Here is a 110,514-nt window from a genome sequence, read left to right on the forward strand (position 1 = left end):
CGATCTCGACATGGACCACTCCACCGACCATCGCGGCGACGTCGGCGAGGATGCGCCTGGTGGCCCGGCAGGGCTGGCAGAAGGCGGTGGAGAACTGGACGAGGGTGGCGCGCTCGCCCGGTCGTCGGCCCAGCTCCGGTGCGCCCAGCCGTCGTTCCGCGTCCTGTCCGCGCACCGTCTCCGCCTTCCGCCGTGCTCCATGCGTTCACTTCCCCGAGGTGCAGCGTTCCCGGCCCGGCGGGGATTCCCGCAGGCCGCCGCCGGTGGCCGGGTTCCCGTGCGTGGAGTGACGAGAATCTCGCGCCCGCGGGCGTCCAGGACTGGTCAGCACGGCGCACATGGGGCACGATCGGCCCAAAGCCGAAAACCTACGGCTGCGTAACTTCCAACCGGGCGAACCCTCCCCGGGCGTGACGAAAGGGTCCTCCCCCCATGGCAGAGCTCGTCTATCGGCCGGTCATCGGCGCCGCTCTCACGATGTTCAAGGCGCTCGACCTGAAGATCGACACTCAGGGGTCGGAGAACATTCCACGCACGGGCGGAGCGGTGCTGGTCAGCAATCACATCAGCTATCTGGACTTCATCTTCACCGGCCTCGGCGCCCTGCCTCAGAAGCGCCTGGTGCGTTTCATGGCGAAGGAATCGGTCTTCCGCCACAAGGTCTCCGGCCCGCTGATGCGGGGCATGAAGCACATCCCCGTGGACCGCAAGCAGGGCGAGGCGGCGTACGCGCACGCGTTGGACTCGCTGCGCTCGGGCGAGATCGTGGGCGTCTTCCCCGAGGCGACGATCTCCCAGTCGTTCACGCTCAAGTCGTTCAAGTCGGGTGCGGCGCGGCTCGCGCAGGAGGCCGGCGTCCCGCTGATCCCGATGGCGCTGTGGGGTACGCAGCGGCTGTGGACCAAGGGCCGGCCGCGCAACTTCCGGCGCTCCCACATCCCTGTGACCATCCGCGTCGGCGAGCCCCTCGAGGCGCCCTCCGACCAGTACGCGGGCGCGATCACCCGGCGGCTGCGCGAGCGTGTCCAGGAACTGCTCGAGGCCGCGCAGCGCGCCTACCCCGTACGCCCCAGGGACGCGGCCGACACCTGGTGGGTGCCCGCCCACCTCGGCGGCACGGCTCCCACGGCCGCCGAGGTCCGCGAGGCGCACTGACCTGCCCGTCCGGACAGGAGGCCCTAGCGCGGATCATGGACGGTGATCCGCGCCCCCGGGCTCAGCTTCTCCAGTGACTCGGCGAGTTCGGCGGCCGCGGTCGCGGCCTCGCCGCCCGCCGCGGGGCCCATGCCCTCGAGCAGGAACAGGGCGTTCACCGAGTCCTCCGTCAGCCGGGTGCGCACTCCCTGGCGCCAGTTCCAGCGACGGCAGGTGACGCCTTCGTCGTCGCACCAGACGACTTCACCGGGTTCCGGGTGTTCGACAATCTCCTCGCCACCCGCCACGGTGACGAACGGCTCCTGCCCTGTGGCCCTGACGAGCCTCATGCCGCCCGCGATCCGGTCGGTGTCCTCGCCGCCGACGGGGATCAGGTGCGCCACGCTGATGGCGTTGTAGACGTCGACCAGGACGTTGATCCGGGGCAGCCCGCCGTCCGCGAGCGCCCTCCTGGCCAGCGCCTCCGCCGAGTTGCGGGTCCGGGACGGCTTGGCGCCGAACGCCGTGTAGGCCTCGCGCCACGCGGCCATGCCGGGGTCCTCGTGGGGCGCGCGCCCGTCGAGGCGGTTCACGAGCCGGCGGGCGGCCTCGTCGAGGAGCGCAGAACTCCCGTCACTGCTGGGGCCGTTGGTGAGCCCGTTCGCCTCGACGGCGACGTGGGTGAAGCCGGGCGCGATTGCGCGTACGTCGTCGGACACGGTGAGCCGGAGTGTCATCGCCTGCTTGCCTCGAACTTCTCAGAGGGAGGCCGGGAGCGCCTTCCACAGACGTTCCCGGTCGGGAGCCTTTTGGAGGGCTTCCAGGACCACGGGGTGCGGTGCAGCATAGAGTACCGGGTAGTCCATGTCACTGGACTCAGGTCGCGGGGTGTACGGCAGCCGCTCCCCGGTCAGCGAGAACGGCACGGACCCACCGGGCCGACCGCCCCTGGGGTCCTGACGGTGCCAGGCCCCGCGGAAGCGCACCGCCACCAGGCCGTGCACCACACCGTCCAGCCGCTGGTAGCACAGGGCCGCCGGGATGTCCTCGGCGCGCAGCAGGGCGGCCAGCGCGTGGGACTTGGCGTAGCAGATGCCGGTGCGCTGCCGCAGCACGTCGGAGGCACGCCAGGTGACCCGCGGGTCGCCCGTGTCGTGCGAGTGCGGTATGGCGTCACGGACGTACTCGTAAGCGATCTTGGCGTATACGTATGAGTCAGCAGCTTGGCGCGCCAGCTCGGCGGCGACCTCGCGAACGATCTGATGGTCGTGGTCGATGGCATCGTCAGCAGCCAAATAGGCCGAGAGTTCCGGGTCTTGCTGGATGAGCTCCATGACCGGGGAGCATAGAAAGACGGCCGACCGACAGTCAATGACTTATCGGTCGGCCGTATATCTATGCAGCGGCCTGGTTCAGGGCCGACGCGCCATCTCTTCCTTCAGCGCCTGGAGGAAGGCGTCCACGTCGTCCTCCGTGGTGTCGAACGAGCACATCCAGCGCACGTCGCCGGCCGCCTCGTCCCAGAAGTAGAACCTGAAGCGCTTCTGCAGCCGCTCGCTGACGTCGTGCGGCAGCCGCGCGAAGACGGCGTTCGCCTGCACCGGGTAGAGGATCTCCACCCCGTCCACCGAGCGCACTCCGTCCGCGAGCCGCTGGGCCATGGCGTTGGAGTGCCGGGCGTTGCGCAGCCACAGGTCCTTGGCGAGCAGCGCCTCCAGCTGCACGGAGACGAAGCGCATCTTCGAGGCGAGCTGCATGGAGAGCTTGCGGAGATGCTTCATGTGGCTGACCGCGTCCGGATCGAGGACGACGACCGCCTCACCGAAGAGCATGCCGTTCTTGGTGCCGCCGAAGGACAGGACATCGACGCCGACGGCGTTGGTGAAGGCCCGCATGGGCACGTTCAGCGACGCCGCGGCGTTGGCTATCCGGGCCCCGTCGAGATGGACCTTCATGCCGCGGCCGTGGGCGTGGGCGACGATCGCGCGGATCTCGTCCACGGTGTAGACGGTGCCCAGCTCGGTGTTCTGGGTGATCGACACCACCTGCGGCATGGCCCGGTGCTCGTCGTCCCAGCCCCACGCCTGCCGGTCGATGAGCTCGGGCGTGAGCTTGCCGTCCGGCGTGGGCACGGTCAGCAGCTTCAGCCCGCCCATGCGCTCCGGCGCGCCGCCCTCGTCGACGTTGATGTGGGCCGACTCGGCGCAGATCACGGCGCCCCATCGGTCGGTGAGCGCCTGGAGCGCGGTCACGTTGGCGCCGGTGCCGTTGAAGACCGGGAAGGCCTCGGCGGTCGGGCCGAAGTGGCTGTGGACGACACGCTGGAGATGGTCGGTGTACTCGTCCTCGCCGTAGGCGACCTGGTGGCCGCCGTTGGCGAGGGCGAGCGCGGCCAGGATCTCCGGGTGGGCACCCGCGTAGTTGTCGCTGGCGAACCCGCGCACGGACGGGTCGTGGTGGCGCCGTGCGTCGGTCTTTACGGTTCGGGGGTCAGCCACAGACGCTGTCCATTCACTTCCTGTGCGGGGCGGCCCCAGACTCCGGCGATGGCGTCGGCCAGCTCCGTCACGTCGGTGAAGCCCGCGAACTTCGCATTGGGACGCTCGGCGCGCATGGCGTCGTGCACCAGTGCCTTGACGACCAGGATGGCAGCAGCGGCCTTCGGGCCCTGCTCGCCCCCCGCCTTGCGGAACGAGTCGGCGAGGGCCAGCGTCCACGCCTCAGCGGCGGCCTTGGACGCCGCGTACGCCGCGTTGCCCGCCGTGGGCTTGCTCGCCCCGGCGGCGCTGATCAGCAGGTACCGGCCCTTGTCGCTGCGCAGCAGACCGTCGTGGAAGGCGAGCGAGGTGTTCTGGACGGTACGGATCAGCAGCTTCTCCAGCAGCTCCCAGTCGGCGGGGTTGCTCTCGGTGAAGGAGGCGCTGCCGCGCCAGCCGCCCACGAGGTGGACCAGTCCGTCGATCCGGCCGAACTCCTTCTCCGTCTTGTCGGCCCACTCGCGGGCGGCGCCCAGGTCGAGCAGGTCGACGGTGTCGCCGGTGACGGTGGCACCGCCGTGGGCGTACCTGGCCGCGTCCACGGCCTCGGCGAGCCGCTGGGCGTCGGCGTCGGAGGCGACGACGACGGCGCCCGCCTCGGCCAGCCGGAGCAGGGTGGCCCGGCCGGCGGGACCGGCCGCGCCGGCCACCGCGATCACCGCGCCTTCCAGGGCGCCACTGCCGTTGGTGTCCATGCTGGTCGCCTCCTCGGTTCGAGAGCTCACGCGGCAGCCCCCGGAGCGGAAGCGGCGGTGATCCCCTTGGTGGAGGCGATCACGTTCTTCAGCTTCTTGGAGAGCGCCTCATAGAACATGCTCAGCGGAAACTCGTCCGGAAGCACGTCATCCACGAGCTTACGAGGCGGCAGCGTCAGATCGAGGGCGTCGGGCCCCTTGGCCCAGCGCGACCCGGGGTGCGGGGCGAGGTAGGTGGAGACCAGGTCGTACGCGGCGAACCAGTGGACCAGCTTCGGGCGGTCGATGCCTTCGCGGTAGAGCTTCTCGATCTCGCCGCAGAGCTGGTTGGTGACCTGCGGGGCACGCTCCCAGTCGATCTTCAGGGTGTTGTCGGTCCAGCGGACGACGTCGTGCTTGTGCAGGTAGGCGAAGAGCAGCTGGCCGCCGAGGCCGTCGTAGTTGCGCACCCGGTCGCCGGTCACGGGGAAGCGGAACATGCGGTCGAAGAGCACCGCGTACTGCACGTCACGGCCGTGCGGGTTGCCCTCGGCCTCCAGCTTCACGGCCTCCTTGAAGGCGGTGAGGTCGCAGCGCAGCTCCTCCAGGCCGTACATCCAGAACGGCTGGCGCTGCTTGATCATGAACGGGTCGAACGGCAGGTCGCCGTGGCTGTGGGTGCGGTCGTGGACCATGTCCCAGAGCACGAAGGCCTGCTCGCACCGCTTCTGGTCGGCGACCATCTCCCGGATGTCCTCGGGCAGTTCGAGACCGAGCACCCGCACGGCCTCTTCGGTGACGGCGCGGAAACGGGCCGCCTCGCGGTCGCAGAAGATGCCGCCCCAGGTGAAGCGCTCGGGCGCCTCACGCACGGCGATGGTCTCGGGGAAGAGCACCGCGGAGTTGGTGTCGTAGCCGGCGGTGAAGTCCTCGAACGTGATGCCGCAGAAGAGCGGGTTGTCGTAGCGGGTGCGCTCGAGCTCGGCGAGCCACTCGGGCCACACCATCTTGAGGACGACCGCCTCGAGGTTGCGGTCGGGGTTGCCGTTCTGCGTGTACATCGGGAAGACGACCAGGTGCCGCAGTCCGTCCTCGCGGGAGGCGGCGGGCTGGAAGGCGAGCAGCGAGTCCAGGAAGTCCGGCACCGTGAAGCCCGCGTCGGCCCACTTGCGCAGGTCGGCGACGAGGGCACGGTGGTATGCGGCGTCGTGCGGGAGCAGCGGGGAAAGGTCCTCCACCGCGCCGATCACACGCTCCACGGCGGCCTCGGCGTCCGTGCGGGAGGGCGCGTCGTCAGCGTCGAAGTCGATCGAGCCGTCCTTGGACTGCCAGGGGCGGATCTCTTCGACGGCATTCTTGAGCAACGTCCAGCTCGAATGGCCGACCACCGGGCCGGCGTGGGATATGCCCCCTGCGGCCACATCCTGCACAAGAATTTCCGTCATGTCACTTCCTCCACAGGAGAACCTCGCGTCAAGACACCGTATCCATGTGCGGTTCTCCCTCACAAGTCCGAGTGAGGGAAATTATCCTGCGTGACCCCCATGATCGCCGCAGTTTTTGCGGTGACAGGTGCGCATCACGACTGCATCGGTGCCCGATCAGGGCCCGAAGGGCCGGTCCACGTCAAGCGTCCGGAAGACTCGCCCACGCACGGGTGACGGGCCCGCGGAGGCTGCGGTCCGCAGGCCGCTGACGCCGTCGGTGTGCGGCTTCCGGACACCCCGCGCGCGAGCGGTTCCGTCTCCGGGAGGGGCCGTTAGGCTGCCTCGGTACCGCCGGGCGCCGGGCTGCGTCCCGCGGGAGCCGCCGTCGACGGAAGCGAGAGAATCTTGACTTTCCTCACCATCGGTCATCGCGGGGTCATGGGCGTCGAGCCGGAGAACACCCTGCGTTCCTTCGTCCGCGCCGAGCAGGCCGGCATGGACGCCATCGAACTCGATCTGCATCTGAGCAAGGACGGCGCGCTCGCCGTCATGCACGACGCCGACGTTGACCGCACGACCGACGGAAGCGGCTCCATCGCCGAGATGACGCTGGCCGAGCTGCGTCAGCTCGACGCGGGCGGCGGCCAGCAGGTGCCGGTGTTCGAAGAGGTTCTCGACGCCGTGCGGTGCCCGCTCCAGGCCGAGATCAAGGACGTGGCCGCCGCGCGCGCCCTGGCCGAGGTGATGCGCAGGCGCGATCTCGTGCCCCGGGTGGAGGTCTCCTCGTTCCACGACGACGCGATCGCCGAGATCTCCGCGCTGGTGCCCGGGGTGCGCACGGTACTGATCGCCAGCCGCTGGGGCGGTGACATCACGGACCGGGCGAAGGCCGTCGGCGCCCAAGCCCTGGCGTTGAACATCCGCAGGCTGACGCTGGAGACCGTCGAGGTGGCGCACGCCGAGGGACTGCGGGTAATCGGCTGGGTGGTCAACACCCAGGAGCATCTGCGGCTGGTGCGCGCCCTCGAGCTCGACGGCGCGACCACGGACTTCCCCGAGATCCGGCGCACCGGCCGTTTCACGGCCTGACCACCGCCCGCTCCCGCGCTCGCCGGCACCGCCGTGGCACCGGCGGGCGCGCCCGGGACAGATCGCTCAGGCGAGGGTCTTCACCAGCAGCTCGAAGGCGAGATCGTCGCGCCGGGGAATGCCGAACCGCTCGTCGCCGTACGGGAAGGGAGTCATCCGGCCCGTACGGCGGTAGCCGCGGCGCTCGTACCAGGCGATCAGGTCCTCACGCACGGAGATCACCGTCATGTGCATCTCCGCCACGCCCCAGGTCTCGCGCACGCTGCGCTCCGCCTCCGCGATGATCCTGCGGCCCAGACCGGCGCCCTGAAGGTCCGGGCGGACCGCGAACATGCCGAAGTAGGCGGCCTCGCCACGGTGCTCGAGCTGGCAGCAGGCCACCGGCTCCCCGTCCCGTTCGACGACCATCAGACGGCTGCCGGGGGCGGTGATGACCTCGCGCACCCCCTGCGGGTCGGTGCGCTGCCCGCCGAGGATGTCCGCTTCGGAGGTCCAGCCCGCGCGGCTCGCCTCCCCGCGGTACGCCGACTCGATCAGCGCGACGAGCGCCGGTACGTCGGCCTCGGCCGCGTCGCGGTAGGTGAGCTCGGCCGAGTCCCTGGGCGGGGCGGTGTCCATGGAGTGGCTCCGTTCCAACGGGGTGCGGTCGGCACGAGAGTAACCCGGCCCCCCGCACACGCCCCGAGCCGGTCCGCCGTGAGCCCTCGTGCGCTCGCCGCACTCCCCTCGCGCCTCCGTGCACTCCCCCGTACCCCCGTGCGCTCGCGTACGGGGGTACGGGAGGTGGGCATCGACTCCTCGACCGCCGCCGAGGCCGGCCGAAGGGGGAGGTACGCCGTGCACGGACCCGCGATGTCCGGCTGGCTGCTCATGGTGCTGTGCACCGCGACCGGCCTGTACTGCCTGATCCGGATGCGCAGTTGCCGAGGGCCGGACAGGAAGGCGGCGGGCGGCGAGGCGCTGATGGGACTCGGCATGGCGGCGATGGCCGTGCCCGCCACCGTGTTCACCCCGCCGAGCTGGCACTGGATGGTGTACGCGGTCGTGTTCGGCGCGGCGGCGGTGCACGCGGTGCGGCCCGCCGGGCACGGCGCGCGTCATCTCCACCATGCCGTCGGCTGCCTGGCGATGGTCTACATGGCGGCCGCGATGGGCGGCACGGGCGCTCACGGGGCGCACACGGCCGGCGGCGTCCCGCTCCTCACCGGCGTGCTGCTCCTCTACTTCGCCGGATACGTACTCCGCTCCGGCCCCAGGCTCATACCGCTCGCCCCGGCGGGCGGAGGCACGGTCCCCGTCGCGGATCCGGCCGGTTCGCGGCCCGAGTTGGTGCCGGCCTGCCGGGTCTCCATGGCGACGGCCATGCTGGTGATGCTGCTGGCCATGTGACGGGTGCTGCCGTGCGAGCGGGGCCGTATGTACCGTCCGTGGCGTGCGTCACTTGACGCGCACGGGCATACCCGCAGGTAGCTCCGCGCTCATAGGCTGCCTCCATGATGGTCTCGCTCGCGCTGCTGCTGCTCGGCGCACTGGCCGCCGTCGTCGCCCCGCGCCTCGTGTCGCGTGCCGACTGGCCGGAGCGCGAGCCCGTCGTCGCCCTCTGGGTCTGGCAGTGCGTGGTCGCCTCCGTGCTGTTGTCGTTCGCGCTCTCCATGATGTTCAGCGCTGCCGCCGCCTGGCAGCTGGTGCGCGGCCCCGTCTTCGCGTCCGCACCGCACGGCGTCGTCGAGGCGTACGCGCTCGGGGCGAACGAGACATGGTCCGCCGCCCTCGCCGTGGTCCTGGCATGTGGCGGCGTGTGGACCGGGGCCATGCTGGCGAGGGAGATCCATCTGGCGCATGTCCGGCGCAAGCGGCAGCGCGCCGAGTTGCTCGTGCGCTCCCCCCTGATGCCGGACGAGGTCCCGGGAAGCGAGCCCCTGGTCGTCCTGGAGGCGGAGCGGCCGGACGCGTGGTGGCTGCCGGGCGCCGCGCCGCAGCTGGTCATCACCACCGCGGCGTTGCGGCGGCTGAAGGGCCGCCAGCTCGACGCGGTGCTGGCGCACGAGCAGGGCCACGCACGGGCCAGGCACGACTGGCTGCTGCACTGCTCGGCCGCGCTGGCCAACGGATTTCCGCAGATCCCGGTCTTCGCCGCCTTCCGTGACGAGATGCACCGGCTGGTCGAGCTGGCGGCCGACGACGTCGCCTCACGACGCTTCGGCCGGCTGACGATCGCGCTGGCCCTGGTCGAACTGAACGAGGAACGCGGCGTGTTCGGCCCCTGCCCGACGCCCGGAGCGCAGCTGCCGCAGCGCGTGAACAGGCTGCTGACCCCGGTGCCCCGGCTCACTCCGGCCCGCCGGCTGCGGCTGACGGCGGCCGCCGCTCTGGTGCCGGTGGTTCCGCTGCTCGTGGCCTTCGTGCCAGGACTGCGCGCGCTGGGATAGCCGTACGGCCACGAAGAAGACAGGATTTATTCATGTCTTCCCCCCACTCCACGGACCCCGCTGCCCCCCACCGCACGAAAGACACCTCCCCCCGCACCGCGCGGTCGCGACGGGCGCCCCGGACGAGCGCCCTGTGCGTGCGCACCTGTGCGGTGACCGCCGCGCTGAGCGCCCTGCTGCTCGCGGCGGTCGCCGTCACCTGGTCACCGCTGATCTCCTTCGACCGTGCGGTGGTGGACGCACTGCACACCTCCGCGGTCCAGGAGCCGACGTTCACGCACGTCAACCGCGTACTGACCGACTGGGTGTGGGACCCGTGGACCATGCGGCTGCTGTCCGCCGCGGCGGTCGTGTGGCTGTGGCTGCGCGGGGAACGCCTCCTCGCGATGTGGGTGGCGCTCGCCAGCGTCCTCGGCACGGGCCTCCAGCAGGGCATGAAGGCGCTCGTCGGGCGGGAGCGGCCGCTGTGGCCGGACCCCGTCGATTCGGCGCACTACGCGGCGTTCCCGTCCGGGCACGCCATGACCGCCGTGGTCACCTGCGGGCTGCTGCTCTGGCTCTGCAGGCGGCGGGGCATGGCCGCGGGCGCCTGGATGTGGTGCGTCGCCGTCGCGGCCGTCTCCGTCCTCGGCGTCGGCTTCACCCGGCTCTATCTGGGAGTCCACTGGCCCTCCGACGTGGTCGGCGGCTGGCTCCTCGGGGCGTGCGTCGTCGCTCTCGCCGTGGCCTCCTACGGGCGGGTGGCCTTGTCCCGCGGTCACTGAGCAGCCGAGGATCCGGGCATGACGATCAGGACTGTTCTCTTCGACTTCTCCGGGACGCTCTTCCGTATCGAGTCGGCCCGCAGCTGGCTCCGCGCGGTGCTGCGAGAGCACGGGGCCTCCCTGCCCGAGGACGAACTCGACCGGTGCGCCCGACGGTTGGAGGCGGCCGGCGCACTGCCGGGCGGCGCCCACCCGGAGCGGATCCCCGGTCATCTGGCCGAACTGTGGGCGGCGCGGGACACGGACACGGCCCGGCACCGGGCGGCATACACAGGACTGGCGCGCGAGGTGCCCCTGCCGGACGAGGCCCTGTACGACGCCCTCTACGACCGACATATGACTCCGGGGGCCTGGAGCCCCTACCCGGACGCCGCGGAGGTGCTGCGCGGCCTGCGCGAACGGGGCATCGGCGTCGGAGTGGTCAGCAACATCGGCTGGGACCTGCGCCCGGTCTTCCGGGCCCACGGCCTCGCGGAGCTGGTCGACACGTACACCCTGTCGTTCGAGCACGGCGTGCAGAAACCCGATGCCCGGCTGTTCCGGACGGCGTGCGAAGGGCTCGGCCGCGATCCGCGGGAGGTGCTGATGGTGGGCGACGACCGCCGGGCCGACGGCGGCGCCGCGGAGCTGGGCTGCGCCGTCCACTTCGTGGACCACCTGCCGGCGGACGAACGGCCCGCGGGGCTACTTCCGGTGCTCGGACTCGTCGACCGGCGGCCCGCGCCGTAGGAGACTGGAAGCAGAACAAAGCCACCCGAACCGGACGATCCCCCGCGTCGCCCGGTTCGGGCAGCACCACCCGCCGGCCCCGGCCCCCGAGGGCCGGACGACGGGACGCGCTGAGTATATTGGCTGAGAGCCAGTCAACGCAGGAGCCAAGCATGTCCCCGCGAAGCGCATCGGTCAATGAAGAGCTTCGTCGACGTTCTCGCCAGCGGCTTCTGCAGGCGACGGTGGAGCTGGTCGACGAGCGAGGTTACGAGGCCACGACCCTCGGTGACATCGCCGACCGGGCCGGTTCCGCACGGGGTCTCGTCTCGTACTACTTCCCGGGCAAACGGCAACTGTTGCAGTCCGCCGTGCACCGGCTGATGCACCTCACGCTCGAGGAGGCGTTGGAGAGGGAACCACGCACCGGCGACGGCCGCGAGCGGCTGGCCAGGGCCATCGACGCCATCCTCGGCCTCGCGACCGACCATCCCGTGCTGATGCGCACGCACATGGCGGGACTCCTGCAGGCCGACGGCTTCGTGCAGTGCCCGGAGCAGCAGCGGCTCGCCGGACTGCTGCGGGACACGGTGGAGCGCTACGGATCACGGGACGTCGACACCGACTATCCGCTGCTGCGCGGGCTGCTGATGGGGGCCGTCTTCGCCCTGCTGCTGCCCGGCGTACCGATGCCCCGCGCGCGGCTGCGCGCGGAGCTGTTCCAGCGGTACGGGCTGGACTGGGAACTGGGTGCCCCGCCGGGCGGTCTCCCGCCCGGCGGAGCGCCGGATCACATACCGGATCAGTCGTCGAAGTCGTCGAAGTAGTCCGGCTGCGTCTGCACGTTGAGCTCGTGCATCCGCACCTTCGCGCCGGCGTCGGTGCGCCGGTCGCTGATCTTCAGGACGTCGAAGCCCTTGGCCATGTCGTTGGAGTAGATGTAGCCGTTGTAGTAGTACGCGGACCAGGAACCGCCGCCGGACAGCCTGTCGGTGGTCAGCGGGCCGCGCTCGAAGTAGGCGATCTCCTTCGGCTTCGAGGAGTCGGTGAAGTCCCACACGGAGACGCCGCCCTGGTACCAGGCCTGGACCATGATGTCGCGGCCCTTGACCGGGATCAGGGAGCCGTTGTGGGCCACGCAGTTCTCGGTCGCGGCCTGGTGGCGCGGGATCTTGAAGTAGCTGCGGAAGACCAGCTTGCGCTTGTCGCCCTTGCCCGCGATGTCGTAGATGCCGTCCGCGCCGCGGTTCGGGCCGATCTCGGCGTTGCAGGTGGCGGCGCCGCCGCCGCCGAGCTCGTCGGTGAAGACGACCTTGTTCGCCTTCTGGTTGAAGCTGGCGGAGTGCCAGAACGCGAAGTTGACGTTGTCCTGGACCCGGTCGATGACCCTCGGGTGCTCCGGGTCCTCGATGTCGAACAGGATGCCGTCACCCATGCAGGCGCCGGCGGCCAGGTCCTTGGAGGGCAGCACGGTGATGTCGTGGCAGCCCGTGGTCTTGGAGACGCCCGGGTTGGTGGGTGCGCCCGGGTTGCCGCCGCCGTCGGGTCCCTCGCCCGGGAAGAGCACTGGGAAGTTCACGATCGCCGACTTCTCCGGGGCCTTGCGCGGCACCTTGATGACGGAGATCCCGTCGTGCGGGGGCTGGCAGTCGGGGAACGCGGCGTTCGGCGAGTACGAGGAGACGTACACGTAGACGTTCTTGCGCTCGGGCACCAGCGTGTGGGTGTGCGAACCGCACGCCGTCTCGACCGCGGCGACGTACTTCGGGTTCTTCTTGTCGCTGATGTCGAAGATCTTCATGCCCTCCCAGGACGACTTCTCGGTCGCCGGCTGGGACGTGCTGTTGCAGGAGTTGTCGCTCCGCGAGGAGTCGGTGGACAGGAACAGCAGGTCGCCGGAGACGCTGATGTCGTTCTGCGATCCCGGACACAGGACCTGCGAAACGGTCTTCGGACGCTCAGGATTGCTGATGTCGTAGATGACGAAGCCGTCGTAGTTGCCGGCGAACGCGTACCTGCCCTGGAAGGCCAGGTCCGAATTGGTGCCGGTGAGCGCGGCCTTGGGGATGTTCGTCACGTGCTCGATGTTGTCGCTGTGGACGACCTCGTCCACGCCGGGTATCTCGCCGTCGCGGATCGCCGACCTGGTCTCCGCCGACTCGCTCGCCGAGATGCTCTCGCGGACGGTGGCGTCTCCCGGATCGGGAACGGCCGCCGCCGGGCCCGCCGCCAGCATCGTGGCGAGCAGTCCGGCCGCCGCCGCGGCGACACCCAGTCGTCTGCGTCGCACTCGGGTGGTGTGCAACAGGATCACTGCGGTCCTCCCCTGGTATCCGTTCTTGGTTGAACGGTTCACGGACCCCGGCAGTATCTTCCCTAGCATGCACATCTCAACAGATGGCAACACGGACGTAATCAAGGTTTCTGAGCGGCGACACGTGCGCAGTAAGTGAAGACGGCCGTCCCAAGAGGCCCGAGTTCCCCAGGAGGTCACCCGTGTTGAACCGCCCCCGTACCGCGCGTCCGCGCAGATCGGCCGTGGCCGTGGCGGTCGCCGTGGCCGTACTGGCCCTGGGCGCATGCCAGTCGGAGTCCGACGGCCCGAAAAAGGCGGCGGGCGAGGACAGACCCTCGGTGGTGGCGCCGGGGAAGCCAGGAGAGCCGGCCAAGACGCTCTCCGCGGAGGAGGCCGCCGCGGCACTGCCCGACGACAGCCCCAACTCCGCCGACTTCGGCTATGCGCAGATGATGATCGAACACCATGAGCAGGCGCTGCAGATGACGGCGCTCGCTCCGCAACGGGCCGAGTCGACACAGGTGAAACGGCTCGCGGAGCGAATATCCGCGGCACAGAAGCCCGAGATCGACGCGATGCGCGGCTGGCTCACGAACAACGGCGGCCCCAAGAAGGACGGCGCGCACGGGCACGACCACGGCGCGATGCCCGGGATGGCCACGCAGGCCCAGCTGAAGCAGCTGCGCGAGTCCGACGGCAGCGCCTTCGACGAGCTCTTCCTGAAGCTCATGATCACCCACCATCAGGGCGCCGTGACGATGGCCGCCGAGGTGCTGTCCGACGGGAACAACGTCCTGGTCGAGGAGATGGCCAACGACGTGATCGCCCAGCAGACGGCCGAGATCGGCCGGATGCGCAAGATGTGACGCGGGACGACGGGGCCGCGTCGCGTCGCATCGGAGCTGAGCGGACCGGGCTCCCCGGGGCGGACCGGTCCCACGGGCGGGCGCGGGGGCGCCCGCCCGTGGTGGCCGGGCCGGAGGGGTTACCCGGCGGACCGGGCTGCCGGTGGCGGGCGCGGCCTGCGCCGGGGCTGGAGCCCCTCGGGGTGCGCCGGGTCGGGCGGGTCACCCGGGGGCGCCCGGTCGCCCGGGGCGGACGCCGGGACGACCCGGGACGGAGGACGATGCGCCGGGGCAGAAGGGTGGCCTCGGAGCGCGACGGAAGGACGCGCGGGCGCAAGCCTCCCCAGGGACGCGCTCCGGTGCGATGCTGGAGATCCCCCTGCGGGAAGGAGCGCCACGTGCTTCGCGTCGCCGTCGTCGGATCGGGTCCCAGCGGGGTCTACGCCGCGCAGGCCCTCGTCGGCCAGACCGCTGTGCCCGATGTCCGGGTGCACATCCTGGACCGCCTCCCCTGCCCGTACGGACTCGTGCGCTACGGCGTGGCTCCCGACCACGAAAAGATCAAGTCGCTGCAGAACAGCCTGCGGGCGGTCCTCGAGGACGACCGGATCGACTTCCTGGGGAACGTCGAGGTCGGGAGGGCGGGGCTCGGTCCGGCGGAGCTGCTGCGGCTCTACCACGCGGTCGTGTACTGCGTGGGCGCGGCCAGGGACCGCAAGCTGGGCATTCCTGGCGAGGACCTTCCCGGCAGCCACTCCGCCACCGACTTCGTCTCCTGGTACAGCGCCCACCCCGACGCGGCCCCGGACGCCTTCGCCCTCGGGGCGCGGGCGGCGGTCGTCATCGGCGTGGGCAATGTGGCGGTCGACGTGGCACGCATCCTGGCGCGCGGCGCGGACGAGCTGCGCGGGACGGACGTTCCGGAGCGGGCGCTGGCGGCTCTGGCGGCCAGCCAGGTGCGCGATGTGCACATGGTGGGCAGGCGCGGCCCGTCGGGAGCCAAGTTCACCACCAAGGAGCTGCGGGAGCTGGGCGCACTGCCCTCGGCGGACGTCCTCGTGGACCCCGCGGATCTCGCGCTGGAGACGGCGTACGCCGATCCGGCCGCAGTGCCCGCGGTCGTGCGGCGCAACCTCACCGTCGTACGGGAGTGGGCCGCCAGGCCGCCGCAGGGCCGGCCGCGCCGCATCCATGTGCGGTTCTTCCTGCGGCCGGTGGAACTGCTGGAACGTGACGGACGGGTGGGCGGTGTCCGCTTCGAGCGGACGGAGCCGGACGGCACGGGCGGCGTGCGCGGGACGGGCGCGTACCAGGACATCGAGGCGCAGCTGGTGCTGCGCGCGGTGGGATACCGGGGCGTGCCGACGGAGGGGCTGCCGTTCGACGCCGATCGCGGTGTGGTGCCGAACGCCGCGGGACGGGTGCTGCGGGAGGGCCGATTCTCGCCCGGCGAGTACGTGGCGGGATGGATCAAGCGCGGACCGAACGGCGTGATCGGCACCAACCGCCCGTGCGCGAAGGAGACCGTCAACTCCCTGCTCGAGGACGCGGCGACGCTGGTGGGGCGGCCGGTCGCCGCTGATCCGGAGGCCGAACTCCGGACCTTGGGGCAACAGCCGGTGCGGTGGCGCGGGTGGCTCGCGATCGAGGAGGCGGAAGCGGCGCTGGGACGCGCCCTGGGCAGGCCGCCCGTCAAGATCCCGGACTGGGCGGGGCTGCTGGGAGCGGCACGGGGCGCCGGCTCGGGCGTGCCCGGCGAGGGCGGGCACTGACGGCCGTCGCGTCGGCGCCCGGCGTGTTCGACGGCGCCGGCAGCTGGCCCGGCCGAGGGCGTCGCGAGAGTCGTGTCAGACGTCGGTGAGGCGGCGTTCCTGGGCGTCCGCCGCCTCGAGCACCCGGTCGAGAAGGCCGGGGAACAGCGCTTCGAGGTCGTCCCGCCGCAGACCGTTCATCTTCGCCGTGCCCTGGTAGGTCTGGCGGATCACACCGTTCTCACGCAGCACACGGAAGTGGTGGGTGGTCGTCGACTTGGTGACCGGCAGCTCGATGTCGGAACAGCTCAGATCGGCCTCGCCCGCCGCGAGTTCGCGCACGACGCGCAGTCGCATCGGGTCGGAGAGGGCATGGAGCACGTTCTCCAGCCGGATCTCGTCCCGGCCGGGGTGGGCGAGCACTCGGGGGCTGGTCACGGTGGTCACGACGGCTCCGCTTCGTCCGGGGAGGTCCATGGTACGAGGCCCTTCGTAGTTCGACGCCTCGCGTGGTCCCCCTCCCGGGCCGGGTCCCCGCTCGGAATACGGCGAGTCCGTAGTTCGATATCCCTCGTAGTTTGACTTCCATCGTACTACGGTGTCTATCGTACGAGTGCACCGGACCCCTCTCCCGAACGGAGCCCGCAGTGAGCGCGTTGTTCGAGCCCTACGCCCTTCGGTCACTGACCATCCCCAACCGCGTCTGGATGGCGCCGATGTGCCAGTACAGCGCCGAGGTCTTCGGCCCGAACGCGGGCGTCGCCGGCGACTGGCACTTCGCCCACTACGCCGGCCGTGCCGCCGGCGGCACCGGGCTCATCCTCGTCGAGGCCACCGCGGTGAGCCCCGAAGGGCGCATCAGCCCCGCCGACCTCGGCATCTGGAACGACACGCAGGTCGCGGCGTTCCGCCGGATCACCGCGTTCCTCGAGAGCCAGGGCACGGTGCCCGGCATCCAGATCGCCCACGCCGGGCGCAAGGCCTCGACCGACCGGCCGTGGAACGGCGGCGAGCCGGTCGGTCCGGAACAGCACGGCTGGCAGCCCCTGGCGCCCAGCGCGATCCCCTTCGCCGAAGGGCATCCGGTACCGGACGAGCTGACCGGCGTACAGATCGCCGAGATCGTCGGGCAGTTCGCCGACGCGGCCCGTCGCGCCCTGGACGCCGGGTTCAAGGTCGCCGAGATCCACGGGGCGCACGGCTATCTGATCGGCGAATTCCTGTCACCGCACAGCAACCACCGCACCGACGAGTACGGGGGCTCCTTCGACAACCGCGTGCGCTTCGCGCTGGAGGTCGTGGACGCGGTACGCGGCGTCTGGCCGGAGGAACTGCCGCTGTTCTTCAGGATCTCCGCCACGGACTGGCTGGAAGAAGGCGGCTGGACGCCCGACGACACGGTCCGCTTCGCCTCGCTGTTGAAGGAGCACGGGGTGGACCTCCTGGACGTCTCCAGCGGCGGCAACGCAGCCGGCGTGCGCATCCCCACCGGCCCCGGCTACCAGGTTCCGTTCGCGGCCCGGGTCAAGGCGGAGACCGACCTGCCGGTGGCTGCCGTCGGCCTGATCACCGACGCGGAACAGGCGGAGAAGATCCTCGCCAACGGCGAGGCCGACGCGGTACTGCTCGGCCGCGAACTGCTCCGCAACCCCTCGTGGGCCCGCCACGCGGCGCGCGAACTCGGCGGCGAGGTGCACGTGCCGCAGCAGTACCACCGCTCCGTCTGAGCCGGGGCGCGGTCCTGGCCGCCGCTCGGCTGAGCGGGGGCATCCCGCGGCGCCGCTCGGTCTCAGCGAGGGCGGCCCGCGTCGCCGCCGCTCTGTCCGAGCGGGAGGCCGGCCGCGCCGCAGACGCAATCGGCGGACGACTGCGCGCGGACGACGGTCCCGGCAGCACGGGCCCGCGCGGACGCCCTTGCCTCGTGGACGCGCCACCGGCCTCCCGCCGGGGCGCGGCGCGGGCCCGGCGCACAAGTTTCCGTCCCACCGATGTCCGTCCCACCGATGAGTTCCGGGCCGGCCGGCGGTCAGCACTTGCATTGCCGGGCCGGCCTGGGTGACGGGCGCCCACCTGCGCCGAGAGCGTCCTGCGGGCCACTGTCGGTGGTCGGGTGCAGACTGGCCCACAACCGAGACAAAGGCGTCCTGGAGGTAGCAGGTCATGACCGATGTTCTTCTCACCGTGGGCACACGCAAAGGGCTCTTCATCGGCCGCAGGAGCGGCGGGACCTGGGAGTTCAGTGGCCCGCACTTCAACGCGCAGGCCGTGTACTCGATCGGCATCGACACCCGCCGGGCCGTCCCACGGCTGCTGGTCGGCGGCGACAGCGCCCACTGGGGCCCGTCGGTGTTCCACTCGGACGACCTGGGGAAGACCTGGATCGAGCCGCAGAAGCCGGCGGTCAAGTTCCCCCAGGACACGGGTGCGTCGCTGGAGCGTGTCTGGCAGCTGCACCCCGCCTCCGACGCCGACCCGGACGTGGTCTACGCGGGCACCGAGCCCGCGGCGCTCTTCCGCTCGGAGAACGGCGGCGACAGCTTCGAGCTGGTCCGGCCGCTGTGGGAGCACCCGACGCGTTCGCAGTGGGTGCCCGGTGGCGGCGGCGAGGCCGTCCACACCGTGATCACCGACCCGAGGGACCCGCTGGCCGTGACGGTCGCCGTGTCCACGGCCGGTGTGTTCCGCTCCCGTGACGGCGGGGAGAGCTGGGCCCCGTCGAACCAGGGCGTGTCGGCTGTCTTCCTGCCCGACCCGAACCCGGAGTTCGGCCAGTGCGTGCACAAGATCGCACAGGACGCCGTAGACCCCGACCGCCTGTATCTGCAGAACCACTGGGGCGTGTTCCGCAGCGACGACGCCGGGGCGAAGTGGACCGACATCGGCACGGGGTTGCCGTCCGACTTCGGCTTCGCCATGGCGGCCCATCCTCACCGCGCGAACACCGCGTACGTGTTCCCGATCACCGCCGACGCGGACCGCGTCCCCGCCGAGCGCCGCTGCCGCGTCTACCGCACCCGTGACGCGGGAGAGACCTGGGAGGCGCTGTCGGCCGGCCTGCCCGAGGGCGACCACTTCGGCACTGTGCTCCGGGACGCCCTGTGCACGGACGACGCCGACCCGGCGGGCGTCTACTTCGGCAACCGCAACGGCGAGGTGTACGCGAGCGCGGACGACGGCGACAGCTGGCAGCTGCTCGCCTCGCACCTCCCGGACGTTCTGTGCGTGCGGGCGGCCGTCATGAAATGACGCAGCTCGCTCACGGCCGTCCCGAGGCTGCTTGATCGCCGGCGCCGGGGTGCGGCGGAGGGAGGAGGTGCCCGGCGCGACCGGTGAGGAGCGTCAGTAGCGCCGAGACCGGCGCGCGGACCTCCTCCCCCGCGCCGCGGGCCGCGACGTCACCCCAGGCGCGGACCAATTCACGCGGGACCATGACGTACGAGAAGCGTGCGGCGACGTCCCGCACCCGCCGGTCGCCGGTCAGGAAGCCGCGGCCGCGAAGCGCGTCCTTACGGGAGCCGCCAGTCGACCGGCTGGGCCCCCTGGCGGAGCAGGAGTTCGTTGGTGCGGCTGAAGGGCCGTGAGCCGAAGAAGCCCCGGTCCGCCGACATGGGCGAGGGGTGCGCGGACTCGATGGCCGGCAGGTCGCCCAGGAGGGGGCGCGCATTGCGCGCGTCCCGCCCCCACAGCACCGACACCAGCGGCTTGCCCCGGGCGGCGAGCGCCCTGATGGCCTGCTCGGTCACTTCCTCCCAGCCCTTGCCGCGATGCGCCCCGGGCTTTCGAGGGGCCGTGGTCAGCGCCCTGTTGAGCAGCAGCACACCCTGACGGGTCCACGGGGTCAGGTCGCCGTTCGACGGGCGGTCCACGCCCAGGTCCGTGTGCAGCTCCCGGAAGATGTTCTCCAGGCTCCCCGGCAGCGAACGGACCTCGGGTGCGACCGCGAAGCTGTGTCCGATCGCCATTCCCGGCGTGGGGTACGGGTCCTGACCCACTATCAACACCCGCACCTCGTCGAAGGGCTGCTGAAAGGCGCGCAGAACGTGCTGCCCTGCCGGCAGATAGGTCCGGCCCGCCGCGATCTCGGCACGCAGGAAGTCACCCATCGTCGCGATGCGCCCGGCCACGGGGCGCAGCGCCTCGGCCCATCCGGGCTCCACAAGTTCACTCAACGGTCGTGCTGCCACGGCCCGTCACTCTACCGGCCCACGGAGTGCCCTCCGACCGGTGGCGGAGTGCTCGCACGGCGGACACGTCAACGCCCGCCGCACCACCCTGTTCCCCCCTGACCGCGACCCGTCCCGCCGGCGGCCGCCACCCTGTTCCCCGCCGGCCGCGCCCCGGTCCCACCGCAGCCCGTCTGCGCGGCCGCTGTGGCGCTGAGCGGCCGGCACTCCGTCACCGGTCCGGCGCCCGCGCCGCGACGGCCCCAACCCCCGCCGCTACGCCCCGACATGCGCCTGCGGATAGGCTGCCGCCGTCGTTACCGGTCCTCTTCGTCCTGGAGTCGCGTGAACGAGCTTCTGCTGCGCCAAGGCGCCCGTCCTTCCAGCCGGCGGCTGTCGTGAGCTGGGTGCTGGGTGTGGATTCGGGCGGCTCCGGCCTGCGCGCGGCGCTCGCGGAGGCCGGGCAGCCGGAACAGGCGCGGACCGCCTTCTCCGGCGAGCCGGTGCGCACCGGCGGCGCGGGGATCGATGCCGGGCACATGCGGGAGCAGTTGGTCCCCATGGTGCGGCGGCTCATGGAGCAGGCCGGGGCCGGCCGGCTGTCCGCCGTGGTGATCGGCGCGGCGGGGATGGCCACACTCGGCGGCCGGCTGCGGGCCGAAATGCCCGCCGCGCTGGACCGCGAGCTCGGCGTACGGCACCTGGGTCTGGCCGCCGACGCGGTCACCGCGTACGCGGGCGCGCTGGGCGGCAGGCCCGGGGCCGTGGTCGCCGCCGGCACCGGGATGATCGCCCTCGGCACCGACCTGACCTCCTGGCGACGTGCCGATGGCTGGGGTCATCTGCTGGGCGACTGCGGGAGCGGCGCCTGGATCGGAAGGGCGGGACTCGAGGCGGCGCTGCGCGCCCACGACGGGCGGCGGGGCGGCTCGGCCCCGCTCCTGGAACGGATGGAGTCGACGCTCGGCCCGGCCGCGGAGCTGCCGGGGATGCTCTACCCCCGCACGGACCGGCCGGCGGTGCTCGCCTCCTTCGCACCCGAGGTCGGCCGGTGCGCCGGACACGACCCGGTGGCCGCAGGCATCCTCGAGCGGGCCGCGGGGCACATCGCGGAGGCGGCCGCAGCCGTGTGCCCTCCGGCGGACGAGGTGCCGGAGGGCTGCGAGGTCGCTCTGACCGGCGGGCTGCTGAAGCTCGGGGAGCCGCTGCTCGGCCCGCTGCGCGCCGAGCTGGCCGGGCAGTTGCCGCACGCCCGCCAGGTGCCGGCGGACGGCGACCCGCTCTTCGGGGCGCTGCGCCTCGCGGCTTCCCTCGCGGCGGGTGAACTGCGGCTTCCGGCGCATCCGACCATGCTGTACGTCCCAGGTGCGGTGGGGTCGTGGGAGGGGCACGACGACCCCACCGGATAAACCGGGACAGATGACGCTCGTCCGCCCCCTCCCCGAACAGCCGCTCAGGCAAAACCAGTAGCATGCGGCGCCATGAGCTCCTCCACTGGGCCTGCACCCGGCCTGCCTGTACGAATGCCGCGACCCCGCCAGTCCGGGCGACACCGTCGCCCGGAGCCCGTGGCGGCTCCCGAGGGCGCGCCCGCCCTCGTGCTCGCTGTGCCCGGCGTCCCGTCGCCCACCACGCGCAGCCTGGCCGAAGAGGTCATAAGCATCGCCCGGTCCGAGCTACCCGGCCTCGATGTCGCCATCGGCTACCTCGACGGTGACGACGGCGAGTACCCCGCGCTGCGGAACGTGCTCGCGCACACCGCCGCCCGGCGTACCGAGCGCTACGAGATCGCCAAGGCCGCCGGCCGTGAGGTGGCGGCGCCCGAGGGTCCCGCCGCGGTCGTGGTGCCGCTGCTGGCGGGCCCGGACAACGCGCTGATGCGCCGCGTCCGCCAGGCCGTCATGGACAGCCGCGCCGCCGTGGAACTGACCGACGTCCTCGGCCCGCATCCGCTGCTGGCGGAGGCCGTGCACGTACGCCTCTCCGAGGCAGGGCTGGCGCGCGCCGACCGTGCCCGGCTGTTCACGGTGGCCACCGCCGCCGACGGCATCATCCTGGCCACCGTGGGCGGCGAGGAAGCGGTGCAGGCCGCGGGAATCACCGGCATGCTGCTCGCCGCCCGCCTGGCCGTGCCGGTGATGGCCGCCGCGCTCGACGAGGAGGGCTCTGTCGCCGCGATCGCGGAGCAGCTGCGTGGCTCCGGGTCGGTGCAGCTGGCCCTCGCCCCGTACCTGGTGGGTCCGGAGCTGCCCGAGGGTCTGCTCGACGCCGCCGCGAAGGACGCGGGCTGCGCGTCCGCCGAGGCGCTCGGCGCGTACCCGGCGATCGGCAAGCTGGTGCTGTCGCAGTACACGACCGCGCTGGGCATCGCGCCGCAGCCCGGGACGCCGTCCCACTGACGCCACCGGGCGGCGGTCGCGGCCGACGAGGAGCATCACACCGCAGGGCCCGGGCCGGGCGACATGAGTCACCCGGCCCGGGCCCTGCGCGTATGAACGGCATCGCGTGCCGCGCGCCCGGCCGACCGGCACGCGGCACGAGCGGTGCTGCTCACCGGCTGCACGGCGGCCGGTCAGGGCACCGCGGTCCTCGATGCCGTGCGGGCGCCCGTCGTGCCGGTCGTCGCCCGAGCCCGGTGGCGGCCCTCCGGTCGGCGCTGAGGGCGCATGCCCGTACGCCCCCAGGACACCGTCCGCCGGGAAGGTCAGGCGAAGACGACGCAGGACGCCGCCGGGACGGCGAGCGACCCTTCGCGGTGCGGGATGCCGGTGGCCGGGTCGACGGTGAACCAGGTCACGTCGCCCGAGCGCTCGTTCGCCACGTAGAGTCGGCGGCCCGTCGGGTCCAGCGCCAGATCCCGTGGCCAGTGCCCGCCGCACGGCACGTTCGTGACGAGCGTCGCCCGCTCCCCCGTCGCGTCGAGCGCGAGCACGGCGATGGTGTCGTGCCCACGGACCGCGGCCCACAGGTGCCGGCCGTCGCGTGAGACGACCGGCGCGGAAGGGTGGACGGGGCCCGTCGTGCCGTCAGGGACCACCCTCGTCTCGCCGACCGGTTCCAGCAGGCCGGCGGCCGGGTCCCAGCGGCAGAGGGTGACGGTCGGCTCGAGCTCCCCGAGTACGTAGGCGTGCCGCCCGTCAGGGTGAAAGGCGAGGTGGCGGGGTCCGGTCCCCGGCCGCAGCGGCGTCTCGCGGTGGGGCGTGAGGGCGTCCGCGGCGGTGTCGAGCGCGCAGATCCGTACGGAATCGGTCCCGAGGTCGACGCTGAGCACCCAGCGCCCGGTCGGGTCCGGCAGTACCTGGTGGGCGTGCGGCGTGCTCTGGCGCTCGGCCACGGGGCCGTGCCCCTCGTGCCGCATGACGCCACCGAGGGGTCCGGGCGCGCCGTCCGTTCCGACAGGCAGGACGCTCACGCTGCCGGAGCCGTAGTTGGCGGTCATCAGGTGCCCCTGCGAGACCGCGATGTGCGTCGGGGACTCGCCGCCCACGGGCACCCGACGGCCGATGGGCCGCGGATCGCCGCCGGTGGCCGCGAAGGCCGCCACCGCCCCGTCCGCCGTCTCGGAGACCGCGTAGAGGACGATGCCGGCCGGCGTCGTGACGGCGGCCAGGTAGGAGGGATCGGCGAGGGCGTCGCTCACTCCTGTCCCGGTGAGTGCTCCGGTCACCGGGTCCACGGTCGCGGCCACGATGCCGCGCCCTCCCGACGAGGTGTAAGAGCCGATGAAAGCCCGTACCGCGCTGTTGTCCGCCACTGTGCCGCCCCTCTTCGGCCCACCGGCCGTCCGTCACGGATCACTGCTGCCGCCACGAAGGTAGCAGGTTGGTCCAGACCAATCCGGCGGACGGGGTGACCGGTGCGCGACCGGTCGCGGGGAACGGCTCAGGCCGCTACGAGCGGCGCGCGCGGCGACGTGCGTACGGGAGCGGCCAACTCCGCGAGCGCGCGCTCCAGGCCGTGGAGGTGCGCGAGTGCGGCCTCGGCCCCCGGGTGGTGCCCGGGTACGGGAGCAGCCGCCACGGCCGCAGGGGCGGAGGGCGGCGCCACCAGGGCGTGGACCGCCGCCTCCACGCGCCGGCAGGCCGCCGCGAGACGGGCGTCGTGCGAGGCCTGGGGATCAGCCGCGACCGCGGCCAGCCCCCGCACCTCGCGGGCGCAGTCGTCGAGGAGCGCCAGCACCCGGCGGGCACGCGCCTTGCGGGCGCGAAGCGGCGAGAGGGGGTGCGTCAACGGCGCGAGCGACAGCCGGACCCTGGCGAGCAGCCCTTCCAGCTCGGTGACGTGCGGACCCGGGTCGGCGTCCACGGCGCCGGCCAGACGTGCGGCGGCCTCCGCGGTGCAGCGGTGCACACTGCGCACGGCCTGCTCGATCCAGGCATGGGTTGTTGCGTGCGTGGTGACGGGAAGGACGAACAGCACGGCGAGCATCGCGCCCGCCGCGCCCACGGCCGTCTCGGCGAGGCGGAGCAGGAGCAGCGCCGGCTCGAGGAAGCCGAGGAGCCCGTACAGCAGGCTGACCAGGACCGTCACGGCGAACATCATCCAGCTGTACGAGACGGCGGCGGTGTAGAAGACGCCGAAGACGCACGCCGCGGTGAGTACCGCCGTGGGGACGGTCGCCCCGTGCAGCGGGACGGCGACGAGAACACCGGCGCCGATCCCGAGGAACGTACCGAGGACCCGGCGGAAGCCGCGGACCAGCGTCTCCCCGCGCGAGGAGGTGTTGACGAACACCCACCAGGAGGCGCCGACGGCCCAGTACCAGCGGTCACCGGAGACGATCTGGCCGACGACCAGCGCGAAGGCCCCGCCCGCCACCGCCTGGACGGCCTGCCGTGTGGTGATCCGGGCGAGCCCCGAGCCGCCGGGCAGTGCCGGGACGACCGGCGGCGGCATCCGCCGCTCGTAGCACCAGAGCCCGAAGCGGACGGCCGAGGCCGCCAGTACGGCCAGGATCACGGCGGCGTACACCTCGGGGAGCTGCCGGGGCGCGGTGTGCAGGAACTGCGCCACGAAGAACGTCATGAAGGCGAAGGTGCCGAGCGCGTGGCCGCGCGGACCCCAGCGCCGGGCATACACACCGACGCCGGCCACGGCGAGGAAGGCCAGGTCGCGGGCCACGGCGTGATCGTGCAGGCCGGCGGCGAGAGCCAGTACGGGAAGGCCGACGGCGGGCAGCAGCGCGGTGGTGACGGCCTGGCCGCGGACCGTGCGGTCCGTGACGGTGAACAGGGCGAGGAGCGCGGAGAGCCCGCCGGTGACGACCGCGGGCAGAGCGAGACCGGCGAGAGCGCAGACCGCGACCGCCAGGCCGACGCCGAGCACGGCCCGGACGGCGCTGCGCAGGCGCAGCCGTCCGGGATCCGCGGCGACGAACATCCTCTTCAGCACTGCTTACCGTCCCCTTTTCGTTCGGGCATGAAAAAGGCGCCACGGATTCCCGCAGCGCCATCGACACGTCTATGACACCATCCGGCGGCCCGCTGGCTCAACTCATCCGTGTCAGACTGTGCCATTGGCTCAGCAGAGCGCACGGTCGTCGGCCGCGGAGCCGGCCATTGGCCCACGGCACCCGGCATTGCCCGACCGAGGGACCCCGGAGCACAGCGCCGGTACCGTCCCGCCCGCGGCCCTCGCGCGCCCCACCCAGCCCCTCACACCCGCCACCCCGCCCGGCCATGGCCGCCGCGCCGCTGCCTCCGTGGCACGCACCCGCCCGCCGCAGTGCCCCCGCTCGCGCCGGCCCCGCCCCCACCCGCGCGCGCTTTCCGCCGTCGGGTCTTCGCCGTCCAGTGGGTCTTCGCCGTCCATGGGTACCCGCCGACTTCCGGACGGCGGCGGCAGCACGGGCCGAGGCGGCACCGGCAGAAGGGCGGCCGGCGTACCGGACGACAGGCACAGGAGGTGCGGTCCCATGGCAACGGCAACGGAGACGGTCGCCATCGACGCCGGCGACGTCACCCTGACGGGTGATCTGGTGCTGCCGGAGGCGGCTCCGGGCATCGTGTGCTTCGCCCACGGGAGCGGCAGCTCGCGGCACAGCCCGCGCAACCGGCAGGTGGCGGAGACGCTGCAGCGGGCCGGCCTCGGCACGCTGCTCATGGACCTCCTCAGCGAGGAGGAGGAACGCGTGGACCGGGTGACCGCCGAGCTGCGCTTCGACATCCCGCTGCTCGGCCGGCGGGTCACGGCGGCCGTCGACCGGCTCACGGAACGGCCGGACACCGGGTCCCTGCCGGTGGGTCTCTTCGGCGCGAGCACGGGCGCCGCCGCCGCACTCGTCGCGGCAGCGGCCAGAGCGGACCGGGTGAGCGCCGTGGTGTCCCGCGGCGGCCGCCCGGACCTGGCGGGCACGGCGCTCGGCCGGGTGCGGGCTCCGGTGCTGCTGATCGTGGGCGGGGAGGACCGCGAGGTGCTCGAGCTGAACGAGCAGGCCGCCGAGCAGCTGACCGCCGAGTACCGGGTCCATGTGATCCCGGGCGCGACCCATCTCTTCGAGGAACCGGGGACCTTGGAGGCGGCGGCGGACGCGGCCCGGGACTGGTTCCTGCGCATGGGCGGTGCCGGAGGGCGGTGAGCCGGCGCGCGGCCACCGGGATACTGGTGGTGCTCGATCGGCTTGCTGACCACGAGAGGCATACGCATGGTGGACGACGCGCAGGGGAACGGCAGTTGGGGGCGGCGGGGCCCAGGCGGGCGGCACGCTGTCGTCGTCGGCGGGAGCCTCGCCGGGCTGCTGGCCGCGCATGTGCTCGCGGATCACGCCGACACGGTGACGCTCGTCGAGCGGGACCGCTTGCCCGAGGACGCCGCACCGCGCCCCGGTGTTCCGCAGGGACGGCACCCCCATGTGCTCCTGGAGGGCGGTCAGCTCGCGCTGGAGGACCTGCTGCCCGGTTTCATGGCCGAGTTGAGGGCGTCGGGTGCGCCCCGGATCGGTATGCCGTCGGACATGGTCCAGTGGCAGGGCGGCCATTGGTTCAGCCGCACGGAGGCCACGACGCACCTCTACACCGGCTCGCGCGGGCAGGTGGAGCATCTGGTGCGCCGGCGTGTCCTCGCCCGGCCCTCGATCCGGGTGCTCGCCTCGACCGAGGCCGTCGGCCTGCTCGGTGCCCCCACGCGCGTACGGGGCGTCCTGGTGCGCGACCGCGGCGCGGGGGCCGGCCAGGAGCCGCGGCCGCTGGAGGCGCACCTGGTGGTGGACGCTTCGGGACGGGCATCGCGTGCCCCCCAGTGGCTGTCGGCGATCGGGGCGGAGCCGGCGCAGGAGGAGACCATCGACACGGGCCTCGCGTACGCCTCCCGCGTCTATCACAACGGGAACGGCAACCTCGGTTCCCAGTCGCTCGGTTACTACGTCCTGCCCGGTCCGTCGCAGGTGCACGGCGGCGGGGTGCTGCCGTTGGAGGACGGCCGCTATCTGGTGACCCTTTCGGGCCTGCGGGGTGACGAACCCCCCACGGACGAGGAGGGCTTCACCGCGTACGCGGCCCGCCTCCCTCACCCCTTCATTCACGACTGGCTGCGCGAGGCGCGGCCGGAGGCACCGGCGTTCGGCTTCCGCGGCACGTCGAACCTGCGCCGCCGCTACGACCGGCCGGGCCGCCGTCCCGCCGGTTTCCTCGCCACGGGCGACGCGCTGTGCACGTTCAACCCCATCTACGGGCAGGGCATGGCGGTGGCCGCGATGAGCGCGGTGGCACTGCGCGACGCGCTGGCCGACCATCGCCGTACGCCGACGACACGCCGGGTCCAGCGTGCGCTGCTGGAGGCGTCACGGCAGGCGTGGGACATCTCGGCGGGGGCGGACAAGAAGATGCCCGGGGCGGTGGGCAGCGCCGTCGCCGCCAGGCCGGCCGACCGGGCTGCCTACTGGTACCTGTCCCGCGTCCAGCACCGCTACCCGGGGGACCCGGTCGTCGGACGGGCGTTCCGTTCCGTGCTGACGCTGACCACTCCGCTCAGCACCCTGTTCGCGCCGAAGGTGCTCCGGGCGGTGCTCCTCGGCCCGCCGCCCAGGACGCCCGCCGAGCCCCCGATGACAAGGGAGGCCACGTTGCGCTGAGAGTTACCGCCTCCGTGCGGCGACGCCCGGAAAGCGCCTCAAGTGTTAGAAAAGAGACATGACCGGGCCGACCGCTCGGTCCGGAGTGCGGTAAGTGGCTCTCGTCGGCGCGTCAGCCCGGCGTCGGCGCCCATCTCCGGGAAGTGGAGCGCTATGAACGGGCACAGGCCCGACACATCGAGGCGCCCGCTGTGGGGACCGCGGGAGTCCCTGCTGGGCGCGCGCAGCGTCGCCGGGCAGGTACTCCTCCTGCAGATGGTGGTCGCCGTGCTGCTGATCATCGCCGCGGTGGTCGCGCTGGTGATCCAGGCACGGACCCACAGCGAGCAGGACGCGGAGAACCGCTCCCTGGCGACGGCGGCGGCCTTCGCCCACGCTCCCGGAACGGCGGCCGCGCTCAGGTCGCCGGACCCCACTGCCGCGCTCCAGCCGCTCATCGACGGCGCGAGCCGGGAGGCGGGGGTCGACTTCATCACCGTGATGTCGAAGAACGGCACCCGGTACGCCGACACCGACCCCCGCCTGATCGGTGCGCGGAACCTGGGCGTCGAGCGGGCCGCCGCAGGTCAGGCCTTCACCGAGATCTACGAAGGCGCTCCCAGCGACGCGGCACGGGCGGTCGTCCCCGTCGTCGACTCTCAGGGCACCGTCATCGGCCTGGTCGGGGCCGGCGTCCAGATCGAGAACGTGGGCAACGCGGTGGACCGGCAGCTCCCGATGCTCCTGTTCTCCGCCGCCGGTGCGCTGGCGCTGGCCACGGGCAGCGCCCTCCTGGTGAGCCGCCGGCTGAGACGCCAGACGCACGGCATCGGTCCCGCCGAGATGACCCGGATGTACGAGCACCACGACGCGGTCCTGCACGCGGTGCGCGAAGGCGTTCTGATCGTCGGGGGCGACGGGCGGCTGATGCTGGCCAACGACGAGGCCCGCAGGCTCCTCGAGCTGCCGCCGGACGCGGACGGACGCCTCGTCACCGACCTGGGCCTCGACAGCGGCATCGCCGCTCTGCTGGCCTCCGACCGTGCCGTGACCGACGAGGTGCACGCGGCCGGGGACCGGCTGCTCGCGGTGAGCACCCGCCCCACCGCTCCGTACGGCGGGCACTCCGGCAATGTGGCGACCCTGCGGGACACCACGGAACTGCGGGCCCTGTCCGGCACGGCCGAGACCGCCCGGCAGCGACTGAAGATCCTCTACGACGCCGGCGGACGGATCGGCACCACGCTGGACGTGGTGCGGACCGCGGAGGAGTTGTCCCGTGTGGCGGTCCCGCGGTTCGCGGACTTCGTCACGGTCGAGCTGCTGAATCCGGTGCTGCACGGTGACGAGCCGTCGGGTGCTCCCACGGAGATGCGCCGTGCCGCGCTGACCGGCATCCGCGCGGACCACCCGTTCCAGCCGGTGGGTGACGTGATCCGCTTCCTCTCCCCGGCCACGCCGATGGCCGAGGCCCTGTCGGGCGGGCACGCGGTGCTCGAGGCCGATCTGACCGTCGCGGACGGCTGGCGCGCCCAGGACCCGGAAGGGGCGGACAACGCCCTCGCGTACGGCGTCCACTCGCTGATCACGGCTCCCCTTCAGGCCCGCGGCGTGGTGCTGGGGATGGTCAACTTCTGGCGCTCGGCGCGCGCGGAGCGCTTCGGCGAGGAGGATCTGTCCTTCGCCGAGGAACTGGCGACACGGGCCGCCGTCGCCATCGACAACGCACGCCGATTCACGCGCGAGCACACGATGGCCGAAACCCTCCAGCGCAGTCTGCTGCCCCATGGCCTGCCCAGTCAGACCGCCGTCGACATCGCCTACCGGTACCTGCCGGCGCAGGCCCGGGTCGGCGGCGACTGGTTCGACGTCATCCCGCTGCCGGGGGCACGGGTCGCTCTCGTCGTCGGGGACGTGGTGGGCCACGGACTGCACGCCGCGGCGACGATGGGCCGGCTGCGCACCGCGGTCCACAACTTCTCCACCCTCGACCTGCCGCCGGACGAACTCCTCGCCCGTCTCGACGAATTGGTCGGCCGTATCGACCAGGACGAGCCGGGCGGGGGCACTGAGGGGATCACCGGCGCCACCTGCCTCTACGCGATCTACGACCCGGTCTCCGGCCTGTGCACGCTGGCGACGGCCGGGCATCTGCCGCCGGCCCTCGTACGCCCGGACGGCAGCGTGGAGTTCCTGCGCCTGCCCGTGTCCCCGCCGCTGGGCCTGGGCGGCCTGCCGTTCGAGTCCGCGGAGGTGCGGCTGCCCGAGGGGAGCCGCCTCGTCCTGTACACCGACGGTCTCGTGGAGCATCGCCACCGCGATCTGGACGCCGGTTTCCACGCGCTGAGCACGACGCTGGCAGGCCGCCAGGACGAGACCCCCGAGGAGACCTGCGAGGCCGTGTTCGACGCCATGGTGCCGGCGACCCGGCGGGACGACATCGCCCTGCTGGTGGCCCGCACCCGGCTGATCGACAGGAGCCGGATCGCGACCTGGGACGTACCGCGCGACCCCGCGGCCGTGGCGCCCGTCCGCAGCGCGTGCAGCCGGAAGCTGGACGAGTGGGGGCTCGAGGAGGCCGGATTCACCACCGAGCTGGTGCTGAGCGAGCTGATCACCAACGCCATCCGGTACGGGAGCGAGCCGATCCGCGTGCGGCTGCTGTACGAGCGGACCCTCATCTGCGAGGTGTCCGACGGCAGCAGCACCTCGCCGCACCTGAAGCGGGCGGCCACCACCGACGAGGGCGGCCGCGGCCTGTTCCTGGTGGCCCAGCTGTCCGCGCGGTGGGGAACGAGGTACACGGCGACCGGCAAGGTGATCTGGACGGAACAGTCGCTGACCGACGGGCAGGTGCCGACCGGCGGCACGCTGCTGGACGACTTCGACTGGTGAACGCCGGGCGCACCGGCCGGGCCCCGGCCCGGCCGACTGGGCCATTGGTACCGTGGAGGTCCGGAAAACGCGCCGCGGAAGGGCCCGACGGACCATGGCGGTGGACGAGCTCGACACCCGCATCCTGCGGCTGCTGATCGAGCAGCCGCGCACCAGCGTGCGCGAGTACGCCCGCATCCTCGGCATCGCCCGCGGGACGCTGCAGGCCAGGATCGACCGCCTCGAGCGCGACGGCGTGATCACCGGGACGGGCCCCTACCTCTCCCCCGGCGCGCTGGGGCATCCGGTGCTGGCCTTCGTGCACATCGAGGTCACCCAGGGGCATCTGGACGAGGTGGGCGACGCCCTGGCGGCCGTGCCGGAGATCATCGAGGCGTTCTCGATCACGGGCGGCGGAGACCTGCTGACCCGGGTCGCCGCACGGGACAACGGGCATCTCGAGGACGTGATCCAGCGGCTGATCAATCTGCCCGGCGTGGTGCGGACCCGTACCGAGATGGCCCTGCGCGAGCGGGTGCCCTACCGGCTGCTGCCGCTGGTCGAGGCGGTCGGCCGGTCGGCCGGTGCGCCGCGCTGAACCGGCGCTTGGCATGCTGGACGGCATGAGCACTGCGCGTACCCCTTCGGTCATCTTCGATCTCGACGGCACACTCGTGGACAGCGAGCCGAACTACTTCGAAGCGGGGCGCCGGGTCCTCGCGGCGCACGGAGTGCTCGATTTCGACTGGGAGCAGCACACGCGGTTCATCGGCATCGGCACGCGCGAGACGCTGGAGATCCTGCGCGCCCGGTACGCCATCGACGCGCCGCTCGACGACCTGCTGGCCGCGAAGAACCGCGCCTACCTGGAGCTGGCGGGCGCCTCGACGGACGTGTTCCCGCAGATGCGCTCGTTCGTGGAGCGCCTGTCGGCCCGGGGCGTGCCGATGGCGGTGGCCTCTGGCTCGTCCCGGGCCGCCATCGAGGCCGTGCTCGCCGTCACCGGTCTCGCCACGCACATCGCCGTGACGGTCTCCGCGGAGGAGGTCGGGCGCGGCAAGCCGGAGCCCGACGTCTTCCTGGAGGCGGCGCGTCGCCTGGCCGCGGCGCCGGGCGACTGCGTGGTCGTGGAGGACGCGCCGCCGGGGGCGGCGGCCGCCCGCGCGGCGGGCATGCGGTGCATCGCCGTGCCGTACGTCGAGGACACGGCCGAGGACACGGCGTTCCTCGCGGCGGACCTGCTGTTCAAGGGCGGGCAGCGGGAGTTCACGGCGGAGGCCGCGTACGGGTGGGTCATGGGCGAGGCGTGACGCGCTAGGCGTGGTTCACGCGCCAGGGGTGACGGCGGCAGGGCGCACCGCTCAGGCGCCGCCCTCCCCCAGTTGCCCGCGCAGCCGTTGGGCGCGCAGCACGAGGAGCATCTCGAAGCGGCGGTCGGGGTCGTCGATCACGTCGCCCCACAGTTCGCGGATCTGCCGCAGCCGGTAGCGGGCCGTCTGAGGGTGGATGCCGAGGCGGTGCGCCACCTCGGGTGCCCCGCCCGCGGTCTCCATCCAGGCGAGCAGGGTCTCCGCCAGACGGCGGGCCTGGGCGGGGGCCGCGTCACGCAGCGGCGCGAGGCAGCGGTGGGCCGCCGCGTCGATCAGCTCCCCCGACGGCAGTAACACCAGTTCCTCCGTGCGCTCCGTGCAGTGCAGTACCTCGCCGTCCGGCAGCAGTCCGCTCTCGATGAGACGGACCGCCGTCTCCGCCCAGCGCAGCGATCTGGCGGCCGCCGCGAGCGGCACCGGCGGGCCGATCGCGCCCGACCAGCCGGCCGTGGCGCGCCGCAGGGTCTCAGAGCGGCCGGCGGTGCACGGTTCCGGCACGACGATGCGCGGCTGCTCGCTCTCCATGTCGAGGAGGATGCCGGGCTCGACGGCCGGTGCGACGGCTTCCCTGGCGGGGCGCACCAGGACGCCGACGGCGACGGTGGCCGGGAGTTCCCAGCTGATCCGGGCCGCCCGTTCGGCCAGGGTCCCGGCCGGGTCGCCGCGATGCTCCACGAGCAGCAGGTCGATCAACTGGCGTTGCAGGCGCAGCCGTTCGCCCGCGCGGCGGGCCGCGGCCTCGGCGTAGCCGCGTACCGACTGTTCCACGAGGCCGTCCAGGTACTCGAAGCCGGATTCGGCGAGTTCGTACATGGCGGGCGCGGCGATGTCGACCTGCTGCCCTATCTCGGCGAACCGCCGCCAGGCGAGTCTGACGCCGAGCCGGTAGGTGGCCTGGAGCGAGTCGAGGCTGCGGCCGCCGCGTCCCTCGCCGCGGCCGAACTCCTGGAAGACGTCCGGCGGTACGCGGGGACGCCCGGCCCCGGACGCCAGATTGTGTACGAAGCCTTCGATGGCCCGGCGGATGCCGACGAGCGCCATCGGCTCGCCGGACTCGTCCCCGACGAGCTTCAACTGGGGGTGCTCGCGCCGTATCTCGCCGAGGATCTCCTCGGCCAGCTTTTGTGCCCCGGCCAGGGCGATGGCGGAGAAACGGTCGACCTGCGCCTTGGGCACCTCGCTCCACGCGGGACGGGTCATCGGGCGGGCCGGCCGGTGTCGTAGCTGATCAGTGGGGTGTTCGGCTGTTCCGGGGTGGTCTGCAGCGCGGCCACGATGCCCAGCGCCGTGCCCACGGCGAGCGCCGTGGCCAACACTGCGGTGACGGCGGCGGCAAGAAGTCTGCGCATGTCGGGTCAGCTCCTAGCTGGAGGCGATCCCCACCCGTCGGCCGGCCCCCACCGGCTGAACGCACAGTGTTGACAGTACATTGACATTCCGTCAAGTGGCTGCCTACTGTTCTGAGCCCTTGAGGGCTGACCGGCCCGGGTCCGTGCATCTCCCTGCGAATTCTTTCGATCCAGGAGTGCCGGATGCGCCGTACTGCTTCACCGACCTCGCTTCTGCTCTTCGGGGCAGGAGTGTTCCTGCTCGTGCTGGCTCCCCTTCTCGCCTGGTACGTGGCACCCCAGGCCAAGCGGACACCTGTCGACGTCGACACCACGACCGTGTTCACCGGCACCGGCAGCTACTTCGACACCTCCAAGGTGAGAACCGTGCACGGGCAGCGGATCACGGTGACCCGCCAGGTGCGGGGCGACGTGGCCGACAGCGAGAAGAGCGGCAACGCCGTGTGGGACGTCTCCACGTCCGTCGACAGCGACGCCACACTGCCGGCGGCCGACACCCGCGACTCCTTGCAGTGGACGCTGGAGCGCTGGGTGACCGACCGTGCCACCAACGAGCCGGTGCACTGCTGCGACGAGTCCCCCGCCTTCGACGGCGAGGCCTACCTGAAGTTCCCCTTCGACGTCGAGAGGCGCTCCTACCGCTGGTGGGACGGCACGCTCGGCGGCGTGATCAGGCTCCGCTACAGCGGCACGGCCAAGGTCCAGGGGTACGAGGGGCTGCGGTTCACCGGCAGCGTGCCGCCGACCAGGACCGGGGTGCGCCAGGTGCCGGGGCGGCTGGTCGGCAGGGCCGGGGCCCCGCAGGTGCTGGCCGAGGAGTGGTACGCCAACAGCGGCGTCGAGCTGGTCGTGGACCGACGCACCGGGCGGATCGTGCACGCCGCCATCGGTCCCCGTAAGACGCTGCGCGCGCCGGGGTCGGACAAGGACGCGGTGGTGCTGCTGGAGAGCGAGCGGCTCGAGTTCACCGCGGAGACACAGCGGCAGCAGGTCGCGCTGGCCTCGCGCGACAGCGGCAAGCTCGCCCTCATCGGCTCGACCGCTCCGGTGGGCGCGGCGGCGCTGGGCGCCTTGCTCACGGCGATCGGCGCCGCGCTGGTGGCACGCGGTCGCCGTCCGGCTCCGGACCGCGCGAATGCTCACCTGATGACGAGTCCGCACGCCTGAGAGCGGCAGAAGTTGTCATACCGGTGAGTAGCCGCACGCCGACGGCGTATCCAAAACTGGCTGTCCCCACCACAGCACGGCCCCCCGGTCACCCCCCACCCTCCCCGACCCGGCACCGCCATCCCCCTTTCCCCTCCGCACCCTGAAACGAGTTGGAGCACCCATGCCCCAGCACGTACCTCCCCCACTGCTCGAGGCACCGCAGCAGCCGCCGGCCCACGCGCACCACCGCCGGCCAGTGCTGCCGGAGTTGTCCGAGAGCCCCCGGCACATCGTGTTCCTCGCCCATCGCGACCTCGGCAACGCCGCCGCGGGCGGCTCCGAACTGCTCGTCGACCAGCTCGCGCAGGGCCTCACCGCGCGCGGCCACCGGATCACCCTGCTGTGCGGCGGACCCGCCGTGCACCGGTCGTACCGGGTGGTGTCCGCCGGCGGCACGCTCGGGCACTACGCCGGCGCACGGTCCGCGTTCGCCCGGCAGGTCGGCGAGTGCGACCTGCTGGTCGAGGTCTGCAACGGCATGCCCTACCTGAGCCCCCTCTGGCACCGCGGTCCCACCGTCTGCCTGGTCAACCACGTCCACACCGAGCTCTGGGACATGCGCTTCCCGCCACCCGTCGCCCGAGCCGGCCGGCTGCTCGAGCACTGGGCGCTCGCCCGCGCGCACCGCGGCAACCTCATGGTGGCCGTCTCCCCGTCCACGGCCGGCGCCCTGCGCGCGATCGGCGTGCCCGACCGGCAGATCCGCGTGGTGCACAACGGCGTCGACGAACCGGCCGCGCGCAGCCCCCGCTCGCGTACGCCGATGTTCCTGGCGCTCGGCCGGCTGGTCGACTACAAGCGCATCGATCTGCTGCTGCACCTGTGGGAACGGGTCCGGCCGGTCACCGGCGGCCGACTCGTCATCGTCGGCGACGGACCCGAGCGGGCCCGTCTGGAGCGACTCGCCGGTGAGGGCGTCGAGTTCACCGGCCACGTGCCGGAGGAGGAGAAGCACCGCCTGCTCTGCGAGTCGTGGCTGCTGCTGCATCCCGCGGCCGTCGAGGGCTGGGGTCTCGTGGTGACGGAGGCGGGCGCACGCGGCACGCCCACGCTGGGCTTCGACGTACCCGGCCTGCGTGATTCCGTCCAGGACGGCGTCACGGGCCTGCTGTGCCGGGGCGAGTCGTCGTTCGCCGCGGCCTGGTGCACACTGGCGCTCGACTGCGACCGGCGCGAGGACATGGGGAAGGCCGCCGCCGAACGGGCCGCCGCGTTCCGCTGGAGCAGCACGGTGCGGCAGTTCGAGGCCGTGGCCGCGGAAGCGGTACACCGCTCACCTGCCCCGCAGGGCGGGGCGCCCGCCGTCACGAACGGCGCGCGGACGTGAAGGATCCTTCGTTTCGGCGTTCCCTCACCCTCTTCCGGGCGTTCCTGCGCGAACAGGCCGACCCTGACTCCGCCTACGGGCTGCTCGCCCGCGACGCGGCCGACCAGGTGGAGCGCCATGTGAAGCTGGACGGCCGGGTCGTCGTCGACGTGGGCGGCGGCAGCGGTCACTTCACCCGCGAGTTCAGACGGCGCGGCGCCCACGGCTACCTCTTCGAGCCGGACGCCGCCGAACTGGCGGCCGAGCCCTCCGAGGGAACGGTCGTCGCCGACGGATACCTCCTTCCCCTCGCCGAGGGCGCGGCCGACGTCTGTTTCTCGTCGAACGTGCTGGAACACGTCGCCGACCCGCGGACCTTCCTGAGCGAGATGGTCCGGGTCACCCGCCCCGGCGGCCTTGTCTACGTCTCGTTCACCAACTGGCTCTCGCCCTGGGGCGGTCACGAGTGGGCGCCCTGGCACTATCTGGGCGCCGAGCGGGCCCGTGCCCGGTACGAGCGCCGCAGCGGACGCGCCGCGAAGCACCGGCTCGGCGAGAACCTCTTCGAGATCGGTGTCGGCTCGACACTGCGCCATGTCAGGGGCCGCGGCGATGTGGACCTCGTCTGCGCGCGCTCGCGGTACTGGCCGGTCCTGCCGGAGCTCGTCCCGCGCGTGCCGGGCCTGCGTGAGTTCGCCACCTGGAACCTCCTCCTCATTCTCCGGCGGTGTTCATGACCAGCGCTGTCCACACACGACCGCCCGCCCGTCCCGCGGCCGGGGGTCCGCCATCCGACCGGCCGCCGGGGCCCCGGTCGCGCCGGTGGCTGCTGGGCTTCTGGGCAGCGGTGTTCGTGGCCTTCCTGGCGGTGTCGCCGGGCCGCATGACGTTCGAGACGAAGCTCGGCGTCGTCGCGGACCCGTGGCAGTTCCTCAGCGACCTGAGCGGGCTGTGGCACGACCGGTCCGGTTTCGGCGGCATCGCCGACCAGTACGTCGGCTACGTCGTCCCCATGCTGCCGTTCCACGCCCTGGCCGATCTGCTCCAGCTGCCCGTCTGGCTCGCGGAGCGGCTTTGGCTCTCGATCGTGGTGACGACGGCCTTCTGGGGCGCGCTGCGACTGGCCGAACGGCTGGGGGCCGGATCGCCGGGCAGCAGGCTCCTCGGCGCGGCCGTCTACGCCCTGTGGCCCACGTACACGATCGTCGTCGGCTCGACCTCGGCGGCCGCGCTGCCCGGCGCGATGCTGCCGTGGGTGCTGCTGCCGCTGACGAACCCGCACACCCCGCCGCGGATCGCCGCCGCCCGCTCCGCGTTGCTGATCCCGCTCATGGGCGGTGTGAACGCCGCGTCGACACTGGCGTCGCTGCTGCCCGTCGGGCTCTACCTGCTGTGCCGGCCCGGCGGGCCGCGCAAGCGGGCGCTCATCGCCTGGTGGACCCCCTTCGTGGTCCTCGCGACCGCCTGGTGGATCGTTCCACTGCTGCTCCTCGGCACGTACGGCGAGAACTTCATGCCGTACGTGGAGTCCTCGCAGACCACCACCGCCACGATGTCGGCGACCGAGGTGCTGCGCGGCGCGGGCAACTGGGTCGGCTATCTCAACTTCGGCGAGGCGTGGCTCCCGGCCGGCTGGACCGTCGCCACCTCGTCCGTGGCCGTCCTGTGCTCGGCGCTCGCCGCGGCACTGGGGCTCGCCGGTCTCGCCAGGCGTGACCTGCCCGAACGCCGCTGGCTGGTGGTGACCGTGCTGACCGTCGGCCTCGTCACGCTGGCCGGGTACGGCGGGGCGCTCGGCGGCCCCTTCCACGGGGCCGTGCAGGACTGGCTGAACGGCCCGCTGGTGCCGTTCCGCAACATCTACAAGTTCCAGACGGGAGCCGCCCTTGCCCTGGCGCTGGGCTTCATGCACCTGACCGCCGTCGTCTCCCTCTCCGCGCGGGTCCGCGGGCGCCGGCTCGTCCCGGCGGCGGCCCTGCTCGTACTGCCGGGCCTGTGCTGGCCGTACGTCAACGGCTCGGTCCTCCAGCCCGGTTCGTTCCCGCGGCTGCCCGCGTACTGGGAGACGACCGCCGACTGGCTGGCGGACAACGCGGCACAGGACCGGGCCCTCGTCGTGCCGGCGACCGCGCACGGCATCTACACCTGGGGCTCGCCCATCGACCAGCCGCTCGACGTCCTCGCCCGCTCGCCATGGGCGCAGCGGGACTACGTGCCCTTCGGCACACCGGGCAACCGCCGTGCGATGGACGCCGTCGAGCAGGTGCTCACCTCCGGCGGCGAGGTACCGGGCCTGAGCGCCTTTCTGCACCGGGCCGGACTGCACCATGTCGTGGTACGCAACGACCTCGACCCCCGCCAGCTGGGCCATGTCCCGACCACCACGGTGAAACGGACCCTGGAGGCTTCCGGATACCGGCGCGTCGCGGGCTTCGGCCCGGTGCTGACCGGCGGACGGATCGCCGACGACACACCGGTCCAGGTGGAGGGCCTGTTCCCACGGCAGCGGGCCGTGGAGATCTACGAACCGCCGGCGGGCACCGCACGCCCCGGCAAGGCCCGGCTGACCCCGGCGTCGGCGGCGGCCGTCGTCAGCGGCGGTCCCGAGTCCCTGCTGCCGCTGTCCGCCGGCGGGCGGCTCGACGGCCGGCCGGCCGTACTCGCCGGCGATGAACTTCCGGGTGTGGACCGGCTGTCGATGTACGCGGCGGGCGACGGGATGCGCCGCGCCGACACCCGGTTCGGACTGGTCAACTCGAACACGTCCCACACCTACACCCGCGAGGAACGCAACGCCCCCGAGGCGGTGCAGGACCCCGGCGCCGAGCCCCGGCAGATCCTGCCCCTGCCGGGCTCCGGGCACCAGACCACCGCCGTGCTGCGGGGCGCCGCGTCGGTGACCGCGTCGTCCGCCGGGACCTGGCTCTTCCACCTGCCGCAGTACGACCCGGTCAACGCCTTCGACGGCAATCCCGGTACGGGCTGGGCGGAGGGCTCGCCCGGATCGCCGGCGGGGGAATGGATCAGGATCGACTTCAACGGCCCGACCGACGTCCCGGCCACGCTCCGGCTGACCCCGCTGCCCAGCGGCAACGTCCGGGCCGCGCCGACGGCCGTCCGCGTCGAGACCGACCTCGGCAGCCGTACGAGCACGCTGCGCCCCGACGGCTCCCCGCAGGACGTCGACGCCCCTGCGGGCGCCGCGACCTGGCTGAAGGTCACCGTCCTGGAGTCGCAGCAGGGCCGTCCCGGACTGACCGGCGCCGGGTTCGCCGAGATCTCCGTGCCCGGCGTCCAGGTCACGCGCATGCTCCAGCTTCCCGAGGACGCACCGAAGGAGACCGGCGGCTCCGTCGTCTACTCGCTCCAGCGCGGCAGCGACCCGGGCGGACTGTCCGCCGTGGCCGCCGAGGTGGGGCTGCACCGGCAGTTCACCGCGTCCCGCTCCGGCCCGTACACCGTCCGTGCCGCCGCGCTGCCCGTGCCGGGCGAAGCGCTGGACAAGCTGCTGTTCGACCTCACCGGGCAGCGCGACAAGATCGTCGCGAGCGCCGACTCGACGGCGGCCCTGGGGACCAACCTCAGCCCCCGCAACCTCACTGACGGCGACCTCACCACGGCCTGGATCGCCGGTGAACGTCCCGTACTCCATCTGTCCTGGCCGAAGAAGACCTCGGTCGGCGAGATGGTCTTCGCGGCGGCCGGCGGGCTCTCCACCCGGCCGGAACAGGTGCAGATCAGCTCGCCCGACGGGACCGCCGTCGCCGCGGTGGACGAGAACGGCATGGCCCGCTTCCCGCCCATCACCACCGACCGGATGGACATCACCGTCTCGCGGACCGCACCGCTCACCCTGCACAACCCGGTCGCCGACGACCAGTTGCAGCTTCCGGTCGGCCTGAGCGAGATCCACATCCCGGCCCTCAAGGAGTTCCGCGCACCGCAGCCGGACCCGGAGCGGATGTTCAAGCTGCCGTGCGGCAAGGGGCCGGTCCTCTCCGTCGACGGGCAGTTCCTCGAGACCCGTGCCGAAGGACGGGTGGGAGACCTGACCGGGCGCCGGCCCGTCGAGGTCTCCCTCTGCACGGACGGGAGCCGGGTGGACCTCGACGAGCGGACCCACACGGTCGAGGCCGGAGACGCGGGCCCCCTCGCCGTCACCGGCGTCACGCTCACGACCGGCACGCCGGCGTCCGCCGCGGGTGCCGGGACCGAACGCGCCCTGGAGGTCCGGGAAGGCACGGGCGACCACCGGTCCGTGCGGGTCGGGCCGGGAGACGCCTCGTACCTCCAGCTCCACGAGAACCACAACCCCGGCTGGAAGGCCACGCTGGACGGCGAGGAGCTGACACCCCTGAGGATCGACGGCTGGCAGCAGGCCTGGCTGGTACCCGCCGGGCAGGGCGGCACGGTGAAGCTCGAGTACGAGCCGTCGTGGATGTACCGCGCCGGCCTGGCGGGCGCCGGGCTGCTGCTCGCCGTGCTGGTGTGCCTCGCGCTCGTCGGACGGCGCGACCGGGCTACGGAGCACCCTGCGGCGGCCCCTCCCGCGCCCGGGCCGCTGCTCGGCGCCTTCGCCCTGACGCTGGTGGCCGTGGTGGTCGCCGGACCCGTGGCGGTGGTGGTGCCCGTGCTGGCGGTTCTGGCGTGGCTGCGGCCGGCGTTCCTCGTACCGCTCGCGTTCACGGCGATGGCCGGAGCCGGCGCGGTGGCCGCGCTGGGAGCCGGCGACGGGCTGTCGCCGGACCGGGGCGCGTACGGGCCGGCGGCTCAACTCCTCGCCCTCACAGCCCTGTTCGCCGCTCTGGTGAGCGTGGGGCGGGAACGTGGCGGTCCCACCGGCGCCCACCGGTCCGGCGGAGGGCCCGCCGCGCCGGGCCCTGACGGCCGTCCACCCGGTGCCGGCACACCGGAACCGGGTCCGCCAAGGCCGCCCGGCGTGCCCGCGCCGCCGACCGGCGGCAGCGGCGGACCGCCGCGCCGGCATCCCGGAGGGAGTCTCTGATGGCGACGGTCGAGCGCCCCGTGTCCCCCCACGCGGCGGTGCCGGAGCTGCCGCGGGTGCCGTTCCCCGTCGTCGACGAGGTCGCACGGCACTGCGCGCAGGACACGGAACCCAACACGGTCCACATCGAGATCCATCTCCCCGGCGCCGTCGAACCGGACCGGCTGCGCGCCGCGTTCGGGCAGGCTCTGTGCCGCTATCCGCGTGCGCTGATGCGCGAGCGGGCCCGCGGCCCGCTCGCACGGCGCTACGAGTGGGAGCTGACGCGCGGGCCCGACACGGAGGTGATGACGTTTCCGCCGCGCGCGGCCGGCGCCCTCGTCCGGGCACGGGAACGCGCCCTCGCCGAGGCGCCGCCGCTGACGTCCTCGCCGCCGCTGCGGCTCGAGGTCGTCGAGGAACCCGGCAGACCCGGCTGTGTGCTGGTGTTCACGCTCAACCACACGGCCCTCGACGGCCCCGCGTGCCTGCGGCTGGCGGCCACGGCCGCGGAGATCTACAGCGGCACGCCGGCCCCTGCCGCACCCCCACCGGCCCGGCCCGCGCCCCCCGGACGGACGCACCGGGCGGGCGGCCCCGCCCTGCCGGGCAGACCCGCGCGGGTCGCGGCGGGCATCCCGGGACCGGTGCCTGGCAACGCGATGCTCGTCACCGAACTGCCCGTGCCCCGGCGGGAGACAGGAGCCCCCTACACGGTCAACGACCAGCTGATGGTGGCCACCGCCCTCATGGTCGCCGACTGGAACCGGGCCCATGACGCCCCACGCCGGCCGCTGCGCATCACCATGCCCGTGGACGACCGGAGCCGTGGCCCCGAGATGCCCATCGGCAACGGCACCCGGCTGGTCGAGGTCGGCTTCACGGCCGCCGAGACCGACGGCCTCGACCTCGCGCGACTGCTGCGCCGAACCGCGGAGCGGACCCGCGCCCTCAAAGCCGCACCCCGTCCTCAACTGGGGCACGGAGCCGCCCTGTTGACGCTTCCTCTACTGCCGGTCGCGGCGCGGGCCGGGCTCACCCGTGGTCTGCGGCTGCTGGCCGCGCCGTGGACGTCGACGACGCTGCTGAGCAACATCGGCCGCATCCCGTATCCGCTGGACTTCGGCGACGCCGGACGGGCCGTCGCCGTCTGGTTCTCCGCGCCGGCCAGGATGCCGCGCGGCCTCACCGTCACCACCGCCGCCACGGGAGGCCGGCTCCATCTGGTGCTGCGGTGGTCGCGTTCGCTGCTCTGCGACGAGGACGGCGTACGGCTGCGCGAGCTGTTCGCACACCATCTGAAGTCGACGGAGGCACTGTGACCGGCACCGGCTCACCGTCCCTGCGGGACTTCTACGAGGATCCCGCCGTCCCCGTCGCCTCCGGCGACGCCCGCAGCAGACGCCAGGCACGGCTGCTGGCCGACGCCCTCGGCCCGGCGACCGGGCGGCTCGTCGTCGACGTGGGATGCGGCGACGGCAGCGCGGCGCGGGCCGCGGCGCCGTACCTCGGCGGCCATCGGCTCGTCGGCGTCGACTGGTCTCACGACGCGCTGCGCCGTGCCCGGCCGCACATCGGGAACGTGGTGCGCGGCGAGCTCGACCACGGGCTGCCGTTCGCCGACGGCTGCGCCGACGCGGTGCTGTTCAGTGAGGTCATCGAGCATCTCGTCGACCCGGACCACGCGCTGGACGAACTGCGCCGGATCCTTCGGCCGGCAGGCCATCTGATGCTCTCGACGCCGAACCTCGCGGCCTGGTACAACCGCGCCCTGCTGCTGGCGGGGGTGCAGCCGGTGTTCTCCGAGGTGAGCCTGCGCGGGATCCACGGCCGGCCCGGTTCGCAGGTCGTGGGCCATCTGCGGCTGTTCACGGCCCGTGCCCTGCGCTCGTACCTCACGGCCGCCGGATTCCGCGACGTGCGGATCACCGGCGCGCCGTTCCACGGGGTGCCGCGCGGGCTGCGGCTGCTGGACCGGGCGGCGTGCGCGGTGCCCGGCGCGGCGTCCATCCTCCTCGCGCACGCCCGGCGGGGGTAGCGGCCGTGTGGTGGGGCGTGGGCGCGGCGCTGATGGCCAATCTGCTGTACAGCGTGGGATTCGTCCTGGAGAAGAAGGCCCTCGGCCGGCTGCCCGCGCTCTCCGCGGGCAGGCCCGTGCACGTCGTCCTGGTGCTGCTGACCAGTCCGGCGTGGATCGCCGGATCGCTGGCACTGGCCGCCGGGTTCGCGGCCCAGCTGATCGTCTACCGGGCGCTGCCGATCGCAGCCGCCCAGGGAATCTTCGTTTCGGGACTCGTCCTGCTCCTGCTGCTCTCTTCGGCGGTGCTCGGCGAACAGCCGTCGGGCCGCGAACGCTACGCGCTCGGCGCGGTGCTCGTGGCGCTGCTGATGGTCGTCGCCTCCGTCCGGGAGGGCGAGGACACGGTGAGCGGCGGAGCTCCGTGGACGCTGGTGCTGCTGGTGAGCGTGCCGACCCTCGCCGCGGGCGTGTGGCTGTACGGCCGGGTCGAGCAGCGCTCCCGCAAGCGCCACCGGCTGCCGACCAACGGCATCGGCTACGGCGTGGCCGTGGGTCTGCTGTACGGGGTCAGCTCGCTGGCGATCAAGGGCGCGTCGAGCAGGCTGACCACGGCCGACGTCGGCGACGCGGCCCGCTCGCTGTTCACCTCGCCCTACCCGTATCTGCTGATGTTCACGGCGGCGGCCGGTCTCGTCATGTCGCAGGCTGCGCTGCAGCGTTGTCGTGCCTCCCTCATCGTGCCCGTCTGCACCACGGTGACCTGTCTGTTCACGGCGGTGCTCGGGACGATCACCTTCGGGGAGCGGCTGCCGGAGGATCCGCTGCTGCTGACCCTGCGGGTGGCCGGCACGGCGCTGGCGCTGTCCGTGCTGCTCGCCCTCCCCCGCCACGATCCGGCCCCGCGTACGCAGGGACCGCCCCCGGTCGCCTGAACCCGACCGAACCGACCCGACCGACTGAACCGACCGACTGAACCGAAACCGAACCGACGGAACCGTAAGGACGTTGCCATGGACGCCGACGACCCGCTGCTGCGCATCCTCGCCTGCCCGCTCGACAAGGGCCCCCTGACACTGCTCGGCGGACAGAACATCCTCTACAACCCGAGGCTGCAGCTGAGCTACCCCATCGTGGACGGCATCCCCCAGCTGCTTCCGTCGTCGGGGAGCAGGGTCACGGAGGACGACCACGCCAGGTACCTGCGGGCGGCCGCCGAGTGACCACTGTCGCGGCGGCGGTCGCCTCCCGCCTGCCCACCCGCTGGGTCGGCTCCGCGGCCTGCGCCCTCTACCCGCGCTTCGAACCGGAACTGGGCCGGCTCGCCGACTTCTGTCCGCGAGGAGGCACGGCGATCGACATCGGCGGCTGGTACGGCCCCTGGTCCCGCCGGCTGGCCGCCCGCTCCGACCATGTCGTGACCATGGAACCGGTGCCCCACCTCGCCCGGTACCTGCGGTCGACGCTGCCCGGCAACGCCCGGGTCGTGCAGGCGGCCGCCGGCGACCGGGAGACCACCGCCCGGCTGTGGCTGCCGGCGGGCGACCGCGGGGACCGGGGGGTCTCCTCGCTCGCCCGCCGGGACATCCACTCCCACAGCGTGGCCGTGCCGGCGGTCACCGTCGACAGCCTCGGCCTGCACGACGTGCGGTTCGTGAAGGTGGACGTGGACGGCGAGGAACTCCCGGCCCTCCTCGGCGCCGCGGGCCTGCTGCAACGGGACCGCCCGGCGCTCCTCGTCGAGCTGGAGACCCGCATCCGGCCCATCACCCCGGTGATCGCCCTGCTGACCGGGCAGGGCTACCGGGGCTGGGTACTGGCCGCCCGCTCGTGGTTGCCGTTGGACGACTTCGACCTGGCCGGCCACCAGTCGAGGACCGAGCACCTCGTGCACCGGGGGCTGCTGCGCCGGGCACTGGCGCAGCGAGAAGGCCGGTACATCAATTCGGTGCTCTTCCTGCCGGAGGGACGCGTCCCCGGGGGCACGACGGTGCCCGGGCGACCACCCGCATGACCTTTACATGAGGGATTAATCAGGTATGAGGCGTTGATGCGAAGATGTCCGTATGGATGTACGGAACAGGAACCGCGTCACGGTGAGCGGGAGGGCCGACGGTCCGGTGGTGATGCTGGCGCACGGGTTCGGGTGCGACCAGAACATGTGGCGTCTTGTGGTGCCGACGCTGGAACGGGACTTCCGGGTGGTGCTCTTCGACCACGTGGGGGCCGGCCGGTCCGACCTGTCGGCATGGAACGAGGAGCGGTACACCACCCTCGACGGCTACGCCGATGACGTACTGGAGATCTGCCACGAGCTGGACGTGCGTCCCGTCTTCGTCGGGCATTCGGTGAGCGCGACGGTCGGTGTCCTGGCGGCCTCGCGGGAACCGGAGCGCTTCGCACGGCTCGTCCTGCTCACCCCGTCGCCGTGCTACATCGACGATCCCGCGACCGGCTACCGGGGCGGATTCAGCGCCGAGGACATCGACGAGCTGCTGGAGTCGCTCGAATCGAACTATCTGGGCTGGTCGGCGGCGATGGCTCCGGTCATCATGGGCAATCCGGAGCGCCCGGAACTGGGCGAGGAGCTGACCAACAGCTTCTGCCGCACCGATCCGAGGATCGCCCGCGTCTTCGCCCGCGCCACCTTCCTGTCCGACAACCGGGACGACCTCGCCAAGGTGCGTGTTCCGACGCTGATCGCCCAGTGCTCCCAGGACGCGATCGCCCCACGGGAGGTGGGGGAGTTCGTGCACGCGCAGATCGACGGGAGCGAGCTGGTCACGCTCACCGCGACCGGCCACTGCCCGCAGCTCAGTGCGCCGGAGGCGACCGCCGCGGCGATCGCCTCGTTCGCCGCCGGAGCGGGCCGGTGACGTCCGGGGACACCCCCGACCGCACACCGGGCCGCCCCCGGGACCGCGGTGCGGTGCCCGGTGGCGGAGAAGGCACCGGCCAGGTCTCCGCGCTGCTGGAGGACAGCGCCGAGGACCTGTACGAGAACGCACCGTGCGGCTACCTCTCCACCCTGCTGGACGGGCAGATCGCCAAGATCAACCGCACCCTGCTGGACTGGCTGGGGTACCGGCGCGAGGACCTCGTGGGCCGCAAGCGGTTCGCCGACCTGCTCACCGTCGGCGGCAAGCTCTACCACGAGACCCACTTCGCGCCGCTCCTGCGACTACAGGGAGAGGTCAGCGGTATCGCGCTGGAGATGAAGGCCGCCGACGGCAGCCGGCTGCCGGTCCTGGTGACCTCCGCCCTCAAGCGGGACAGCGACGGCCGGCCCCTGCTGATCCGTACCACCGTCTTCGACGCCCGTGACCGCCGCGCTTACGAGACGGAGCTGCTCCGCGCCCGGCAGGAGGCCGACCGGGAACGAGAACGCCTCCAGCGCCTGGCCACCACACTGCAGAGGACGCTCCTGCCGCCCGCGCTGGAGAACGTGCCCGGCCTGGACGTCGCCGCGCACTACCACATCGCGTCGGTCGACGAGGTCGGCGGCGACTTCTACGACCTGTTCCCCCTGACCGCCGGCACCTGGGGGCTGTTCCTGGGCGATGTGTGCGGCAAGGGGGCGGCCGCCGCGGCCGTCACCTCGCTGGCCCGGTACACCCTGCGGGCCGCCGCCGTCTACCACCCCGACCCGGCGGCCGTGCTCGGCAACCTCAACGCCGTGCTGAACCACGAGCCCCACGGCGAGGACCCCCGTTTCTGCACCGTCCTCTACGGCCTGCTCACCCCCGCCGACCGCGGCGGTTTCCACATCACGCTCGCCGGCGGGGGGCATCCGCCGGCGGTGCTGATGCGCGCCGACGGGAGCGCCGACTACGTGCACACCCCCGGCGGGCAGCTGCTCGGCGTCGTGCCCGACGCCGACATCGCCACCGCCACCGTCCACGTAGCGCCCGGCGACACGCTGCTGCTCTACACCGACGGCCTCACCGAGGCCCACACCACCACGGCCGGCGGTCGCTACGGCGACGAGGCGCTCCTGGACTTCGCCCGGTCCCTCGCCCCGACCACCGCGCAGGAGGCCATCGCGGCGGTGCGGGAGCTGCTCGACTCCTTCGACAAGGTGGACGACGACACCGCCCTCCTCGCCATCACCGCTCCGCGCCCCGGTCGTGAGGAGGCTCGGGAAGCCGGCTGACGAGCACGCCGGACCTCGCGCGGCCGAGCCGTGAGGAGTCGGCGTTCCCCCCTGAAGCGGCGCCGGGACGCTGTGCCATACTCAGCGCGCTCACTGCCCGTCCCGAAGTCGTGGGGAACACCGTTGAAGCCCGATCTCGCCGCCCTCGGCGCCGGACCCGTCGCCGCCCTTCCCACCCGGGCCGGCGGGCGGACACAGAGCCCCGTTCCGGCGGTCGCCGGCGTCCGCGCGGGCAGGGAAACGTGAGCGGTATAGAACTGACGACCCCGTACCAGGACACGGACGCGGACCAGCTCTCCTTCACCCTCGGCCGGCCCGCACGCGAGGCACTCGCCGTACGCGACCTCACCGTCGGCGGGCTCGACATCCAGCTCCGGCTCCTCGGCGCGTCCCATCAGGTCTTCGCGGGGCCGGTCCGGGAGACCGTGGCCTGCCTGCCCGGCGTCGCCGGGGGCCTGCCCGGGTCCGCGGTACACGAGTTCGACGAGTGGCACTACCGCTTCACCGCCCGCGTCCGGCACTTCACCGCCGCCGGGTTCAGCGAAGAGGTGCACCGGATCCGCAAGCGGTCCGACGACGCCGCCGAGTCGCTGCACGGCATCTTCCCCGGCTCCCCCGAGGCGGTCACCGCACTGACCGTCGAGCGGCTCAGCACCGGGCCGGGATGGCGCACTTGGCACACCTACCCGCAGAGCCGCCAGATCGTGGCGACGTACACCCGGCTGGAGGCCCGATGAAGACAGCCCGACTCATCAGCGTGACGATACTCGCCACGATCGCGCTCACCGCCTGTTCCAGTGAGCCGGACGACGGCAACGACGTGCCGTCCACCTGGATCCGCCAGCAGTACACCAGCAGCGGCGTGGGCTATGTCGACACCAGCGACACGACGTCCAAGGTCGCGAAGGAGATCGACGGCCACACCTCGGCCCGTGACCGTATCGACGACTCCGGCAAGGTCTTCCTGCGCTACCGGGACGACATCGTCTCGATCGTCCCGCACCAGAACGGCAGCCGGATCGAGATCGACGACTACCGCACCGGCTACCACCGCTGGAAGTCCAACATCCGGTCCGTGTGGCCGGACCCGGACAGCAACGAATTCCGCGGCGGCGGCCCCGGATCCGGCAAGTGACCGCCCACCGCGCCCCGTAGCGTCCCCGGTCCCGTACCCACCCGCACTCCTCGACGACGTCCCCGAAAGGCATCCCCGTGGCAGAGATCTTCGAGTCGGCAGGCGTCGCCCTGCTCTACGGTCTGGTCGGCTTCATCGTCATGGCCGTCGGCTTCATCGCCCTCGACCTGGTGACCCCCGGCAAGCTCGTCCATGTGGTGTGGACCGAGCGCAACCGCGGCGCGGCAGTCCTCCTCGCCGGCCAGACGATCGCCATCGGCCTTGTCATCGACCAGTCCATACGGGCCAGCGAGTCCGAGCAGGGCCTCGGCCTGGGACTCGCCAGCACCCTGCTGTACGGCCTGTCCGGAGTCGTGGTGATGACGTTCATCGCCGTCGTCGTCGGTCTCCTCACGCCCGGCCGGCTGGGTCACGCCGTGCTCGACGACAACGGCGACCGCCCCCACCCCGCCGCCTGGGTCCAGGCGGCGATGTACATCGGCACGGCCTTCATGGTCGGCGCCGCGGTCTCCTGAACCGGACGATGGGCACCACCACTCCGGACGACACGGCCGCGGACGAGGCGGCCCCGGCACCGGCCGCGGCGGGGAACACCGCCGCGTGCCCGGGCCCGGCGGACGGCCCGCCCGCCGCAGCCGACGCCGAGCCTTCCGCCGCCGCCCACTCCCGCGGGTCCCGCTTCCTGCTCCTGTTCGCGGTGTTCCTCTGCGCGGCCTGCGGCCTGGTGTACGAACTGGCGCTGACGGCGCTGGGCAGTTACCTCATCGGCAACTCCGTGATGCAGACCTCCGTGGTCATCTCCGTCATGGTCTTCGCCATGGGCATCGGCTCGCTGGCCGCCAAGCCGCTGCAGCGGCGGGCGGTCGGCTCCTTCGCCATGGTGGAGGGGCTGCTCGCGCTCGTCGGCGGGCTCTCGGTACTCGTCCTCTACGTGTCGTTCGCCTGGCTGCGGATCTACATGCCGTCGATGGTGGTGGTCACGTTCGCCGTCGGCCTCCTCATCGGGGCCGAGATCCCGCTGCTGATGACGCTGCTCCAGCGGATCAGGCGGCAGGAGGCGGGCAGCGCCGTGGCCGACATGTTCGCCGTCGACTACATCGGAGCGCTGGTCGGCGGGCTGTGCTTCCCGCTGCTGCTGCTTCCCGCCTTCGGGCAGCTCAAGGGCGCGCTGGTGGTGGGCGCCGTCAACGCCGTGGCCGGGGTCGTCGTCGTCCTGTGGATCTTCCGCCGGCAGACCCGCCGCGTCGTACGCGTGTCGCTGCTGACCGGTATGGCGGCCGTCCTCGCCGTGCTCGGCACGGTCTACGCCCTGGCGGACGACATCGAGGTGACCGCACGTCAGCAGCTGTACCGCGACCCGATCGTGCACGCCGAGACCACGCCGTATCAGGACATAGTCGTCACCCGGTCGACCGCCTTCACCGGGGACCCCGACATGCGGCTGTTCCTCAACGGCGATCTGCAGTTCTCCTCCGTCGACGAGTACCGCTACCACGAGGCCCTCGTCCACCCGGCGTTGTCGGGCAGGCGCTCCTCGGTGCTGATCCTCGGCGGCGGCGACGCACTCGCCCTGCGCGAGGTGCTGCGCTACGACGACGTCGAGGACGTGACGCTGGTCGACCTCGATCCGGCGATGACCAGGCTCGCCCGCACCTTCGAGCCGCTGCGCGAGCTGAACCGGGACGCGCTGCGCGACCGCCGGGTCACGGCCGTCAACGCCGACGCCTTCAACTGGCTGCGGGACGCCACGCGGCGGTTCGACACGGTCATCATCGACTTCCCCGACCCCGACAGCGCGGCGCTGGCCAAGCTGTACTCGGTCGAGTTCTACCACCTGCTCAAGCAGGTCCTGAAGCCCGAGAGCCAGGTCATGGTGCAGGGCGGGTCCCCGTTCTTCGCCCCCAAGTCGTACTGGTCCATCGCCGCGACGATCGGCGAGGCCGGATACCGCACGACCGAGTACCAGGTGGACGTCCCGAGCTTCGGCAACTGGGGCTTCATCCTGGCCACCCCCGGCGCCGACGGCCCGCCCCCGGCACTTCGCCTGGCCGAACAGGCGCCGGCACTGCGGTTCCTGGACGACTCCGTCCTCGAGGCCGCCGCCGTCTTCCCGCTGGACCGCCGCCGCCTGGAGGTCCGGGCGAGCACGCTGATGGATCCGGTGGTGCTGGAGTACACGCTCAACGAGTGGCGGAACTACTGAGCCCCACAGGAGTCCGGGGCGGGCGACGGCAGTAGGACCGCCCGCCTCGGGCCTCCCGGCGGCCCGCCGCCGTCCAGCCGTCCTGCCGCCCTGCCGCCTGCGTATGCCGTCCTTCCGACGCGGAACCCCGGTTCACTCAGGGCCAGGTGCACCGGTGCGCCCTCTCCTGCCGACTCTCCCAGGCGTCTGCCGCCGGTTCTTCTCTTGCGCCCGGAACGGGCCTTCGCTTCTGCCTGATTCACGGCACTTCGCCGCATTCATGACGCTCCACGGAATCCCGCACCGGCGACATCCGGCCATGCCCTCTCACCGATTTCGTACTGAGGGGTAGGCCCGCGCGCGCTCTTGCTATACGGTCCGTCTAACAGCTTGCTAGACGCCGCGTCTAATAAGCTGCGGCGGCATCCCGGCGGCGAGGACGGCCGACGGTGCCCGCCGGCCCGCACCCGACAGCGAACAAGGAACATCACACCACTCGTTTCGAGGAGCCGCACCATGTCCAGCAGCACCCTCCGGCCCAAGACGCAGGAACCGTCCCACGAGCAGGACGTCGCCCGGCGGTTGCTCGACTCGGCCGCCGTGCTCGCGTACGACCCCGCCACAGAGGTGGACTGGGAGACGCCGCTGGACAAGGACTTCCACGGCGCCAGCCCCGAGTGGAGCACCCTCTACGGCACCGCGTACTGGAGCGAACTGACGGACGCCCAGCGCAAGGAGCTGACGCGGCAGGAGGCCGCGTCCGTGGCCAGCACCGGCATCTGGTTCGAGATGATCCTTCAGCAGATGGTCCTCCGCGACATCTACGCCAAGGACCCGACCGACGCCACGTTCCAGTGGGCGCTCACCGAGATCGCCGAGGAGTGCCGGCACTCGATCATGTTCGCCCGTGGCGCCCAGAAGCTCGGGGCCCCCGCGTACCGGCCGCACCGCTTCGCGGTCGAACTGGGCCGCGTCTTCAAGACCGTCGCGTTCGGCGAGGCGGCGTACGCCGCGATCCTCGTCGCCGAGGAGGTCCTCGACGTCATGCAGCGCGACTGGATGCGCGACGAGCGGGTGGTGCCGTTCGTCCGGACCATCAACAACATCCATGTCGTCGAGGAGTCCCGGCACATGAAGTTCGCCCGTGACGAGACGCGCAAGCGCCTCCGCGGAGCCGGCCGGCTGCGGCGGCAGATCAACGCCCTCGTCGTCGCCATCGCGTCGTACGTCATCGTCACCAGCATGGTGAACAAGAACGTCTACGCGAACGCCGGGCTCGACAAGGAGCGCGCCGTCCGCGAGGCCAAGGCCAACGAGCACCACAAGTCCATGATGCGGTCGAGCTGTTCGGGACTCATGGAATTCCTGGCCTCGGCCGGTCTGCTCACCCGGCCCGCCCTGTTCTTCTACAAGCGCGCCGACCTGATCTGACAGCACGAGCGACCCCGACCCGACGACCCGACGACCCGACGACCCGACCGAACCTGAGCCGAGCCGAGCCGAGTTGACGACATGACCTACGCCATCACGCAGACCTGCTGCAGCGACGCCACCTGCGTCGCCGTGTGCCCGGTCAACTGCATCCACCCCACCCCGGAGGAACGGGCCTTCGGCAGCACGGAGATGCTATATATCGACCCGAGATCCTGCATCGACTGCGGCGCCTGCGCGGACGCCTGCCCGGTGGACGCGGTCTTCCCCGTGGACAGCCTTTCCGGGATGCAGCAGGAGTACGCGGCGATCAACGCGGCCTACTTCGAGGACAAGGCATCCGAACCGGCGGGCGACAGCCCGAACTTCCACGTCTGGGGCGAGCCGGAGTTCAAGCGCGTCCTGCCGGCCGACTTCGCGCCGATCCGGGTCGCGGTCGTCGGCACCGGCCCTGCCGGCATGTACGCGGCACAGGACCTGCTGCTGCACACCAACGCCGAGGTGACGCTTGTCGACCGGTTGCCGGTGGCCGGCGGTCTCGTGCGCTACGGCGTGGCACCGGACCATCCCGCGACCAAGAAGGTCGGTGACACCTTCGGGCGGTTCCACACGCATCCGCGGGTGCGGATGCACCTGGGCGTCGAGGTCGGCAAGGACGTCACGGCGGAAGAACTCGCCGCGCACCACGACGCGGTGATCTACGCCGTCGGCGCCTCGTTCGACCGCCGGCTCGGGATCCCGGGCGAGGACCTGCCCGGCAGCATCTCGGCGACGGCGTTCGTCGCCTGGTACAACGCCCACCCCGAGATCGCGCCGGACGCCGTGGACCTGTCGGCCGAACGCGTGGTCGTGGTCGGCAACGGCAACGTGGCCCTCGACGTCGCGCGGATCCTGGTCCGAGACCCGGAGACACTGGCCGGCACCGACATCGCCGACCACGCGCTGGCGGCCCTGCGCGCCGGGAAAGTACACGAAGTGGTGCTCCTCGGCCGTCGCGGCCCCTCGGACGCGGCGTACACCAGGTCGGAACTCCTCGCTCTCAAGCACCTGCCCGGCGTGGAGCTGGTGGTGGACGACCACGATCCACGGATCGGCGCGGGCATCGAGAACGCCGGGGCCAAGGACAAGGCCGCCGATCTGAAGGACGTCACCCGCCGCGAGATGGACTGGTCCCTTCCGCCTGCACCGGGACGGCGCATCGTGTTCCGCTTCCACTCCGCACCGACGGAGGTTCTCGGCGAGGACACCGTGCGTGCCGTACGCACCACGGGGACGCCGGAAGCTCGGGACATACCCGCCGGCATGCTGCTGCGGGCCGTCGGCTACCGGGGCGCGCCGATCACCGGCCTGCCCTTCGACGAGGCCACCGGCACCGTGCCGCACGCGAACGGCCGCGTGACGGGGATGCCCGGGACGTACGTCGTGGGCTGGATCAAGCGCGGGCCGTCCGGCGGCATCGGCGCGAACCGTACGTGCGCCGCCGAGACGGTCGGCACGCTCCTCGCCGACGCCGTCGCCGGTGCGCTGCCCGCGCCCTCGTCGCCGGCGAAGGCGTTCCAGCGGCTGGTACGCAGCCGCAACCGCCAGGTCGTCGACGCGTCGGGGCTGGCGGCGATCGAACGGGCCGAGGTCGCCCGCGGCCTGCGTGAAGGCAGACCGCGGGTCAAGCTGACCACGGTCGCGGAGCTGGTGAGGTCGGCGAAGTCCGGCCGCCGTCTGCTGCCGCGCTGACCGGGCGCGACGCCGCCGGCCGATGCATCGCTGACAGGCGTCTCCCCGGGACTTGGGCGCTACGGGCTCCCGGAGTGCGCGGACCGCTCCCCGGGCCGTCCGCCAACCTCCTAAGCGACACTCATGGCTCGTCATCACCGCGCTCGACATTCCGCAGGGGCGCGCGATCCGGGGGGCCGGCACCGTGCGCCTCCCTGCTCTTCCGTGTCCCCCGCCACTGGGGCAGTCTGAGGAGGGGGTGGTCATGAGCCGGCGTAGGACGTCACGGCAGGAACTGAACAGGGCCCGCAGGCGTACCAGTTTCATCGGGCGTCACATGGAGCGTGACTCCTTCCACGCCAATCTGGGCCTCGATCCCGGGGAGGCGAACTACCTCTTCCACGTGCATGGGGTGGCGGGAGTCGGCAAGTCGTCACTGGTACGTCACTGGGAGGAGACCGCCCGAGCCGCCGGTGCCGTGACGGCGATGGTGAGCGAGGATGTCAGCAGCCCCATCGAGGCGATGGAGTCCATCGGCGCGCAGTTCGCTCGGCAGGGGCAGGCGCTCGGCAAGTTCGAGACCGCTGTGGAGCGTTACCGCAAGCACCGGCACGAGGCCGATGCGTCCCTCGCACTCCCTGCGATGGACCGCGAGGGCGGGGCAGCGTCGACGTCCAGCAGGACGGCCGCACAGATCGGGATGGGTGCCCTGAGTCTGACGCCCGTCATCGGCCCCGCCGCGGCCGCACTGGACGTGGAAGTCCTGGCGCGGGGGACTGACCGAATGCGAGCCGCCGTCAGCAGCCGTCTGCGCAACCACCACGACGCCGAACTCGTACTGCATCCCCTGCGTGTACTGACCCCCGTTTTCCTCCAGGGGCTTGCGGATGCGGCCGAAGATCACCCCTGGGTCGTGCTGTTCTTCGACACCTGGGAGCGCACCGAGCCCTTCCTCGACGCCTGGCTGCGCGGCATGGTGTTGAACGACGACCAGGGTGATCTGCCGGTGAACGTGATCGTCGTCATCTCGGGCCAGGCGGCCCCGACCGCCCGCGAGTGGGCCGAATACCGTGACCTGATCGTGGACATACGGTTGGAGGTCTTCACGGAGGCAGAGGCCCGTGCGCTGCTCAGCGCTCGAGGAGTGACGGACGAGGCGGTGGTGGCCACCATCCTGCGCATGTCCGGTCGACTCCCCGTCCTCCTGGACACTCTCGCCCGTGTTCATCCGTCAGGCCCGGACTCCCTGGACGACCCCTCCGAAACCGCGGTCCAGCGCTTCCTCCACTGGGTGAGCGACCCGCATCAGCGCGCTGCCGTCCTCGCGTGTGCTCTGCCCCTCCAACTCGACGAAGACATCTATCGCACCGTGGCCCCGCAGGAGACCGCTGATCAGTACGCGTGGTTACGCGGCCTCCCCTTCGTGTCCGGTCAGGGCGGTCGCTGCCGCTATCACGACGTAGTACGCACCAGCATGCTCCGGCTCCAGCGCACCCGGTCCCCGCTCGACTGGTCCGAACGCCATATCCGCCTTGCCGACACCCATGCCCGTTGGCGTGCCGACCTCGAAGACGGACTCGCTCCCGACAAACGCTGGTCGGACAGCGCCTGGCGCGAGCATCGGCTGAACGAGACCTACCACCGTCTCTGCGCCTCTCCCCAATTCCTTGCGTCAGCTCTCGAAGAAGCAGTCGAGGCATGCTCAGAAGGGCTGCCCACTCTTCGCCGGTGGGCCGATACCCTCACCCGCGCCGGGAATGACACCGACACGTTCTCCCTGACCACCTGGGGCCAACGCCTCGAAGCCGCAAGCGCGCGCGGACCCGGCCTGGCAAGCGTCCTCACCGAACTGCTCGCCTCAGCCTCGCTGGGAACCACTGCACGCGCCCACGCCCACCTCCTGCGCGGCCGGCAATTCTTCCGGGCCGCTCACCCCGAGGGCGCTCTGACAGACTTCACTGCAGCACACGATCTCGCCCCGACACTTGTGGCGGCCACCACCGACCGAGGCACCGCATTCGCATGGTTGGGGCGATTCGACGAGGCTGTCACCGACTTCGACCGCGCCATCGGACTCGACCCCGGCAACGCCTGGATCGTCACCCGCCGCGGAGTGGTACAGCGGCTGGCCGGCCGCTACGACCGGGCCATCGCCGATTTCGACCGCGCCATCGAACTCGACCCCGGCGACGCCTGGGTCATCGCCCACCGCGGGGTGGCACAGCGGCTGGCGGGCCGCTACGACCGGGCCATCGCCGACCTCAGCCACGCCATCGAGCTCAACCCCCGCTATGCCTGGGCCATCGCCAGCCGGGGCGAGGTGTATCGGCTGGTCGGCCAGTACGACCGTGCCCTCGCCGACCTCAGCCACGCCATCGAATGTGAACCTGGCGTCTGGGCCATGACCTACCGGGGCGAGGTGCACCGGCTGGCCGGGCGCCACGACCAAACCGTCACCGACTTCGACCAGGCCGTCGAACTCGACCCCGACTATCCATGGGCCGTCGCCAACCGGGGGGTGACGTACCGGCTGTTGGGCCAGTACGACCGTGCCATCACCGACCTCAACCACGCCATCGAGCTCAACCCCCGCTACGCCTGGGCCATCGCCAACCGTGGCTCGGTGCACCGGCTGGCAGGCCGCCACGGTCCAGCACGCAGAGACATCGAGCAAGCACTCGTCATCGCACCGGAGAGGGCGGACTATCTCCTGCAGAAAGCGGTGCTCATCAGCCAGGTCGACGGGGTTCCGGCTGCGGCCGACACCTGGCGACAGCTGGCTCGGTGCTCGATGGACTCCAGCGATCAGCACGAGTTGCTCTCGCTCTTCCTGGCCGCCCTCTCGGCGGGGAGGTCGGATGAAGCGAACACCGCGTTCCACCAGTTCATCAGCCGGCGCCCCGACTCCAGCACCACTACCGACGCGTTGCAGTACCTGCACGAACTCGCTGCCTGCCCCGGCGTGGCCCAGGACGGTATCGACCGCTACCGTCGCACGCTCGCGAACCGGTTGGGCAGGTGACCCGAGCCGGGATTCACCGGCTCGCCCGGCCAACCAGCCGGGAGGAGGCCACGAGCTCCTGCCGACCGGAGCGTGAGGGGCACCGAGTCTGGATCCGGGAACGGCCTTCCACCAGGCGTGGCTCCAGATCGAGGCATCGGCCGTCTCGGGCCCCTACGGGGCCCTCGTTGCCACAGCCCGAGCGGAGGCCGGCGCGCAGATGAGCCTCGCCTGGCAGCGAAAGCCGAACGATCCGACTCAGGAGTCCGCCTCGGACGTGCTCAGCCAGTCCCGTGCACTCCTGGCCGCAGCGCGCAACTGCGGGTGGTCACGCACGATCTCTCGTTGCCGTTCGGCCGGCAGCCCAAGTTCGTTCAGCAGATTCAGAATGACCACCGCAGTGGTCACGTCCACAATGGCGATCAGCTCCTCCAGCTCGTGGTTGGGGGTTCGCCCTTCGTGGGCCAGGTCGTTCCGAGCTCGAGTCGTCCGCCTGGCCCACCGGTCCACGTCAGGGACGAGCGTGGACAGCGCCTCTTGGTCGGGGCGGGCCGCGAGTGCGTACAACCGATCCCGAAGTGTCGGGTCATTGCGGAGGGAGCCGCGGATCCGCTTCCTATGCTCCTCGGGCACCTGAGCCAGCATCGCTTCGCGCATCGGTTTGAAATCCTCCGATGGGATTGGCGGTTCGTCGATGTCGAAACCCCGGTGCAGTACCTCGGCCGCTCCCACCGCCGTCAGAAGATTGTTCTCGACGTACCGTGCCGGCGCGTACCGAAGCCCCAGAACCATGTTGGTCGCGGACTGCAGCCGCTCGTGCATATCGCACCAGCGGGGGATGATCTCCTCGAAGGGTAGAGCCTCGCACGTGAAGAACACACGGTGATGAGCGGCTGCCTTCGCATCGTGCTTCCCTACCACAAAGGGCGAGTACAGCACGTCGACATTCCGCCCCAGCCGCAGCCCGCTGGCCTCCGACACAGCATTGTCCGGGGCCAGTTTCAGGCGTACCCAGATCATGCCTGCAGCACGATGAGTGGCAAGGGCGATCAGGTCTTGTATCAACCGGGCATAGCCAATCGCAACACTCAGTGAGGACGCCTCGCGCCGGGTGACCCGCATGTACGCGGTATCACGCATGCGACCAACGGTTCCGCCCCTGCGCTGGTCGAAGAACGGCAGCGTGTGGCGGTGCGCGAGCGTGAACTCAGTCCCGTCGACTTCGACCGACCGCACCTCCACGGGCTTGACGGAGATGGTGCCACTCCCATCATGACGTCCGCCGGGCGCACCCAGGAAGCCCTCGAACACTGACGATGCCGCCCAATGCCCGAGGTCCTCCACCGACACCTCTGTTGTGGAGAACACCGCCTCGTCTGCACCACTGACGTGCGCCCCGATGAGTGCCGTCGTTGCCACGACGGTCTGTTTGTCGGGGGTCTTTACCCGCGCACCGAAGGTCCGCCGGCCACCGTTTGGAAAACAGCCGAAGAGGCTGATCTCGCACTGATCGGCGGCACCATGGATCACACCCCACGTTCGACGGCCCTCATGGACCATCAGCACACCGGGAGCAGGCGTCGTCGTGACTCGATCCTCGAACGCGCCGATCAAAGAGAGTATCAAGCCGCACTCGGGCTCGTAGCGGAGCACGCCTGGCACCTGGTGCCCAGGGTCTTCCGGCAGCCACCAAAGGCCGGCCCACTCGCCTGGCGCGTCGAGATTCAGCGGGTCACTGCCCATCGTGATCACCTTTCCCGTCGTATGGAGCGCTCAGGAGCTCACGCACGGCGCTCTTCCGAACTATTCCTGAGTTGCGTCGCGGGGAAGAAATCAACCGGGGCTGGCGACGAGGCGCAGCTCCGGGCCTTGATTGAACCGCTCCGAATGATGGAGGCTGATGTGCCCCCGCTTGCGTACGGTCGCGTTGCTGGACTCGAGGTGATCGAGGGCGTTGTCCTCATCTCGAACTCGAGGGGTGTGAGCGAGCCGCCCGGACGTCCGCCACACCGTCCGGCTGAGCCTGACGGGGGCGGAGCGGCGGCTGTGGTGCGAGGACCGGGTGACGGCGTGCTCGTCGAGGGACGCCTCACACCTCGCCGGCGTCCAGCCGTCGGGCCGAGTCGAGCACGTGCCGCGGCAGCTTGGAGCGGGCGTCCAGCACCTCGATGCCGATCAGGACGCCCTCCGCGTCGAAATCGAGGTTGATCATCCCGTCGACCGCGACCGGGTCGCAGGGGTACATACGCGCCGACTGCGGGTGCTCCCCCGCGCGGGTGAGATAAATGTAGGCCGCGTTCGCCACCGCGTCGTAGGTGATGTCGACCTCCGCCATGCTCAACCTCCCGGGAGATAGGCCTTCGTCACACCGGTCATCACGGGGTTCACGCTCCCGTCGATGGGCTTGGCGACGAACACCTGGGACTTGGGATCGTAGTAGCCCAACTTGTGCCGGCCGTCGCCCGGCCGGCGCGGTAGTAGGAGAACGGTTCCTTGGCCAGGACCGCCTGGGCGTCCGCGTCCGAGATACTTCGCTGCCGAACGCGCTGGATCGCGTGGGAGGTGAGGCTGTCGGCGGCATCCGCCCGTCCTCGACCTCGTCGATGGTCTGGTAGCTGATGTCGCCGATGCCGTCGCACGTACTCGAGTCGGCGTGTCCGGTGAAGTAGCTGCCGCCGTTGTGCACCAGGGCCGGTGCCGATCCGGCCCGCACGCAGACGGCACCGGCGGCAGCCTCCCCGTCCGCCGCGACACCGGTCAGCCCAGGAAGCTCAGCCTGACCCGGCGGTCCGGGTTGTCCTTGTTGGTGTCGACGAGGCACACGGACTGCCACGTGCCGAGCTCCAGCCGGCCGCCGACCACGGGAAGCGTCGCATGCGGCGGGACCAGGGCGGGGAGCACGTGGTCCCTGCCGTGGCCTCGGCTGCCGTGCCGGTGCTGCCAGCGGTCGTCGGCCGGGAGCAGGGTGTGCAGCGTGGTCAGCAGGTCGTCGTCGCTGCCGGCCCCGGTCTCGATGAGGGCGATACCGGCGGTGGCGTGCGGGACGAAGATGTTGAGCAGGCCGTCGGCCCCGCCCGCGTTCTCGCTGAGGAAGCGCTCGCACTCCCCCGTCAGGTCGGTGACCGCCTCGTCGGAGCCGGTGCTGATGGTCACGGTCTTGGTGGTGAAGGTTCCGGGCATGACCCCATCTTCTCGTCCGCCGGCCGGTGTGGCCCCTGCGGGAAGATCCGCGCCGCCCACCCTGTTGGTAGAAACGTGAACGACTTGGTGGCTCGTGAAGTGGACGTCGTGGTCGTCGGGGCGGGGCAGGCAGGCCTGTCCGCCGCCTATCACCTGCGGCGCGCCGGCCTGCTGCCGGACCGCGACTTCGTCGTGCTCGACCACGCCCCGCGGCCCGGTGGCGCCTGGCAGTTCCGGTGGCCCTCACTCACCTACGGCAAGGTGCACGGAATGCATTCGCTGCCGGGCATGGAACTGACCGGCGCGGACGACGACCGGCCCTCCGCCGACGTGATCGGCGCGTACTTCACGGCATACGAGCAGCGTTTCGGCTTGGCCGTGCACCGGCCCGTCGCGGTCGCGGCCGTCCGCGAAGGGGACGGCGGACGGCTGTCGGTGGAGACCTCGGAAGGCATCTGGTCGACGCGGGCCCTGATCAACGCGACCGGCACCTGGGACCGCCCGTTCTGGCCGCGCTACCCGGGTCAGGAGACCTTCCGCGGGCGGCAGCTGCACACGGCGGACTACCGCGGCCCCGCGGAGTTCGCGGGGAAGCGGGTGATCGTCGTCGGCGGCGGAGCATCAGGGACACAGCATCTGATGGAACTGGCCGAGGTGGCGGCCGGGACGACATGGGTGACACGGCGGCCGCCGGTATTCCGGGACGGCCCGTTCGACGAGGACGCGGGACGGGCGGCGGTCGCACTGGTCGAGGAACGTGTACGGCGCGGACTGCCGCCGCAGAGCGTCGTCTCCGTCACCGGCCTGCCGCTGACCGACGCGGTCCGGCAGGCCCGGCGGAGCGGGGTGCTCGACCGGTTGCCCATGTTCCACCGGATCACACCGTCCGGGGTCGCCTGGGACGACGGCCGGAGCGTCGAAGCCGACGTGATCCTGTGGGCGACCGGCTTTCGCGCGGCGATCGACCATCTCGCGCCACTGCGCCTGCGTGAGCCGGGAGGCGGCATCCGGGTGGACGGCACCCGCGCGGTGCGCGACGCCCGCGTCCACCTCGTCGGCTACGGTCCCTCGGCCTCGACGATCGGCGCGAACCGCGCCGGGCGGGCCGCCGTACGGGAGATCACCCGGCTGCTGGAGAAGGAACCGGCACCCGCCTGACGGGCGCCCCAAGACCTGCGCCCCCATGACCCGCGCCCGCGGGACCTGCGCCTGTACGACCTGCGCCCGCATGACCCGCGCCGTGACGACAGCCCGTCGTCTCAGCCGTCCGTGGCACGCGCCTCTGCCCGTGCGGCGTTGAACTCCGCCACATGCCGCTGATGTTCCTCGTAGCTGCTGGTGAAGCGGGTGTCGCCCGGCTTCACCGTCACGAAGTACAGCCAGTCGCCCGGCGGCGGGGCGACCGCCGCGTGCATCGCGACCTCCCCCGGGTTGCCGATGGGTGAGGGCGGCAGCCCCTGGTTCTCATAGGTGTTGTACGGGCTGCGCAGCCGGGTGTCCGCGGTCGTGGTGTCCACCGTGCTGCGGCCCAGCGCGTAGTTGATCGTCGAGTCCATCTGCAACGGCATGCCCTGGGCGAGCCGGTTGTGGATGACGCGGGCCACCTTGCCCATGTCGTCGGCGGTGTCGGCCTCGGCCTGCACGATGCTGGCGATGTTCACGGCCTGATGCAGAGTCACGCCGTTGCGGCTGATCCCGTCGGCGATGTGCCGGCTGCCGAAACGCTGGTCGGCGGTGTTGACCATGAAGCTGAGCAGCCCGGCCGGGGTACTGGTGGCGTCGTAGGGATAGGTGGCCGGGAAGAGGTAGCCCTCCGGATTGCCGCGGGCCTCGGGCGGGAGCTTCAGCCGCGCCGTCGCGGCCGCCTTTCCGGTGGTTCCCGGCGCGACCTTCAGGGCCTTGTCGATTGCGGCGTACACCTGGGTGGCACGCCGGCCCTCCGGGATGACGAGCTTCTGTTGCGGAGGCGGCGGCGGACGGTGCGGCTCCTCCGGCTCCGGGGTGAGCAGCGGCACCAGGACCGCGGCCGCCGTCACCGCCAAGGCGCCCGCCACCAGCACCAACCGGCCGCGGCGCGTCAGGCGGGGCCGGCGCCTGGACCGTCCCCCCGGTGAGGGCTCGTTCGTCATGCGGGCACGCTAACCCGGTCCTCCGTCCGTTCCCGGGAGCCGGCGTCCGACGGCACGTCAACTCGTCGGCCACCGAACCGGCACGAACAAACGAACGCTCGCGCGGGTGTTCCCCAGAACGTGTGATCGCATGGGTTTCGCCGACGCAACTCCCTTGCGACACAGGATGCTTACGATGCGCAAGCGACGGGCCGCAGACCGCGACGACTGCGCAGTCCCATGATCAGCACCATGCACGAGGAGAAAGCATCACCATGAACCTCATCACCAACCTGCTCGCCGGCGTCGTCCACTTCGTGGGTTGGCTCGTCTGACGGTCGTTCACGACAGGCGCCGCCGCTCCCCGTCCCACGGGAGCGGCGGCGCCGTCGTGTGCGGGGCGGAAGCTCACGGGCGCCGAGCGGCCGCCGTCAGGGCGCGGCAGGGGCCAGTTGGGCGTCCCGGCGGACGAGGGCCGCGTAGCGGCCGTTCCGCTCGAGGAGTTCGCGGTGGCTGCCGCGCTCGGCGATGCGCCCCGCATCGAGCACGACGATCTCGTCCGCGTCCCTGACGGTGGAGAGCCGGTGGGCGATGGTGATCGTCGTGCGCCCCCGCGAGAGGGACTCGATGGCCCGCTGCACCGCGTGCTCGGTCCGTGTGTCGAGTGCGCTGGTCGCCTCGTCGAGGACCAGGACCGGCGGGTCGCGCAGGATGGTGCGGGCGAGGGCGAGCCGCTGCTTCTCGCCGCCGGAGAAGCGGTAGCCCCGCTCGCCGACCAGGGTGTCGTACCCGTCGGGGAGGGAGGCGATGTGGTCGTGGATCTGCGCGGCGCGGGCGGCGGCCTCGAGCTCCTCGTCCGTGGCGTCCGGCTTGGCGAAGCGCAGATTGTCGGCGACGGAGGCATGGAAGAGGTACGTCTCCTGGGAGACGACTCCCACGGCCTGCGAGAGCGTGTCGAAGGCCAGGTCCCGTACGTCGACGCCGTCGATGGTGACCCGGCCGCCGGTGACGTCGTACAGCCGGGGAACCAGATAGCTCAGCGTGGACTTGCCGGAGCCGGTCGGGCCGACCACCGCGAGCGAGCCGCCGGCCGGGACGGTGAGGTCGATGCCGTCGAGGGTGGGCCGCTCCTGCGCGGGGTCGTAGGAGAAGCCGACCTTCTCGAAGCGCACTTCGCCCCGGACCTTGTCGAGCGCCACGGGCTCCGCGGGCTCGGTGATGTCGACGCGCAGGTCGAGATACTCGAAGATCCGCTGGAACAGGGCGAGCGAGGTCTGCATCTGCACCCCGGTGGAGAGCAGACTCACGGCCGGCCGGAACAGGCCCTGCTGGAGCGAGACGAACGCGACGAGCGTGCCGATGGAGATCGCGGGTCCGCCGGTCCGCAGCGCGAAGCCCGCGGCCCAGTAGATGAGAGCCGGCATGGCCGCCATGACGATACCTATGGTCGACATCCGCCATCGGCCGGCCATGCTCGAGCGCACCTCGAGGTCGACCAGGCGCTCCGACTCCTCGGCGAAGGACCTGGTCAGCGAGTCGGCCCTGCCCATGGTGCGGCCGAGGAGAATGCCGCTGACGGACAGGGACTCGGTGACGGTGGCGGCCATCGCGGCCATCTGCTTCTGCCGTTGGGTGGTGATCTTCTTCCGCTCGCGGCCGACCCGCCGGCTGATCCAGACGAACAGCGGCAGCAGGACGAGGGAGACGACGGTGAGCCGCCAGTCCAGGGCGAGCATGGCGACGACGCTGGCGACGACCGCGGTGAGGTTGGAGACCAGGGAGGTGGCCGTCGACGTCACGGTGGCCTGCATGCCGCCGATGTCGTTGGCGATGCGCGACTGGACCTCGCCGGTGCGGGTCCTGGTGAAGAAGGCGAGCGGCATCCGCTGCAGTTGGGCGTAGACGCCGGAGCGCAGATCGTGCATCACCTGCTGGCCCACCGTGGTGGAGATCAGCGTCTGGAGCACGCCGAAGACGCTGGTCATCACGGCGGTGGCGATCATGCCGAGCGCCAGCAGGCTGAGCAGCCCCGTGCGGCCCTGCGGGATCGCGGTGTCGAGGATCTCGCGCAGCAGGAACGGCGAGGCGACGGACACCAGCGACGAGGCGCCGACGAGCAGGCCCACTACGGCGAGCCGGCCGCGGTAGGGCCGGAAGAGCCGCAGGATCCGGCGCACCTCGGCGGGCGGTTGGTCCAGGTCCTTGGGCGGTGGTGTCCAGGTGGTGTGTTCGGGCCGCAATGGTCTCCTCAGTCAGGGATGCGATGAGAGCCTAGCTCATTGTTACCTATACTCACAATGAACAAGGTCCTGATATTGTTCCCGGCATGAGCACCCCCGACGCCGACGGTCTGCTCGCCGAGCAGCTGCTCCGGCTGACCCGCCGGCTCCATCGCAGCCAGAAGCGCCAGCTCCAGTCGGCGGACATAGCGATCACGCCCGCCCAGTCGCGACTGCTGCGCACCGTGGCGCACTACGAAGATCCGCCCCGTATGGCGGATCTGGCGGAGCGTCTCGAGGTGGTCCCCCGTGCCGTCACGAGTCTGGTCGACGGGCTGGAGGCGGGTGGCCGGGTCCGCCGGGTGCCCGACCCGGCCAACCGCCGGGTCACCCGGATCGAGTTGACCGACACGGGCCGCGCCACGCTGCGCGCCCTGCGCGACGCGCGCCGCGCGGCGGCGGAGGACGTGCTCGCCCCCCTCACCACGGAGCAGCGCGAAACCCTCGCCGGCCTGCTGTCCGCCCTGGTCGACAGCCCCGGACCGCGCTGCTGACCCACCGGCACCGGAGCCCGGAGCGCCGGGATAAATCGTTTGCTGCCGCCCGTCCCGGGGCGGGAGGCTGGCAGATCTGTGCCGACCTTCCGAACGATCTGGGACATCATGCAGATTCGCGACCTTCCGTATGTCGATCCTGGTCTGCCGGACGTCCGGTCGGGGCCGGGATTCCTCCTCTGGCTCGGACGTCGGCAGCTGCGTGGCCAACTCCGTTCCCTGTCGTGGGGATTGCTCCACTTCGTGTCCGTCATGGCGCTTCCCTACGGGGTCGGCAGGGCCGTCCAGGCGGTCGTGGAGAAGTCGGGAAGCTCCCTCGCCGTGGCGGGTGCGCTGCTCGCCGTCTCCGCCGTGGGCATCGCCGTCGGCGACACCATGCTGCACCGCACGGCCGTCACCAACTGGATCACCGCCGCGGCGCGCGTCCAGCAGCTCCTGATCCGCAAGACCTCCGAACTGGGCTCCGCGCTCACCCGGCGGGTCGCGGCCGGCGAAGTGGTCGCCGTGTCGACCGGCGACGTCGAGAAGATCGGCTGGTTCGTCGAAGCGGTCTCCCGTTTCCTCGCCGCCGCCCTCACCGTCGTGCTGGTCTGCGTCGGCCTGCTGATCTACCAGCCGGCCCTCGGCGTCCTCGTGGCCGTCGGCGTGCCGGTACTGGCCCTCGGCGTCCTGCCGCTGCTCCCCCGGGCCACCCGTCTCGCGGACGTGCAGCGGGAGAAGGCGGGCCGCGCCACGGAGCTCGCCTCCGACACGGTCGCCGGCCTGCGGGTGCTCCGCGGCATCGGCGGCGAGGAGCTCTTCCTGAAGCGCTACCGGCACGCCTCCCAGGAGGTCCGCACCGCCGCCGTCCGCAGCGCCCGGATGTGGTCGGCCATCTCCGCCGTGCAGGTGCTGCTGCCGGGCCTGCTGCTGATCTCGGTCGTCTGGTACGGCCTCGGTCTCGTCGGGGACGGCCGGATCGCCGTGGGCGAACTGGTCACCGTGTACAGCGCGGTGATGCTGCTGAGCTACCCGCTCCGGCACTTCGAGGAGATCGCCATGGCGTACTCCTTCTCCCGGCCCTCCGCGCGCCGCGCGGCGCGGGTGCTGTCCCTCGAGCGGAGCGCCCGGCAGGACACCCCCGCGGACGACTCACGCGAGCTGACCGGCGATCTGTACGACCCGGCCACCGGCCTGCTCGTCCCGGCCGGAACGCTCACCGCCGTCGTCTGCGGCGACCCGGACGCGGGGGGACTGCTCGCCGAACGGCTCGGCGGCCACCCGGCGGAACCGGACGGCCTGCCCTCCGTCCTGCTCGGCGGCGTCGCGCTGGACGGCCGGCCGCTCGAAGAGGCCCGCGGCGTGGTGCTCGTCCAGGACAAGGACCCGGTGCTGCTCTCGGGCACCCTCACCGAACTGCTCGACGTACCGGCGTCCGGGGAGGTCGCAGCGGAGCGGGCACTGGCCGCGGCGGAGTGCGGCGACGTGCTCGACGCGCTGGCGCAGGCGTCCCTCGACGACGACCCCATGACGGCGCCCATCACCGAACGCGGGCGCTCCCTGTCCGGCGGCCAGCGGCAGCGGCTCGCGCTGGCGCGTTCGCTGGTCACCGACCCCGACGTGCTGGTGCTCGACGAGCCGACGTCGGCCGTCGACTCGCACACGGAGGCACGGATCGCGGACGGCGTGCGCAAGCTGCGCGCGGGCCGCACGACGGTCCTGTTCACGTCCTCACCGCTGCTGCTCGACCGCGCCGAGCGGGTCGTCCTGGTCCACGAGGGCACGGTCGTGGCGGTCGGCACGCACCGCGAACTGCTTCGCACGGAGCCCCGCTACCGCGCGGTCGTGACCCGCGAGACCGACACGGAGCAGCGCCTCGTCGCGGCCCCGCGCGGCCCGGTCGGGGCACAGCTCACGAAGGCCGGCACCGAAGACATCGAGGAGACAGCATGATCGGCCTGGCGCCACCGGAGTACGACCCGGCGGCCCTCCGCACGGCGACCACCCTGCCGGTGGGCACACCGGCCACCGTGCGCGCGTACGTGAGCGAGCTGCTGCGGCGGCACCGGCGCGCCTTCGCGCTCCTCGTCACCGTCAACACGGTCGCCGTCGTCGCCTCGATGGCCGGTCCGTGGCTCCTCGGGTCGCTCGTGGAGAAGGCGGCGGACGGAGCGCGCGACCTGCACCTGGAACGCACCGCCGCCCTGTTCGCGGCCGCCCTCGTCGTCCAGGCGGTCTTCGTCCGGCTGGTGCGGCTGCGCGGGGCGATGCTCGGCGAACGGATGCTCGCCGATCTGCGCGAGGACTTCCTCGTCCGCTCCGTCGGACTCCCTCCGGGCGTGCTCGAACGCGCCGGGACGGGCGACCTGCTGTCCCGTATCACCACGGACATCGACCGCCTGGCCAACGCCATGCGTGAGGCCGTGCCGCAGCTGACGATCGGCGTCTTCTGGATCGTGCTGCTCCTCGGCGGGCTCACCGTGACGGCGCCGCCGCTCGCGCCCGCCGTGCTGGTGGCGGTGCCGCTGCTGGTCGTCGGCTGCCGCTGGTACTTCAAGCGCGCGCCGTCGGCGTACCGCTCCGAGGCCGCCGGGTACGCGGCCGTGGCGGCCGTGCTCGCGGAGACCGTCGACGCCGGCCGCACCGTGGAGTCGCACCGGCTCGGGGCGCGCCGGGTGGCGCTCTCCGACCGGCGGATCAAGGAATGGACGTCCTGGGAGCGGTACACCCTCTACCTGCGGTCCGTCCTCTTCCCCGTCATCAACCTCACCCACGCGACCGTGCTCACCTCCGTGCTGATGATCGGCGGCGTGTTCGTACTGCAGGGCTGGATCGGCATCGGCCAGCTGACCACCGGCGCGCTGATCGCCCAGATGATGGTCGACCCGGTGAACCTGATCCTGCGCTGGTACGACGAGCTCCAGGTGGCTCAGGTGTCCCTGGCACGGCTGGTGGGTGTCCGGGAGATCGAACCGGAGGCGGGCGACGAACAGTTGCGACCCGACGGCCGGGACGTCCGCGCCGACCGGGTGCACTTCGGCTACCGCGAGGGCGTCGACGTGCTGCACAAGGTCTCGATGGAGGTGCCGCCCGGCACCCGGATGGCGCTGGTCGGCCCGTCCGGCGCCGGCAAGTCGACCCTGGGCCGGCTGCTCGCGGGGATCTACGCGCCGCGCAGCGGCCATGTCACGCTGGGCGCGGCGGAGTTGTCGGGTATGCCGGCCGAGCGGGTGCGGGAGCACGTGGCGCTCGTCAACCAGGAGCACCACGTCTTCGTCGGCTCGCTGCGGGACAACCTGCTCCTCGCCCGCTCCTCCGCCGGGGACGCGGAGCTGTGGGCCGCTCTCGGCGCGGTGGACGCGGACGGCTGGGCGCGGGCGCTGGACGACGGTCTGGACACGGAGGTCGGCTCCGGCGGCCTCTCGCTGACCCCGGCCCAGGCCCAGCAGATCGCGCTTGCCCGCCTCGTCCTCGCGGACCCGCACACACTGGTGCTGGACGAGGCCACCTCGCTGCTGGACCCGAGGGCGGCCCGCCACCTGGAGCGCTCGCTGTCCCGCGTCCTGGACGGCCGCACGGTCGTCGCCATCGCGCACCGGCTGCACACCGCGCACGACGCGGACGTGATCGCGGTGGTCGAGGAGGGCCGCATCAGCGAGCTCGGCAGTCACGACGAGCTCGTATCGGCGGACGGCGCGTACGCGGCGCTCTGGCGCTCCTGGCACGGGTGACCCCGGAGCCCGGCCCCGGCCCGTACCGGACGGGGGCCGGGCTCCGGGCTCGTCAGATGAAGTTCAGCGCGGCGGCCCCGCCCACGCCGCCCAGCAGCATGAACGCCGGCATCAGCACCTTCAGCTCGACCCAGCTCCCGGCACGGAAGCGCATCGGCTTCGGGGGGCCCACGGCGTACCAGCGCTTGTTGCCGATCGGGATCGGCCACAGGATCGGGCAGCCGGAGACGGTGAGGGCGTCGCCGATGTCGTGGACGAGGGCGCCGAGGACGATCGGCAGGCCCAGCCACAGATATTCCTGGCCGGGCGCGGTGAACAGCCAGTCCGCGCCGTTGCCGGGCTTGTCGAGGACGCCCGCGAGGATCCACGCGCTGGTGGCGCCCAGCAGCCAGACCAGGATGTCGCTGGAGACCCGGGCGGCCCGCCACAGCAGGCCTTCCACGGCCAGCACCATGTGGACGAAAAGGATCGCGAGGACGGCCCATCGGCCGCCGAAGATCGCCAGCGCGGAGGCACCCGCGCCGATGAGGACCGCCCACAGCCAGGTGTGCGTCAGCGTCCGGTGCCCGCCGGTCCTGCGCTTGTCGCCCTGTTTCCGCGTGGCCTTGTAGACGGCGTACGACAGCTTGTCGACGATCTCGCACAGGCCGCGTGACACGGGCCCGAAGGCCCGCGAGATCGTCGCCGCCTTGTGATCCAGATCGGGCGCCAGCGCCGCACCCGCGCAGATCAGCGATCCGACGACGAGGACGGGCCACGGCATGGGGTGGCCCGCGGCGGCCGTAGCCGCTCCCACCCCCAGCCAGGCGGCCGCCCCGGACAGAGAGTGCGCCGGTCCCATCATGTGCGTTCCCGCCCCATCGTCGCCCCATCGCTCTTGTGCGTGACCCCAGTTGACAGGGCAGCGTATCGGTCATGATCTTGCCGCTCACGGCCGGTTCCCTGATCCGGCTCGGGGACAGGCAAGATGGGGGTGTGACCCTTATCGATCAGCTGCCTTCAGACGCCGACCCCGATGCCCTGTACGAAGCCTTCTCCTCCTGGGCGGAGGGCCAGGGCATCACGCTCTATCCGGCTCAGGAGGAGGCGCTGATCGAGGTGGTCTCCGGGGCGAACGTGATCCTTTCGACGCCGACCGGCTCGGGGAAGAGCCTGGTCGCGGCGGCCGCGCACTTCGCGGCACTGGCGAACGACCAGGTCACGTTCTACACCGCGCCGATCAAGGCCCTCGTCTCGGAGAAGTTCTTCGACCTGTGCAAGCTGTTCGGCACGGAGAACGTGGGCATGCTGACCGGCGACGCGTCCGTGAACGCCGACGCGCCGGTCATCTGCTGCACCGCGGAGGTGCTGGCCTCGATCGCCCTGCGCGACGGAAAGCACGCCGACGTCGGCCAGGTCGTGATGGACGAGTTCCATTTCTACGCCGAGCCGGACCGCGGCTGGGCGTGGCAGATCCCGATCCTGGAACTGCCGCAGGCGCAGTTCGTGCTGATGTCGGCGACCCTCGGTGACGTCTCGATGTTCGAGAAGGACCTGACCCGCCGCACCGGCCGCCCCACCAGCGTCGTCCGGTCGGCGACCCGGCCCGTTCCGCTGTCGTACGAGTACCGGCTGACGCCGATCACGGAGACGCTGACCGAGCTGCTCGAGACGAAGCAGGCTCCTGTCTACATCGTGCACTTCACCCAGGCGCAGGCCGTGGAGCGCGCCCAGTCGCTGATGAGCATCAACATGTGCTCCCGCGAGGAGAAGGACAAGATCGCCGACCTGATCGGCAGTTTCCGGTTCACCACCAAGTTCGGCAAGAACCTTTCCCGTTACGTCCGGCACGGTATCGGTGTGCACCACGCGGGCATGCTGCCCAAGTACCGGCGGCTGGTGGAGAAGCTGGCGCAGGCCGGCCTGCTGAAGGTCATCTGCGGCACCGACACGCTCGGCGTCGGCGTCAACGTCCCCATCCGCACGGTGCTGTTCACGGCCCTCACCAAGTACGACGGCAGCCGGGTGCGGACACTGCGGGCGCGTGAGTTCCACCAGATCGCCGGGCGTGCGGGCCGGGCCGGCTTCGACACCGCGGGTCTGGTCGTCGCGCAGGCGCCCGAGCACGTCATCGAGAACGAGAAGGCGCTCGCGAAGGCCGGTGACGACCCCAAGAAGCGCCGCAAGGTGGTCAGGAAGAAGGCTCCTGAGGGCTTCGTCGCCTGGTCGGACAGCACTTTCGAGAAGCTGATCGCGTCCGAGCCCGAGCCGCTGACCTCCCGCTTCCGGGTCACCAACATCATGCTTCTCTCGGTGATCGCCCGGCCGGGCAACGCCTTCGAGGCCATGCGCCGGCTGCTCGAGGACAACCACGAGCCCCGCAAGGCCCAGCTGCGTCACATCCGCCGGGCCATCGCCATCTACCGCTCGCTGCTCGACGGCGGAGTGGTGGAACAGCTGGACACTCCCGACGCGGAAGGCCGCACCGTCCGGCTCACCGTCGACCTCCAGCAGGACTTCGCGCTGAACCAGCCGCTGTCGACCTTCGCCCTCGCCGCCTTCGACCTGCTCGACCCCCAGTCCCCTTCCTACGCGCTGGACATGGTCTCCGTCGTCGAGTCGACGCTGGACGATCCGCGTCAGATCCTCGCCGCCATGCAGAACAAGGCGCGCGGTGAGGCCGTCGGCAGGATGAAGGCGGACGGCATCGAGTACGAGGAGCGCATGGAGCGGCTCCAGGAGATCTCGTACCCGAAGCCGCTGGAGGAGCTCCTGTGGCACGCCTACAACGTCTACAAGAAGTCGCACCCGTGGGTCGGAGACCACCCGGTGTCGCCGAAGTCCGTCATCCGTGACATGTACGAACGGGCGCTGACGTTCACCGAGTTCACCTCCTGGTACGAGCTGGCCCGCACCGAGGGCATCGTGCTGCGCTATCTGGCGAGCGCGTACAAGGCGCTGGACCACACCATCCCGGACGATCTGAAGACGGAGGACCTCGAGGACCTGATCGCCTGGCTCGGCGAGATGGTCCGCCAGGTCGACTCCAGCCTGCTGGACGAGTGGGAGCAGCTGGCCAATCCGGAGGTGGAGACGGCCGAGGAGGCACAGGAGAAGGCCGACCAGGTCAAGCCGGTCACGGCCAACGCCCGCGCGTTCCGGGTGCTCGTGCGCAACGCGATGTTCCGCCGGGTGGAGCTGGCCGCCCTGGACCGGGTCGGTGAACTGGGCGAGATGGACGCCGAGTCGGGCTGGGACGCGGAGGCCTGGGGCGAGGCGATGGACGGGTACTGGGACGAGTACGACGACCTGGGCACCGGCCCCGACGCCCGCGGCCCGAAGCTCCTGGCCATCGAGGAGGACGCGGCGCACGGCCTGTGGCGCGTACGGCAGACCTTCGCCGACCCGAACGGCGACCATGACTGGGGTATCAGCGCGGAGGTCGATCTGGCGGCCTCCGACGAGGAGGGCCGGGCGGTCGTGCGGGTCACGTCCGTCGGCCGGCTCTGACAGGGAGAACTGAGGATGACGAATCCGGCCGAGCGTCTGGTCGATCTGCTCGATCTGGAACGGATCGAGGTCAACATCTTCCGGGGACTCAGCCCGAACGAGTCCCTTCAGCGCGTCTTCGGCGGGCAGGTGGCCGGTCAGGCCCTGGTCGCCGCGGGCAGGACCACGGACGGCGACCGTCCGGTCCATTCGCTGCACGCCTACTTCCTGCGGCCGGGACGCCCCGGGGTGCCGATCGTGTACCAGGTCGAACGGGTCCGGGACGGCCGCTCGTTCACCACCCGCCGGGTCACGGCCGTGCAGGAGGGGCGCACCATCTTCAACCTGACGGCGTCCTTCCACCGCCCCGAGCCGGGCAGCATCGAGCACCAGCTGCCGCCGCGTCTCGACTTCCCGGATCCCGAGTCGCTGCCGACGGTGACGACCGAGATCCGGGAGCATCTGGGCGAGCTGCCGGAGGCGCTGGAGCGGATGGCCAGGCGTCAGCCGTTCGACATCCGCTATGTCGACCGGCTCCGCTGGACGGCGGACGAGATCAAGGACGCCGATCCGCGCAGCGCGGTCTGGATGCGGGCGGTCGGGCCGCTGGGCGACGATCCGCTGGTGCACACCTGCGCGCTGACGTACGCGAGCGACATGACACTGCTGGACGCGGTACGGATCCCGGTGGAGCCTCTGTGGGGCCGCCGCGGCTTCGACATGGCGTCGCTGGACCACGCGATGTGGTTCCACCGTCCGTTCCGCGCGGACGAGTGGTTCCTCTACGACCAGGAGTCGCCGATCTCGACGGGCGGCCGCGGGCTCGCCCGTGGCCGGATCTACGACCGCGAGGGCCGGCTGCTGGTGTCGGTGGTGCAGGAGGGCCTGTTCCGGCCGGTGTAGCCGGCCGCCGGCCGCGGTCCTCCCGGTACGGGGAAGATCGCCGCGCCCGGCGGCGTTGTCCGAGGTGCCGCCCGTGCTCCGTCACGGGCGCACCCGTGTTTTCATCGGTCGTCCACCGGTGCGGCCGTCCGGCCGCGCGCCGGCGACCCTGTGAGGAGCTTCGATGACTCTGTACGACATCCCGCTGCGCACCCTGTCCGGCGAGGCGACCTCGCTCGGCGACTACCGGGACCAGGCCGTCCTGGTGGTCAATGTGGCCTCCAAGTGCGGGCTGACACCGCAGTACGCGGGCCTGGAGCGACTGCAGAAGGAATACGGCGACCGGGGCTTCACGGTGCTGGGCGTGCCGTGCAACCAGTTCGGGGGCCAGGAGCCGGGCAGCGCGGAGGAGATCGCCACGTTCTGCTCGGCGACGTACGGCGTGTCCTTCCCGATGCTGGAGAAGACGGACGTGAACGGCGAAGGCCGTCACCCCCTGTACGCGGAGCTGACGAAGGTCGCGGACGCCGACGGCGAGGCCGGCGACGTCCAGTGGAACTTCGAGAAGTTCCTGATCTCCCCGCAGGGCGAGGTGACCCGCTTCCGTCCCGGTACCGAGCCGGAGTCCCCCGACGTGCTGGCGGCCGTCGAGGCAGTACTCTCTGCCTGACGTCGCGGGGAGCGACGCTTCCGACTGCCTTTCCCGGGGGGATCCGGTGGGGAACAAACGCAGGGACGACGATGCCATGTGGCCGCTCGGCGTCGGCCTCGTCGGCGGGGTGCTCGGTCTGGCACTGGGCGTCTGGGCCGCCTACGAGGCGTTCGTGGGCGGCACGCTGCCGCTGATCGGCTATGAGATGCCGCACGAGTCCTTCGTGCTCGGGATCGTCCTGGGGGTGGTGGTCTCGCCGGTGCTGTTCAAGCTCGGTTTCGTGGTGCTGCTGCTGCCCTCGTTGCTGATCGAGAAGCTGACACGGCGCTGAGGGCCGGAGACACGCAGAAAGCCGGCACGCGGAAGGCTCCGGCACCCCTCGGGGGAGCCGGAGCCTTCGTCGTGTCCGCCGGGTCAGCGGATCGGCATGCCCGACAGGGTGCGGGCGATCACCAGTCGCTGGATCTCGCTGGTGCCCTCGAAGATCGTGTAGATCGCCGCGTCCCGGTGCATGCGCTCCACCGGGTATTCACGGGTGAAGCCGTTGCCGCCGAGGATCTGGACCGCCTGGGCGGTGACCTTCTTGGCGGTCTCGCTGGCGAACAGCTTCGACATGGATCCCTCCGCCGAGGTGAAGGGCTTGCCGGTGGTCGCCATCCACGAGGCGCGCCACACGAGCAGGCGGGCGGCGTCGATCCGCGTGCGCATGTCGGCCAGTTGGAAGGCGATGCCCTGGTTGTCGATGATCGGGCGGCCGAACTGCTCCCGGGTCTTGGCGTAGTCGAGCGCGACCTCGTACGCGGCGCGGGCGGTGCCGACGGCCATGGCCCCGACGGCGGGACGGGAGGCCTCGAAGGTGGCCATCGCCGCGTTCTTCACCCGCTCGCCGCCCGCGCCGCCTGCCGTGCGGGCCTTCTCCCTGGCCCGGGCAAGCCGCTCATCCAGCTTCTCCTTGCCGCCGAGGAGGCAGCCGCCGGGAACGCGGACGTCCTCGAGCACGACCTCCGCGGTGTGCGAGGCGCGGATGCCGTGCTTCTTGAACTTCTGTCCCTGGGACAGGCCGGGGGTGTTCGGCGGGACGATGAACGAGGCGTGGCCCTTGGAGCCGAGCTCGGGATCGACCACCGCGACGACGACATGGACGTTGGCGATGCCGCCGTTGGTCGCCCAGGTCTTGGTGCCGTTGAGCACCCACTCGTCCTTCGCCTCGTCGTACACGGCGCGGGTGCGCATGGAGCCGACGTCGGAGCCGGCGTCGGGCTCCGAGGAGCAGAAGGCGGCCACCTTCACATCGCTCGCGTCGCCGTACATCTGGGGGATCCAGGTGCCGATCTGCTCCTCCGTACCGTTGGCGAGAACGCCCACGGCGGCGAGCCCGGTGCCGACGATGGAGAGCGCGATGCCCGCGTCGCCCCAGAACAGCTCCTCCATCGCCATCGGGATGCCGAGGCCGGTGGGGTCGAAGAACTGCTGGGCGTAGAAGTCGAGGGAGTAGATTCCGAGCTTGGCCGCCTCCTGGATGACGGGCCAGGGGGTCTCCTCCCGCTCGTCCCACTCGGCGGCGGCGGGGCGCATGACGTCCTTGGCGAAGCCGTTGAGCCAGTCTCGGACCTGCTTCTGATCCTCGTTGAGGTCGAGCGTGAACTCGGTCATGTCCCCTCCAGAACTACTGCGACAACCCGCATGTTACCTGCGGTAACGGCAGTCTGTTACCGACGGGTAGCCCCTGTCAACCAGCCATGGCCCGATCATGTGACCATTGCGGCAGGGTGTTACTTTGCGCAAGCGTCACGCAATCGTCCGGGCGGGGAGAAACACATGGAGACCACACAACACCAGCGGTCGGCCGACCAGCGGCGCCGGGAACTCCTCGAGGCCGCCGACCGGGTGGTGCTCCGGGACGGGCCCCACGCCTCCATGAACGCCATCGCCGCGGAAGCGGGCATCACCAAGCCCATCCTCTACCGGCACTTCGGCGACAAGGGCGGCCTCTACCGCGCGCTGGCCAAGCGCCACACCGACGCGCTGCTGAGAGCCCTTCAGGTGGCGGTCGACGCGGACGTCGACCGCAGGGAGCGGGTCGCCGGCACACTCGACACGTATCTCGCCGCCATCGAGGCTCGGCCCCAGGTGTACCGCTTCCTGATGCACCCTGCGGAGGACAGCCAGCCCTCGGAAGCCGGCTTCGACGTGGGCCGCCACTCGGCGCCGCTGCTGCGGCGCCTCGGCGAGGAGCTCGGCACGGTCATCGCCGACCGCGTCGACCTCGGCCCCGGCGGAGACCTGGTGGCCCGCGTGTGGGGCCACGGCATCGTCGGCATGATGCACGCGGCGGGGGACTGGTGGCTCGGCGAACGGCCGTGCTCCCGGGCGGAGTTGGTGGCCAGCCTGACGGACCTTCTGTGCGGCCGCCTCTTCCAGGTCGAGGACCGGGCGGACGGCCCGGGCTTCTGATTTCCCGCCGCGCGGGACGTTTCCCCTACCCGCCCCTTCCCGCTGTACCGATGTGCGGCTCCGCCGCGTGGGGGCTCCGCCCGGTTTCGGGAAGGGGCGGGGTGGGGACAAGCCCGCCGCAGGCGCAACGCCCCGGCCTACCCGCCCGCAGCGCTACGCCCCCCGCGTCCCCACCCGCACCCGCCCCACCCGCTCCGGCGTCCCCCAGGACGCCTTCCGTACCGCCCTCGCCAGCCTCGCCCGACGCCACGGCGACAGCCGGTCCGCGTACACCAGCCCCTCCAGGTGGTCGCACTCGTGCTGGAGGCACCGCGCGAAGAACCCGGTCCCCTCCACCCGTACCGGCTCCCCCTCCCACGTCACGCCCTCGACCACCGCGCGGTCGAAGCGTTCGGTCCCCGCCTCCAGACCGGGCAGCGAGAGACAGCCTTCCGGGCCGCGGACCGTGACACCGTCCGCCTCCACGAGGCGGGGATTGACGACGTGTCCGAGGTGGCGGACGTCCTCGTCGTCGGGGCAGTCGTACACGAAGACCCTCGACGCGACACCGACCTGGTTCGCGGCGAGGCCGACACCCTGGGCCGCGTACATCGTCGCGAAGAGGTCCTCGACGAGTTCCTTCAGGCCGGGGCCGAAGTCGGTCACGGTCTCGCAGGGCGTGTGCAGGGCCGGATCGGCGAGCAGGCTCATGGGCCTGACGCGTCCGGTACTGCCGGGGATCGGCCGGTTTCGCATGGCGCCCAGCGTACGTTCCCGCCTGTTCACCCGTGACCTCCACCTTTTCCGACGGTGCCGCGGTGCGGGCGGCCGACCGGAGCTGGATAGGCTGAGTCCCGACCGATGCAAGGAGGATCAAGGACGATGTCAGGCAACTCGGAGCCCCTGACGCCGCGAGCCAAGCTGGCCGTGACGGCGGGCAAGGCCGCAGCAGCGGTGTCCCGCGCCGCCGGACGCGGCAGCGGATCGGTGATCGGCGGCCGGGTGGCGCTCAAGCTCGACCCCGATCTGCTGGGGAGGCTGGCGCAGCACCTGGACGTGGTCCTCGTTTCTGCGACCAACGGCAAGACCACGACCACGAGGCTGATCGCCGAGGCGCTGCGGGCCAGTGGCCCGGTGGTCTCCAACGCGCTCGGCGCCAACATGCCGGCGGGTATCACCTCGGCCCTGGCGGGCGGCTCGGACGCCCGCTTCGGTGTGATCGAGGTCGACGAGAAGTATCTCGCCGGTGTGGCGAGGGATGTGACGCCCAAGGCCATCGCACTGCTGAACCTGTCGCGCGACCAGCTGGACCGCGCGGCGGAGACCAGGATGCTGGCCGAGAAGTGGCGTGAGGGTCTTGCCGGTTCGAAGGCGATGGTCATCGCCAACGCGGACGACCCGCTGGTCGTGTGGGCGGCCTCCTCCTCCCCCAACGTCGTGTGGGTCGCCGCCGGCCAGGAGTGGAAGGACGACGCCTGGTCGTGTCCGTCCTGCGGCGGTGTGATGCAGCGCCCCGGCGACGACTGGTTCTGCGGCGAGTGCGGTTTCCGCCGTCCGGCGCCGAGCTGGGTGCTCAGCGGCGACCATGTCATCGACCCGCACGGCTCCGCCTGGCCGATCCACCTCCAGCTGCCCGGCCGCGCCAACAAGGCCAACGCCGCCACCTCCGCCGCCGTCGCCGCCTGCTTCGGTGTGCCGCCGCAGGTGGCCCTGGAGCGCATGTACCAGGTGCAGGCCGTGGCCGGCCGGTACGACGTCGTCTCCTTCCTCGGCCGTGACGTACGGCTGCTGCTGGCCAAGAACCCGGCCGGCTGGCTCGAGACGTTCTCGCTGATCGACCCGCCGCCGACGCCGGTGATCCTCTCCGTCAACGCCCGCGGCGCGGACGGCACGGACACCTCCTGGCTGTGGGACGTCGACTACACCCGTCTCGCCGGCCACCCGATCTTCGTGATCGGCGACCGCAGGCTGGACCTCGCGGTGCGACTGGAAGTGGCGGGCCTGGACTTCCGTGTGTGCGACTCGGTCGACGAGGCGGTGCAGAGCGCCCCGCCCGGCAGGATCGAGCTGATCGCCAACTACACAGCCTTCCAGGACGTACGCCGTCGTGTCGGCAACTGACCGGTGGACGGACGGAGAGGACGTATGAGAATGAGTGACAGCAGCCTGCGTCTGGTGTGGGTCTACCCGGATCTGCTCAGCACCTACGGCGACCAGGGCAACGCCCTCGTGGTGGAGCGCCGGGCCCGGCAGCGCGGTCTGGACGTGATGCGCATCGACGTACGCAGCGACCAGCCGGTGCCCACCTCCGGCGACATCTATCTGATCGGCGGCGGTGAGGACCGTCCGCAGCGGCTGGCGGCCGAGCGGCTGCGCCGCGACGGCGGCCTGAGCCGGGCGGCGTCGAACGGCGCCATCATCTTCTCGGTCTGCGCCGGCTACCAGATCCTCGGCCACGAGTTCATCAACGACCTCGGTGAGCGCGAGCCCGGCCTCGGTCTGATCGACGTGGTGTCGACCCGCGGCGAGGGCGAGCGCTGTGTCGGCGACGTACTGGCCGACATCGATCCGCAGTTGGGCCTGCCGCAGCTGACCGGCTTCGAGAACCACCAGGGCATCACGCATCTCGGCCCGACGGCGCGCCCGTTCGCCCGGACCGTGCTCGGCCGGGGCAACGGCACCGGCGACGGCACGGAGGGGGCGTACAACGACACCGTCTTCGGCACGTACATGCACGGCCCTGTGATGGCCCGCAACCCGCAGATCGCGGACCTGCTGCTGAAGCTGGCCCTCGATGTGAACGCGCTTCCGCCCACGGACGACCGCTGGTACGAGGCGCTGCGCGCGGAGCGGATCACGGCCGCGACACAGCCCGCCTGACGGTCCCTCCGCTCACCCGAGCACCCATTCTGCGGCCCCTTCGCTCAGCTGAGCGGAGGGGCCGTGGGCGCGGTCCCACCAGGCGGACGCCCGTTTCAGAACCCCCGCCCCGCGCCGGTAGGGTGGCACGGAACCAACCGGACGACGTGGTCCGGGAGTCCGCCCACGTTGTAAAGGTTTTCGGGCAATGCGCATTGGTGTGCTCACTTCCGGCGGCGACTGCCCCGGTCTGAACGCCGTCATCCGTTCCGTCGTGCACCGCGCCGTAGTCGACCACGGTGACGAGGTCATCGGCTTCCACGACGGCTGGAAGGGCCTCCTGGAGTGCGACTACCGCAAGCTCGACCTGGACGCGGTGGGCGGCATCCTGGCCCGTGGCGGCACGATCCTCGGCTCCTCCCGGGTCCAGCCCGCGCATCTGCGTGACGGCGTGGAGCGGGCCAAGGGGCATGTGGCCGATCTCGGTCTCGACGCGATCATCCCGATCGGCGGTGAGGGCACCCTCAAGGCGGCCCGTCTGCTGTCCGAGAGCGGTCTGCCGATCGTGGGCGTGCCCAAGACGATCGACAACGACATCTCCTCCACCGATGTCACCTTCGGCTTCGACACGGCCGTCGGCGTGGCCACGGAGGCGCTCGACCGTCTGAAGACCACCGCGGAGTCGCACCAGCGGGTCCTGATCGTCGAGGTCATGGGCCGGCACACCGGCTGGATCGCGCTGCACTCCGGCATGGCGGCCGGCGCGCACGCGATCGTGGTGCCGGAGCGGCCCTTCGACATCGAGGAGCTGACCAAGCGGGTCGGTGCTCGCTTCGAGGCGGGCAAGCGGTTCGCCATCGTGGTGGTCGCGGAGGGCGCGAAGCCCCGCGAGGGCTCGATGCAGTGGGACGAGGGCGGCAAGGACATCTACGGCCACCAGCGGTTCGCGGGCGTGGCCCGTCAGCTCTCCGTCGAACTGGAGGAGCGGCTCGGCAAGGAGGCGCGCCCGGTGATCCTCGGCCACGTCCAGCGCGGCGGCACCCCCACCGCCTACGACCGTGTCCTCGCGACCCGGTTCGGCTGGCACGCCGTGGAGGCGGCGCACCGCGGCGAGTTCGGCATGATGACGGCGCTGCGCGGCACGGACATCACGATGGTGCCCCTCGCGGAGGCCACCGAGACCCTGAAGACGGTGCCCGTGGAGCGGTACGAAGAGGCCGAGACGGTCCTCTGACCCTCCTGGGAACCGCATTGGAGTCCCCACGAACCGCCCCCGGTCGCAGCCGCGACCGGGGGCGGTTCTACTCTGGTGCGAGCAAGCGGACATCCCGTACGAATCACCGGTACGGATCAGGAAGCCCTCCGGGAGTGCACAGATGGATCACAGCGGGCACGGCACGACGATGGATCTGCCGCCGTTCACGCTGGGGCGGGGCCTCGAGTTCTCACCGGACGTGTTCTTCCTCGTCGGCTGCCTCCTCGCGCTCGGCCTGTACGGCTGGGGTGTCGCACGGCTGCGGCAGCGGGGCGACAGCTGGCCCGTGAGCCGGACGGTCTGGTTCACCGTCGGTGTGCTGAGCATCGCGCTGATGATGTGCACCAAGCTGAACGACTACGGCATGGTCATGTTCAGCGTGCACATGGTGCAGCACATGGTGATCAGCATGCTGTCGCCGATCGTCCTGCTGCTGGGCGCGCCGATCACGCTGGCGCTGCGGGCGCTGCCCGTCGCCGGCCGCGGCCGCAAGGGGCCGCGCGAGGTGCTGCTGATGCTGCTGCACAGCCGCTACATGCGGATCGTCACGCATCCGGTCTTCACGATCCCGCTCTTCATCGCCAGCCTGTACGGGCTGTACTTCACTCCGCTGTTCGACTTCCTGATGGGGTCGAAGACCGGGCACATCGCGATGATGGTCCACTTCCTCGCGGTCGGCCTGGTGTTCTTCTGGCCGATCATGGGCGTGGACCCGGGACCGCACCGGCCCGGTTATGTGATGCGGATGCTGGAGCTCTTCGCCGGTATGCCCTTCCACGCCTTCTTCGGCATCGCGCTGATGATGGCGACGGAGCCGATGATCGGGGCGTACCGCAATCCGCCGGCCTCCCTCGGCATCGACGCGCTCTCCGACCAGAACGCCGCGGGCGGGATCGCCTGGGCGTTCAGCGAGATCCCGTCCGTGGTGGTGCTGCTCGCGCTGGTCTTCCAGTGGTACCGCTCCGACCAGCGGCTGGCCAAGCGCAGGGACCGGGCGGCGGACCGCGACGGGGACCAGGAGCTCGCGGCGTACAACGCCTATCTCGCCTCCCTCCAGGCACGCGGCAACTGAGGCGTGCGAGTCGTCACCGGCCGGTAGCGCCGGGCCCTCCTCAGGGGCGACGATTGTCCTCGACGGCCCCCGCCGTCGAAGGAGGGCACATATGTCCGGTTCGACGAAAGCGATGGGAGTGCTGACCGTCGGGGCCCTGGTGGTCGTGACGGCGTACACGGCGGCTCTCGGCAGCAACGGCTGGCTCTGGTTCGCCTGGGTGGTGCTCGGGACGGTGACCATCGGAGTGGTGGCCTCGAAGGGCACCTGAGCCGCTCACGCCCGCCCGGCTGTCGCGGGCCCGGTCAGAAGCGGAAGACGGCCCCGGTCGCCACCGCGAGTTCGCAGGCGTTGGCGAAGGTCTTGTGCCAGGCGGTCGGTCTGCCGCGCCAGGCGCCGGTGGCACTGACCGTCACGGGGTCGTACTGCTTGGTGCACGGGTGCCGCTCCCCCGACAGCCGGTCCAGGTCACCGCGTGCGGCGTCCAGTGCGGCGCACGCGGCCGCCGCCTCCGGGTGGGGTCCCGCGGGCACGGGGCTGCAGTGCAGCAGCACGCCGCGGATCCAGGTGTTCTCCGATCCCGACAGGGTCAGGAACAGCCCGCGCGACGGCTTGGCGGCCGGGGCCGCGTCCGGGACCATTTCGGGCAGCTCCGCGACGGCGACCGTGCCGGGCCGGTCGGGCACGGGGGAAGCGGACGACGCCGCGGCGGGAACGGCCGCGGCGGTGGTGAGTAGGGCGGCTGCGGCAAGAACGGCGCTGCGGTGCATCCGGTGCTCCTGGCGGGGAAGCCGGCTCTGGGCCGGCGCTGTCTGGGCGAGCCATAGAGCACTCCGCGGACACGGCCGGTGGCAACGCGCCACGCCGCGCCCTGGCGCGTACGGGTGCTCCGGGTTGCTCCGTACGGCGCCGCCGCACCCGGTGAGCGCTTCGTCGTACTTCTGTGCCGCCGTCGGCCGGACGCGCCACGGCACCGGTCCGCTTCCGGGTCATCATGATGGGCGGTATCCACCATCACCGGATGATCCTTGTTTGTCCGGATTCGACGAGGGCATTCGGCCCTTTGCCAGGTACCGCGCCGTACCGCGGCGGACGACGGGGCCCCGGACCGCAGGAGGATGTCATGGCCGAGCAGGACAGCCATCGCGTACACGCCGAGCACGACAGGGACACGGCCGAGCGGCTGTTCGAGCAGGCCGGCCGCACCGACGACCCCGAGCAGTCGGAACGGCTCCGCTACCGCGCCGAGCGCCTGCGGTCGCGCAGTGAGGCGGAGCTGCGCCGGGAGCCCGGCGCGCAGTTCGACGACCCGGACGAGGAAGGCCCGCAGTGACCGACGGGCCCCGCGGGCGCTGACCCTCGCCTTCCTGCGGGCCGTCGGCCGCCCCGGCCGGGCCGGTCACATGTGACGGTTGGCGTAATGGCGCTCGATCAGCTCGATGTAGTCGGCGTCGTTCTCGTGCTTGCCGCTCTCGAAGTCGGGCGAATCCTTGACCTCGGCCCTGGTGCACCCCAGCCGTACGGTCTCGTTCCCGGTGTCGATCTGCGAGACCAGCCCGGCGGGCACCAGGACCCGCCTGCCGAGGATCCACGGCCCGGTGTCGACGACAAGGTAGGAGCGGCCCACTTCCTCGGTGTGCTTGTCGACCTTGCCGATCGACCCGTCGGACGCCTCGACCGAGTATCCGACGAGCTGCGCCCCGGGCACGTACTGCGCGGTCTCGGGGTAGCCCCACATGTCGCCTGCCATCGTCGCCTCCTCCTCTGCGCGGGCCGGCCCCGCACAGCGGCGCGGGTACCCGTGCGCTCCTGCCTGACACCGTCGCCCCGGGGACGGGAGCCGCGCCGACGTGCGCCGTCAAGCCTTCCGGGAGGAGACCATGTGGGCGAAGACGACCACGTTCTCCTTGTAGTCCTTCGCCTTCTTGTCGTACTCACCCCCACATGTGATCAGCCGCAGTTGCGGGTCGGGGGTGTCCGCGTAGACCCGGTCGTTGGGGAAGTCCGATTTGCTGAAGCTCTCGATCTCGTCGACCGAGAAGGTGACGGTCGTACCGTCCTTGCGCACCACGTCCACCAGGCTCCCCGGCTTTAGCTCACTGAGACTCATGAACACCCCGGGCCCGGTCTTCGTGTCGAGGTGCCCGGCGACGATCGCCGTACCGGCCTCCCCCGGCGTCACCCCCTCACGGAACCAGCCGACGAGGTTGCTGTCGTCCGGCGGCGGCGCGTCGAGCTGACCGGACGAACCGATGGACAGGGGCATGAACGGCGCGTCCACAGCGATCGGAAGGATCTTCAAGCGCGTCGGTTCGGCACGTGGTAGCCCCGGCCGGGTACTGGCCGAGGCGCTGGGGACCGCACTGGGAGAGGCGCTGGGCTTCGCACCGGGGGCGGCGGACACGGAGATCAGCGGCGTCGCGGCGGAATTGGCGTCCTCCGTCGTGCCGACGGAGTTGTAGATCAACACGATGCCGAGCAGGGCAGCGGCCAGGGGCCAGAGCAGGGAACGCCCGCGAGAGCGCTTCTCGGCCGGCTCCTTCGCTTGCTGTTGCAGGGCCATGAGGGCACACCTTTCACCGGGAGGAGTAGTGGCGACGTGATTACGGTCGGCCCGTTCGCGGCGCCTCACCACCCGGAGCAGCGGCATCCGGGCGATGCTGTGGCCCCGAAGAGTGACCCGGGCGGAATATTCACCCCTGGGCACGACGGGCGGCGCTGCGGCGGAGGCTGACCGATCGTCAGGACTTCGGCCGGCGTGGGCGGTCACGGGGCGCGCCGGCCGAGTGTCTCGACCGCCGCGATCACCCGGTCCCAGAACTTCTCCGCGTCCAGGTCGACCGCGACGAGTGCGTTGACGGGCCGGTCGAGGTATTTGTGCAGGTCCACGACGGTCGCCCCACGCGTGTACCGCCCGTGCAGCTCGACGGCCACGTTCGCCTCGACGCACCGCACGATGTCCGGGTCGATGACGCGGGCCACGGCGACCGGGTCGTGCAACGGAGGCGCGGCGAACCCCCACAGCCGGCGGTAGGCCGAGCCGAAGAACGTCATCAACTCCACGCAGAGGCGGGCCAGTGGGGTGTCGAGACGCTCCAGCCGGGCCAGCACCTCCGCCGTGGCGAGCGCCTGGTGCGTGACATCGAGACCGCACATGGTGACCGGAAGACCGCTGCCGAAGACGATGTCGGCTGCTTCGGGGTCGACAAGAATGTTGAACTCGGCCGCCGGCGTGGTGTTCCCCAGCCCGATGGAGCCGCCCATCAGCACGATCTCGCGGATGTGCCGGGCACTGTCCGGATGACGGGTCAGCAAGAGCGCCACGTTGGTCAGCGGACCGGTCGGGACGAGGGTGACCGGCTCGGGATGCGCGGAGAGGACCCTGTGCATGAGGTCGACCGCGTGTTCCGGCACCGCCTCCACAGTGGGTTCCGGGAACCGCGGCCCGTCCAGCCCCGACTCGCCGTGGACGTCTCCCCCGACCCTGAGCGGCTGGACGAGCGGACGCGCGCAGCCGGCCGCGACGGGGACACCGGTGATCCCTGCGACGGTGCAGACCCGGCGGGCGTTGAGGGTCGTCTTGTCCAGGGTCTGGTTCCCGGCGACCGTGGTGATCGCCAGCAGTTCGACCGCCGGGTCCCCGGCGGCCAGCATGAGGGCCAGGGCGTCGTCATGTCCGGGATCGCAGTCGATGATGACGGGGACGGGCACGGGCACGGCTCCACCTTGCTGTCGAAAAGGCGGCCGCTGCCCCGGCGGGGGCAGCGGCCGCACATGTCACCGCGAGCGGATCCGATCAGGCCGAGGGGGCACCGGCCTTGCGGCGCCGCAGCATGTAGGCACCGGCGCCGAGGCCGCCCAGCAGAAGCAGGCTGCCCGCCGCCATGCCGCTGCCGGAGGAGGCCAGGCCACCGCCGCCGGTGTGCATGCCGCCATTGGGCTTCTCGCCCTTCCAGCTGTCGGACTTCTCGTGGTCGTCCTTGTCGTCCTTGTCGCCCTTGTCGCCCTTGTCGTAGTCCTTGTCGTCCTTGTCGCCCTTGTCGTAGTCCTTGTCGCCCTTGTCCTCGTCCTTGTCCTCGGACTTGTACTTGTCCTCGTCCTTGTCCTCGGACTTGTACTTGTCCTCGTCCTTGTCCTTGTCCCACTCGTCGTTGGTCAGAGTGGCGAGGGCGCCACCGCCGGTGTGCACACCACCGTGCGGCTTGTCACCCTTGTCGTAGTCCTTGTCGTCCTTGTCCTTGTCGTCCTTGTCGTAGTCCTTGTCGTCCTTGTCCTTGTCGTCCTTGTCCTTGTCGTCCTTGTCGTCCTTGTCGCCCTTGTCGTAGTCCTTGTCGTCCTTGTCCTCGGACTTGTACTTGTCCTCGTCCTTGTCCTCGTCCCAGTGGTCGTTCCCGACAGAGGCGAGGGCGCCGCCGCCGGTGTGCATGCCACCGCGCGGCTTGTCGCCCTTGTCGTAGTCCTTGTCGCCCTTGTCCTTGTCCTTGTCCTTGTGCTCGTCCTTGTCGCCCTTGTCGTGGTCCTTGTCCTTGTACTCGTCCTTGTCGCCCTTGTCGTGGTCCTTGTCCTTGTGCTCGTCCTCGTCCTTGTCCTCGGACTTGTACTTGTCCTCGTCCTTGTCCTCGGACTTGTACTCGTCCTTGTCCCACTCGTCGCTGCCGACCGAGGCGAGGGCACCGCCGCCGGTGTGCACGCCACCGTGCGGCTTGTCGCCGTTGTCGTAGTCCTTGTCGTCCTTGTCGTCGTCCTTGTCGTCCTTGTCGTCCTTGTCGTCCTTGTCGTAGTCCTTGTCGTAGTCCTTGTCGTCCTTGTCGTCCTTGTCGTCCTTGTCGTAGTCCTTGTCGCCCTTGTCGTAGTCCTTGTCCTCGGACTTGTCCTTGTCCTCGTCCTTGTCGGACTTCCAGTTGTGCTCGCTGCTGTAGGACGAGTCGTCCTTGTCCGAGTCGGCGACGGCCAGGGCGTAGGCCCCGGGCCCGGCGATGGCGAGAGCGGCCGTAGCTGTGGCCGAGGCAATGAGAATGCGGGCAGAGCGCATTGCGAGGTCCTTTCGTCGCGGCTGCGTCAGCTGACATTCCGTCGGCTCGTCGGTCCACAGCGGCGACATGCACAACCGTCAAGGCGATGCGTCGTCCTCACCACTCGGGTTGGTGCTTGCGTGTACGGGTGTCCCTCATTCAGTTCTATGAGCCGGGCGCGCGGACGCCCGCGGCGTGCGGCCGTCCGTACCGCGGGGCGGGGGAGGTCCCGCGGACAGGCGTTCGCAACGGCTCAGGCAGGTCCGCGGCGACGGTCGGCTGCCGTCCGCGGTTTGCGCTCGGGGACGCATACCCACTGATCAGGGGGACTCGGCGGGGAGGAGGTGACTGCGATGCCCGAGCCAGGCAGCAAGAATTACGACGAGCGGCGTGCCCGTCTGAGGAAGGACGCCGAGAGTCAGGGCGTCTCCGACCAGGAGGCCAACGAGGGCGCCAACGCCACTCTCCAGCAGGATCCGGAGTACCGGTCCCGCGGTCCGCGCACCGAGCGGGGCCGGGGCCCGAAGGGTGAACGCCACTAGCGGTGACGGCTTGCTCGCACGGGCCTTTCACCACGCCGCGGAAGGAGCAGGGCCGGCCGGCACCGCCCGTGCCGGCCCTGCTCGCATGCGGCTGCCCGCCCGGAAGGCCGGACGGGGCGACCCCGCGTTTGTCACCGCGCGAAATCGGCTACCCGCCGATCAGGAAGAGCCGAGGAGGATGTCATGGCAGTGTCCGACCAGGTCAGTACGGAACTGTGGGACGAGTTCCACACGGTGGTCAACATGACCTCCCGCGAACTTCAGGAGTGGCTGAGCGTCGACGCAGCGGCGGAGGAGACCGAAGAACTCCCCGATCAGGCCGGCCCGCCCACGGGCCGTAAGGTCCTCGAGATCCTGGGCAAGCGCCGCACCGACCTCACCGCGGACGACGCACGCGTCATGCAGCGGGTCTGTGACGTCGTCCGGTCGCAGCGCAATGCCGAGATGGACCCGAAGGCGGGTGACGCCAACTGGCGGCACAGCCTGATGAACATCGGCCACGATCCGCTCAAGCCGACGTGAGACGTGGCTGCCGACGCAGTCGTGGCCACAGCTGGAGCAGCGCGCCGTACGGCCCGACAGGCCATGCGGCGCGCTGCTGTCCGCCGTTCGTCGGCTGCTGTTCGTCGCCGCGACCGCCGGCAGACGTGGCTCACTCGTTCGTGTTTGCCTTGTTCGTGCCCGCCGTGGTGGCGGAACCGGTGCCTGCGGACTCACCCATCCCGGGGGCACGGAACCCCTTTCGTCCGTGCTGAGTGCCACCTTGGTCCAGCCCGATTCACGGCGGTCGAAGGCCTCGTGGGCCGCGATCGCGTCCGGCGTCTGCGCCCAGTGGGTGATCAGCGGCGTGGGGTCCAGCCGGCCGGAGGCCACCTTGGACACGAGGTGGGGCACGTGGTGACGGTGGTTGCAGTTGCCCATCTTCAGCGTCAAGTTCTTCATGAACGCCTCACCGAAGGGATAGTGCTCCACCTGCGGCGGATAGACGCCCGCGGTGCCGATGGATCCGGCCTTGGCCACCATCCGTACCGACCGGCGGGCGGCGAGTGACGGCGCGTCCACCACCACCCAGGTGTCACCGTGGGGCGGACGCTGGGCGTCGACGCCCACGGCGTCGACCACCCGTTCCACACCGATGACGCCGGTGAGGTCGCGGACCGCCTCGACCGGGTCCTCGGCGTTGAAGGCGGGGGCAGGCTGCCGCGGCCCGCGTACAGGAGGGCGGCTGTGGCTGCGCGACATGGCTGTGTGGGTGGCGGACATCCGGGAACCCGCCACCACGCACGGTCCTGGCCGGGCAGCCCGGCGACGGGTTCGGCCGGCCCGCGTGGTCTCGCGGAGGCGTGGGCCGCCGGCATCGGCGCCGTCACAGGCTGTCACGGCTGGCCCGGGCGGCAACGGGCACCGGAACGCCCGCACGGAACCGAGAACCAGACGATCCGCAGGAGCCTCTGATGGCCGACGAGAAGAAGTCCGACACGCAGACACCCCGGCACGACGCGCTGCCCCTCCCCGACTACGACCACCTGCCGACGGAGGCCCTTCAGCAGCGCATCCGCACACTGGCGCGGGAGGATCTCCAGCAGGTGCTGGCCTACGAGGAGGCCCACGCGAACCGGCTTCCCATCGTGCGGGCGATGCAGGTCCGGCTGCAGGAACTGGACGCCGGCGCCACGCCGTCGGGCGGCGCTCCGGGCGGCCTCGCACCGGAGCAGGCACCGGGGGCGGCCGGCGGTTCGGCGGTCTCCCCACAGACCGCGGGCCCGCCTGTGAACCCGCCGTCGCACGGCACCCCGCAGAACCCGGCACAGCCCCGCTGAGACGCGACGACCCGACCGGAACGCCACAGACCCGAGGGCAGGAACCCTCGTCCGGTGACGAGGGTTCCTGCCCTCGGGTCTGTGGCGTCGCCGCGTGCCGGGGCTCGGCGCTCAGCCGGAGCGGGCGCGGCGCGTGCTCGAACGATTCGCCTTCTGGACCGCCTCGAGCAGTTCGGACTTCGTCATGTGGGAGCGGCCGCCGATGTCGAGCCGCTTGGCGAGGTCGTAAAGGTGCTGCTTCGTGGCCTGCTCGTCGACGCCTTCGGCGCTGGGGGCCGGCTGCTGCCTGGGCGTGGCGGCCCGCGGGTCGGAGGGGCCCTTGCGCCCCTTCTCCTTGCGTTCCCAGTGGTCGGCGACCTTCTCGTACTTGTGCTTCAGGGCGCTGAACGCGACACGGTGCGCCCGCTCCCCTTCGCCGTACTGCTCGACCGCCGAATCATGTGCCTTGATCCAGGTGCGCTGAGCGTCCTTGGGAGAGCGTTCCAGCGTGGACGGAAGCTCTTCGCGTCCTGGCATGGCCATCACCTCCTGCGTGCCGTGTACGACGCGTTCCCACCTCTCACGGGTCGAAACGGCGCGCCCTCCGGCGCCGCCGGGCCGCCACGTGCCCGATCGGCGCAAGTACGCGCCGCCGGAAGCGACTTCAGCGCAGGCAGGGAGCCGGACTCCGGCTCCCTGCCTGCGGACGTGGTGTCAGTGGAGCTCGCCGTCGAGCCACTGGAGAATCTCGGGCGTCACGGGATCGGAGATGTCCTCGAACCCGTCGTGCTTCTCCAGGTACTTCTTGACGTAAGGACAGACCGGCACGATGCGCTTGTGCGCCGCGCGGACGTCGTCCAGGGCGTCGTGCACGAGCCGGGAGGCCAGGCCCTGTCCGGAGAACGCTTCGTCGATCTTGGTGTGGTAGAAGACCCGCTGGTCGCCGCGGTCTCGGTAGGCCGTGAACCCTGCGATCCCGCCGTCGACCTGGATCTCGTAGCGGTGCTCCGCCGGCACGTGGCGGACGGTGGGCGCGGCGGTCTGCTCTGTCATGGTCTTTCCTTCTGCGGGCGGGGCGGGGTTCTTCCGGGGGGAGATGATTGCGTTGGGGAGTGCGGGTGCCGGGAGGCGGTGTCCGTCGTAGCCCTCGACCCGGCCGAAGCGGTCCGACTCGGCCTGCCACTCCTCGCGGGCCCGGACGATGTCGTCGTGGGTGCGGCCGATGAAGTTCCACCACATGACGATCTCCTCGGGGAACGGCGGCCCGCCCAGCAGCACCAGCCGCGCTGTCCCGGGTGCCTCGTTCGTGAGGGTGAGCGTGTTCCGGCCAGGGCCGGCGTAGCCGAGCTCGGTGGGCCGCAGAGTCGTCCCCTCCATGCGGACGTCGCCGGTGTCGACGAGAACGCCGTGCTCGAAGTCCGGATCGGTGCCGAGGGTCACGGTGGCGCCCGGAGCCACGGACAGCTCGGCCCCGAGCAGGGGCGTGAAGGTGCGCACCGGGGACGTGACACCGGCGAGCGAACCCAGGAAGACGCGGGCCTCGCCGCCGTCCAGCGGAACCTGGTCCGGTACGTGGTGCTGGAAGTCCCGCTCGGCGTTCCGGTGCTGCTCGGGCAGTGCCACCCACAACTGGACGCCGTGCAGCCGTGTGGTCCGGGGCGTCGACACCTCCGAGTGGCTGATCCCGTATCCGCCTGTCATGAGGTTCACCTCGCCCGGCCGCACGAAGGCGTGACTGCCCAGGCTGTCGCGGTGTTCGATCTCGCCGGTGAAGAGCCAGCTCACCGTCTGGAGCCCGGTGTGCGGGTGGGGAGGAACGTCCATGCCACCGGTCGCGGCGACGTCGTCGGGTCCGTAGTGGTCGGCGAAGCACCACGCGCCGATGAGAGTGCGGGCCCGCTGGGGCAGGGTGCGCCGCACCGTCATCGCGCGCGGGCCGCCGAGGGGGACGCTCCGCGCGGTGAGGACTTCGACGGGAGGTCGGGACGCGCCATCCGCCCGAGCTCCGCAGGCCAACTCGGCAGGATGCACTTCCGTATTGCTCACCGCGAACCCTCCTCAGAAAAAGTTTCGTTTTCAACATCCTCATGATAGGACGGGCAGCGAGAGATCGCGCGACCAAGGAGTGCACGTGGCAGAAACCTCAGCACCGGAGACCGGCGGCCGGGTCTTCATCGACAGACAGAGCCCGGACGCCTACCGCGCGCTGACCGCCACGGCCGAGGCGGTCAAGAACGTCGCGGCCCGGTCGGGGCTGGACCGGATCCTCGTCGAGCTGATCAATATCAGGGTCTCCCAGCTCAACGCCTGCGCCTACTGCCTCAGCCTGCACACAAGGAAGGCCCTGCGCACCGGCGAGACCACACAGCGGCTGGGCGTGCTCGCGGCGTGGCGCGACACCGCGCTGTTCAGCCGCCGGGAGCGGGCGGCGCTCGCCCTCGCGGAGGCCACCACCCGTCCGGCGGACCTCGGCGCGCAGGACGCGGCGTATGCCGAGGCGCGGGCCGCTCTGTCGGACGACGAGATCTCCGCCGTGATCTGGGTGGCGATCACCATGAACGCGTTCAATCGCGTCTCCGTCATGAGCAAGCACCCGGTGCGCCGCGATCCGGCGCCGTCGCCTCAGGAGTGACGCCGTCAGGGTGGGGATCCCGCTGACCCGTCGGGCCGGTCGGCGAACACACCCTTCAGCATGCCCGTCGCCTGCCCCACCTCGATGAGGTAACCGTCGGGGTCACGCAGGTAGCAGCGCAGTTCGGCCTTGCGGTCGAGGGGGCGGGTGAGGAAGCGGGCGCCCTTGGCTAGGGCGTCGGCGTAGAAGGAGGCGATGTCCGCGACGCGGACGTTCAGGAACGCGGACACCGTCCCGTCCTCCTCCGGCGGCACCAGCGTGATGCCGGGTTTGTCGGGGGTGGGGCCGCCTCCCGGGTTCATGATGATCCAACTGTTGGCCACCTTCACGATCGCCGGGTTCTCCTCCAGCACGATGTCGCCGCCGAAGATCTCGGCGTAGAAACGCCGCGAGAGCGCGACGTCGCGCACGGTCAGGAAGTGCGTGAGGAGAAGGCCCTGCTCGGGTGCGGGGAGATCACCAGGAGTTGCCATCGCTCGGCTCCTTTCTGGACCGGCCCACCGGGCCCGCACCCGGCTGCTCCCGGCCCGGAAGGGGCGGGTACCCCGGCCCGGCGGTGCCAGGCACCGGAGGCGGTCCGCCGGCCCCGCCGGGGCCAGGACGGTCGTCCCGTCGTCGTGCCGGGCCGGAAGCGACGCATGCCCGTTCTGAGATGCGGGGTCTCGGGCTACGATCGATCGCCGGAGAACGCAGGCGGAGCCTTCATCGGCCGCCAACAATCTGACGCCCCATGATGTGAGGGAGCAAGGAGTCAGCATGAGTCCGATCAGAGCCGATCAGGGTCGACCTCGCCCACAGTGCTGCTGAGGCCGCGGGTGCGGGCTGTACGCGGGCAGAACACGGCCTCAGGGCCGATCCGGGGAGAGTTGGGAGAGACGCCGTGTTCTATTACGTGCTGAAATACGTGCTCATCGGACCGCTGCTGCGGTTGCTCTTCCGGCCGCGGATCGAAGGACTGGAGCACATCCCCGCCGAAGGCGCGGCGATCGTGGCGGGCAATCATCTGTCGTTCTCCGACCACTTTCTGATGCCTGCGATCATCAAGCGGCGCATCACGTTCCTCGCCAAGGCGGAGTACTTCACGGGGCCCGGCCTCAAGGGCCGGCTGACCGCCGCGTTCTTCCGCAGCGCCGGGCAGATCCCGGTCGACCGGTCCGGGAAGGAAGCCGGGCAGGCCGCCATCCGGGAAGGGCTCGGGGTGCTGAACAAGGGCGAGTTGCTGGGCATCTACCCCGAGGGCACGCGCTCGCACGACGGCCGGCTCTACAAGGGCAAGGTCGGTGTCGCCGTCATGGCGCTCAAGGCCGGGGTGCCCGTGGTGCCCTGCGCGATGGTGGGGACGTTCGAGATCCAGCCGCCCGGACAGGTGATCCCGAAGGTCAAGCGGGTCACGGTCCGGTTCGGGGAGCCGCTGGACTTCTCGCGGTACGCGGGCATGGAGAACGAGAAGGCGGCGATCCGCGCGGTCACCGACGAGATCATGTACGCGATCCTCGAGCTCTCCGGGCAGGAGTACGTCGACCGCTACGCCGCCGAGGTGAAGGCCGAACAGCAGGAGCAGCTGGAGCAGGAACAGCGCGGCGGCAAGCCGAAGAGGCTTCCCGGGCGCCGCTCCTGAGCCATGCCCGCGCGCGCCGTCGGGCGCCGCGCACTCAGGCGGCGTGCCCCGCCGCGGACGCCGGTCGCGAACTGCGGAGCTCCCGGACCGCGGCTGCGTACCCGGGCCGCGCATCCCGGCCTCGGAGCGCGAATCTCCCGGACCGCGGATCTTCCGCACCGCGGCCGCGGAACCCGGCGGCGTGCCCGGCCGCGGACGCCGGCCGCGAACCGCGGATCTGCGCTCCGCTAATTTCGCGGCCGCCACGCCACCCCCGCGCCTAGCGTGCCTGTCATGAGCAGAGGAAACGCGTTCGTGCTGGGCGCTTCAGGACAGATGGGACGGGCGGCGGTGGCCGCCCTGGTCGCGGACGGTTGGGAGGTCCGGGCGGCCTCCAGGGGCGGCGTCGTGGACGAGACGTGGCCCGACACGGTGCGGTCGGTGCGGGTGGACCGGGAGGACGACGCGGCCCTCGCGGAGGCCGTCGGAGAGCGCTGTGACGTCCTCGTCGACATGGTGGCCTTCGGCCATGGGCACGCCCGCCAGCTGAGGAGGATGTCGGACCGGATCGGGTCGGCCGTCGTCATCTCGAGCGGCGCGGTCTACGAGGACGACCGGGGGCGCAGCTTCGACACCCAGGGCCGGCCCGACGGCTTTCCGCGTTACCCGGTGCCGATTCCGGAGGCCCAGGCCACCGTGGCCGCCGGGGAGTCGACGTACGGCACCCGGAAGGTGGCGCTGGAGCAGGAGTTGCTGGCCGCAGGTGACGAGCTGCCCGTGACCCTGCTGCGGGCGGGCGCCGTCCACGGGCCGCACTGCCGCACCCCGCGTGAACTGTACTTCGTCAAGCGGGCACTGGACGGCCGCCAGGTGCGTGTGCTGGCGTACGGCGGTCTCAGCAGGTTCCATCCCGTCCATGTGTCCAACGTGGCGGAACTGGTCCGGCTGTCGGCCCGCAGGCCCGGCTCGCGGGTGCTGAACGCGGGCGACCCGGACGCACCCACCGTGGCCGAGATCGGCGACGCGATCGACGCGGTGCTCGGCCGGCGCACCGAGACCGTCCTCGTCGACGGGCCGCCGCCGTCGTCCTCGGTGGGCGAGACCCCCTGGTCCGGTGCGCATCCGGTCGTCTACGACATGAGTGCCGCGGAGGCCGAGTTGGGCTATCGCGCGGTGACCGGCTACGCCCAGTCCCTGCCGGCGACCGTGGAGTGGCTCGCGGCGCGCCTGCACGGCAGGGAGTGGACCGAGGCGTTCCCCAAGATGGCCGCGAACTACGGGAAGGACGCCTTGTTCGACTACGCGGCGGAGGACGCCTGGCTGGCGGAGCACCGGGCCGGCTGACCAGGACACGACCGGGGCCACCGCCGCGTCACGGGCTGCCGAACAGATGCCGCAGGGCGCCGTCGAGCACGCGCCGCAGCGCGAGGGCGTCCGCCGCGAGCGCGGTGACCAGTGCGGCCGGTCCGGCGAGCGGCGTGAGCGCCGCGGTGGGGCCGAGGGACACCGGCTCCGGCGGCTTGTCCTCGTACCCGGGGTCGACGACGAGGAGTTGGCCGGCCGCCCGGTGGCCGGCGAGCACGGCGGGCCCGTCCCAGCCGCCCGGAGCGCCGGGGCCGCAGGAGAACCCGGTGTCCAGCAGGGGGCGGCCGGTGCGGTGGACGGTGAGCCGGGTGGCGAGGGTGCCGGGCTCCTCGCCGTACCGGCCGAGGATCTGTTCCTCCCGCAGCACCAGCCGTGCCGTGGCGGCGAGTCGGACGCGGGTGCGCATCCGCAGGTCGCTTCCTTGCGCGGAGATCAACTGCTGCGGCAGCCAGTGCAGTTCGGCGTCCTCTCCGACGTCCAGCGTGGTGTCGTACCGGGCGTGCCGCCGTTCTGCGCCGGGGAGGGCGATGGTCGCGGCGGCCGAGTCGACGGTGAGGCGGGCGCCGTCGCGCACCTCGGCCTCGACGGCGAGCCGGTCGCCGCCGAGGGGTGCGCTCATGGCGCCGACGAGGGTGACCCGCAGCTGCGGTCCGGTGGAGCGGGTGCGGCGCAGCGCCAGCGGCCCGTCGCTCGTGAGGACGGGCAGGCCCGTGCGGTCGGCGACGATCCGGGCAGTCGCGTGGACGCTCATCCGGGATTCATCCGGTCCACGCGGCGAGCTGCGCGCGCACCCAGTCGGCGACCGGCGCGATGCCGTCCGGCTCGCGCAGCGAGGTGAAGACGACGGGGAGCTCGCCGCGCTGCTCCTCGGCGTCGCGCGCCATGCGGCCGAGGTCGGATCCCACGTACGGGGCGAGGTCGGTCTTGTTGACGACGAGGAGGTCGGCCGTGGTCACGCCCGGGCCGCCCTTGCGCGGGATGTCGTCGCCGCCGGCGACGTCGATGACGAATGCCTGGGCGTCGACGAGGCCCTTGGAGAACGTGGCGGTGAGGTTGTCGCCGCCCGATTCGACGAGGATCAGGTCCAGGGGGCCGACGCTGTCCTCGAGGTCCTCCACGGCCTCCAGATTGGCGGAGATGTCGTCGCGGATCGCCGTGTGCGGGCAGGCTCCGGTCTCCACGGCCTGGATGCGCTCGGGCGGCAGCACCGCGTTGCGGAGCAGGAACTCGGCGTCCTCACGGGTGTAGATGTCGTTGGTGACGACCGCGATGGACAGTGTGTCGCGGAGCGCGGCACACAGGGCGGCGACCGTGGCGGTCTTCCCGGAGCCGACGGGCCCGCCGAGGCCGATGCGCAGCGCTCGGCGGCTGCCGTCGGGGCGGGCGGCGTCCGCGCCGACGGCGGCCGGTGACTCGTGCTGGTGGCCGATGTGCATGGCTGCGGCTCCTTGGTGCGTGCGGGAATCCTGAAGGCGGGACGGGTCAGGAGGCGAAGAGACGGACGGGCCAGGCCGCGTGCTGCTCCGCCCAGATGTCGAGCAGTGGTGCGGAGGCGGCGGGCAGGTCGTCGACGCCCATGCGGGCCAGGCCGGCGGCGCGTGCCGCGACCTGGTCCATTTCGGGGGCGAGACGGGCGAGGACGGCGGTCGCGCGGAACGGGTCGAGGGACAGCAGTCGTACGGCGGCGGTGGCGGCGCCGCCGACCGCCTCGTACGCGGCGCAGTGCGCGGCGTCCTCGGGCCCGAGGCCCGCCGCGCGGGCGGCGGTGCCGAGGACCACCGGCTGGTGCGCCCCGCGCGGGAACACCGAGGCCAGAGCGTCGAGTCCGGGAGCCGGCCATGCGGCCCGCGCGGCGCGCATCAGCTGGCGGCCGAGCTTGCGTGAAGTGGCGCGCAGCGCGGGCGACGGCGTCCGGGCGTCCGCCGCAGCGTCGAGCGCGAAGGGGTCGTGGCCGAACGCCGCCGCGGCGGCGAGCCCCGCGGCCGTGAGGCCCGTGGTGTGCAGCCGCCCCCGGCAGAACGCGGCGAGGTCGTCGGCGTCACGGATGCGTCCCGCCTTCACCGCTGCCTCGGCCCCGCCGGAATGCGCGTGCCCTCCTGCGGGGAACCGCCCGTCACAGAGCACGAGCAGCGCGGCACGGACGGCGGCAGGCGGCTCATGGACGGCCCCGGCGGCGGGCTTCTCGTGCCGAGCGCCGGCGGCGGGATCCCCGTGGCCGAGGTGCGTATCGGTGTCGGAAGGGCGCATCAGAACAGGAAGTACCGCTGAGCCATGGGGAGTTCCGCGGCGGGTGCCGGCTCGACCGCTTCCCCGTCGATCGTCACCGTGAAGGTGTCGGCGTCGACCTCCACCCGGGGCAGGGCGTCGTTCTCGCGCATGTCCGCCTTCGTCACCCGCCGGGTGTTCTTGATCGGCACGAACTTCTTGGCCAGGCCGAGTCGTTCGGGCAGGTCGTCCTCGATCGCCGCCTGTGCGACGAAGTTGAAGGATCCCCTGGCCGCCGCGCGCCCGATGGCCCCGAACATCGGTCGTGGCATCACGGGTTGCGGTGTCGGGATCGAGGCGTTGGCGTCTCCCATCTGCGCGTAAGCGATCTGGCCGCCCTTGATCACCAGTTGCGGCTTGACTCCGAAGAAGGCCGGGTCCCACAGCACGAGATCGGCCAGTTTGCCGGTCTCGACCGAGCCGATCTCGCCGTCGAGGCCTTGCGCGACCGCGGGGTTGATCGTGTATTTGGCGACATAGCGACGTGCCCGGTGGTTGTCCGCGCGGCCGTCGCCGGGGAGCGCGCCGCAGCGCTTCTTCATGACGTGCGCGGTCTGCCACGTACGCATCACCACTTCCCCGATGCGCCCCATCGCCTGCGAGTCGGAGGAGATGATCGAGATCGCTCCGAGGTCGTGCAGGACGTCCTCCGCCGCGATGGTGGACGGCCGGATCCGGGACTCGGCGAAGGCGAGATCCTCCGGAACGGCGGGGTTGAGATGGTGGCAGACCATCAGCATGTCGAGGTGCTCGTCGATGGTGTTGACCGTGTGCGGCCGGGTCGGGTTCGTCGAGCTGGGCAGCACATGTGGCTCGGAGACGACGGTGATGATGTCGGGTGCGTGCCCGCCGCCCGCGCCCTCCGTGTGATACGCGTGGACGGTGCGGCCCGCGATGGCGGCGAGGGTGTCGCCGACGAACCCGGCCTCGTTCAACGTGTCTGTGTGGAGGGCGAGTTGCGCGCCGGTCTCGTCGCAGACACGCAGGCACGCGTCGATGACCGACGGGGTGGCGCCCCAGTCCTCGTGGATCTTGAATCCGAGCGCGCCGCCGCGCAGCTGCGAGTACATGGCGTCGCGGGAGACGGTGTTGCCCTTGCCGAGCAGGCCGATGTTGACCGGGAAGGCTTCCAGCGCCTCGAACATCCGGCCGAGGTGCCAGGGGCCGGGTGTGACCGTGGTGGCCTTGGTGCCCTCCGCCGGCCCTGTGCCGCCGCCGACGAGGGTGGTCACGCCGGTGGCGAGCGCCTGCTCGACGACGGTCGGCGAGATGAAGTGGACATGTGCGTCGATGGCTCCGGCGGTGACGATCTTCCCGTTGCCCGCGATGATCTCCGTCTCGGGCCCGATGACGAGGTCGGGGTGGACGCCGTCCATGGTGTCGGGGTTGCCGGCCTTGCCCACGCCGCTGATCCGGCCGTCCCGGACACCGATGTCGGCCTTGACGACACCCCAGTGGTCGAGCACGACCACTCCGGTGATCACGGTGTCGGGCGCGCCGTCGGCGCGTGTCGCACGGGCCTGGCCCATGGACTCTCGGATGACCTTGCCGCCGCCGAACACCGCCTCGTCACCGGCCCGGCCCGGGCCGCCGCAGCGGTCGTCCTCGATCTCGATGATCAGGTCGGTGTCGGCGAGCCGGACACGGTCGCCGGTCGTGGGGCCGAACAGGTCGGCGTACACGGCGCGGTGGAGTTCAGCCATCGAGAGGTCCTCCGGTCTCCCCACGCAGTCCGGCGACGATCCGGCGCCCGGCGATCGGCACGAGTGCGACGTCGACCGGGATGCCGGGCTCGAAGCGCACGGCGGTGCCGGCGGCGACGTCGAGCCGCTTGCCACGGGCGGCGGCGCGGTCGAACTCGAGGCCGGGGTTGGCCTCGGCGAAGTGGTAGTGGGAGCCGACCTGGACCGGGCGGTCGGCGGCGTTGACGACGGTGAGGCGGGTGACCTCACGGCCCTGGTTGAGGAGGATGGGGCCGTCACCGTGGAGGATCTCTCCGGGAATCATCGTTCCGCCCCTCAGACGATCGGGTCGTGGACGGTGACGAGCTTGGTCCCGTCGGGGAAGGTGGCCTCCACCTGGACGTCGTGGATCATCTCGGGGATGCCGTCCATGACGTCGTCACGGCTGAGCACCTTCCGCCCGGACGCCATGAGTTCCGAGACGCTGCGGCCGTCGCGGGCGCCTTCGAGGATGTGCGAGGTGATGAGGGCGACGGATTCGGGGTGGTTGAGCTTCACCCCGCGCGCCCTGCGCTTCTCCGCCACGTCGGCGGCCACATGGATGAGAAGCCGTTCCTGCTCGTGCGGGGAGAGTTGCACGCGTCCACCTCACTGTCGTCCGGCCCGGTAGCTCCCTGGGCGTGAGGACCGTAACGCGCTGCGACAGCCTGTTGACCTGTCCGCGGGCATCTCACGACCAGAGGTTGAACGTTAGGGCGCGGATTTTTCCGGCGCGTTAACTGATCTCGGGATCCCGCATGGACATCAGAGCCCGCAGGCCGTCCTCGAGGACCTCGACACGCACATCGCCGAACAGCGCCTGCTGCGCGATGAACCCCTGGGCGGTGGCGATCAGGGTCCGCGCCACATGGTCGGCGTCGACGTCCGCCTCCATCTGCCCGTTCGCCCGATAGGCGTGCACCAGTTCGGCCCACGCCTGGCGCATGCCGTTGTAACCGGTGGCGAGGATCGCGGCGAGACGCTCGTCGCGCAGGGTCTCGGTCCACGTCTGGACGACCAGTCGGGCGAAGGCCTGACGGTCGCCGCCGGGCACCTCCTCGACGAGCATGCGGCGCAGCACCCGCCCGAGGAGCACATCGGGTGTGGGCGGTGGCGTGGTGGCCGCGGCCTCCTCGAACGCGGCGCGGATGCTGCTGAACGCCTCGTCGGCGATGGCGGCGATCAGCTCGTCCTTGCCGCGGAAGTAGCGGTACACGGCACCGGCCGACAGGCCGCACTCGCTCAGGATGTCCTGCATCGATGTGGCGTGGAAGCCGTTGCGGGAGACGCAGCGGGCCGCGCCGTCAAGGATCTGACGGCGGCGGGCGTCGAGGTGCTGCTGGGATACGCGTGCCATGGCCCCAAAAGTAAAACGAACATTCCTTCTTGACAAGGACCGGAGGCAGCAGGACAGTGGCCAAAAGATAAAACGAACGATCCTTCTCTATAAGGAGTCCTCATGTCCGCTGCACCGGCCCGCCGCATGATCGCGGTGATCGTCCTGGTCCCGGTCGTGGTGGCGCTGGCCCTGTGGGCCTTCGCCTGGCCGGCCGCCAGGACCGCCCCGCGCGACCTGCCCATCGGCGTCGCGGGACCCGCGGCGGCCGTCACCCAGCTGGAGCGGGCCTTCGAGCAGCGCGAAGGCGCTTTCGACGTCCACCGCTACGACGACGAGGCCTCGGCCAGAACCGCGGTCGAGGACCGGGTCGTATACGGCGCCGTCGTCGCGGGACCGGACGGCACGAGGCTGCTGACCGCTTCCGGAGCCGGCCCCGTCGTCGCCCAGCTCCTCAAGGAGGCCGTCACCGCTCAGGCCCCCGCCGGCACTCAGGTGGAGGTGACGGACGTGGCCCCGCTCCCGTCCGGGGACCCTCGGGGCACCGCGCTCGCGGCGAGCGCCCTGCCACTGGCCCTCGCGGGAGTCGCCGCGGGGGCGCTGGTCACGATGTCCGGCCTGCGCGGAGCCCGTGCCGCCGCCGCGCTCGTCGGCGCCTCGGCGCTGGTGGGCGTCACCGCCGCGGCGATGGCCCACAACTGGCTCGGTGTACTGCAGGGCGACTGGTGGGCGGAGGCGGCCGCACTGAGCCTGACGGTCGCCGCACCGGGAGCGGCCGTGGCCGGGTTCGCCGCGCTGCTCGGAACGCCGGGCATCGGCCTCGGCGCGCTGCTGATGGTGCTGCTCGGCAATCCGTTCTCAGGCGCCGCTTCCGCGCCGGAGCTGCTTCCGGAGCCGGTCGGCGCGATCGGCCAGTGGCTGCCGCCGGGCGCCGGAGCGACACTGCTGCGCTCGGTCGCCTACTTCGACGGGCGCGGCGCCGCGGCACCGCTCCTGACGCTGTCGGTATGGGCGGCGCTGGGCCTGGTGGCCGTGTTCATGGGCGGCAGGCGCCGCGCCGCGGGGCTTACACAAGCGGAGCGGCCCGCCCCCGTACCGGTCGCCTGACCGGCTGACGCCCCGGTCATCCGACCGGCCGCGCGTCCCCGCTGTAGCGGACGGGGGCGCGCGGCCTTCGTATGTCCGGACGCGTCAGGGTGCCGGACCGTGCGACGGGCGCACGCGACCGGGCCGGCCCTGGCGCCTCGGCCCGGCCGCTAGGGGCGGTCCCTCGGAGGGCGGTGCTCGGCCGCCAGCCCGAAGCGGCCGCGGTCGGGAGAACCGGAGGACACCGATCCGAAGGAGGACACGGAGCTGATGATCTGCTCCTCCGCCGCCTCCGGAGCCTCCGCCTCCTGCTCCAGCCGCTCCAGGTCCGCGGCGGAGACCAGCGCGACGAGCGGCTTCCCGTGCCGGGTCACCACGACTCGCTCGCCGCCGTAGACGACACGGTTGATCAGATCGGCGAGCTCGGCGCGAGCTTGCGTCACCGGAATTTCGTAGGCCATGCTCCCATTCTAACCGTCTGTACATCCTGTACATTCTTTACATGGCCAGGAGAGATCTCCACAGCCGTGACGACGAGAGGTGTGCCATGAACCGTCCGTCCGCCCGCTATGTCCTGCCGGAGCTCACGGAGCGCACATCCTTCGGGACGCGCACGCTCGATCCGTACTCGAAGCTGATGGCCGAGCGGATCGTCTTCCTGGGGACCGCCGTCGACGACACGGCGGCGAACGACGTCATCGCGCAGTTCCTGCACCTCGAGTACGAGGCTCCCGACCAGGACATCTGCCTGTACATCAACTCCCCCGGCGGATCACTGAGCGCCATGTCCGCCATCTACGACACGATGCAGGTCGTCATGTGCGACGTGGCGACTACCTGCCTGGGCCAGGCCGCCTCCACGGCGGTCGCCCTGCTTGCCGCGGGCACTCCCGGCAAGCGCATGGCACTGCCCGGCGCGCGGATCGTGATGCAGCAGCCCGCATACGAGGAGCCGTTGCGCGGACAGCCGTCCGATCTGGAGATCCACGCCGCCGAGTTGCTGCGACTGCGTGAGCAACTCGGCTCGATGCTGGTGCGCCACACCGGCAACGACCCGGACCGCATCAGGGCCGACCTGGAGCGCGACAAGATCTTCGACGCCACCGCGGCGAAGGAATACGGCCTGATCGACCACGTCGTCGCGAGCCGCAAGCTCTCGGCCGTGCCACCCACGGCGAGGTGAGCGCGGGATGCTGCCGCCCGAACTGCCGCCACTGCCGGCACTCACCCGCGCCGAGGCCGAGTTCGTCGACGCCTACCTCGAAGTCGTCGACCTGCTCGGCAGGATCAACCCCGCCCGTGCCACCCATACCTATGGGGCCCTGCGCGCCGCGCAGGCGCTGGTCGGACGGGCCGCCGCGCTCAAGGACGCCCTGACACTCATGCACATCCGGGGGGAGAACGAGCTGTACACGGACACGCTGACCAAGGCGCTGCGCGTCCTGGACGGCGAGCGCAGGACCAACCGGCTGACCATGCCTCCCGTTTCCACGAGTTGACGGACGTTCCGGTGCCGCCCGCCGACACGGCGCGCGACACACGTACCCCGTTCGGTGGAGCTTTGCCCAAGTTGTCGCAAGGCCCCGGACTTGCGTCGGCGGGACCACCGATCTGGCGCAATGGGGCGCTTCAACTGCTGGTACGGGACGGGTCCGGAGCGCGGGAGAAGGGGTCCGAGAGGCCTGCCCACCCGAAAGGTCCAGTCGTGATCAGCTTCACAAAAGCCGTTTCAACTCGGAAATCGGACATCGGTGGGTAACGATCCGTGAGACGACAAGCCCCCGCCACCTCGACGGGGCGGTCCGGGCGGACGCTGAATCCTGCCGCCGCACCGGATGTCTGGTCGACGGAATTGCATCGGCAGGAGTGGAGGACCCAGCAGTACGGCGTGACCGGTTGTCCCGGCCACGCCTTGGGGTGAAGCCGCTGCGGCGGCCGGGCGTCTTCGCCGTCCGAACCCGACAGGTCACCCTTCACAGGCGGCTGACGAAGGGTTGCGCATGACTGCGCAGATGCATCTCCCCCACCTGTTCTCACGGGCGGGCGCCGTATCGGCACTCACCATCGCCGCCGTAGGCGGCACACTTCTGGCCCCGGGCGGCGCTGTTGAAGCGCATGCGATCAGCAGCCACGCGAGCAAGGCGCTCAAAGTGGCCGCGTCGAAGAAGGGCTCGCCGTACCGGTACGGCGGCACGGGCCCGTCCCGCTTCGACTGTTCCGGGCTGACGCTCTATTCGTACAAGAAGGCGGGCAAGAAGCTGCCGCGCACCGCCCAGCAGCAGTACAACCGGACCCGTCATATCTCCGCCTCGCATCGGCAACGCGGTGACCTGGTGTTCTTCCACGCCGGCGGTGCCGTCTACCACGTGGGGATCTACGCCGGGAACGGGAAGATCTGGCACTCGCCCAAGACGGGTGACGTGGTCCGGCTGGTCAAGATCTGGACGAAGAGCGTCAAGTACGGCCGCGTGCGCTGACGCGCCGCCAGGTCCTGCCGGCCTGGGTGGTGTCAGTGCGCGGTCGACCGGATCAGCAGGGCCGCGCCGAGCGTGGTCAGCGCGCCTCCCGAGACGCCTTCGACGGCGCGGGCGGTCCGCGGCCGGCGCAGCCACCGGCCGAGCCGGTCGACCATCAGCGCCACCGCCGGGAACCAGAGCAGCGCGATCAGCACGACCGTGCCTGCGAGCAGCAGCGTGCGCGGCAGCACGGCCGCGCCGTCGGGAACGAACTGCGGGAGCAGGCTCAGGAACAGCACCGGCGCCTTCGGGTTGAGGACGTTGGTGAGGAAGCCCTGCCGCAGGCCGCGTCCGACGCCGTGCGGGTCCGCGGTCCGCGGACCTGCCGGCTCCGGGCGCGGGCGCAGTGCGGCGTGCAGCGAGCGGACCCCGAGATAGAGCACATAGGCACCGCCCGCTGCCTGCAGCGTCCGGTAGAGAACGGGCGCGGTGGCGAGTACGGCGGCGAGTCCCGCCACGGCCAGGGCCGTGTGGACGAGCAGCCCGCCGGCCACTCCTGCCGCGCAGGCGACACCGGCGCGGCGTGAGGCTACCGCGTTGCGTACGACGACGGTGAAATCGGCGCCGGGCACGGCGACCATGCCTGCGGCGAGCCCGATGAAGGCGATGAGCTGTCCGTCCATGCGTCCCAGCGTGGACGCCCTTAGCCCTTAACGTGTACTTGCGATTTCTGCAGGGAGGTCTGAAGCAACGCTTAAGGGGTGGCATGTACGACCCGACCCGGCTGGCGGCTCTCGTCGCCGTGGCGGACGCCGGTTCCATCACCCGGGCCGCCGCCCGGCTCGGATACACGGCTCCGGCGCTCTCGCAGCAGATCGCCAAGCTGGAACGGGAGGCCGGGGCAGTCCTCCTCGTGCGCTCGCACCGGGGCGCACGGCTGACGGCGGCCGGCGAGCTGCTCGCGGAACGCGCCCGCCGGGTGCTGGACGAGATGGACCGGGCCCGCCATGAGCTGGCAGGGCTCACCGGCCTGGCCGGCGGCCGGCTCCGGGTCGGCACGTTCACGACGGTCGGGATCCATCTGCTGCCGCCCGTGCTGAGCGCCTTCCGCCGCGCGCACCCGGACGTGGAGCTCACCGTCGCCGAGTACGAGCCGCCCGGCGGGGTCACGGCCGTGGCCACGGGTGAGGTCGATGTGGCGCTGACCCATGCCTATGAGCCGGCCGAGCCGGCCGCCGCGCCGCAGGGGGTGGTGGTCGAGGCCCTCCTGGTGGAGGAGTTGGTGCTCGTGACCGCTCCGGGGCATGTGCTCGCCGACGGTTCCGGCCGGCTGCCCGTGGGCGACCTGGCGGGCCAGCCTCTGATCAGCAGCGCGCCGTCGCATCCGCCGCGCAAGGGGGTGGAGCGCGCGCTCGCGAGCGCCGGCGCCACACCTGCCGTGGTCTGCGAGTCGCCGGGGTACGCACTGGTGTGCGCCCTCGTCAGCGCGGGACTGGGGGTGGCCGTCGTGCCGGAGATGGTCGCCGCGATGGCCGCGACGCCCCTGCGGGTACGGCAGTTGGAACCTGCGTCGTTCCGCAGGACGATCTCGGTGGTGCACCGGGGCGAGGAGTCGGGTCCGGCCGTGCGGTCGCTGCGGGCGCTGATGCGTGGCGCGTTCGCGAGGGCGGGCAGCAGGGCACGGTCCGTCCGCGAAGAAGGGACTCTTTGAGCCGGGACTGTTCGAGCCGCGGGCCGTTCGAGCCGGCAAATCGTTTCTGGCGGGGTCAGCGGTCAGCTCTGCACGGGCACGGACCAGGGCAGTGCGATCCAGACGGTCTTTCCGCCCTCCTCCGTGGGCGTGACGGACAGCCGGCCGCCGTACTCCGCGGTGAGCGTACGGATGATGACCATGCCCCGCCCGTTGTCCTGCCGGACGGCGGCGGGCAGCCGCTGGGGCCAGCGCGGATGGCTGTCGGTGACGCCGATGCACAACTGCTCGTCGCGCTCGAGGCGCAGATCCACCGTGAAGGTCGGGGACTGGCCGAAGGTGTGCTGTACGGAGTTCGTGGCGAGCTCGGAGACGATCAGTTTGACGGTGTCGACGGTCTCGGCGTCCGGCTCCAGCCCCCATTCGCACAGAACATCCGTGACATATCTCCTGGCGGCGGATACCGACGCCGGATCGCTCGGCAGAGTGGCGGATGCTTCTTGGTGGTCTGCCATGGCGGCGCTGTCCCTTTCCCACCGCGGCCGGGCTCCGACTCGTAGCGGATGAAACGCGGGAACGGCCACGGATTACGCTTCTGCGTCAGACTGCCACTTATCGTCCGTCAGGGGCGCCGATCCACCGAGATACGCACATTTCTGTCGCTCGATGCGGTGAACTCTGCTACGGCAGACCGTATTTACGGCCACCGACCGGAGGCTGCGGGGCACTCCCGGCTCAACTGCCGGGTGCGGTCCGGATGATCGTGGAGAGCGCCGTGCCGATCTGCCGGTCCGTGAGATCCGCCCTGGCGGTCAACCGGATCCGGGAGATCCCGTCGGGCACGGACGGGGGCCGGAAACAGCCGACGACGAGTCCGGCGTCCCGGCAGTCCGCCGCCCAGCGCAGCGCCGCCTCCGGGGACGGGGCCTGCACGGAGACGACCGCCGCGTCCGGGCGGGCCGAGGTCAGTCCGGCGTCGGTCAGCCCGCGGTGCAGCGCCGCCGCCACCTCGCGCGCCCGTCCGGCGAGTCCTGGTTCGCCGCGCAGCACCCGCACGCTCGCGAGTGCCGCGCCGGCCGCCGCCGGGGCCAGGCCGGTGTCGAAGATGAAGGTGCGGGCGGTGTTGATCAGGTGGTCGATGACGGGGGCGGGCCCGAGGACCGCACCTCCCTGGCTGCCCAGCGACTTGGAGAGCGTCAGCGTGGCGACGGTCCCGGCCGCGCCCGCGAGGCCGGCGGCGTCCAGGGCGCCGCGGCCGCCGTCGCCGAGGACGCCCAGCCCGTGCGCGTCGTCGACGAGGAGCCCGGCGCCGTGTTCACGGCAGACGTCGGCGAGGGCCCGCAGCGGTGCGGCGTCGCCGTCCACGGAGAAGACCGAGTCGGTGACCGCGAGGGCGCGCCGGCCGGGGTGGGCCTCGAGCGTCTTGCGTACGGCCTCGACGTCGGTGTGCGGGACGACCGCCGTCTCCGCACGGGAGAGCCGGCAGCCGTCGACGATGGAGGCGTGGTTGCCCGCGTCGGAGACGACGAGGGCGTCACGGCCGCTGAGCGCGGTGACCGCGGCGAGGTTCGCCGCGTAGCCGGAGGACAGGACGAGGGCGGCCTCGAAGCCGCAGAAGTCGGCGAGCTCACGCTCCAGTTCGGCGTGCAGTTCGGTGCTGCCGGTGACGAGCCGGGAACCGGTGGCCCCGGCGCCCCACCGGCGGGCGGCCCGCACGGCGCCTTCGGTGACCTCGGCGCGGCGGGTGAGACCGAGATAGTCGTTGCTCGCCAGGTCGAGGAGGGCACTGTCGGCGGGGCGCGGCCGAAGAGTGCGGACCAGACCCGCCCGCTCGCGTCGGCGCGACTCCTCGTCGATCCAGTCGAAAGGATTCCTCGGCATGGCGGTCCGGTCCTTTTTGTAGGCAGCGGACAGACCCTAGCCGGGCGGGCCCGGGTACCGGGTGTGGCCATGCACACACCTCGAATCGCAGGTGTTGTGGGCTTCCTCCTTGGCCGGGGCCTGTGCTGTAGGCCAGGATCGGCGCCATGGACCTGCTGAACACACTGGTGGAGAAGGGGCTGCGGCGCGAGCTGCCGACCCGCGAAGAAGCGCTCGCCGTGCTGGCGACCTCCGACGACGATGTGCTCGATGTGGTGGCCGCTGCCGGCAAGGTGCGCCGTCAGTGGTTCGGGCGGCGGGTGAAGCTCAACTACCTGGTCAACCTGAAGTCCGGCCTGTGCCCGGAGGACTGCTCGTACTGCTCCCAGCGCCTCGGGTCGAAGGCGGAGATCCTCAAGTACACCTGGCTGAAGCCCGAGGAGGCCTCGGAGGCCGCGGCGGCCGGTGTGGCCGGCGGCGCCAAGCGGGTGTGCCTGGTCGCGAGCGGGCGCGGCCCGACAGACCGGGACGTGGACCGGGTGTCCAGGACCATCGAGGCGATCAAGGAGCAGAACGAGGGCGTCGAGGTGTGCGCGTGCCTGGGCCTGCTCTCCGACGGCCAGGCCGAACGGCTGCGTGACGCGGGCGCCGACGCGTACAACCACAACCTGAACACGTCCGAGGGGACGTACGGGGACATCACGACCACGCACACCTACGCGGACCGCGTCGACACCGTCAACAAGGCGCACGCCGCCGGCCTGTCGGCCTGCTCGGGGCTGATCGCCGGCATGGGTGAGAGCGACGAGGACCTGGTGGACGTCGTCTTCGCGCTGCGGGAACTCGACCCGGACTCGGTGCCGGTGAACTTCCTGATCCCGTTCGAGGGGACGCCGCTCGCCAAGGAGTGGCACCTCACCCCGCAGCGGTGTCTGCGCATTCTCGCGATGACCCGGTTCGTCTGCCCGGACGTCGAGGTGCGACTGGCCGGCGGGCGCGAGGTGCATCTGCGTTCGATGCAGCCGCTCGCGCTGCACCTGGTCAACTCGATCTTCCTCGGCGACTACCTCACCAGTGAGGGCCAGGCGGGCAAGACCGACCTCGAGATGATCGCGGACGCCGGTTTCGAGGTGGAGGGCACGGACACGACGACGCTGCCCGACCACCGTGCGGCCGGCGGCGGCTGCGGCTCGGTGTGCGGCGACGGCGACCAGGGCGGGTGCGCCTCGGAGCCGGCGGAGACGGAGACGACCGCGGCCGTGTCGGGTGAGGCGTCGGCGGCGCGTACGGATCTGGTGGCGGTGCGCCGCCGGGGAGCCGGGACGGACCTCGCGCCCAATGCCTGAGTTCGGCCCCGACGAGCTCCGCGCGCTGGACCGGGCGCACGTCTGGCACCCGTACGGCCCGATGCCGGGCCGCAGCGACCCGCTGGTCGTCGAGTCCGCGTCCGGCGTTCGGCTGCGGCTCGCCGAAGAGGTTCATGGACAGCGCGAGTTGGTCGACGGCATGTCCTCGTGGTGGTCGGCCGTCCACGGGTACAACCACCCGGTCCTGAACGAGGCGGCGACCGCGCAGCTGGGCCGGATGAGCCATGTGATGTTCGGCGGGCTCACCCATGAGCCCGCCGTGCGGCTCGCGGCCCGGCTGGTGGAGATCACCCCGGAGCCGCTGCGGCACGTCTTCCTCTGCGACTCGGGCTCCGTGTCCGTGGAGGTCGCCGTGAAGATGTGCCTCCAGTACTGGCGTTCGCTGGGCCGCCCCGCCAAGCAGCGGCTGCTGACCTGGCGCGGCGGCTACCACGGGGACACCTGGCAGCCGATGTCGGTGTGCGATCCCGAAGGCGGGATGCACGAGCTGTGGCAGGGGGTGCTGCCCCGGCAGCTCTTCGCCGACGCGCCTCCCGCCGACTACGAGGAGTCGTACGCGCGGGGTCTGCGGGAGCTGATCGCCCGGCACGCGGACGAGCTGGCGGCGGTGATCGTCGAGCCGGTCGTGCAGGGCGCGGGCGGCATGCGGTTCCACTCCCCCGAGTATCTGCGGGTCCTGCGAGAGGCCTGCGACGAGTACGGCGTGCTGCTCGTGTTCGACGAGATCGCGACCGGGTTCGGGCGTACGGGCACGCTGTTCGCGGCCGGGCACGCGGGCGTCGCACCGGACGTGATGTGCCTGGGCAAGGCGCTGACCGGCGGCTATCTGACGATGGCCGCGACCCTGTGCACCTCGCAGGTGGCCGAGGGCATCTCGCGGGGCGAGGTCCCGGTGCTCGCCCATGGCCCCACGTTCATGGGCAACCCGCTGGCCTCCGCCGTCGCCTGCGCCTCGATCGACCTGCTGCTCGGGCAGGACTGGCAGGGGGAGGTCCGCCGCCTGGAGACGGGGCTGCGCGACGGGCTCGCGGAGGCCGCGGACCTGCCCGGGGTGAAGGACGTCCGGGTGCTCGGCGGCATCGGCGTCGTACAGCTGGACCACGATGTCGACATGGCCGCGGCGACGGCGGCGGCCGTCCGGGAAGGGGTCTGGCTGCGGCCCTTCCGCGACCTCGTCTACACGATGCCGCCCTACGTGACGGACGACGAGGACCTCGCCCGCGTGTGCCGCGCGGTGCGTGCGGCGGCAGCGGCGGGCTGAGGCCGCCCGCCGCGGAACGTCGCAGCGGACACCGGAACGAACGAAGGACGCACAAGCACATGGCAGTGATCGTGGTGACCGGCACCGGCACCGAGATCGGCAAGACCGTCGTCACGGCGGCGGTCGCCGCGGCGGCTCTGGCCGGAGGGCTGTCCGTCGCCGTCCTGAAGCCCGCGCAGACGGGGCTGGCGGCGGACGAGGACGGCGACGTCGCTGTGGTACGGCGGCTCGCCGGCGACGTGACCTGTGCCGAACTGGCCCGGTTCCCGGAGCCGTTGGCGCCGGCCACCGCCGCCCGGCGGGCGGGGCTCGCACCGGTGCGGCCCAAGGACGTGGCGGAGGCCGCCGAGAAGCTGGCGGCCGAGCACGACCTGGTGCTGGTGGAGGGCGCGGGCGGCCTGCTCGTTCGGCTCGACGACGACGGCGCCACGCTGGCGGACGCGGCCGCCGAGATGGGCGCGCCCGTGCTCGTGGTCGCCCCGGCCGGCCTCGGCACGCTGAACATGACGGCGCTCACGGCGGAGGCTCTGCGCGCACGCGGCCTGGAGCAGTTGGGCGTGGTGGTCGGGAGCTGGCCGCGCACACCCGATCTGGCGGCGCGCTGCAATCTGGCGGACCTTCCGGAGGCCGCCGGGGCGCCGCTGCTCGGGGCGGTACCGGAGGGCGCCGGCGCGCTCGCTCCCGCCGATTTCAGGGCACTGGCGGCGACCTGGCTGACGCCACGCCTCGGCGGCCGGTGGGATGCGGGGGCGTTCACCGCCGCCGTAGGCTGACGCGCATGCGCGCAAAGATCGACGAGATCGTCTTCGACTGCCACGACCCCGCCCGGCTGGTGCGCTTCTGGGCCGCGCTCCTCGGCGGCGATCCGGTGGACCGCTCCGACGACTGGTCGTACGTCGATCCGCCGGAGTTCGTGCGCGTCGCCTTCCAGCGGGTGCCGGAGGGCAAGACGGTCAAGAACCGCCTTCATCTGGACCTGGACGCCGGTGACATCGACGCGGCGGCGGACGAGGCGGTCCGCCTGGGGGCGGAGCGGGTCGGGGCGATCGTGACCGACGACCACGGTCGCTTCCTCGTCATGCGCGACCCGGAGGGCAACGAATTCTGCTTCGTGGCGGGCACGGACGGCTGAGCCGCGCGCAGCGGGGGAGAATGACGGGGACCGGCCCGTCTCCGAAGGAGGCCCCTATGGTCCCGCTCCAGCGCGGTACGAACGTCCCGCGGGACGCCGTCCACCATCCTCTCTTCGCCCGCTTCTACGCGAAGATGAGCGTGACGGCCGACCTCAAGGGCGGCATCGCCGCCTACCGTGCGGAGCTGCTGCGCGGGCTGTCCGGCCGGGTGATCGAGATCGGCGCGGGCAACGGTCTGAACTTCTCCCACTATCCGGCCACCGTCTCCGAAGTGGTGGCCATCGAACCGGAGCGCTCGCTGCGGAAGCTGGCCACGGAGGCGGCCCTGCGCGCCGAGGTCCCGGTGGACGTGGCGCCCGGCGCGGCCGAGGCCCTGCCGGTCAAGAGTGAGGGCTTCGACGCGGCGGTCGCGTCGCTGGTGCTGTGCACCGTACGG

The 110,514-nt window shown here is 71.6% G+C and carries 108 protein-coding genes, 1 pseudogene and 1 riboswitch (2 of these 110 only partly in view); of the genes and pseudogenes, 67 read left to right on the forward strand and 42 right to left on the reverse strand.

What is annotated here, in order from left to right; all coding sequences use genetic code 11:
- Positions 1–175 carry the 5' portion of a TlpA family protein disulfide reductase gene (locus ACTMTU_RS25820; protein ID WP_441265835.1) on the reverse strand. It extends 152 nt beyond the left edge of the window, so 175 of the gene's 327 nt are visible here — the first part of the coding sequence; it begins with the start codon at positions 173–175; its stop codon lies off the left edge, out of view.
- 257 nt (positions 176–432) lie between these two features.
- Here ACTMTU_RS25820 and ACTMTU_RS25825 point away from each other — a divergent pair, with 257 nt between their 5' ends.
- Complete coding sequence (locus ACTMTU_RS25825; protein WP_441265836.1) at positions 433–1,155, forward strand: lysophospholipid acyltransferase family protein; 723 nt, start codon at positions 433–435, stop codon at positions 1,153–1,155.
- Between the two features lie 23 nt (positions 1,156–1,178).
- On the opposite strand, the gene ACTMTU_RS25830 is transcribed toward ACTMTU_RS25825, so the two are convergent.
- The 5 genes from ACTMTU_RS25830 to ACTMTU_RS25850 form a co-directional block, all read right to left on the reverse strand.
- Positions 1,179–1,871, reverse strand: a complete 693-nt coding sequence (locus tag ACTMTU_RS25830; RefSeq protein WP_441265837.1) for a B3/B4 domain-containing protein — start codon at positions 1,869–1,871, stop codon at positions 1,179–1,181.
- 21 nt (positions 1,872–1,892) lie between these two features.
- Positions 1,893–2,468 (reverse strand): transglutaminase-like domain-containing protein, encoded by a 576-nt coding sequence (locus tag ACTMTU_RS25835; RefSeq protein ID WP_441265838.1) that lies wholly within the window; start codon positions 2,466–2,468, stop codon positions 1,893–1,895.
- A 78-nt stretch (positions 2,469–2,546) separates the two neighbouring features.
- Entirely contained in the window at positions 2,547–3,632 is a 1,086-nt protein-coding gene (locus ACTMTU_RS25840; RefSeq protein WP_441265839.1) for a threonine aldolase family protein, read from the reverse strand.
- Positions 3,611–4,366 carry an SDR family NAD(P)-dependent oxidoreductase gene (locus ACTMTU_RS25845; RefSeq protein WP_441265995.1) on the reverse strand — a complete coding sequence of 252 codons (756 nt, stop codon included), beginning with the start codon at positions 4,364–4,366 and terminating at the stop codon, positions 3,611–3,613. The genes ACTMTU_RS25840 and ACTMTU_RS25845 overlap by 22 nt, the downstream gene beginning before the upstream one ends.
- 26 nt (positions 4,367–4,392) lie before the next feature.
- Positions 4,393–5,790 (reverse strand): DUF6421 family protein, encoded by a 1,398-nt coding sequence (locus ACTMTU_RS25850; protein WP_441265840.1) that lies wholly within the window; start codon positions 5,788–5,790, stop codon positions 4,393–4,395.
- A gap of 387 nt (positions 5,791–6,177) precedes the next feature.
- Between ACTMTU_RS25850 and ACTMTU_RS25855 the strand changes: the two genes are divergently transcribed.
- Positions 6,178–6,861, forward strand: coding sequence for a glycerophosphodiester phosphodiesterase (locus ACTMTU_RS25855; protein WP_441265841.1), 684 nt, complete (start codon positions 6,178–6,180; stop codon positions 6,859–6,861).
- A gap of 66 nt (positions 6,862–6,927) precedes the next feature.
- Here ACTMTU_RS25855 and ACTMTU_RS25860 read toward each other — a convergent pair whose 3' ends face one another.
- Positions 6,928–7,479, reverse strand: a complete 552-nt coding sequence (locus ACTMTU_RS25860) for a GNAT family N-acetyltransferase (RefSeq protein ID WP_441265842.1) — start codon at positions 7,477–7,479, stop codon at positions 6,928–6,930.
- Between the two features lie 219 nt (positions 7,480–7,698).
- Here ACTMTU_RS25860 and ACTMTU_RS25865 point away from each other — a divergent pair, with 219 nt between their 5' ends.
- The 5 genes from ACTMTU_RS25865 (at position 7,699) to ACTMTU_RS25885 (ending at position 11,589) form a co-directional block, all read left to right on the forward strand.
- Positions 7,699–8,250, forward strand: coding sequence for a DUF5134 domain-containing protein (locus ACTMTU_RS25865; RefSeq protein ID WP_441265996.1), 552 nt, complete (start codon positions 7,699–7,701; stop codon positions 8,248–8,250).
- A 104-nt stretch (positions 8,251–8,354) separates the two neighbouring features.
- On the forward strand, positions 8,355–9,290 hold the full coding sequence (locus ACTMTU_RS25870; protein ID WP_441265843.1) for a M56 family metallopeptidase: 936 nt from the start codon (positions 8,355–8,357) through the stop codon (positions 9,288–9,290).
- Between the two features lie 32 nt (positions 9,291–9,322).
- Positions 9,323–10,054 (forward strand): phosphatase PAP2 family protein, encoded by a 732-nt coding sequence (locus tag ACTMTU_RS25875; protein ID WP_441265844.1) that lies wholly within the window; start codon positions 9,323–9,325, stop codon positions 10,052–10,054.
- An 18-nt stretch (positions 10,055–10,072) separates the two neighbouring features.
- Positions 10,073–10,783, forward strand: a complete 711-nt coding sequence (locus ACTMTU_RS25880; protein WP_441265845.1) for an HAD family hydrolase — start codon at positions 10,073–10,075, stop codon at positions 10,781–10,783.
- A gap of 152 nt (positions 10,784–10,935) precedes the next feature.
- The gene (locus ACTMTU_RS25885; RefSeq protein WP_441265846.1) at positions 10,936–11,589 is read left to right on the forward strand and encodes a TetR/AcrR family transcriptional regulator; all 654 of its coding nucleotides are present in this window, start codon (positions 10,936–10,938) and stop codon (positions 11,587–11,589) included.
- Here ACTMTU_RS25885 and ACTMTU_RS25890 read toward each other — a convergent pair.
- Positions 11,565–13,076 carry an LVIVD repeat-containing protein gene (locus ACTMTU_RS25890; RefSeq protein ID WP_441265847.1) on the reverse strand — a complete coding sequence of 504 codons (1,512 nt, stop codon included), beginning with the start codon at positions 13,074–13,076 and terminating at the stop codon, positions 11,565–11,567. The two genes, ACTMTU_RS25885 and ACTMTU_RS25890, sit on opposite strands and share 25 nt — an antisense overlap.
- A gap of 182 nt (positions 13,077–13,258) precedes the next feature.
- Here ACTMTU_RS25890 and ACTMTU_RS25895 point away from each other — a divergent pair, with 182 nt between their 5' ends.
- Both ACTMTU_RS25895 and ACTMTU_RS25900 read left to right on the forward strand, forming a co-directional pair.
- Positions 13,259–13,924 (forward strand): DUF305 domain-containing protein, encoded by a 666-nt coding sequence (locus ACTMTU_RS25895; protein WP_441265848.1) that lies wholly within the window; start codon positions 13,259–13,261, stop codon positions 13,922–13,924.
- 377 nt (positions 13,925–14,301) lie between these two features.
- On the forward strand, positions 14,302–15,675 hold the full coding sequence (locus tag ACTMTU_RS25900) for an FAD-dependent oxidoreductase (protein WP_441265849.1): 1,374 nt from the start codon (positions 14,302–14,304) through the stop codon (positions 15,673–15,675).
- 75 nt (positions 15,676–15,750) lie between these two features.
- Here ACTMTU_RS25900 and ACTMTU_RS25905 read toward each other — a convergent pair whose 3' ends face one another.
- Positions 15,751–16,101, reverse strand: a complete 351-nt coding sequence (locus ACTMTU_RS25905; RefSeq protein WP_441265850.1) for an ArsR/SmtB family transcription factor — start codon at positions 16,099–16,101, stop codon at positions 15,751–15,753.
- Positions 16,102–16,301: 200 nt separating this feature from the next.
- Between ACTMTU_RS25905 and ACTMTU_RS25910 the strand changes: the two genes are divergently transcribed.
- Together ACTMTU_RS25910 and ACTMTU_RS25915 are read left to right on the forward strand one after the other, a co-directional pair.
- The gene (locus ACTMTU_RS25910) at positions 16,302–17,381 is read left to right on the forward strand and encodes an NADH:flavin oxidoreductase/NADH oxidase (RefSeq protein ID WP_441265851.1); all 1,080 of its coding nucleotides are present in this window, start codon (positions 16,302–16,304) and stop codon (positions 17,379–17,381) included.
- A gap of 433 nt (positions 17,382–17,814) precedes the next feature.
- Positions 17,815–18,900, forward strand: a complete 1,086-nt coding sequence (locus ACTMTU_RS25915) for a WD40/YVTN/BNR-like repeat-containing protein (protein ID WP_441265852.1) — start codon at positions 17,815–17,817, stop codon at positions 18,898–18,900.
- A gap of 260 nt (positions 18,901–19,160) precedes the next feature.
- On the opposite strand, the gene ACTMTU_RS25920 is transcribed toward ACTMTU_RS25915, so the two are convergent.
- Positions 19,161–19,838 (reverse strand): uracil-DNA glycosylase, encoded by a 678-nt coding sequence (locus ACTMTU_RS25920; protein WP_441265853.1) that lies wholly within the window; start codon positions 19,836–19,838, stop codon positions 19,161–19,163.
- A 377-nt stretch (positions 19,839–20,215) separates the two neighbouring features.
- Here ACTMTU_RS25920 and ACTMTU_RS25925 point away from each other — a divergent pair, with 377 nt between their 5' ends.
- Entirely contained in the window at positions 20,216–21,226 is a 1,011-nt protein-coding gene (locus ACTMTU_RS25925) for an N-acetylglucosamine kinase (RefSeq protein ID WP_441265854.1), read from the forward strand.
- 72 nt (positions 21,227–21,298) lie between these two features.
- Positions 21,299–22,216, forward strand: a complete 918-nt coding sequence (locus ACTMTU_RS25930; protein WP_441265855.1) for a sirohydrochlorin chelatase — start codon at positions 21,299–21,301, stop codon at positions 22,214–22,216.
- 305 nt (positions 22,217–22,521) lie between these two features.
- On the opposite strand, the gene ACTMTU_RS25935 is transcribed toward ACTMTU_RS25930, so the two are convergent.
- Positions 22,522–23,571 carry a lactonase family protein gene (locus tag ACTMTU_RS25935; RefSeq protein ID WP_441265856.1) on the reverse strand — a complete coding sequence of 350 codons (1,050 nt, stop codon included), beginning with the start codon at positions 23,569–23,571 and terminating at the stop codon, positions 22,522–22,524.
- A gap of 128 nt (positions 23,572–23,699) precedes the next feature.
- Positions 23,700–25,208, reverse strand: a complete 1,509-nt coding sequence (locus tag ACTMTU_RS25940) for an FUSC family protein (protein WP_441265857.1) — start codon at positions 25,206–25,208, stop codon at positions 23,700–23,702.
- 523 nt (positions 25,209–25,731) lie between these two features.
- Here ACTMTU_RS25940 and ACTMTU_RS25945 point away from each other — a divergent pair.
- The 5 genes from ACTMTU_RS25945 (at position 25,732) to ACTMTU_RS25965 (ending at position 32,048) form a co-directional block, all read left to right on the forward strand.
- Entirely contained in the window at positions 25,732–26,394 is a 663-nt protein-coding gene (locus tag ACTMTU_RS25945) for a dienelactone hydrolase family protein (protein WP_441265858.1), read from the forward strand.
- 66 nt (positions 26,395–26,460) lie between these two features.
- Positions 26,461–27,885 carry an FAD-dependent oxidoreductase gene (locus tag ACTMTU_RS25950; protein WP_441265997.1) on the forward strand — a complete coding sequence of 475 codons (1,425 nt, stop codon included), beginning with the start codon at positions 26,461–26,463 and terminating at the stop codon, positions 27,883–27,885.
- A gap of 153 nt (positions 27,886–28,038) precedes the next feature.
- Complete coding sequence (locus ACTMTU_RS25955; RefSeq protein WP_441265859.1) at positions 28,039–30,759, forward strand: SpoIIE family protein phosphatase; 2,721 nt, start codon at positions 28,039–28,041, stop codon at positions 30,757–30,759.
- A gap of 94 nt (positions 30,760–30,853) precedes the next feature.
- Entirely contained in the window at positions 30,854–31,336 is a 483-nt protein-coding gene (locus tag ACTMTU_RS25960; protein ID WP_441265860.1) for an Lrp/AsnC family transcriptional regulator, read from the forward strand.
- Between the two features lie 25 nt (positions 31,337–31,361).
- On the forward strand, positions 31,362–32,048 hold the full coding sequence (locus ACTMTU_RS25965) for an HAD family hydrolase (RefSeq protein WP_441265861.1): 687 nt from the start codon (positions 31,362–31,364) through the stop codon (positions 32,046–32,048).
- A 51-nt stretch (positions 32,049–32,099) separates the two neighbouring features.
- On the opposite strand, the gene ACTMTU_RS25970 is transcribed toward ACTMTU_RS25965, so the two are convergent.
- Together ACTMTU_RS25970 and ACTMTU_RS25975 are read right to left on the reverse strand one after the other, a co-directional pair.
- Positions 32,100–33,308 (reverse strand): helix-turn-helix domain-containing protein, encoded by a 1,209-nt coding sequence (locus ACTMTU_RS25970; protein WP_441265862.1) that lies wholly within the window; start codon positions 33,306–33,308, stop codon positions 32,100–32,102.
- Positions 33,305–33,457 (reverse strand): hypothetical protein, encoded by a 153-nt coding sequence (locus ACTMTU_RS25975; protein ID WP_441265863.1) that lies wholly within the window; start codon positions 33,455–33,457, stop codon positions 33,305–33,307. The genes ACTMTU_RS25970 and ACTMTU_RS25975 overlap by 4 nt, the downstream gene beginning before the upstream one ends.
- A gap of 183 nt (positions 33,458–33,640) precedes the next feature.
- Here ACTMTU_RS25975 and ACTMTU_RS25980 point away from each other — a divergent pair, with 183 nt between their 5' ends.
- The 18 genes from ACTMTU_RS25980 to ACTMTU_RS26065 all read left to right on the forward strand — a co-directional run bounded on the left by ACTMTU_RS25980 (position 33,641) and on the right by ACTMTU_RS26065 (position 56,606).
- Positions 33,641–34,624 (forward strand): DUF3068 domain-containing protein, encoded by a 984-nt coding sequence (locus tag ACTMTU_RS25980; protein WP_441265864.1) that lies wholly within the window; start codon positions 33,641–33,643, stop codon positions 34,622–34,624.
- 163 nt (positions 34,625–34,787) lie between these two features.
- Positions 34,788–35,993: a glycosyltransferase family 4 protein gene (locus tag ACTMTU_RS25985; RefSeq protein WP_441265865.1), complete on the forward strand. Its 1,206-nt coding sequence runs from the start codon at positions 34,788–34,790 to the stop codon at positions 35,991–35,993.
- Entirely contained in the window at positions 35,990–36,709 is a 720-nt protein-coding gene (locus ACTMTU_RS25990) for a class I SAM-dependent methyltransferase (protein WP_441265866.1), read from the forward strand. The genes ACTMTU_RS25985 and ACTMTU_RS25990 overlap by 4 nt, the downstream gene beginning before the upstream one ends.
- Complete coding sequence (locus ACTMTU_RS25995; protein ID WP_441265867.1) at positions 36,706–40,977, forward strand: alpha-(1->3)-arabinofuranosyltransferase domain-containing protein; 4,272 nt, start codon at positions 36,706–36,708, stop codon at positions 40,975–40,977. The genes ACTMTU_RS25990 and ACTMTU_RS25995 overlap by 4 nt, the downstream gene beginning before the upstream one ends.
- Positions 40,977–42,278, forward strand: coding sequence for a condensation protein (locus ACTMTU_RS26000; RefSeq protein WP_441265868.1), 1,302 nt, complete (start codon positions 40,977–40,979; stop codon positions 42,276–42,278). Before ACTMTU_RS25995 ends, ACTMTU_RS26000 begins: the two co-directional genes overlap by 1 nt.
- Positions 42,275–42,994 (forward strand): class I SAM-dependent methyltransferase, encoded by a 720-nt coding sequence (locus tag ACTMTU_RS26005; protein WP_441265869.1) that lies wholly within the window; start codon positions 42,275–42,277, stop codon positions 42,992–42,994. Before ACTMTU_RS26000 ends, ACTMTU_RS26005 begins: the two co-directional genes overlap by 4 nt.
- Positions 42,995–42,999: 5 nt before the next feature.
- Positions 43,000–43,908, forward strand: coding sequence for a hypothetical protein (locus tag ACTMTU_RS26010; RefSeq protein ID WP_441265870.1), 909 nt, complete (start codon positions 43,000–43,002; stop codon positions 43,906–43,908).
- A gap of 78 nt (positions 43,909–43,986) precedes the next feature.
- Positions 43,987–44,196 (forward strand): Trm112 family protein, encoded by a 210-nt coding sequence (locus ACTMTU_RS26015; protein WP_159694254.1) that lies wholly within the window; start codon positions 43,987–43,989, stop codon positions 44,194–44,196.
- Positions 44,193–44,987 (forward strand): FkbM family methyltransferase, encoded by a 795-nt coding sequence (locus tag ACTMTU_RS26020; protein ID WP_441265871.1) that lies wholly within the window; start codon positions 44,193–44,195, stop codon positions 44,985–44,987. The genes ACTMTU_RS26015 and ACTMTU_RS26020 overlap by 4 nt, the downstream gene beginning before the upstream one ends.
- Before the next feature lie 52 nt (positions 44,988–45,039).
- Entirely contained in the window at positions 45,040–45,849 is an 810-nt protein-coding gene (locus ACTMTU_RS26025; RefSeq protein ID WP_441265872.1) for an alpha/beta fold hydrolase, read from the forward strand.
- Positions 45,846–47,126 carry a PP2C family protein-serine/threonine phosphatase gene (locus tag ACTMTU_RS26030; protein WP_441265873.1) on the forward strand — a complete coding sequence of 427 codons (1,281 nt, stop codon included), beginning with the start codon at positions 45,846–45,848 and terminating at the stop codon, positions 47,124–47,126. Before ACTMTU_RS26025 ends, ACTMTU_RS26030 begins: the two co-directional genes overlap by 4 nt.
- A gap of 242 nt (positions 47,127–47,368) precedes the next feature.
- On the forward strand, positions 47,369–47,863 hold the full coding sequence (locus ACTMTU_RS26035) for a DUF2617 family protein (RefSeq protein ID WP_441265874.1): 495 nt from the start codon (positions 47,369–47,371) through the stop codon (positions 47,861–47,863).
- Positions 47,860–48,261, forward strand: coding sequence for a DUF4247 domain-containing protein (locus tag ACTMTU_RS26040; RefSeq protein WP_441265875.1), 402 nt, complete (start codon positions 47,860–47,862; stop codon positions 48,259–48,261). The genes ACTMTU_RS26035 and ACTMTU_RS26040 overlap by 4 nt, the downstream gene beginning before the upstream one ends.
- A gap of 77 nt (positions 48,262–48,338) precedes the next feature.
- On the forward strand, positions 48,339–48,776 hold the full coding sequence (locus ACTMTU_RS26045; RefSeq protein ID WP_307705128.1) for a DUF350 domain-containing protein: 438 nt from the start codon (positions 48,339–48,341) through the stop codon (positions 48,774–48,776).
- A gap of 8 nt (positions 48,777–48,784) precedes the next feature.
- The gene (locus ACTMTU_RS26050; RefSeq protein WP_441265876.1) at positions 48,785–50,464 is read left to right on the forward strand and encodes a polyamine aminopropyltransferase; all 1,680 of its coding nucleotides are present in this window, start codon (positions 48,785–48,787) and stop codon (positions 50,462–50,464) included.
- A 495-nt stretch (positions 50,465–50,959) separates the two neighbouring features.
- Positions 50,960–51,874 carry an AurF N-oxygenase family protein gene (locus ACTMTU_RS26055; RefSeq protein WP_441265877.1) on the forward strand — a complete coding sequence of 305 codons (915 nt, stop codon included), beginning with the start codon at positions 50,960–50,962 and terminating at the stop codon, positions 51,872–51,874.
- An 81-nt stretch (positions 51,875–51,955) separates the two neighbouring features.
- Entirely contained in the window at positions 51,956–53,605 is a 1,650-nt protein-coding gene (locus tag ACTMTU_RS26060; protein WP_441265878.1) for an FAD-dependent oxidoreductase, read from the forward strand.
- Between the two features lie 316 nt (positions 53,606–53,921).
- The gene (locus ACTMTU_RS26065) at positions 53,922–56,606 is read left to right on the forward strand and encodes a tetratricopeptide repeat protein (RefSeq protein WP_441265879.1); all 2,685 of its coding nucleotides are present in this window, start codon (positions 53,922–53,924) and stop codon (positions 56,604–56,606) included.
- Between the two features lie 237 nt (positions 56,607–56,843).
- On the opposite strand, the gene ACTMTU_RS26070 is transcribed toward ACTMTU_RS26065, so the two are convergent.
- The 3 genes from ACTMTU_RS26070 to ACTMTU_RS26080 all read right to left on the reverse strand — a co-directional run bounded on the left by ACTMTU_RS26070 (position 56,844) and on the right by ACTMTU_RS26080 (position 59,765).
- Positions 56,844–58,328, reverse strand: a complete 1,485-nt coding sequence (locus ACTMTU_RS26070) for a HEPN domain-containing protein (protein ID WP_441265880.1) — start codon at positions 58,326–58,328, stop codon at positions 56,844–56,846.
- A 346-nt stretch (positions 58,329–58,674) separates the two neighbouring features.
- The gene (locus tag ACTMTU_RS26075; protein WP_441265881.1) at positions 58,675–58,920 is read right to left on the reverse strand and encodes a DUF2283 domain-containing protein; all 246 of its coding nucleotides are present in this window, start codon (positions 58,918–58,920) and stop codon (positions 58,675–58,677) included.
- Between the two features lie 422 nt (positions 58,921–59,342).
- On the reverse strand, positions 59,343–59,765 hold the full coding sequence (locus ACTMTU_RS26080; protein WP_441265882.1) for a secondary thiamine-phosphate synthase enzyme YjbQ: 423 nt from the start codon (positions 59,763–59,765) through the stop codon (positions 59,343–59,345).
- Between the two features lie 75 nt (positions 59,766–59,840).
- On the opposite strand from ACTMTU_RS26080, the gene ACTMTU_RS26085 reads away from it, so the two are divergent.
- A complete protein-coding gene (locus tag ACTMTU_RS26085) occupies positions 59,841–60,923 on the forward strand; it encodes an NAD(P)-binding domain-containing protein (RefSeq protein ID WP_441265883.1) in 1,083 nt (360 codons plus the stop codon).
- A gap of 101 nt (positions 60,924–61,024) precedes the next feature.
- Here the strand turns inward: ACTMTU_RS26085 and mltG are convergent, their stop codons facing one another.
- The gene (gene mltG / locus ACTMTU_RS26090; RefSeq protein WP_441265884.1) at positions 61,025–61,894 is read right to left on the reverse strand and encodes an endolytic transglycosylase MltG; all 870 of its coding nucleotides are present in this window, start codon (positions 61,892–61,894) and stop codon (positions 61,025–61,027) included.
- Positions 61,895–62,304: 410 nt separating this feature from the next.
- A complete protein-coding gene (locus ACTMTU_RS26095; RefSeq protein WP_441265885.1) occupies positions 62,305–64,113 on the reverse strand; it encodes an ABC transporter ATP-binding protein in 1,809 nt (602 codons plus the stop codon).
- Positions 64,114–64,199: 86 nt separating this feature from the next.
- Between ACTMTU_RS26095 and ACTMTU_RS26100 the strand changes: the two genes are divergently transcribed.
- The 3 genes from ACTMTU_RS26100 to ACTMTU_RS26110 all read left to right on the forward strand — a co-directional run bounded on the left by ACTMTU_RS26100 (position 64,200) and on the right by ACTMTU_RS26110 (position 68,356).
- A complete protein-coding gene (locus ACTMTU_RS26100) occupies positions 64,200–64,646 on the forward strand; it encodes a MarR family winged helix-turn-helix transcriptional regulator (RefSeq protein ID WP_441265886.1) in 447 nt (148 codons plus the stop codon).
- Between the two features lie 108 nt (positions 64,647–64,754).
- Positions 64,755–66,578, forward strand: a complete 1,824-nt coding sequence (locus ACTMTU_RS26105; RefSeq protein ID WP_441265887.1) for an ABC transporter transmembrane domain-containing protein — start codon at positions 64,755–64,757, stop codon at positions 66,576–66,578.
- On the forward strand, positions 66,575–68,356 hold the full coding sequence (locus ACTMTU_RS26110; RefSeq protein WP_441265888.1) for an ABC transporter ATP-binding protein: 1,782 nt from the start codon (positions 66,575–66,577) through the stop codon (positions 68,354–68,356). The genes ACTMTU_RS26105 and ACTMTU_RS26110 overlap by 4 nt, the downstream gene beginning before the upstream one ends.
- A gap of 52 nt (positions 68,357–68,408) precedes the next feature.
- Here ACTMTU_RS26110 and ACTMTU_RS26115 read toward each other — a convergent pair whose 3' ends face one another.
- Positions 68,409–69,200: a metal-dependent hydrolase gene (locus ACTMTU_RS26115; protein ID WP_441265889.1), complete on the reverse strand. Its 792-nt coding sequence runs from the start codon at positions 69,198–69,200 to the stop codon at positions 68,409–68,411.
- Positions 69,201–69,271: 71 nt separating this feature from the next.
- Here ACTMTU_RS26115 and ACTMTU_RS26120 point away from each other — a divergent pair, with 71 nt between their 5' ends.
- The 4 genes from ACTMTU_RS26120 to ACTMTU_RS26135 all read left to right on the forward strand — a co-directional run bounded on the left by ACTMTU_RS26120 (position 69,272) and on the right by ACTMTU_RS26135 (position 73,689).
- Positions 69,272–71,845 (forward strand): DEAD/DEAH box helicase, encoded by a 2,574-nt coding sequence (locus tag ACTMTU_RS26120; protein ID WP_441265890.1) that lies wholly within the window; start codon positions 69,272–69,274, stop codon positions 71,843–71,845.
- A 15-nt stretch (positions 71,846–71,860) separates the two neighbouring features.
- A complete protein-coding gene (locus ACTMTU_RS26125; protein WP_441265891.1) occupies positions 71,861–72,727 on the forward strand; it encodes an acyl-CoA thioesterase in 867 nt (288 codons plus the stop codon).
- A gap of 163 nt (positions 72,728–72,890) precedes the next feature.
- Positions 72,891–73,376 carry a glutathione peroxidase gene (locus tag ACTMTU_RS26130; protein WP_441265892.1) on the forward strand — a complete coding sequence of 162 codons (486 nt, stop codon included), beginning with the start codon at positions 72,891–72,893 and terminating at the stop codon, positions 73,374–73,376.
- 46 nt (positions 73,377–73,422) lie between these two features.
- Positions 73,423–73,689, forward strand: a complete 267-nt coding sequence (locus tag ACTMTU_RS26135) for a hypothetical protein (RefSeq protein WP_441265893.1) — start codon at positions 73,423–73,425, stop codon at positions 73,687–73,689.
- Between the two features lie 83 nt (positions 73,690–73,772).
- On the opposite strand, the gene ACTMTU_RS26140 is transcribed toward ACTMTU_RS26135, so the two are convergent.
- Positions 73,773–75,011 (reverse strand): acyl-CoA dehydrogenase family protein, encoded by a 1,239-nt coding sequence (locus ACTMTU_RS26140; RefSeq protein WP_307705145.1) that lies wholly within the window; start codon positions 75,009–75,011, stop codon positions 73,773–73,775.
- Between the two features lie 165 nt (positions 75,012–75,176).
- Here ACTMTU_RS26140 and ACTMTU_RS26145 point away from each other — a divergent pair, with 165 nt between their 5' ends.
- On the forward strand, positions 75,177–75,812 hold the full coding sequence (locus tag ACTMTU_RS26145) for a TetR family transcriptional regulator (protein ID WP_441265894.1): 636 nt from the start codon (positions 75,177–75,179) through the stop codon (positions 75,810–75,812).
- Positions 75,813–75,965: 153 nt separating this feature from the next.
- Here the strand turns inward: ACTMTU_RS26145 and def are convergent, their stop codons facing one another.
- Positions 75,966–76,547 (reverse strand): peptide deformylase, encoded by a 582-nt coding sequence (gene def, locus ACTMTU_RS26150; protein WP_441265895.1) that lies wholly within the window; start codon positions 76,545–76,547, stop codon positions 75,966–75,968.
- Positions 76,548–76,673: 126 nt separating this feature from the next.
- Between def and ACTMTU_RS26155 the strand changes: the two genes are divergently transcribed.
- The 5 genes from ACTMTU_RS26155 (at position 76,674) to ACTMTU_RS26175 (ending at position 81,227) form a co-directional block, all read left to right on the forward strand.
- The gene (locus ACTMTU_RS26155; RefSeq protein WP_441265896.1) at positions 76,674–77,912 is read left to right on the forward strand and encodes a MurT ligase domain-containing protein; all 1,239 of its coding nucleotides are present in this window, start codon (positions 76,674–76,676) and stop codon (positions 77,910–77,912) included.
- Positions 77,913–77,942: 30 nt separating this feature from the next.
- Positions 77,943–78,671, forward strand: a complete 729-nt coding sequence (locus tag ACTMTU_RS26160; RefSeq protein WP_307705148.1) for a type 1 glutamine amidotransferase — start codon at positions 77,943–77,945, stop codon at positions 78,669–78,671.
- A 187-nt stretch (positions 78,672–78,858) separates the two neighbouring features.
- The gene (locus ACTMTU_RS26165) at positions 78,859–79,884 is read left to right on the forward strand and encodes a 6-phosphofructokinase (protein WP_441265897.1); all 1,026 of its coding nucleotides are present in this window, start codon (positions 78,859–78,861) and stop codon (positions 79,882–79,884) included.
- 142 nt (positions 79,885–80,026) lie between these two features.
- Complete coding sequence (locus ACTMTU_RS26170) at positions 80,027–80,977, forward strand: cytochrome c oxidase assembly protein (protein ID WP_441265898.1); 951 nt, start codon at positions 80,027–80,029, stop codon at positions 80,975–80,977.
- 91 nt (positions 80,978–81,068) lie between these two features.
- On the forward strand, positions 81,069–81,227 hold the full coding sequence (locus ACTMTU_RS26175; RefSeq protein ID WP_189469930.1) for a hypothetical protein: 159 nt from the start codon (positions 81,069–81,071) through the stop codon (positions 81,225–81,227).
- A 34-nt stretch (positions 81,228–81,261) separates the two neighbouring features.
- Here ACTMTU_RS26175 and ACTMTU_RS26180 read toward each other — a convergent pair whose 3' ends face one another.
- Positions 81,262–81,726 carry an SSI family serine proteinase inhibitor gene (locus ACTMTU_RS26180; protein WP_441265899.1) on the reverse strand — a complete coding sequence of 155 codons (465 nt, stop codon included), beginning with the start codon at positions 81,724–81,726 and terminating at the stop codon, positions 81,262–81,264.
- Between the two features lie 353 nt (positions 81,727–82,079).
- Here ACTMTU_RS26180 and ACTMTU_RS26185 point away from each other — a divergent pair, with 353 nt between their 5' ends.
- Complete coding sequence (locus ACTMTU_RS26185; protein WP_441265900.1) at positions 82,080–82,289, forward strand: DUF6381 family protein; 210 nt, start codon at positions 82,080–82,082, stop codon at positions 82,287–82,289.
- A 66-nt stretch (positions 82,290–82,355) separates the two neighbouring features.
- Here the strand turns inward: ACTMTU_RS26185 and ACTMTU_RS26190 are convergent, their stop codons facing one another.
- The 4 genes from ACTMTU_RS26190 to ACTMTU_RS26205 form a co-directional block, all read right to left on the reverse strand.
- Positions 82,356–82,706 carry a PRC-barrel domain containing protein gene (locus tag ACTMTU_RS26190; protein ID WP_441265901.1) on the reverse strand — a complete coding sequence of 117 codons (351 nt, stop codon included), beginning with the start codon at positions 82,704–82,706 and terminating at the stop codon, positions 82,356–82,358.
- A gap of 108 nt (positions 82,707–82,814) precedes the next feature.
- Positions 82,815–83,519: a class F sortase gene (locus ACTMTU_RS26195; protein WP_441265902.1), complete on the reverse strand. Its 705-nt coding sequence runs from the start codon at positions 83,517–83,519 to the stop codon at positions 82,815–82,817.
- 203 nt (positions 83,520–83,722) lie between these two features.
- On the reverse strand, positions 83,723–84,667 hold the full coding sequence (locus ACTMTU_RS26200) for a nucleoside hydrolase (protein WP_441265998.1): 945 nt from the start codon (positions 84,665–84,667) through the stop codon (positions 83,723–83,725).
- Between the two features lie 85 nt (positions 84,668–84,752).
- The gene (locus tag ACTMTU_RS26205) at positions 84,753–85,988 is read right to left on the reverse strand and encodes a DNA primase (protein WP_441265903.1); all 1,236 of its coding nucleotides are present in this window, start codon (positions 85,986–85,988) and stop codon (positions 84,753–84,755) included.
- 333 nt (positions 85,989–86,321) lie between these two features.
- Here ACTMTU_RS26205 and ACTMTU_RS26210 point away from each other — a divergent pair, with 333 nt between their 5' ends.
- The 3 genes from ACTMTU_RS26210 to ACTMTU_RS26220 all read left to right on the forward strand — a co-directional run bounded on the left by ACTMTU_RS26210 (position 86,322) and on the right by ACTMTU_RS26220 (position 88,330).
- Positions 86,322–86,510, forward strand: coding sequence for a hypothetical protein (locus ACTMTU_RS26210; RefSeq protein WP_441265904.1), 189 nt, complete (start codon positions 86,322–86,324; stop codon positions 86,508–86,510).
- A 183-nt stretch (positions 86,511–86,693) separates the two neighbouring features.
- Entirely contained in the window at positions 86,694–87,032 is a 339-nt protein-coding gene (locus ACTMTU_RS26215) for a DUF3140 domain-containing protein (RefSeq protein WP_441265905.1), read from the forward strand.
- A gap of 932 nt (positions 87,033–87,964) precedes the next feature.
- Positions 87,965–88,330 carry a hypothetical protein gene (locus ACTMTU_RS26220; RefSeq protein WP_441265906.1) on the forward strand — a complete coding sequence of 122 codons (366 nt, stop codon included), beginning with the start codon at positions 87,965–87,967 and terminating at the stop codon, positions 88,328–88,330.
- A 111-nt stretch (positions 88,331–88,441) separates the two neighbouring features.
- On the opposite strand, the gene ACTMTU_RS26225 is transcribed toward ACTMTU_RS26220, so the two are convergent.
- The 3 genes and pseudogenes from ACTMTU_RS26225 to ACTMTU_RS26235 all read right to left on the reverse strand — a co-directional run.
- Positions 88,442–88,846: a ChaB family protein gene (locus ACTMTU_RS26225; RefSeq protein ID WP_441265907.1), complete on the reverse strand. Its 405-nt coding sequence runs from the start codon at positions 88,844–88,846 to the stop codon at positions 88,442–88,444.
- Positions 88,847–89,023: 177 nt separating this feature from the next.
- Positions 89,024–89,362 carry a GNAT family N-acetyltransferase gene (locus ACTMTU_RS26230; RefSeq protein ID WP_441265999.1) on the reverse strand — a complete coding sequence of 113 codons (339 nt, stop codon included), beginning with the start codon at positions 89,360–89,362 and terminating at the stop codon, positions 89,024–89,026.
- A gap of 24 nt (positions 89,363–89,386) precedes the next feature.
- Positions 89,387–90,355, reverse strand: a pseudogene (locus tag ACTMTU_RS26235) (pirin family protein); the annotation flags it as partial.
- A 79-nt stretch (positions 90,356–90,434) separates the two neighbouring features.
- On the opposite strand from ACTMTU_RS26235, the gene ACTMTU_RS26240 reads away from it, so the two are divergent.
- Positions 90,435–90,941: a carboxymuconolactone decarboxylase family protein gene (locus ACTMTU_RS26240; protein WP_441265908.1), complete on the forward strand. Its 507-nt coding sequence runs from the start codon at positions 90,435–90,437 to the stop codon at positions 90,939–90,941.
- Between the two features lie 5 nt (positions 90,942–90,946).
- On the opposite strand, the gene ACTMTU_RS26245 is transcribed toward ACTMTU_RS26240, so the two are convergent.
- On the reverse strand, positions 90,947–91,414 hold the full coding sequence (locus ACTMTU_RS26245; RefSeq protein WP_441265909.1) for a VOC family protein: 468 nt from the start codon (positions 91,412–91,414) through the stop codon (positions 90,947–90,949).
- 407 nt (positions 91,415–91,821) lie between these two features.
- On the opposite strand from ACTMTU_RS26245, the gene ACTMTU_RS26250 reads away from it, so the two are divergent.
- Both ACTMTU_RS26250 and ACTMTU_RS26255 read left to right on the forward strand, forming a co-directional pair.
- Positions 91,822–92,559: a lysophospholipid acyltransferase family protein gene (locus ACTMTU_RS26250; RefSeq protein WP_441265910.1), complete on the forward strand. Its 738-nt coding sequence runs from the start codon at positions 91,822–91,824 to the stop codon at positions 92,557–92,559.
- 273 nt (positions 92,560–92,832) lie between these two features.
- Positions 92,833–93,882 carry an NAD-dependent epimerase/dehydratase family protein gene (locus ACTMTU_RS26255; protein ID WP_441265911.1) on the forward strand — a complete coding sequence of 350 codons (1,050 nt, stop codon included), beginning with the start codon at positions 92,833–92,835 and terminating at the stop codon, positions 93,880–93,882.
- A gap of 28 nt (positions 93,883–93,910) precedes the next feature.
- On the opposite strand, the gene ACTMTU_RS26260 is transcribed toward ACTMTU_RS26255, so the two are convergent.
- The 7 genes from ACTMTU_RS26260 to ACTMTU_RS26290 all read right to left on the reverse strand — a co-directional run bounded on the left by ACTMTU_RS26260 (position 93,911) and on the right by ACTMTU_RS26290 (position 99,246).
- A complete protein-coding gene (locus ACTMTU_RS26260) occupies positions 93,911–94,654 on the reverse strand; it encodes an urease accessory protein UreD (protein WP_441265912.1) in 744 nt (247 codons plus the stop codon).
- Between the two features lie 7 nt (positions 94,655–94,661).
- Positions 94,662–95,339 carry an urease accessory protein UreG gene (gene ureG / locus ACTMTU_RS26265; RefSeq protein WP_441265913.1) on the reverse strand — a complete coding sequence of 226 codons (678 nt, stop codon included), beginning with the start codon at positions 95,337–95,339 and terminating at the stop codon, positions 94,662–94,664.
- Between the two features lie 46 nt (positions 95,340–95,385).
- On the reverse strand, positions 95,386–96,150 hold the full coding sequence (locus ACTMTU_RS26270; RefSeq protein WP_441265914.1) for an urease accessory protein UreF: 765 nt from the start codon (positions 96,148–96,150) through the stop codon (positions 95,386–95,388).
- Entirely contained in the window at positions 96,150–97,871 is a 1,722-nt protein-coding gene (locus ACTMTU_RS26275; RefSeq protein ID WP_441265915.1) for an urease subunit alpha, read from the reverse strand. Before ACTMTU_RS26275 ends, ACTMTU_RS26270 begins: the two co-directional genes overlap by 1 nt.
- On the reverse strand, positions 97,864–98,175 hold the full coding sequence (locus tag ACTMTU_RS26280) for an urease subunit beta (RefSeq protein ID WP_441265916.1): 312 nt from the start codon (positions 98,173–98,175) through the stop codon (positions 97,864–97,866). The genes ACTMTU_RS26275 and ACTMTU_RS26280 overlap by 8 nt, the downstream gene beginning before the upstream one ends.
- 11 nt (positions 98,176–98,186) lie before the next feature.
- On the reverse strand, positions 98,187–98,489 hold the full coding sequence (locus tag ACTMTU_RS26285; protein ID WP_441265917.1) for an urease subunit gamma: 303 nt from the start codon (positions 98,487–98,489) through the stop codon (positions 98,187–98,189).
- Positions 98,490–98,625: 136 nt separating this feature from the next.
- Positions 98,626–99,246 carry a TetR/AcrR family transcriptional regulator gene (locus tag ACTMTU_RS26290; RefSeq protein ID WP_441265918.1) on the reverse strand — a complete coding sequence of 207 codons (621 nt, stop codon included), beginning with the start codon at positions 99,244–99,246 and terminating at the stop codon, positions 98,626–98,628.
- A 102-nt stretch (positions 99,247–99,348) separates the two neighbouring features.
- Here ACTMTU_RS26290 and ACTMTU_RS26295 point away from each other — a divergent pair, with 102 nt between their 5' ends.
- Positions 99,349–100,332, forward strand: coding sequence for an ABC transporter permease (locus ACTMTU_RS26295; RefSeq protein WP_441265919.1), 984 nt, complete (start codon positions 99,349–99,351; stop codon positions 100,330–100,332).
- 149 nt (positions 100,333–100,481) lie between these two features.
- Here the strand turns inward: ACTMTU_RS26295 and ACTMTU_RS26300 are convergent, their stop codons facing one another.
- The gene (locus tag ACTMTU_RS26300) at positions 100,482–100,772 is read right to left on the reverse strand and encodes a type II toxin-antitoxin system Phd/YefM family antitoxin (protein ID WP_441265920.1); all 291 of its coding nucleotides are present in this window, start codon (positions 100,770–100,772) and stop codon (positions 100,482–100,484) included.
- Positions 100,773–100,858: 86 nt separating this feature from the next.
- Between ACTMTU_RS26300 and ACTMTU_RS26305 the strand changes: the two genes are divergently transcribed.
- The 3 genes from ACTMTU_RS26305 to ACTMTU_RS26315 all read left to right on the forward strand — a co-directional run bounded on the left by ACTMTU_RS26305 (position 100,859) and on the right by ACTMTU_RS26315 (position 102,788).
- Positions 100,859–101,494 (forward strand): ATP-dependent Clp protease proteolytic subunit, encoded by a 636-nt coding sequence (locus tag ACTMTU_RS26305; RefSeq protein WP_441266000.1) that lies wholly within the window; start codon positions 100,859–100,861, stop codon positions 101,492–101,494.
- A gap of 7 nt (positions 101,495–101,501) precedes the next feature.
- Positions 101,502–101,810, forward strand: coding sequence for a hypothetical protein (locus ACTMTU_RS26310; RefSeq protein WP_441265921.1), 309 nt, complete (start codon positions 101,502–101,504; stop codon positions 101,808–101,810).
- A 335-nt stretch (positions 101,811–102,145) separates the two neighbouring features.
- Positions 102,146–102,308: riboswitch (cyclic di-AMP (ydaO/yuaA leader) on the forward strand.
- 3 nt (positions 102,309–102,311) lie between these two features.
- Positions 102,312–102,788, forward strand: a complete 477-nt coding sequence (locus ACTMTU_RS26315; protein ID WP_441265922.1) for a C40 family peptidase — start codon at positions 102,312–102,314, stop codon at positions 102,786–102,788.
- Positions 102,789–102,820: 32 nt separating this feature from the next.
- On the opposite strand, the gene ACTMTU_RS26320 is transcribed toward ACTMTU_RS26315, so the two are convergent.
- Positions 102,821–103,450: a LysE family translocator gene (locus tag ACTMTU_RS26320; protein ID WP_441265923.1), complete on the reverse strand. Its 630-nt coding sequence runs from the start codon at positions 103,448–103,450 to the stop codon at positions 102,821–102,823.
- 83 nt (positions 103,451–103,533) lie between these two features.
- Here ACTMTU_RS26320 and ACTMTU_RS26325 point away from each other — a divergent pair, with 83 nt between their 5' ends.
- Positions 103,534–104,478, forward strand: coding sequence for a LysR family transcriptional regulator (locus ACTMTU_RS26325; RefSeq protein ID WP_441265924.1), 945 nt, complete (start codon positions 103,534–103,536; stop codon positions 104,476–104,478).
- Between the two features lie 62 nt (positions 104,479–104,540).
- Here ACTMTU_RS26325 and ACTMTU_RS26330 read toward each other — a convergent pair whose 3' ends face one another.
- Together ACTMTU_RS26330 and ACTMTU_RS26335 are read right to left on the reverse strand one after the other, a co-directional pair.
- Positions 104,541–104,972, reverse strand: a complete 432-nt coding sequence (locus tag ACTMTU_RS26330; protein WP_441265925.1) for an ATP-binding protein — start codon at positions 104,970–104,972, stop codon at positions 104,541–104,543.
- Between the two features lie 220 nt (positions 104,973–105,192).
- A complete protein-coding gene (locus ACTMTU_RS26335) occupies positions 105,193–106,338 on the reverse strand; it encodes an 8-amino-7-oxononanoate synthase (RefSeq protein ID WP_441265926.1) in 1,146 nt (381 codons plus the stop codon).
- 146 nt (positions 106,339–106,484) lie between these two features.
- Between ACTMTU_RS26335 and bioB the strand changes: the two genes are divergently transcribed.
- The 5 genes in view from bioB to ACTMTU_RS26360 are tightly spaced (at most 59 nt apart) and all read left to right on the forward strand, a layout consistent with a single transcriptional unit that may run on beyond the window.
- Positions 106,485–107,663, forward strand: coding sequence for a biotin synthase BioB (gene bioB / locus ACTMTU_RS26340; RefSeq protein ID WP_441265927.1), 1,179 nt, complete (start codon positions 106,485–106,487; stop codon positions 107,661–107,663).
- The gene (locus ACTMTU_RS26345; protein WP_441265928.1) at positions 107,656–108,945 is read left to right on the forward strand and encodes an adenosylmethionine--8-amino-7-oxononanoate transaminase; all 1,290 of its coding nucleotides are present in this window, start codon (positions 107,656–107,658) and stop codon (positions 108,943–108,945) included. Before bioB ends, ACTMTU_RS26345 begins: the two co-directional genes overlap by 8 nt.
- A 59-nt stretch (positions 108,946–109,004) precedes the next feature.
- Entirely contained in the window at positions 109,005–109,718 is a 714-nt protein-coding gene (gene bioD / locus ACTMTU_RS26350) for a dethiobiotin synthase (protein WP_441265929.1), read from the forward strand.
- A gap of 5 nt (positions 109,719–109,723) precedes the next feature.
- Positions 109,724–110,077: a VOC family protein gene (locus ACTMTU_RS26355; protein ID WP_441265930.1), complete on the forward strand. Its 354-nt coding sequence runs from the start codon at positions 109,724–109,726 to the stop codon at positions 110,075–110,077.
- A 56-nt stretch (positions 110,078–110,133) separates the two neighbouring features.
- A protein-coding gene (locus ACTMTU_RS26360; protein ID WP_441265931.1) for a class I SAM-dependent methyltransferase crosses the window boundary here: on the forward strand, positions 110,134–110,514 show its 5' portion. It continues 303 nt past the right edge of the window; 381 of the gene's 684 nt are visible here — the first part of the coding sequence; its start codon is at positions 110,134–110,136; its stop codon lies beyond the right edge, outside the window.

The sequence above is a fragment of the Streptomyces sp. OZ13 genome (assembly GCF_052068155.1).
GTDB lineage: Bacteria > Actinomycetota > Actinomycetes > Streptomycetales > Streptomycetaceae > Streptomyces.

Bases quoted from the DNA above. Each gene is read 5' to 3' on its own strand.
- ACTMTU_RS25965 (WP_441265861.1), top strand. From the start codon at position 31,362: ATGAGCACTGCGCGTACCCCTTCGGTCATCTTCGATCTCGACGGCACA.
- ACTMTU_RS26125 (WP_441265891.1), top strand. From the start codon at position 71,861: ATGACGAATCCGGCCGAGCGTCTGGTCGATCTGCTCGATCTGGAACGG.
- ACTMTU_RS26205 (WP_441265903.1), bottom strand. From the start codon at position 85,988: ATGCGCTCTGCCCGCATTCTCATTGCCTCGGCCACAGCTACGGCCGCT.
- ACTMTU_RS26155 (WP_441265896.1), top strand. From the start codon at position 76,674: ATGTCAGGCAACTCGGAGCCCCTGACGCCGCGAGCCAAGCTGGCCGTG.
- ACTMTU_RS26100 (WP_441265886.1), top strand. From the start codon at position 64,200: ATGAGCACCCCCGACGCCGACGGTCTGCTCGCCGAGCAGCTGCTCCGG.
- ACTMTU_RS26310 (WP_441265921.1), top strand. From the start codon at position 101,502: ATGCTGCCGCCCGAACTGCCGCCACTGCCGGCACTCACCCGCGCCGAG.
- ACTMTU_RS25960 (WP_441265860.1), top strand. From the start codon at position 30,854: ATGGCGGTGGACGAGCTCGACACCCGCATCCTGCGGCTGCTGATCGAG.
- ACTMTU_RS26015 (WP_159694254.1), top strand. From the start codon at position 43,987: ATGGACGCCGACGACCCGCTGCTGCGCATCCTCGCCTGCCCGCTCGAC.
- ACTMTU_RS25850 (WP_441265840.1), bottom strand. From the start codon at position 5,790: ATGACGGAAATTCTTGTGCAGGATGTGGCCGCAGGGGGCATATCCCAC.
- ACTMTU_RS25985 (WP_441265865.1), top strand. From the start codon at position 34,788: ATGCCCCAGCACGTACCTCCCCCACTGCTCGAGGCACCGCAGCAGCCG.
- ACTMTU_RS26330 (WP_441265925.1), bottom strand. From the start codon at position 104,972: ATGGCAGACCACCAAGAAGCATCCGCCACTCTGCCGAGCGATCCGGCG.
- ACTMTU_RS26140 (WP_307705145.1), bottom strand. From the start codon at position 75,011: ATGACCGAGTTCACGCTCGACCTCAACGAGGATCAGAAGCAGGTCCGA.
- ACTMTU_RS26355 (WP_441265930.1), top strand. From the start codon at position 109,724: ATGCGCGCAAAGATCGACGAGATCGTCTTCGACTGCCACGACCCCGCC.
- ACTMTU_RS26165 (WP_441265897.1), top strand. From the start codon at position 78,859: ATGCGCATTGGTGTGCTCACTTCCGGCGGCGACTGCCCCGGTCTGAAC.
- ACTMTU_RS26065 (WP_441265879.1), top strand. From the start codon at position 53,922: ATGGAGCGTGACTCCTTCCACGCCAATCTGGGCCTCGATCCCGGGGAG.
- ACTMTU_RS26120 (WP_441265890.1), top strand. From the start codon at position 69,272: ATGATCTTGCCGCTCACGGCCGGTTCCCTGATCCGGCTCGGGGACAGG.
- ACTMTU_RS25870 (WP_441265843.1), top strand. From the start codon at position 8,355: ATGATGGTCTCGCTCGCGCTGCTGCTGCTCGGCGCACTGGCCGCCGTC.
- ACTMTU_RS26190 (WP_441265901.1), bottom strand. From the start codon at position 82,706: ATGGCAGGCGACATGTGGGGCTACCCCGAGACCGCGCAGTACGTGCCC.
- ACTMTU_RS25830 (WP_441265837.1), bottom strand. From the start codon at position 1,871: ATGACACTCCGGCTCACCGTGTCCGACGACGTACGCGCAATCGCGCCC.
- ACTMTU_RS26175 (WP_189469930.1), top strand. From the start codon at position 81,069: ATGTCCGGTTCGACGAAAGCGATGGGAGTGCTGACCGTCGGGGCCCTG.
- ACTMTU_RS25845 (WP_441265995.1), bottom strand. From the start codon at position 4,366: ATGGACACCAACGGCAGTGGCGCCCTGGAAGGCGCGGTGATCGCGGTG.
- ACTMTU_RS25975 (WP_441265863.1), bottom strand. From the start codon at position 33,457: ATGCGCAGACTTCTTGCCGCCGCCGTCACCGCAGTGTTGGCCACGGCG.
- ACTMTU_RS25970 (WP_441265862.1), bottom strand. From the start codon at position 33,308: ATGACCCGTCCCGCGTGGAGCGAGGTGCCCAAGGCGCAGGTCGACCGT.
- ACTMTU_RS25880 (WP_441265845.1), top strand. From the start codon at position 10,073: ATGACGATCAGGACTGTTCTCTTCGACTTCTCCGGGACGCTCTTCCGT.
- ACTMTU_RS25955 (WP_441265859.1), top strand. From the start codon at position 28,039: ATGAACGGGCACAGGCCCGACACATCGAGGCGCCCGCTGTGGGGACCG.
- ACTMTU_RS25930 (WP_441265855.1), top strand. From the start codon at position 21,299: ATGAGCTCCTCCACTGGGCCTGCACCCGGCCTGCCTGTACGAATGCCG.
- ACTMTU_RS26025 (WP_441265872.1), top strand. From the start codon at position 45,040: ATGGATGTACGGAACAGGAACCGCGTCACGGTGAGCGGGAGGGCCGAC.
- ACTMTU_RS26075 (WP_441265881.1), bottom strand. From the start codon at position 58,920: ATGGCGGAGGTCGACATCACCTACGACGCGGTGGCGAACGCGGCCTAC.
- ACTMTU_RS26110 (WP_441265888.1), top strand. From the start codon at position 66,575: ATGATCGGCCTGGCGCCACCGGAGTACGACCCGGCGGCCCTCCGCACG.
- ACTMTU_RS26270 (WP_441265914.1), bottom strand. From the start codon at position 96,150: ATGCGCCCTTCCGACACCGATACGCACCTCGGCCACGGGGATCCCGCC.
- ACTMTU_RS26160 (WP_307705148.1), top strand. From the start codon at position 77,943: ATGAGTGACAGCAGCCTGCGTCTGGTGTGGGTCTACCCGGATCTGCTC.
- ACTMTU_RS25860 (WP_441265842.1), bottom strand. From the start codon at position 7,479: ATGGACACCGCCCCGCCCAGGGACTCGGCCGAGCTCACCTACCGCGAC.
- ACTMTU_RS25915 (WP_441265852.1), top strand. From the start codon at position 17,815: ATGACCGATGTTCTTCTCACCGTGGGCACACGCAAAGGGCTCTTCATC.
- ACTMTU_RS26050 (WP_441265876.1), top strand. From the start codon at position 48,785: ATGGGCACCACCACTCCGGACGACACGGCCGCGGACGAGGCGGCCCCG.
- ACTMTU_RS25835 (WP_441265838.1), bottom strand. From the start codon at position 2,468: ATGGAGCTCATCCAGCAAGACCCGGAACTCTCGGCCTATTTGGCTGCT.
- ACTMTU_RS26295 (WP_441265919.1), top strand. From the start codon at position 99,349: ATGTCCGCTGCACCGGCCCGCCGCATGATCGCGGTGATCGTCCTGGTC.
- ACTMTU_RS26215 (WP_441265905.1), top strand. From the start codon at position 86,694: ATGGCAGTGTCCGACCAGGTCAGTACGGAACTGTGGGACGAGTTCCAC.
- ACTMTU_RS26255 (WP_441265911.1), top strand. From the start codon at position 92,833: ATGAGCAGAGGAAACGCGTTCGTGCTGGGCGCTTCAGGACAGATGGGA.
- bioD (WP_441265929.1), top strand. From the start codon at position 109,005: ATGGCAGTGATCGTGGTGACCGGCACCGGCACCGAGATCGGCAAGACC.
- ACTMTU_RS26180 (WP_441265899.1), bottom strand. From the start codon at position 81,726: ATGCACCGCAGCGCCGTTCTTGCCGCAGCCGCCCTACTCACCACCGCC.
- ACTMTU_RS25950 (WP_441265997.1), top strand. From the start codon at position 26,461: ATGGTGGACGACGCGCAGGGGAACGGCAGTTGGGGGCGGCGGGGCCCA.
- ACTMTU_RS26260 (WP_441265912.1), bottom strand. From the start codon at position 94,654: ATGAGCGTCCACGCGACTGCCCGGATCGTCGCCGACCGCACGGGCCTG.
- ACTMTU_RS26300 (WP_441265920.1), bottom strand. From the start codon at position 100,772: ATGGCCTACGAAATTCCGGTGACGCAAGCTCGCGCCGAGCTCGCCGAT.
- ACTMTU_RS26170 (WP_441265898.1), top strand. From the start codon at position 80,027: ATGGATCACAGCGGGCACGGCACGACGATGGATCTGCCGCCGTTCACG.
- bioB (WP_441265927.1), top strand. From the start codon at position 106,485: ATGGACCTGCTGAACACACTGGTGGAGAAGGGGCTGCGGCGCGAGCTG.
- ACTMTU_RS26315 (WP_441265922.1), top strand. From the start codon at position 102,312: ATGACTGCGCAGATGCATCTCCCCCACCTGTTCTCACGGGCGGGCGCC.
- ACTMTU_RS26335 (WP_441265926.1), bottom strand. From the start codon at position 106,338: ATGCCGAGGAATCCTTTCGACTGGATCGACGAGGAGTCGCGCCGACGC.
- ACTMTU_RS26145 (WP_441265894.1), top strand. From the start codon at position 75,177: ATGGAGACCACACAACACCAGCGGTCGGCCGACCAGCGGCGCCGGGAA.
- ACTMTU_RS26320 (WP_441265923.1), bottom strand. From the start codon at position 103,450: ATGGACGGACAGCTCATCGCCTTCATCGGGCTCGCCGCAGGCATGGTC.
- def (WP_441265895.1), bottom strand. From the start codon at position 76,547: ATGCGAAACCGGCCGATCCCCGGCAGTACCGGACGCGTCAGGCCCATG.
- ACTMTU_RS26070 (WP_441265880.1), bottom strand. From the start codon at position 58,328: ATGGGCAGTGACCCGCTGAATCTCGACGCGCCAGGCGAGTGGGCCGGC.
- ACTMTU_RS25945 (WP_441265858.1), top strand. From the start codon at position 25,732: ATGGCAACGGCAACGGAGACGGTCGCCATCGACGCCGGCGACGTCACC.
- ACTMTU_RS26220 (WP_441265906.1), top strand. From the start codon at position 87,965: ATGGCCGACGAGAAGAAGTCCGACACGCAGACACCCCGGCACGACGCG.
- ACTMTU_RS26325 (WP_441265924.1), top strand. From the start codon at position 103,534: ATGTACGACCCGACCCGGCTGGCGGCTCTCGTCGCCGTGGCGGACGCC.
- ACTMTU_RS26210 (WP_441265904.1), top strand. From the start codon at position 86,322: ATGCCCGAGCCAGGCAGCAAGAATTACGACGAGCGGCGTGCCCGTCTG.
- ACTMTU_RS26000 (WP_441265868.1), top strand. From the start codon at position 40,977: ATGGCGACGGTCGAGCGCCCCGTGTCCCCCCACGCGGCGGTGCCGGAG.
- ACTMTU_RS26345 (WP_441265928.1), top strand. From the start codon at position 107,656: ATGCCTGAGTTCGGCCCCGACGAGCTCCGCGCGCTGGACCGGGCGCAC.
- ACTMTU_RS26225 (WP_441265907.1), bottom strand. From the start codon at position 88,846: ATGCCAGGACGCGAAGAGCTTCCGTCCACGCTGGAACGCTCTCCCAAG.
- ACTMTU_RS26130 (WP_441265892.1), top strand. From the start codon at position 72,891: ATGACTCTGTACGACATCCCGCTGCGCACCCTGTCCGGCGAGGCGACC.
- ACTMTU_RS26080 (WP_441265882.1), bottom strand. From the start codon at position 59,765: ATGCCCGGAACCTTCACCACCAAGACCGTGACCATCAGCACCGGCTCC.
- ACTMTU_RS26280 (WP_441265916.1), bottom strand. From the start codon at position 98,175: ATGATTCCCGGAGAGATCCTCCACGGTGACGGCCCCATCCTCCTCAAC.
- ACTMTU_RS26105 (WP_441265887.1), top strand. From the start codon at position 64,755: ATGCAGATTCGCGACCTTCCGTATGTCGATCCTGGTCTGCCGGACGTC.
- ACTMTU_RS25980 (WP_441265864.1), top strand. From the start codon at position 33,641: ATGCGCCGTACTGCTTCACCGACCTCGCTTCTGCTCTTCGGGGCAGGA.
- ACTMTU_RS25825 (WP_441265836.1), top strand. From the start codon at position 433: ATGGCAGAGCTCGTCTATCGGCCGGTCATCGGCGCCGCTCTCACGATG.
- ACTMTU_RS26275 (WP_441265915.1), bottom strand. From the start codon at position 97,871: ATGGCTGAACTCCACCGCGCCGTGTACGCCGACCTGTTCGGCCCCACG.
- ACTMTU_RS26185 (WP_441265900.1), top strand. From the start codon at position 82,080: ATGGCCGAGCAGGACAGCCATCGCGTACACGCCGAGCACGACAGGGAC.
- ACTMTU_RS26060 (WP_441265878.1), top strand. From the start codon at position 51,956: ATGACCTACGCCATCACGCAGACCTGCTGCAGCGACGCCACCTGCGTC.
- ACTMTU_RS26040 (WP_441265875.1), top strand. From the start codon at position 47,860: ATGAAGACAGCCCGACTCATCAGCGTGACGATACTCGCCACGATCGCG.
- ACTMTU_RS25875 (WP_441265844.1), top strand. From the start codon at position 9,323: ATGTCTTCCCCCCACTCCACGGACCCCGCTGCCCCCCACCGCACGAAA.
- ACTMTU_RS26115 (WP_441265889.1), bottom strand. From the start codon at position 69,200: ATGATGGGACCGGCGCACTCTCTGTCCGGGGCGGCCGCCTGGCTGGGG.
- ACTMTU_RS26195 (WP_441265902.1), bottom strand. From the start codon at position 83,519: ATGGCCCTGCAACAGCAAGCGAAGGAGCCGGCCGAGAAGCGCTCTCGC.
- ACTMTU_RS26305 (WP_441266000.1), top strand. From the start codon at position 100,859: ATGAACCGTCCGTCCGCCCGCTATGTCCTGCCGGAGCTCACGGAGCGC.
- ureG (WP_441265913.1), bottom strand. From the start codon at position 95,339: ATGCACATCGGCCACCAGCACGAGTCACCGGCCGCCGTCGGCGCGGAC.
- ACTMTU_RS26245 (WP_441265909.1), bottom strand. From the start codon at position 91,414: ATGGCAACTCCTGGTGATCTCCCCGCACCCGAGCAGGGCCTTCTCCTC.
- ACTMTU_RS25995 (WP_441265867.1), top strand. From the start codon at position 36,706: ATGACCAGCGCTGTCCACACACGACCGCCCGCCCGTCCCGCGGCCGGG.
- ACTMTU_RS26055 (WP_441265877.1), top strand. From the start codon at position 50,960: ATGTCCAGCAGCACCCTCCGGCCCAAGACGCAGGAACCGTCCCACGAG.
- ACTMTU_RS26230 (WP_441265999.1), bottom strand. From the start codon at position 89,362: ATGACAGAGCAGACCGCCGCGCCCACCGTCCGCCACGTGCCGGCGGAG.
- ACTMTU_RS26290 (WP_441265918.1), bottom strand. From the start codon at position 99,246: ATGGCACGCGTATCCCAGCAGCACCTCGACGCCCGCCGCCGTCAGATC.
- ACTMTU_RS25885 (WP_441265846.1), top strand. From the start codon at position 10,936: ATGTCCCCGCGAAGCGCATCGGTCAATGAAGAGCTTCGTCGACGTTCT.
- mltG (WP_441265884.1), bottom strand. From the start codon at position 61,894: ATGACGAACGAGCCCTCACCGGGGGGACGGTCCAGGCGCCGGCCCCGC.